Below are 115,343 nucleotides of genomic sequence, written 5' to 3' on the forward strand. Positions count from 1 at the left end.
CGGGTGTCGGCCATCAACTGGAATCGGGTGCCCGATGAGAAGGACGCCGAAGTCTGGGACAGACTGACCGGCAACTTCTGGCTGCCGGAGAAAGTTCCGGTCTCCAATGACATTCCTTCGTGGAACACCCTGACCGCAGAAGAGAAACAGCTGACCATGCGGGTCTTCACCGGTCTCACCCTGCTGGATACCATCCAAGGCACGGTCGGTGCGGTGAGCCTGATCCCGGACGCGCTGACCCCGCACGAAGAGGCAGTGCTGACCAATATCGCGTTCATGGAGTCGGTACATGCCAAAAGCTACAGTTCGATCTTCTCCACACTGTGTTCCACTCGCGAGATCGACGAAGCGTTCCGCTGGTCGGAGGAGAACCGCAACCTCCAACGCAAGGCGGAAATCGTACTGAAGTACTACAACGGCGATCACCCGCTTCAGCGCAAAGTCGCCTCGACACTGCTGGAGAGTTTCCTGTTCTACTCCGGTTTCTACCTGCCGATGCACTGGTCGTCACGGGCCAAGCTCACCAACACCGCCGACATGATCCGGCTGATCATCCGGGACGAAGCCGTCCACGGCTACTACATCGGCTACAAGTACCAGAAGGGCCTGGAGCTGGTCTCCGCCGTCGAGCGCGAGGAGCTCAAGAACTACACTTTCGAGCTGCTTTTCGAGCTCTACGACAACGAAGTCGACTACACCCAGGACCTCTACGATGAGGTCGGCCTCACCGAGGACGTCAAGAAATTCCTACGCTACAACGCCAACAAAGCACTGATGAACCTCGGCTACGAGGGCCTGTTCCCCAAAGACGAAACCGAAGTGAACCCGGCCATCCTCTCGGCCCTGTCCCCGAACGCCGACGAAAACCACGATTTCTTCTCTGGTTCCGGCTCCAGCTACGTCATCGGCAAGGCGGTCAATACCGAAGACGAGGACTGGGAGTTCTGAACGCCGTACGCCGACGCTGCGCGACGAGTACCCTGCAGCGGTGACTGATCACCACCCAGGCGAACTCGACGATACAGCCGACGAAATCGTGGATGTCTCGATCACTGCCGAGGATCCGGAGTGGCTGGCCGAGTTCACCCGCAAGCTCGTCGAGGACGAGCTTGCGGCGTGCGGCAATATCGTCGCCGGGGTCCGAGCCATCTACCGCTGGCAAGGCCGGATCCACGACGACGCCCAGGCGCTCGCCATTCTGCACACCCGCGCCGGCCTGGTGCCGACCATCATCGAACGGGCCGACGCCAAGCACCCCGACGAAACCCCACAGATCCTCGCGGTTCCCGTGATCGACAGTCACTCCGGCTACCGACAATGGGTTCTCGACTCCACTCGGAGCTGAACGCGAGATCCACACCTGGACAAGAGATTCGGGCCGGCCGAATATCCTATACATCCAGATAAGCGCATATTGCGCATGGACTACTGACCAATGGACAGACGTACCGGCGAGGAAATGAGAGCCCCCGACTGGTGGGATTGTATATCGCCGGTCTCCACCGGCTTCGTTCGCCGGGGCGAACTATCCGGTGGCAGTATCCGTTCTAATGAAGTCGATGATCCGCCGCGCCAATTCAGGTCCTTGATCTTCCTGCAGAAAGTGTCCCGCCCGCAACCGAGCGTGTGGCCGGTCGAGCGCACCGGGCACCTGCCGCTGCAGCGCCGCGTCAGCTTTGCCCAGGATGGGATCACGGGTGCCGAATAAGGTGAGAAACGGCTTCTCCCACCGGCCGAGCGCATCCCAGGCCGCCCGGTTGGCCGGCACCGCGGGGTTGTGTTCATCGGTGGGTACCAACTGCGGGAACGCCCGTGCGCCCGCCATGTGGCGACGGGACGGGAAGGGCGCGTTGTAGGCGGCGAGCTCAGTTTTGTCGAGCTTGCGTACGGTGCCGGTATCGACGATGCGTCCGATCGGAAACAGGGGCGACCAGCGAGCGAACGCCTGCCAGATCTTGAACGCGGGGGACGCGGGCTGCCGAGCGGTCGGCAGGAAGCCGTTGCCTACCACGATGCGGGCAAAGCGGTCCTGGTGCTCAGCGGCGACCCGCAACCCGATGAGTGAACCCCAATCCTGACAGAACAGGGTGATGTCACCGAGGTCGAGCACTTCGAGGAAACCTCGCATCCAATCGACGTGCCGCTGATAAGTGTAGTCCGAGATACGCACCGGTTTGTCGGAGCGACCGAAGCCGATCAGATCCGGCGCTATCGTGCGATAACCCGCAGCGACCAGCGGCGGGATCATCGTGCGGTACAGGTAACTCCACGTAGGCTCACCATGCAGCAACAACACTACCGGTGCCTCTCGCGGCCCCTCGTCGACATAGGCCATGCGCAGTTGCCCGAGTTCCACATAATGCGGTTGATAGGGGAAGCCGGGCAGAGTCGCAAAGCGCTCGTCGGGGGTTCGCACTATTTCCATCGACACTCCTGATCTCGACTGGGTGCATCGCTGTTTCGCACTCGCTCATTCTGAGGTACGCCGACAGTTGAAGCCACTTCCCCCGCGGGCTTTTCAGATACCGAGAACCAGCTCAGCCATGGTGAAGTAGATGATCAAACCGGTGGCGTCGACCAGGGTGGTGACCATGGGAGCCGAGACAACCGCAGGATCGATCCGAAGTTTCTTCGCCAACAGTGGCATGGTGCCACCGATAGTGGCGGCCCAGCTACAGATCAGAATCAACGTGATGCCGACAACCAGAGCGATGCGCGGATCAACGAACAGGGCGCCGATCGCCAGCCCCACAGCGGCAAGCAACGACCCGAGCACCAGACCGACCCGGCATTCCCGCCAGATCACCCGGAACAGATCCGATGCCCTGACCTCGCCGACCGCCACCGCGCGCACGCAGGCGGTGGCGGCCTGCGCACCCGCGTTGCCGCCCGCGCCGATCAGCAGCGGAATGAACAGTGCCAGGCCTGCGGCCTGCTCCAGAGTGTCTTCGAAGAAGTCTGTCACTGTGACCGTCAAAGTCGCCGCGAGTAGCAACAACAACAGCCACAGTGCCCGGTAACGGGCCAACTGAAGCACTCGGGCAGCCATGTAGTGGCCCTCCCACGGCGTGGAACCCGCCTGGAGCGCGACATCCTCGCTGTCGGCGGCCTCGATTACCTCGACCGCGTCATCAATGGTAAGCAGTCCGACCAGCCTGCCCTCACTGTCCACCACCGGCAGGTTGATGTCATTGGTCTCGCGCATCAACCGGGCGGCCTGCTCCGCAGAATCGGTGGCGCGCGCGCAGGCGGGCTCGGTGACGATCAACTCCGACACCATGGTTTCCGGCTTACTCAGTACCAGATCTCGCAGTTCGACGATGCCGATCAGACTCCTGCCTCCGTCGACGACCGGCAGCGTATACACCGTCTCGGCATTGCCGCCCTCGGCGCGCACCATCGCCAAGGCCTCGGCAACGGTGAGGTCGCACGGCAGCGCCACCACCTCGGGCGTCATGTACTGGCCTGCGGAATTCTCCGGGTAGCCGAGCAGGCTCGCGGTCATCCGTCGCTCCCTCGGGCCCAACCCGGCCAGCGCCCTTTTGGCGAACTTGGCGGGCGCCTCACGCAGCATGCGGGCCCGGTCGTCGGGCGCCATGCCCACGATCAGGTCGTGGAAGCTCTGATCCCGCAGTCCTTGCAGGATCTGCTGCTGATCCACCGGATCGAGCTCTTCGAAGACGGCCAGCGCCAGGTCTTTGTCGAGCAACCGGAACGCCATCCCCGACCGCACCGCGTCCATCCGGGCAAGCTGGTCGGCAATGACATGCGGCGGATGGTTGCCGAGCCAGTCCAGCGCGGCATCCACCCGATGGCTTTCAATGATGTCCTGCAGGGATTCGGACAGCGTCCGCGGACGTACTTCGATAATGTCGGTCTGCGACATGGGAGGACCTCGGCACATGCATGAGTGGACAACAAGCGTGCAAGTCACACCGCAGGCGCCTACCCTTGCCGTTGCGAACCGGTCAAGCCGTCGCGAACTGATCAGACGTGTACAGGGGTGGCGCCGCGCGGCCTTCGACTGGGAGGTTCGCCGCGCATCGCAGCCCCACCTCCTTCTCATCACCACGAACTGTGGCGACCCACACCTCTCGAGGAAACACCGAGAGAACCCGAAAACGTCCTCGTGCAGAATACACGCCCCGCAGCATCAGCGCTCGATCCTGTCCGCACCGCAATCACGAATCGCGGCGACAGCAAGCTCGGCCTCCCCTGACCATACGGCACCCCGTCGGAAACCAGAGGCACCCACGCGAGTGGAATGGTGGTCGCAGCCTTCCAGGCAGCCGCCATTTCACTCCCTTCGACGCGACTTCTCCCTATGAATTGCGCCGCAACGACGAACAAGACTCCTACGATGAGCACGTCGAGCGCACGCCGCCTGGATGTGCTCCAACGCACCGAGAACGAGTTCGATCCGATCCCTTTCGGCGCGGAAGCCGCGAGAATCTACGGCCGGGACTGCGCAGGCGTTGTCAGTGTCGGACGCGAACCTCGCCGTAGAGTCGCCGATCTGATGATCGCTGCTGTGGCCATCGCCGAAGAACTACCGTTGTTCACCACGAATCCGAACGATTTCCGCGGATTGAACGAACTGCTCGCCGTCGTCGCTGTGGCACGACCCGATGTACCGAGTAGCCGACCACTCCGCTGATTACATCGATTCTGAAAGTTTGCCGGGCAACCAGCGATCACGCACGCGGAGACTTGTTCAAAACTCCCGCACGATCGCTCTTCGGGCCATTTCCATGCGGATATCCCGACTGCGCCACACCAACCACAGCCTAGCCGCCGGAAGCAGCGCCGAAGGTGCGAATCTCGATTACTCGGCCGCGAACCCGCTGAGCCGAGGGTCAGCTCCCGAGAAACCTCATGTATCACGATGACCTGCTACCGTTCTCGCAGAAGCGAATAAGGGATGAGGGGGCTATGGCCGAAGACGCCGAAGAGTTGGCCGCGCGGATCACACGGATCAACGAGGCGACCGAACAGGTACGGGGGCATGCGCGATCCACGGATGGGACCGTCTACATAGAGACCGATACGCGCGGAGCCATCACCGACATCCAGCTCTCGCCCTATGCGTTCGAAAACGGTGCGGACCGGTTGGCCGCGCTCATCGCCGATCGGCATCGGGTCGCATACCGGAATGCCGAAGCCGAAGCAGAACGGATCTTCACGGAATTGGCGCGGGAAAGCTCCTACGGAAACATTCGGCCCCGCAATCCTCAGCCGGAAAATAGCATATCGCAGTTTTCGGAACCGACGACCAGACAGCCCTGGTCGTTCGCCCCGCCGAACCGGCGGCACGAAGAGGCGGGGCATGGTCCTGCCGGTGGCCACGAGTATGTCATCTGAGACAGTCCGATGTTCGAAGTCGATCCGATAAGAATTCGCGAGCTCGCCGACCAGGTGCGCGGACGATCGGAAACCATCGCGAGCAAGGTGCCGGTGGCAGTCCCCGCCCGTGATGAGGCCCGTAAGCAAGCGCCGGAACCGTTCACACTTACCCGAGCCCAGGAGACGCTGGAAACTCTCGACGAGGTGCTGAAGTTCCATGCCACTCGGATATCCGGGCTCGCGGATATGTTGAACCGAGCAGCCACGGAATACGAAGAGTAAGACCGGCAGCGGGCAGATCAATTCCATCGGATCGAACCGAGATGACTGAAGCAAAACCGCTATTGATCTCAATGGTGCTGGACTGGGACCTCGCCCCCGCCAGGGAAACGGCCACAGCACTTTCCCACACCGCCACGGAGCTCGAAGAGGAAATCGACACCGTAGCGCGCGGTCGGCGACTCGCAGCCGTACTTCGACAGCACGGCAGGCGATTCAGCGCGTCAGCGCGCTCAGAGCGACCGCAAGGACGCGCTGACCACTGTCGACATCTATCAGGGGATATCAGGCGCGTACGCCCGCGCCGCCTCACTCAAGGTTGACACAGAGGGCACCCCAGCCGAGCGCCTGCGTGATCTACTCACCATCCAACACCAGCAGTGTTGCGACGCCCCCTTGAATTCAGGATTTGGATCCGTTTGCACATGAATTTCCGCAGCGACACATCGGGGTGCGAGAAAGCCTACCCGCCGAGAGTCCGTTCGCTCTGAGTCGCTGTCGCTACGATCGCAAGTATGTGATCGTGCACGCCTTTGTCCGCCTACGATCCTGCCGTTTCAGCCGGATATCGAAGTTGCTCTTCTTCGTGAACGGCTGGAAGATGTCGAGACCGCGCCCAAGGAGGATACGCCATCCAGTGTCAGTGGTAATTTGACGATCGTGCAGGCCCTTCTCGAAAGCGCAGGTGAACTCGACCCCGACCTCCGCAACGGCGTCCTTGATGTCGGACAGACCCAGGAGCTGCGTCTCCGCTCGCTCGGTTTCCTCGGTTGTGCGTAAGTGCACCGCGATTGTCTCCTCCGCGGGCTTGGTGGCCACGATGTCGACGAGTAATTCATGAAAGTTGCGCAGCTGGTGGGGTGCGCGAATGTAGGGGTCGACGATCTCTATCGACGTGGCTCCGTGGAGATAGGGAATAAGTAACGTCTCGAACGAATAGCCCAGCGCATTGTCGGGGACGTCGAGTGCGCCAGTACGCAGCGTATCCGGTAGCGAGGTCTCGGACACGGGCTGCGCCGAAGTTGACAGTTCGGCTGCATTCCCCTCCGACGCGGCACTTTCACCGGTCGTGCGGTGGTACAGATGTGGGAAATCGAGTTCCTCCTGGGTTCGCACGGCCTTCCAGGTGCCTGCGGCATCCTTGTACCCGAAGCGGACGGCATCCATGGTCCGGTCGATACGCAGGATCTGATCCTTTACGCGCTTGCGTCCTTCGATCGCGAACCGGAGCAACTTCTCTATCTCGGCAGTCGTCGCATCACGATGGGGATAGATCAGCTTCATTAGACCTGAGAACGTCTTGCGGACGCCGTCGCGGTCACGTGTCGAGATGTCCTCGGACAGTACGAAGTCAGGCGTGTACGCGTCGGAGAAGTCTCGGGTCCGTAGGTGGCGCAATGCCTCGGCGAGGTAGTCGACGACGAATCCGTACCCGTCGGTGAACAGTTCTCGCCGGATGATCTCGACCTCCCAGCCGGGGAGGTAGCAATGGAGTCGATCCAGGTATGCAGCGTCGTAATAGGATTCCGGTAGCACCTCGAACAGGTCGGACTGCGCAAGCATCGTCTGCGCAGGCCGAGAGGTGTTGCCGATGAACACCATCGACGCCTCCGCGGGAATGGTTTCGACACCGCGGGAGAACGTCTTGTTCGCCATGTAGTTCTTCATGATGTCGACGAGTGCCTTGTCTACGCGCTTCTGCCCGGCGAACTCATCGAAGGCGACGACGTCCCAGAACCCCACGAGACCGATGCGGCCATTGGCATTGTTGACGAACAGCTTCGGAACAGTGACCTCGCCGCCGGAGATGAGCATTCCGTGCGGGGAGAACTCCGAGTAGACGTGCGATTTGCCGGTGCCCTTGGGGCCGAGCTCGACCAGGTTGTAATTACGCTCGACGAAGGGGATCAGCCGAATCAGCTGCAGCAGCTTGCCGCGCGGCGAGAGCCGCTCCGGATCGAACCCGATGCTCTGCACGAGCAGGTCGATCCATTCCTCGGTGGTGAATCGCGCGCGGGCGGCAAGGTAGCGGACGACGTCGAATTGGCCGAGCTGAATCGGCTTGAGTCCCGCGATGATCCAGCGGTCATCATGCGAATCACCGGGTGAGTACTCGATGTCGACCATGCACCACACGCCACCGGTGAGGAGCTTGGGATGCTGCTTGACGGTCCGGTCGTCGATGGGCACCGCCTTCAAGCCCAGGTTGGAGAACGACGCGGTGTGGATGTCCCTTCGGTCGTCGAGGACGACCGAAACCTTGTCGATCACCCTGTGCCTGCCACGGTCGCGGATCGTCGACTTCACGAGTTCCGCTTCGCCGCGATGCACGTAGTGCTGGGCGAGGATGTTGCGCACGCTCTCGATACCGGCGTCGATCGTCGCCTCGTCGTCGGTGGCACAGTACTGGGCGAGGAGGAACTCGAGCACATAGCCGGGGACGACGGCGTTGCCGCGTACACGGCCTACCAGGTCCTTACGGACGACCAGTCCGGGGAACTCGGCGTTGGCCTTGCCATCCAGGGCAGTGATCCGGGGCTGCGCGGCTGGTGTGTCGTCTACGAGGTCGGTCACAGTTCTTCGTCTCCCTGCTCGATGTCGTGGTCGGTTGCGCGTGCCCACGCGTCCCGGACAGTCGTGAGTGCCGTTGTCGCTGTCACCGTCAGGCGAGTTTGGCCGGCCAGCTGCGATACCCAGTCGTCCTCGTTCGGCGGCCGGTCGAACAGGTGACCACTGGGCGGCCTGTTGGTCGGCCCGTGTCGCTTGAACAGACTGGAGGCCTCCGTGTCGATGGCTTCGATTCCGGCAAGCGCCCACAGGTCCCACAGGTCACGCGACGCGCGCCGATCGTGCCAGGTTGCGGTCTTCGCGGCGGCGAAGGCGGGCAGCGTGAGTACCGACATCCGTGCCGGCGGCGCGCCGCTGTAGCGCTGTTCGAGCACACGAAGCTCCGTCGGCCACACCACTCGATCCCGAGAGGACAGCAACTGGATCTTGACGGACAGCCCACTGCCTGTGCGGAGGTTGGCTGCCTCGGTGTCACGAACAGCAGCCAGACTGGGCTCCCAGGACAGGCGACCATGGCTGCGCGCAACCGCTCGGGGGAGCGCGGCGTCGATTTCGGTGGCCAGCTCGGTACGGTTGCCGAGGGCGACGAGGTCGATGTCCTCGCTGAGGCGCCCATTCGCAAGGTGAGTGCGTGCGAGCGCGGTGCCACCGATGAAGTGGAGTCGATCCGCGAAGCGGCCGGAAAGCGCCGCAAGAAGGTGGGAGATGAGGTAATCACGTTCCACCTGCTCCGGCGGTACTCCGAACCGTGCTGCGACGGTGTCACGTTCGTCGAGATTCACGACTGCGCTCCCGCCCAGATCTCGGCTCGGCGCAACGCGGCGACGAGCCGCTGCGGTTCCGCAAGCTGCTCGAGCCGTTCAGGATCACTGCGACGGTAAAGCGCAGTGATCGCGGCGGGGACGTCCGTCTCCGCATTGCCGAGAAGCGGTCGTCGGGCTAGGTCGAGCACTGTTTGTTCGGGTGTTGTGGCCAAGACAGGGCCGAGCGATGTCTCCACGCGTTCGGCGTCGAGTGCCTCGGTGTCTCGTCGCACGAATCGAATGGTGGCGAGGCGGTCGGACAGTGCGATCGGCCTATGCTGGCTGGGAACGGCGACCACTGCCGTGGCCAGCGCCCGAGGGATCGCACCGAGCAGGCGGGCCGCGCTGACGCCCATCACTACTACACGGTCGGCCCCATAGATCGCCGAAGCAATCCCCGCAGCAGCGGCTTCGAGACCGGGCAGCCACGGACGTCCCACCTGGGCCTGCGGTACGACGATGTAGTAGCCGTGGGCCACTCGGTGCAGGATGCCCCGGTCGGCTAGCCGCGCCAGCTCGGGACGAGGGTGGGCGTACACGTCGGCGGCGTCCTGCGGGCGGACGGTTCGCAGGGTGAACCGCGCCAGCTCGGCTGGCAGTGGTGTCCCGCGCACCTGCTCCACAGCTCCCCTTTGCTACGCGTTTCGTAGGCCCCTACCCTACGAAACGCGTACTGAATTGGCAATCATAGCGGGTCGAAGAACCCGCCGAATCCGCGCTGCAGGGACGCGGTGGTGTGACGGTACTCGGTGCGGGTGCCATTGGCGAGCTCGTCGGCACGGATGTACACCAGCTTTCCGTTGAAACCCTCAGCGGCCTCGTTCAGCACGAGTTCGACGGTGCGGCTCCGATCCCGCAGGTCCTCAGCTGTGCTGTCCACGACCACGGTCCGCTCCCCCGACAACGCTGTCCCGTCCTCGGCATACACGCCGATGATCAGAGACCGCGCTCGGCGCTTGCCCGTGACCACCTCGCGCTGCAGCAAGGTGACGAGCACAGTGCTGGAGGTGATGGTAGGACTGCTGACGTTGACGTCGACGGTGACCTTGCTGGTTTCTTTGCTGCGGGACCGGGCCAGTGTCACCAGCGGCACCACAATCTCCTGCAGAGTGGCACCACCGTGCACGTACTGGTAGCCGGCACCCTGCATCCGCAGCCGGTGCACCGCCCGCGGTACCTGCACCTGCAGGTCTCCGTCCAAGCCGAGTTGCGCGGCCGACCAGGTCGTGAACGCTGGGTGTTCCCGCAGGCCGCGGCCGAGTACGTAGCGGCGGGTCCGGTCGACGATCTGCTCGCCGTGCGCGACTTCACTGAGGAAGTCGCCAGGTTCGAGGTCCGAGTCCTGGTAGAGGAAGCCGTGATCGGCGGTGACGAGGACCCGGCTGGCCCGGGTCTTGCCGCTGCCGAAACGTTTGATCACTCGCGCGATCTCCTCGATGGCCCGGTCGCATGCCTCCGGCGTCTGGTATGGGGCCTTGTGCCCGACAGTGTCGATAGCGTCGTGGTATATGACGACGGCGTCGTGAGCGGACCATAGCGCGGCGCGGTCGGTGGTGCTCATCGACATCACGGCCGCGTAGTCGACGGCCGCGGCGTTCACGCTTGCCCACAGGTCGTTCCGGGCGGGCAGCCCGGAGGTCGGGGCTCCGTCGGCGCGCACCGTGCCGTCGTCACGCAACTCGAGCCGGGTGTGCGGCAGCATCACGGCCATACCGAGTTGGGTGTACGACGGAAGCGGAGCGAGCCGAGGTTCGATGGTGGCGCTGAACCAGTCGTCGCCGTTCATCCGGGCGGCTAGTTCGACGCCGACCTCGTACCGCAGTGCGTCGGAGACGATGACGAGGGTCTTCGCCTTGGCGGGCAGGTCGTAGCGGGCGAATCCGCGGAGTCGTTCGATACCGGGGACGTTCCACTCGTCGAGGATGTCGACCTGCTGTTGCCAGGCTTGCGCGAGGGGTCGCTGATAGTCGTGAACGTACCGGTGTTCGACGCGGTCGGCGAGGCCGCCGGGCAGGTCGGTCTCGGCACGATTGCGGTGGTGGCGGAACCTCCGGTAGGCGCCGTCGATGCTCGACCAGGTCTCGGCGTAGCTGCGGATGCCGTCGGCGGGGTCGGCGATGACGGGCGCGAATGTTTCGATCCGGCTGAGGCAGTCGGACGCCGCGGCAAGCGCCAGGTAGCCGTGCCGATATTCGTCGTACCAGGTGGTGGTGGAGCGAGTTCGGACCAGTTCGGTGATCCGGGCGGGAGACAGTCCTCGGTCGAGTATGGCGGCGGCGAGGGAATGGATAACGGCGACGTCTACGAGCGGAAACACGTCGCGAATGGCGAGGTCCTCGACGGGCGGCGGATCGGCGCGGAGGCGTTCGCCGATGTTGAGATCCGCCTGGGCGCGTTGGGCGAGAGCAGTGAAGACGCGGCGCAGCTGACGGTCGTCGCGGAGGCGTTCGAAGTCGATGCGCGCAGGATTGCGCGCATCGGGCCAGCCACGCCAGGCTTGGTCGAACAGCCAGGTGGCGAGGCCTGCGACGGAGGATTCAGCGGCACTGTAGCCGTAGATCTTCGCGCACCCCGTCCACAGGTAGGCGGTGAGCCCATGTTTCCGCAGTGTCTCGTATCCCTCGGACCGGTCGGCGACGTGCTCGTCGAGCAGATACTCGATAATGCGGTGCAATCGGTGGCCGTCGAGGTCGAGGACAGCGGCACTCATGAAGGCGCGCAACATATCGGATAGTCTGTCCACCGATAGATCCGGTGGCAGGTCCACGATTTGCTCGCGGATGCGGTCGGTTCGGTGTGTGTCTTCGAAGACACTCAGGTGAGCCGCGATGACATCCGCGACACCGCGGTCGGCGAGTCCGAGGTCGTGGACGAGGATCGCAGTGGTGTCGGCGGTGAAGATGCCGTAGCCGACTTCGAGGTCGAGCAGCCAATTCTCGCGCAGTGCCGGTGGCGGGCCGGTGCGGTACACGAGGTGGCGCACAGTTTCGGAGGATTTGGCGTCGAGTGCGGTGTAGACGCAATGTTTGATGCCGAGCTCGTTGCCGTCCACGCGGTGCACGGTCAGGTCAAGACCGTGTTCAGCGATCGCCTCGGTGATCGTATCGAGGTGCGGGGCGTAGTCGCCGTCGACGTCGCGCCAGGTGAGCACCGGAGTGTCAACGAAGCGATCGACGAGCAGCTCGGCGATGCGCCCAACGGGTGCGGCGCTCACAGTCCGGCCACCTTCCGCAGCACGTCCTGCAGCTTCGGGTAGTTCTTCTTGACGCCGTCGTCGAGGTCGAGCTTCACTTCCGCGGTCGACAGCGGGAAAAGCTTGGTGGTGATCCATTCCCGGATCTCGCGGCGTTGTGTCGTGAGTAGGTCCCGTTCCTTGCTGAGCTTCGTCGCCTCCGCCTTGCCTGCGGTGGGCAGGGCGTGCTCGATGGTTTCGAGGCGCGCCTGCTGCTTGTCGGTCATCTGGTTGGCATAGTTCTCACGGATCAGGCCGAGGGTGGCGGGTGTGTAGCGGTGCAGGTAGAAGAGCGCGTTGAAACCCTTCTCGGTCTTGCTGTTCGACGACACCTGCCAGTAGATGGGCCGCTTCGAGTACATCTTGACGTGGTCGTTGTAAAAGTCCTTGAGAAAGTAGTCGCGCAGCGACTTTCGCTTCCCGGAGCCGAGTGCGTACTCGAGCCATGCAACATTCGCTTCGACGTTCTCCTTGCCGAATGCGACAGCCAGGAACTCCCTCATCCTGGCGACGATGTCGTCCTCGAAATAATGCTCTGCGGTGATGGGGACGATCCCGTCGGCGTCGGGCCGGAACTGCGCGTTCGGTACCTTCTCATCGAAGTCGGCTATGGTCGCGGCGGCATCGGCGAGTACCAGCCCGGGCTTGTCGAGGCTGTAACGGCCCATCATGCAGCCGACTGCGTAGGAGATCAGCTCCCGTGCAAGGTCGAGATCGAACAGTGCTCGGTACTCGTCCTCGGTGCGCGTACCACCCTTCGTCGGCACGTACCGGAAGTACGGATTCTGAGTCAGAGAAATGCGACTGAGGGGAACCCCGCACTCAACCTCGTGTTCGAGTTCGTAGAGCTTCGCGAAGTAGCGGTTATTGGCCTCTTCCAACTCTCGGGCACGCTTCGTGCCTGCGAGTGCAGCATTCCAGCGGGAATCGGTGTGGGCTTCAAAAGATCCCGATCCCTGCGCGACCAGCGGGTTGACCTCGAATCCCCATGAGGTTTCGCTGTCGTTCCAGTCGGTCTTGAACATAGCCACGAGCTCATCGACGATAGGACCGACATATGTCGATTCAGCCGACAGCACAGGAAGATTGGAGATGTGTCCGACCTCAAAGTGCATCGCTGGGGAAAGTACCGCCAGCGCCTTTTCGGTCACAGCCGAGCCCATGAATCCGAGCAGAGTCGAAAGCTCGCTCTCGGAGGCGAAGACTGCCTGCCCGACGTGGCTGAAGATGAACTCGCTGGTGTAATAGCGAAAGGACGGCGCACCGATCGATACGTTTGACCAGGATACGCAGGGACGGAAGTAGCTCTCTGGGTTGCGGATAACAGAGCGTGGGCGGAAGTCCCATAACTCCTTACCGTCATCCTCCCAGTTAATGACGTAGTCTTGGTTCCCCCACCATTTTCGGAAAGGTCCGCCCTTATTGTGTGGGAACCACTTTCGGCCCGACTCCTTGGCCTCCAAGCGGCTGGACATGCCGAATCCCGTGCGGTCATGTGACACTTCGAACCATAGCCGAAGGAAATGGTCGTTGTTGGCGGTCGCCAGTCCCTGCCTCGGCGAGGCGAGGTCACCAAGCCGGGTGCCCTTCCCGAACGTCGCCTTCATTGCATCAGACAACCAGTACGCGATCGGTGCCCCAGGGATCAGATGGAAGTCGGACTGTCGGTTTTCAAAACGGTTGTACTCCGAATCGAGGAAGAGCCCTTCGATGATCTCCGGCTTGCGCACTTCGACATGCTCGGTGAACAGACGCCGATAGATTCCCTGGTAGCTGCTCGATGCAGGCGAGTTCGTGACCGCGAACGCGTCCGAGCCGAAGTCGGAGCCGAACAAGCCTCGACCGAGGTGTAGAAACGAGTCGATCGTCTGGGTTCGAAGGAACCAGTCTCGGAAAGCCGAAAAGGTCTTGAGAAACATCCAAGACGGCAGCACGATCATGCCCCAACGCCCAGAGTCGACGCACAGCTCAGAGGTCCGAACCATGAACCCAGTGAGCAGATCATTTTTCGCGACCGGATAGTTCTTCGCCATCCAGTTTTTGAGCAGTCCGCCCATGTTTCCGCTGCCCAGATAAGGCGGGTTGGCCACCACCACGTGATATTGGTTGTCCGCCAGCGCCCGCGCCTGCCTGCCAAGGACGCGAGCCTTTCCCATCAGTATGAACTCGAGTTCGCTGGCGATACCCTGCTCGGCGTCGGGCTCCTCGTAGCCCTGGATCGCGACCGCCAACGAGTCGACTGCTTCTGGATCGACACGGGTTAGCGAACCGAAGGTATCCGCATCCTTGAAAGAGTGCACCAACCGTGCCAGCTGCTCCCGCTTCTCAGGCGCAACGGCACCAGTGATGAGTTTCGTCTCCAACTCATCGAATTCCAACGCCGTGACACGCACTATGTCCGGCTGCACTGGCTGATCGTCGGCGACACGGCGAGTGAAGAATCGCCGATCTTTGTCGCGCGCCTTCATCGCCAGCGCAAAAGACGCGAGCTGCGCAGCGCGTTCGTCGATCTCGAGACCTCGCAGATTGTGGGTGAGGATCAGCTGCGGTATGGAACTCTTGCTGTATCCCTCCTCCTCGTAAATCCGAAAAAGCAGATCGAATGCGTAGGTGAGCATGTGCCCCGATCCACAGGCGGGGTCCAGTACCCGAATCTCCTCTGGCGAGGCCACGGTGACGCCTGTGTCATCCTGCCCTTCAATGGGATCGACGTAGTACCGCATGTGCTCGCACAGCGTGCTCGACGGTCGCGAGCGTAGCCAGAGCCGACCGAGGGTGTTTTCAACCAGATACCGCACAATCCAATGTGGGGTGAACAGCTGCGTGACCGCCGGCAGTTCCGCAGCGTCGATCGCGACATTGGAACCGTTGATCTGATCCTTGAGTTCGGAGTTGTAGAACTGATACAGCCAGCCCACTACCTCCACGTTCTCGCAGGCGGCGACGTCCATCACCTCGACGGCGCGGGCGCGCACGGATGTCGGCGCCAGCATGTCCAGCGGCGTGAGTAGCCGAATCCAGTCCACCGCCGCCGGGAACACCTCCGGCATCGGCTTGTGCCACGATGTGAACATCGCACTCAGCAACAGCGCGTACGCCTCAGCGTCCGGGTCGGTGGACGTTCGCTTCCCGATCAGCAGGTCCACCACCGAGGCCTGGACGTGCGACGGCACCTCGTCCGCGAACTCCCCCCGCCTGTGCGCGGGTGAGGATCTCCGGCAGCGCCGACGCGGACCCCGCTGCTGGGGACACGACCCCGAATGGACCCGAGAAGCCGTTCGCGTCCATATAGCGCGCGGCAGTCAGCCGGTTGAACCAGGTGTAGGCGGCAGTGTCCGACACCCAGGCGAGCCCGTGCTCATCGACGGCATCCCGCAACGCCCGCACGTCGCGCGGGTACTCGGCCGCGGCCTTCGGGTTGTCGAGGAGCTGCTTGGCCCGTCCCCGCATCTGCTCGATCAGCGTGGTTCGCGACGAGGTGGCGAAGGTTTTCAATGCGGCGGTGTTCTTCATCGTTCGCTTTCTCGAGCGGCGTCGGGTGTCTCCGGTGCACGGGTCACAGGACGATCGTCTTTCCGTGTCCGCGAACTCCCCCCGCCTGTGCGCGGGTGAGGATCTCCGGCAGCGCCGACGCGGACCCCGCTGCTGGGGACACGACCCCGAATGGACCCGAGAAGCCGTTCGCGTCCATATAGCGCGCGGCAGTCAGCCGGTTGAACCAGGTGTAGGCGGCAGTGTCCGACACCCAGGCGAGCCCGTGCTCATCGACGGCATCCCGCAACGCCCGCACGTCGCGCGGGTACTCGGCCGCGGCCTTCGGGTTGTCGAGGAGCTGCTTGGCCCGTCCCCGCATCTGCTCGATCAGCGTGGTTCGCGACGAGGTGGCGAAGGTTTTCAATGCGGCGGTGTTCTTCATCGTTCGCTTTCTCGAGCGGCGTCGGGTGTCTCCGGTGCACGGGTCACAGGACGATCGTCTTTCCGTCGTCGAGTGCGGCCAGCAAGCCGGCCCGCAGTCGCTGCACATACAGGTCGACCTGGTCAGGTCTGGTGAGCATTGCTGGAACACCCGCGACCGCGACCGCGCTCAGCCGCACCGTCGACTTCACAGTGCTCTTCGACCTGGTCGGTCCGCCGCCATCGACGTTGGTGGGGATGTGCCCGCCTTCCCGCTCAGCTTCTGTTGGGTCCTCCTGCTCCGCCGCGGGCGAGTTGATCAGCACCTCGATCGCCGACTGGTAGGCGGTATCGAACGACCTTCGTGCCAGTGCCACCTGCCCCCGGGTCGTATGTGACCCGAGGCCGTCCAGAACGGATCGCAGCCCGTTTCGGGCCTGCTCCTGCGCCTTGTCCGTGGAGTCGCGGAACACCTGCTCCCGCAGCAGCGATTCCAGGCGTTCCTCGACGAGGCTCCGCAACGCGTCCCGATCGGAGGTAACCACAGCATCGAGGCGCTGGACCAGACGTAGATGCAGCTGCTTGATCTGCGGGACACCTCGGTAGAACGTGGGATTGTCGAGTGCGGACCGCAGGGCGTCGACATCGCTGCTATCGACGTCGTCGACCTCGGCGCCACGACGTTCCAGGAACATGCGGGCATCGTCGACGATGCCTCTCTGCTGTCCGCGTAGGAAGCCGCGGATCGGGTCCAGCACGTTTTCCTTGAGGTCGAGCAGCTCGTCGGAGTCAACCAGGAAGCCGCCGAGGTACCAGTCCTCATCGTTGCCTATCGCGGACCGGATGACAGCTGAAGCGTCAGCTACGGCTGCGCCGAACGGGTATGGAAGCCTCACCCAGTTGTCGAGTTCGGCCGCGTCCTCACCGAGCGCTGCCCGCACGCGGCTCACCAATTCCTCTGGTGTAGAGGGAATTTCGGAGGTGTCGCGGTATTCGTTCAGGAACGCCTGGAGTTTGCGCACCTTCGCCGGATCCTGTGCACGTACTTCCTCCACCGCAATCAGGCGGTGCTTCTTGGTGCTGCGCAGCTCCTCGGCGATCTCGGTGCGCACCAGAAGCCGGCTGTCGAGTTTCAATCGCACAGAACCGGTCTTCGTCCCGTGCGCGATCGCGGCCAGGACAGTCGTCATCGACCAACCGAACGGCGGGCGGGCGAAGTCGTCCACGAGGGAGCCGACTGTCGATGCGGTCTGGCGCACCTTCGCGTTGCGAACGGACACAACGATCGACCCGGCGAGGGTGTCGAGCGTCGATGTGACGTCGAGATCGAGGGTGGCCTCGTCTCGGAGGATCCGCCCGAGATCGGTCTCCTTGAGCGTGGAAATTCCCCGCGCTTCGTTGATCCGCGTGTACCGGGACTCGATGGCCACCTGCAGCGCTGCCTGCACACGGCCCTTCGCCTGCCCGCCGCCGATATCGAGCATGCTGCCGTTGTGCACCAGATCCGCAGTTGCGACGGCTTTCCGGATCTCACCGAGCACCTCGCGCTGGCGTTCCACATTGGCGCGCTGGTGGGAGTCCAGAATCCGCCTACGAGACTCCGGCAACGTCGATTTCATCTGCAGCTGCACGTAATCACGGGTCCGCACATACAGGTCGATGTCATCGCGGGTGCGCTGGCTCAGGTCGAGCACCACGAACACCGCCCCGGCATGGCCGACCGAATGGTGTTTGACGTCCTCGAGCGCGTGCCCGCTGTAAGGGGTGACGAAGCGCACGCTCAACTCCTCCGAGCGCCCCTGCCGCTCGCCGTCGAGCATCCGTTCCAGGCCCAGATCGACACCCGTGGCCTCATGCCGCACCTTCGCTCCGACACCCGACGCGTTCACGATCTCTTCGTTGAGCAGCTTTCTGATCGCGGATTCGTTGCGCTCGTGGTTCTTGATCGCCTTCTCGACATCCTGTTCCTCGTTGGTGAGGTAGGCGTAGGTCGAGCCGGTGCGCTGGACGTAGGTATTGGACTCGAGCAGCCGCAGGGCCCGCTCGATGTCCTCGTGGAGTGCCGCGACGTTCGTCTCGATCGCCGGTGTGAGCAGCACCGACAAGGACTGCGGGGTGGCCTCGAACTGCTCGATGTACTTGGTCATCAGCAGTGCCTTGAGCACGCGCAGTGCTAGGTCCGTGTCCGGCCCATCCAAGTTCCGGGCCGCGGTGGCGACGTTCTGTTTGACGGATGCGTTCACCGACTTCTCGATGCCGTCGTAGAACATGTCGAACGTGGCCAGTGCACCGACGTCGGCTGCCTTCATCACCGACCCGATATCTCTTGTCACGCCGAGCAGTGATCTCTCACCCACTGATGCGTGTCGGCCGGTGAAGGCATTGAAGTCCGACAATCCCCGCATCGCGTCGTGGAAGAGTTCGAACTGGTAGTCGACAAACGGGTAAGTACCGACGAAGTCCTCGACCGTCGAGTAGTTCTTGTAAGTCCGCTGGTCCTGGAAGGCGAACAGCGAACGGAAACGGTCCTCGTTGGCCGCGTAGACCACACCGAGCCGGGTGGCCCCGTCCCGGGTCTTTTCGAGCAGGCGCTTGGAGACCACCTCACGCACGTTCTTCGAATCCAGTTTCAGCTGAATCGCGAAGCGCGCCTGGATCTTCGAGAAGTCCTGCTGCTGCTCCTTGGTGCGGTCTCCGATGATCGAATCCATGACCTCCTGCGAAGTCACCATCACCCACGCACGGCCTCGGCACTTGACGTAGAGAGACTCGGCGATGGTCTGCAAGCTCAGCATCAGCTTCGTGTTCTGGCCGATGAACTGGCCGATCTCGTCCACGTAGAAGCCCACCCTGGCCGGCGATCCGGGCTGTTTGTCGAGCCACTCCGCGACCTCTTCTGCGAAGGACTCGATCGACACGCTGTAGTTCTCCCGGTAGGCCGTCAGTGGGCGCTCGAGCGACACGCCGGTAGCTTCCGCGTACGCCTTCTCCACTGCGGGCTCGACGATAACCGCGAGCTCGCGTCCCTGCTCCCACGGCTTTCCGTGGATACCCGCGAACGCCTCCTTGAACCGATCGAACACACCCTGCCCGGCGAGATCTCGCTCGAAACGAGCGATGTACGGGGTCTTGCCGAAATAGCCGGCAGCCTCGTAGAAGACCTGCACGAATACCTTCAGCAGCGCGTCGGGTTGGTTCTTCTCGTTCTTGTCGACCTTCTCGTCGATATTGAAGAGCAGCGACCGGGCCGGATCGCTGCGGAGCGTTCCAGCGCTCCCCGCAGGATCGCCTCGTGTGCGGGCACCTTGTCGAGGAAGGCGCCGACCACCTTCGTCCTAGCGATCCCGGCGCCGTCCACATCACCGAGCAGATATGCCAGCATCTTGAGCAGATGCGACTTACCGGAGCCGAAGAAACCGGCGATCCACACGCCGTTGGACTCCGGTTCGCCCGGGTGCGTGTACGCCTCGAGCAGGTCGGTCAGGTGCTTCGCCACTTCATCGGTGACGACGTACTCGCGCACTTCGGTCTCGAGCTGAGCGGAACCCGAGGCCTTGACGACACCATCGAGCGGCCGATCGATGTCGTTCGCGAGGATCTGCTCAATGTGCATCAGGACTGCTCCAATTCCAGTAGATCGAAAGCGCGGTAGTAATCGTCATCAGTGAGCCGATCGAACAGGACCAGCGATGACCCCTGCGTGGGTGACTGCCGGTAGGTGCCCGGGAACACCAGAACCACGGGTAGGTCGGCCAGCAGGGGTTGCAGGGTGTTGAGAACGGTGTGCGCACGTACCAGCGGGTACAGTCGACCGACGTTCGACAGCATGACGACCTGCGGCCGTGGCTGCTGTTCCCCGACGATCCGGGTGACGAAGGGTGACAGGTGCTCCTGCGGTGAGATCACGTTGCCGACACTCTCGCCGAACATCTCCTTCGGCAGTGCGGGTTCCTGTTCGAGGATCTGCGCCCATTGTCCGGTCTCGGACCACAATTCGGTCGCCGCGCGCCACAGATCGATGACACAGACCTCGATGCCGTCCTTGCGCAGCCGCGTAACCAGACGACGGTGTTCACCGACGACGTTCGGCTCGTCGGACGGCCGATACGCCAGTACGAAGTAGGGAACCTCGCCGATCTGCCCCTTCATCCCGAGGAAGCCCGGCGACCGCATTACCCGGTACGCGAGTTCAAATCGAGTCGTGAGCGGCAGCTCATCCGACAGTGGAGTGGTCATCGTGTTCCGTCCCGGCCGGCGAACGCGGCCACCTGTGCATCGTGGATCGGGAAACTCAGCAGGAGTTGGTCACCTACGGCAGCGACTACTGCCGACACTTCCGGCGCGGGATTTTTCGGCAGTACCCGATCTTCGTTGTCGAGCAGTCCGGCCTCTCGCAGCATACGGAACGTGTTCTGACGCAACTTGACTCTTGTGGAGGCGGTCGCGTCCCGAAGCGCGTCCACCCAGGATGACTGCAGGTTCCAGAAGGTGTCGAAATCGGCATAGCTAACGATGCCGCGCCCCGACACCAGTCGGTCGCGGACTACCTCCCGGCCGAAGTCGCGCAGGAAGCGGTAGCGCAGGCATGCCGCCAGCCACATCAGCTGCCGTGAATCGTCGACCGATCCGTGCGCAACCAGTTCCACGCCTGTCGGAGGGAGTTCGCCGAGCCGTTGCACGACTTCACGCGTCAGCCGCACGGTCGATGCCGTAGTACGTTGTTGAACGAGGTTCGATTCGACTGCCTTCGCACGTGCAGTCGCGGCATCGGGCACCCTGACCAACAGCCCTGCAATCGCAACCGCTTCTGTGCGCAGCAACCCGCCCGTCGTGAAAGACAAGCGGTAACTGCCGTCAGTCACGAACAACCTCCAATCCACTCACCACGGCCACGTCGGGGTACGGGCCACTGCATAATCGTAGGCAGGACGGGAATCCAGTTCCGCCGAGCCGTACGACACTAGTCGGTCGGACCGACATGTAGCGATCGAACGTCCAATGCGGAAAAGATCACCTCGTGGCCGCGCGGCTATTGAGTTCCGGAAGATGACCATGGAGGTGTCAGGTGGCTCATATGCGGCAAGCGGTTGAGCACAGCCACCCCGTCCCCCTGCCGATAGTCGAATCACCGACGTTCTCACCTCTGATGCCTGAAATAAGAGGGTGTCTTATGGGCTCTTCGAACTTGGTGGGGGTCTGGTGTGACTGACGACGTGCGTGTCGGTGACAGAGAAGGGGCTCGCGCCCTTGTGGACTGGGTGTTCTCTACGCATCCAGCAACAAAGGCGCGAGCGTGTCCAACAGTAGTTCATTGCTGCTCGGTCTCGGCGGCATCATCGTCGAGACCGTCGTCGTCGATCCTGACCAGGGCCGGGTGGTGCGGGTTCGGACCGCACCGCAGTGGGTCGGGCTGTGCCCGGCCTGCGGTACCCGGTCACCTCGTTCGCGAGGTTGGGTGACGACCCGTCCCCGGGACATCAAGCTCGGGCCGGATCGCCCCGTGATCGAGTGGAACAAGCAGAAATGGTTGTGCACCAACACTTCCTGTGACCGTAAGACGTTCACCGAATCGGTGCCGCAGATCCCGCCGCGCGCCCGGATCACCGCTCGCGCCAAGACCGAGATGGCCCACGCCGTACTCGACGACATGCGGTCGGTATCGGCAGTCGCGGTGGCCTACGGACGCAGCTGGAACACCTGTCACACCGCGCCGGCCCGCCTCGCCGATGTGGTCTTGGCCGGCGAACCGCAACCGGTGACCGTGCTCGGCATCGATGAAACACGACGGGGTAAAGCGAAATACGAAACAGATCCCCACACCGGCACACGCGTGTGGATCGACCGGTTCGACACCGGTCTGGTCGACATCACCGGCCCCGGCGGGCTGCTGGTGCAGGTCAACGGCCGTTGCGCAAAACCGGTCACCGACTGGATCGGCGAACGCAGCGGCGACTGGCGTGAGCAGATCACCCACGTGGCGATCGACATGTCGGTCGTCTACGCCAAGGCCGCCCGCGAAGCGCTACCACACGCACAGCTGATCGTGGACCGGTTTCACCTGGTCAAACGCGCGAATCACATGATCGAGGTGGTACGCCGCCGCGTTACCTGGGCCTGCCGTGGCCGCCGCGGCCGCGCAAAGCCGACCCGGAGTGGATCAACCGCCGCCGACTGCTGCGCGGCGCCGAACGACTCACCAGCGACCAACACACCCGCCTGATCGCGGCCCTCGATACCGCCGACCCGAACGGGGACATCTTCGCCGCGTGGATCGCCAAGGAACTGCTACGAGACGTGCCGGCCTGCACCGACCGTGGCGGTCTCGGCTACGAGATCCGCACTGCGCTGCACCATTTCTACACCTTCTGCGCCGACACCAAAGTTCCCGAGATCCACGACCTCGCCCAGACCATCGAACAATGGCAGGAACCGATGATCGCCGCCATCACCACCGGGCTGTCGAACGCCCGCAGCGAGGGCTACAACCGCATCGTCAAACACATCGGCAGCATCGCGTTCGGACTCGGAAGAGCCGGTAATCCACCCGCGCGAGAGGCGATGGATCTGTATAACGACGAACTCGGCAGAACGATTGCCCAGGAAAATCCGGACGCCACCCCCGAGCAGCTGCGAACCAAAATTGCCGAGGCTATTCAGGATGGGAAGGCGATCATGCTCACCGCTCCGGACGAACACACCACTCCACAGGTTACGTGGAGCAATGCGGTTCAACCCGGTCAAACCAAAATCCAGTCCGGAGGCGGCGTGGCACTACCTGGGAAGAGGTGAAAGAACTATGAAAATCAGGTCCCTCATCGTCGCTACCGCAATGGTGCCAATGCTGAGCAGCTGCTTCGCGAATCAACCGGACACAGAACCCTGTGAAACGAATATTTTCAACTTCAGAAGCAACAAGGAACCGCTCGGCTCTGCCATAGATTTCGATGAGGCATCACGCACGGCAGCGCAGGGTTCGGCCCCGGTCACCCTCGGTGAGGTCACCCGAACAGCCGGCTGGAACGACAACTGGGATCGCATGGTCGATGTATTCTTGCCGACAACTGCCGAGAAGCTGTACAAGCAAACACAAACGAACAAAAATCAGATTTGCTGGAAGAACTGGCCCGAACCACTAGCCATCGATGATGATCATGTGCCAGGGGGCTTATACCTCTTCTTCGCGGACGGCAAACCGGTACAGGTTGTAGAATGGCCTTTCGACCAAAAGTTTCTGAGTATGAAGCATCTCCCTGACCTCACCCCTCAGACAGTACTCATCCCGGACCCGAGTGGTCCGAAACTTATTCCCGCACAATAAATTCCCGTAGCGATACTGAACCGCCCATGTCGCGATCGCTCGACCGAAGCCGATCAGCCGAACACGAACCGAGAAGAACCCGCCCCCGGAATCACCCCTCGAAAGCCGACTCGAGCCACGCCTGACAAAACCATAATCACCAAGTACCGTCCGGACACCACAACCCCGCCCCTTCGGAGCGACCGTTCGCGGCCGAGTGATCGAAGCGCACGCGCCGAAGGCGCAAGTCTCGATCACTCGGCCGCGAAACTCCAAGGACCGCGAACCCGCCGCGCCCGCGCGGCCGAGAACACAGCCGAAATCACAGCATGCAGGACACGCAACCCTCGACTTCGGTTCCCTCCAAAGCCATTTGGCGCAAACGGATGTAGTAGAGGGTCTTGATCCCCTTGCGCCAGGCGTAGATCTGGGCGCGGTTGACGTCACGGGTGGTGGCGGAGTCCTTGAAGAACAGCGTCAGCGACAGCCCCTGGTCCACGTGCTGGGTGGCCGCAGCATAGGTGTCGATGATCTTCTCGTAGCCGATCTCATAGGCGTCCTCGTAATATTCGAGGTTGTCGTTGGTCATATAGGGCGCCGGGTAGTAGACACGCCCGATCTTGCCCTCCTTGCGGATCTCGATCTTCGATGCCACCGGGTGAATAGAGCTGGTGGAGTGGTTGATATAGGAGATAGAGCCGGTCGGCGGCACCGCTTGCAGATTCTGGTTGTAGATGCCGTGCGCCATGACCGAAGCTTTCAGCTCACGCCAGTCGTCCTGAGTCGGGATGTGTATGCCCGCGTCTGCGAACAGCTGCCGGACCCGATCCGTCTTCGGCTCCCACACCTGATCGGTGTACTTGTCGAAGTACTCGCCGCTGGCATACTTCGATTCGGGAAAGCCGCCGAAGTAGCGTCCGCGCTCGATCGCGATCCGGTTCGATGCCTGGATCGCGTGGTAGACAACGGCGTAGAAGTAGATATCGGTGAAGTCGATGCCCTCTTCTGACCCGTAATGGATGCGCTCGCGCGCCAGGTAACCGTGTAGGTTCATTTGTCCGAGGCCGATGGCGTGCGAAGAATTGTTGCCCTGCTCGATCGAAGGAACCGAGTTGATGTGGGTCTGGTCCGACACCGCGGTCAGCGCCCGGATAGCCACCTCGATGGTCTGGGCGAGGTCGGGTGAGTCCATGGTCTTGGCGATGTTCAGCGAGCCGAGGTTGCAGGAGATGTCCTTGCCGACCTTGGCGTAAGACAAATCAGCGTTGAACTCCGATGGCGTAGACACCTGCAGGATCTCTGAGCACAGATTGGAGTGCGTGATCTTACCCTCGATCGGGTTGGTCCGGTTCACCGTGTCTTCGAACATGATGTACGGATAGCCGGACTCGAACTGCAGCTCTGCGATGGTCTGGAAGAATTCCCGCGCCTTGATCTTCGACTTGCGGATACGCTTGTCGTCGACCATCTCATGATATTTCTCGGTGATATCGATATCGGCGAACGGCTTACCGTAGATGCGTTCCACATCGTAGGGCGAGAACAGATACATATCCTCGTTCTTCTTGGCCAGTTCGAAGGTGATGTCCGGGATCACCACGCCCATCGAGAGGGTCTTGATGCGGATCTTCTCGTCTGCGTTCTCCCGCTTGGTGTCCAGGAACCGGTAGATATCCGGGTGGTGCGCGTGCAGGTAGACCGCACCCGCACCCTGGCGCGCGCCGAGCTGGTTGGCGTAGGAGAACGAGTCCTCCAGCAGCTTCATGATCGGGATGACGCCCGAACTCTGGTTCTCGATCTTCTTGATCGGCGCGCCGTGCTCGCGAATGTTGCTGAGCAGCAACGCGACACCACCACCACGCTTGGACAGCTGCAGCGCGGAGTTGATCGAGCGCCCGATGGACTCCATATTGTCCTCGATGCGAAGGAGGAAACAAGACACCGGCTCGCCGCGCTGCTTCTTACCCGAGTTCAGGAAGGTCGGGGTGGCCGGCTGGAACCGGCCGTCGATGATCTCGTCGACCAGTTGGGTCGCCAACACCTCGTTGCCTGCGGCGAGGGTGAGCGCGACCATACATACCCGGTCCTCGAACCGCTCCAGGTAGCGCTTGCCGTCGAAGGTTTTCAGTGTGTACGAGGTGTAGTACTTGAACGCGCCGAGGAAGGTCGGGAACCGGAATTTCTTGGCATAGGCCTGCTTGAACAGCTTCTTGATGAATACGCGGCTGTACTGCTCGAGCACCTCTGGCTCGTAGTAGTTCTCGCTGATCAGGTAGTCCAGCTTCTCGTCCAGGTTGTGGAAGAAGACGGTGTTCTGGTTGACATGTTGTAGGAAGTATTGATGGGTGGCCTCCCTGTCCTTGTCGAACTGGATCTCGCCGTCCGGACCGTACAGGTTCAGCATCGCGTTGAGGGCGTGGTAGTCCAGCGCCTCGCCCGCCTCGGCACTGCGGACCGGAGGTTGCTCTAAGCGAGCTGTTTTTCCGGCCGGTGCTGTCGTTGCTGTTGCCAAAACAATCCCAATCCCTCTCGGACGCGTTCGACGTCCTCAGCAGTTCCCATGAGTTCGAAGCGATACAAGTACGGCACCCCGCACTTACGCGCGATCAGCTCGCCCGCGTAGCAGTAGGTCTCACCGAAATTCGTATTGCCCGCGGCGATGACACCGCGCAGCAAAGCGCGGTTGGCCGGGTCGTTGAGGAACTCGGCGACCTGCCGGGGCAGGAAGTCCTTCTCGGAGCGTGCGCCCCCCAGAACGTGTCGGCCGCCCCCGTAGGTCGGGACGATCAGCACATACGGCCGATCTGCGCGCAAGGAGTCCGCGATACGCAGTGGTATGCGAGTGGCCGGGAGACCCAGCTTCTCGACGAAACGATGGGTATTCCCCGAAGCGCTGGAGAAGTAGACCAGCGACGCAGACTTCGCCATGATCAGCTCCCTCCGCTCAGCAGCGCTCGCGCCGGATCTCTCGGGCTCGTCCCGCGGACGAGCCGGAAGCGGTCACGCCGCCACAGTCGCGAGCGACTTGATGCGGTCGGGCCGGAAGCCGGACCAGTGGTCCGTCCCCGCCACCACGACCGGCGCCTGTAGATACCCGAGGGCCAGGACGTAATCACGCGCCTCGTCGTTCTCGGAGATATCGATGACCCGGTAGTCCACCCCAGCTTTGTCGAGAGCCTTGTAGGTGGCGTTGCATTGGACACACGCGGGCTTGGTGTACACGGTGACAGTCATTGACATCCCTCTCTCCTAGTGCCTGATCCACAGCCTGTGATCCCATGCGATGCATGATCCGAGGCATGCTGCGCAAACTTTCGGATCCGGACTCGAATTCTCCGATTGGCCGACGTGCGCCGAGCGAATCCCTCGCCGTCTTCCAGTATCGAAGACACTACACCTAGTGGCAGACAGATTCATCCAACACGACATGTAGCGAGTCACCACAACGAAATTTCACCGGGAGAAGTACCAGGAAACTCGATTCACCCCAGATAGAACAGTGCTCCATATCACAAACACGTCGTATAGCTAATTTTTAGCAAACCGACTGATGCGCACGAATCCCGCCACCCCGCCGAGGCGGGCAGCGCACGAGACCGGAGAGGAAGCATACATGGAAGCCGGCCCGATGCGAGTGGCCTCGACCAGTTCACACATCGCGATCAACGGCCACACCGGTAACGCTGAACCCTCGCCGACACGCGGCCGACAATGCCTGCCTCGGCACCGGTCACGCACCGATGCCGTTTCAGAGCCACACCAACGAACAGGTCGACGACGATCAGGGCAGGAACACATCGTCCGGCACGTGGTCATCGGCTGAATCACCAGTAGACTCCGGCGCCATGCGGAGTGTGCGCGAACTGATCATCAAGGAACTGGGCGTCCAGCCAACGATCGAACCGAAGATCGAGGTGCGGCGCCGGATCGATTTCCTCGTGGAGTATCTTAACGCCACTCCGGCAAGGGGTTTCGTTCTCGGCATCAGTGGTGGACAGGACAGCGCTCTCGCCGGAAGGCTTTGCCAGCTCGCGGTCGAACAACTGCGCGCAGACGGAAAGGAGGCGACGTTTCTCGCCGTACGGTTGCCCTACGGTGTGCAGGCTGATGAGGCCGACGCGCAGATCGCGCTGAACTTCATCCAGCCGGACCGCCAGATCGCGGTGGATGTGCGACCCAGCACGAACGCGGCGGCTACGGAGACGGCAGCCGCATTGCGAATGGACACGCTGCGCGACTTCGTGCGCGGCAATATCAAGGCACGCGAACGCATGGTCATCCAGTACGCGTTGGCCGGGCAGGAAAACCTGCTGGTGGTCGGTACCGATCACGCGGCGGAGGCGGTCACCGGTTTCTTCACCAAGTACGGTGACGGCGGTGTCGACCTGACCCCACTCACCGGGCTCACCAAGCGCCAAGGCGCGGCGCTACTACAGGAGCTCGGCGCACCGGCAGGCATCTGGTCCAAGATCCCCACCGCGGATCTGGAGGACGACCGGCCCGCCCTGCCCGACGAGGAGGCCCTCGGAATGCGCTATACCGAGATCGACGATTACCTGGAAAACAGGGAGGTCACAGCGGAAGTCGCGGCCAAGATCGAATCCATCTACTCGGGTACCCGGCACAAGCGAACCGTCCCGGTGACGCCGCTGGACACCTGGTGGCGGTCCTGACTTGTTCACTTGTTCAGCCCGTTCGCAGGCGGCTCATCCGCCCGCGAACGGTGGAAGGACATCCACTCTAGCGCTCAGCGCGAACTCTGGGTTACGGGTGAGCTCGTCACCGATCAGATAGGCACATACCGAGAGCATCTTGTCTACATCCGGTCCGTAGGTGGCCGACAACGCGGCACGTAGATCCGCCACCGTGGCGCCTGCTGGGAAGTCGAGGGTCTCTCCTGCCTTGCCTACAGCGTCGGCGATCGCGGCGAAATAGCGGATCTCAACCACCGATAGCTCCCATCGTCCGCTCCGGAGGGACAAAGCCCTCGGCGTCGATGCCATGGCCCGCCCACTTGTTCCACATCGCACCACGCCAGAGGGTGGCGAGCTCCGCGTCGTCTGCGCCGGAACGCAGCGCTTGGCGCAGATCGAACTCCTGATCGCTGAACAAACAGGAACGTAGCATGCCATCGGCGGTGAGCCGGGTGCGGTCGCACGTGTCGCAGAACTTGCGCGTCACCGTCGCGATGATGCCGACAGTGCCCGGCCCCCCGTCCACCAGCCATCTCTCCGCGGGCGCCGCCGGATCGGCCCGTCCCGCCGCAGTGAGCTCGAACCGAGCTCCGAGCACTTCGAGCAGCTCGGCGGCGGTAACCATGCTGTCTCGGGCCCACTCATGGTCAGCATCGAGCGGCATCTCCTCGATGAACCGCAGCTCGCAGCCTTGATCCAGGCACCAACGCAACAACTCCGACGCACCAGAAAGGGTCGGGCGCATCAACACGGCGTTGACTTTGACCGGAGCCAACCCGGCGTCCCGGGCGGCGCGGATACCAGCGAGCACGGACTCGAGGCGGTCGCGCCGAGTCAACCGCGCGAAACCGGCCCGGTCAACCGTGTCCAGCGACACATTCACCCGGTGCAAACCGGCGGCGACGAGTGCATGAACACGGTGCGCCAGTCCGACGCCATTGGTCGTCATGGCTAGCGGGACATGCGGCACCTGAGCATGACAGCCCGCGATAATGTGTTCCAGGTCGTGGCGTAGCAATGGCTCGCCTCCGGTGAAACGGACCTCACTCACCCCCAGTTCGCACACCGCGAGCCGCACCAACCTGACAATCTCGTCCGCCGTGAGCAGTTCCTCCCGAGGAATCTCCGGCAGACCCTCTTCTGGCATGCAATAGGTGCAGCGCAGCGAGCACTTCTCGGTAATGGAGACACGTAGGTCCCGGGCGACGCGCCCGAAACGATCCAGTAGGAACGGAGTGTCGGGGCGGCCGTCCAGCGAAGGACGCCCGGAACGCACAGCGGGAATCCCTATCTCGACCCGAGTCACCTGCCTATTATGACCGTCTTCTCCGAATCCGTGAATCCGCCAGGCCCACCAGGAAGCTCACCACCTTCCTGCCCGGAGAGTGAGCTCACCCGTCATGGCCACGACCAGGGCAACAATTCACCGGAACGAATCCGAAGCAGTAAAGTAGTGGTGGAAACAGAGAGTTCCCTGGAGAGGGCGCTAGGCTGACTCGCATGAAACCTCGGCCCGCGAGCATCTCGGCCAGGACCGTCGACGATTACCGGGACAGCATCGAGCAACTATTACGCCCGCTGGCCGCCCGCACGGTCGAGTCTGTCGCGCTGTCACGGGCACTGGGCAGCCAGCTGACCGAGGACATCCGGTCGCCGATAGACCTGCCGGTGTTCCGGAACTCCGCGATGGACGGGTATGCGGTCCGCTCCGAGGCGGTAGCGGACGCACCGGTCACGCTGCCACTGGTCGGCGTAGTCGCCGCGGGCGCTGCGAGTCCCCCGCCGCTACCTCGGGAGGCGGCGATAAAGGTGATGACCGGTGCCCTGCTCCCGCTCGGCGCGGACTGCGTGGTCCCAGTGGAGGACACCCGCACCGCCGACTCCGAGGTGACCGTCCTACGACGCTGTAGCGCAGGAGAATTCGTTCGTGAACCAGGCACCGATGTACGAGCCGGTGATCTGCTCGTCCATGCGGGAACTGCCTTGGCGCCGCGGCACATCGCGGCCCTCGCCGCAGTCGGCCTGTCGACGGTACCGATGTTTCGCGCGGTCCGCGGTGCGGTCATCACTACCGGTGACGAACTGGTCGCCGCGGGAAACGCCCTGCGTCCCGGACAGATCTACGATTCCAACGGCGTCGCCTTGGCAGCCGCGCTCGCCGCGAACGGGGTCGATGTCGTCTCGGTCACGCACAGTACCGACGATCCGGCACGTTTTCTCACGCTGCTGTCCGCCGCGACCAAGACAGCTGATGTGGTATTCACCTCCGGCGGCGTGTCCAAGGGTGACTTCGAAGTGGTCAAGCATGTACTCGAGCCGCTCGGCGGACAGTTCGGTTCGGTAGCGATGCAGCCAGGCGGCCCGCAGGGGCTTACTGTCGTAGCCGGAGTGCCGGTGCTCAGTTTCCCCGGCAACCCGGTGAGCACAATGGTGTCGTTCGAGATATTCGCCCGCCCGATCCTGCGGCGCCTCGCCGGTCTGCCCGAGGTAGACCACTATCAGCTTCCGCTGCGCACCGCCGTATCGCACTCCCCGGCGGGGAAGCGGCAGTTCCTGCGCGGCAAACTGAGCCACGCCCGGCCAGGGGAAGCGACTACATCGCACTGGCCTCCGGAGGCTGTCGAGGTGGTATCCGGACCTGGCTCGCATCTGGTGGCAGGCATGGCGTGGGCCGATGCGCTGATCGATGTGCCCGCCGAGGTCACCGCACTGCCAGTGGGCACGCCTGTGCGAGTGTGGTCACTATGAGCGAGTTGTCCCATATCGACCACGAAGGTCGCGCCCACATGGTCGATGTGAGCGCGAAAAGCGATACCACCCGGATCGCTGTCGCGGCGGGTGAATTGCACACTACGACCGAGGTAGTCGCATTGGTGCGAGCAGATGATCTGCCGAAGGCGGATGTGCTGTCCACTGCTCGCATCGCAGGCATCGGCGGAGCGAAGAAGACCTCGGAGCTCATCCCGCTGTGTCATCAGCTGGCGCTCTCCTCGGTACGGATCGAATTCGGTTTCACCGACACCGCGATCACGATCGAGGCCACCGTGAAAACCAAGGGACCGACCGGTGTCGAGATGGAGGCACTCACCGCGGTCACCGTCGCCGGTCTCACCCTGCACGACATGGTGAAGGCGGTCGACCCAGCGGCAATGCTCACCGAGGTGCGATTACTCACCAAAGAAGGCGGTAAAAGCGGGCACTGGACACGCAAGACGAACACCGAGCAACAGACACCGATTCGGCACGCTGGCGAAGCCCACTCGTCCAGTGCCGCCGGAGAACCGGCACCAGAGGCCGAACCTGAATTCGACCGGGTCGACCGCTCGGCCGTGGTGCTGGTCGCTTCTACCGGTGCCGCGGCGGGCACCCGCACCGATACCACCGGGACTGTCCTCACTGAATGGCTTGCCGGACTCGGCTTCTCAGTGCGAGGTCCGCTGATCTACGCTGACGCGAAGATCGCGCTCGGCCTGTCCGACGCATTGCGCTTCGAGCCGGCACTAGTGATCAGCACCGGCGGAACCGGCCCCTCTCCCACCGACTCGACCCCCGAAGCGACCCTTGCCGTGCTGGATCGCGAACTACCCGGCGTGGCCGAAGCTATCAGGCAACGTGGCACCGCTACATTCCCGCTCGCCGCACTGAGCCGCGGGGTGGCCGGGCTCGCAGGCCGTTCGGTGATCGTGAACTTGCCCGGTTCGCCCGGCGGTGTCAGAGACGGCATCGCGGTGTTGGAACCGCTGCTCGATCATCTGCTCGCCCAAGCAACCGGAGGTGGCGATCATGGCGACGACTGAAACTATGGTCCGTCTCGCTCGAATCAGCGATCACCCACTCGACCCCGCCGAGGTCGAAACCGCAGTGACAGGGCCGCACTATGGCGCAACTGTGGTGTTCACGGGAAAGGTCCGTGATCATGATGGTGGACAGGCGGTTTCGGCCCTGGAGTACTCCGCGCACCCACAAGCCGAACGTTTCCTGCGCACCATCTGCGCGGAACTGGCCACCAGGCACGGACTGCCGGTTGCCGCAGTGCATCGGGTCGGCGCGCTCACCATCGGCGATCACGCGATCGTCGTCGCGGTGGCGGCAGCCCACCGCGACGAGGCCTTTACGGCCTGCGCGGAACTGGTGGATCGGATCAAACACGATGTTCCGATCTGGAAACGGCAATTGTTCGCCGACGGTCTGTCCGAATGGGTGAATGCCTGCGGATAAGCTGCCCAACGGAGTCCCGATACGCTCAATGGGGTGTATAGCGCCAAACACCGAGCATGCTCGATGAATCGAGCGGATCGGCGGCATCATGCACGATGTCGCGTAACCGGGCCAGAGCAGTCTCGGCATGCAAACCGACCCCGATGAGCACCACACATGTGCCGCGGCGTTCACCTCGCGACCAACTGCCCGGTTCGAAGACGATATGGCGGCCGACCATGTGCACGACGAACTTTCTGCGTTCGTTCGCGACGCCGAAAGCGACGAATCCCTTGACGCGTAACAACCCCGGAGGCGGATCTTCCAGAAAACCGATCAGTTTGCGCGGATCCAGCGCCGACCCACTGCGGAACGAGACACTGGTGTAATCATCATGCAGATGACGATGCCCGGCTTCGTCGCGGTCGTGCTCGGTGAGCAGGTCGTCGAAACTCAATTGCTCGGGTTCCTGGAGTATCCCACGTACCGACTGATCGAACAGCAGCCCAGGATCGATCCGGCCGTGCGTCGTCGCATACACCGGCACCGGGCCGACAAGCGCGCCGATATCCGCCCGCAACTGGGCCAGTTGCCCCTGCAGTACCCGATCGGCTTTGTTCACCACTACCAGATCGGCCAGCCGCAGGTGCGTGATCAGCTCCGGATGGCGCGTGCTACTTGCTGGAAACTGTTCAGCATCGACCACTTCGACCAAACCGCCGTAGCGGATGCGCGGATTGTCGCTGCCGATAACCATCCGGATGAGATTGCGCGGTTCGGCCAGGCCGCTGGCCTCTACGACGATCACATCGATCTTGGCGCGCGGCTGCGCGAGCCGAGTGAACAACTCGTCGAGCTCGGTGACATCGACCGCGCAACATACACAACCGTTGCCGAGCGAAACCATGGCGTCGACCTGGCCGGCAACCAGCATCGAATCGATATTGATCGCCCCGAAGTCATTGACCACCACCCCGATTCGAGTTCCCCGATTGTCCCGTAGCAAGTGGTTGAGCATGGTGGTCTTCCCCGCACCGAGAAATCCCGCGACGAGCAGAACAGGAATCCGGTCGACCATTCCGCTCACCCTACTGCGCCACACGACCTACTGGACATCCGGATACTGCCCCTCGGCGTGACGCCGCTAGCGACAGGCATATTCAGTGCGCAGGCCGTTCTGCCTTTTAGCTACTTCTAGGCTACTTCGAGGGAGCGAGCAGCATGCTTGCCAGGGTGTAGGCGAAGTTGACCAGCTCCGTGGTGAGAGTGGCGCTGTCCATGCCGAGCAATGTCGCCAACGGCTCGAGTAGCTCCGCCAGCGTCCCGGCTTCCATCTGCTCGTTCGGTACGCTCGGCAATTGCCGCATTTCTGGCACAACCTGTGCCTCGGGGTCGGTCGGAGCCGTCCCTTGCGGCACATCTGGAAGCAGCGGAGTCTGCGGTGTTCCCGGATTCGCCTGCGGATCGCTCTGCTCCACCGCCGATCCATCGGATGATGTGCCCGGTTGCGGGCTGGTCTGCACCGGGGATCGATCTGATGCTCTTTCCGGCGGCGAGGTATCCAGCAGATAGCCGACCAACCCGGTCGTCAGCGCGATCGCATGCTGGAGTTGCCCTTCCGGTGTTTCCAACAGCGCCGCGTCCACGGGATTGCCGCCGTTGCCCATCTCGAGAAAAACGACAGGAACCGTGGTCAGCGCGGGTCCGGCGACATCCCTGCGGATCTGCAGCCCGTCCACCACACCGCCGTAGTTCGCCGAGACGAAACCCGCCTTCTGGTATGCGTCGCGCACCGCCTTCGATGCAGCACGGCCTGATCCGGACTGGACTCGGTCGATAGGTGCGTTCGGGATAGGCAGCTCAGGAACGATCAGATGGAAACCGTGATACTGCGCGGGCGCACTGTCAGCATGGATACTCACGGCGACATCGGCGCGCGACCGGTTCGCCGCATGCGCCCGGTCGTCGATACATCCACCCCAGCCGAAGTCGTCCTGACGACTCAGCACGACATATGCGCCGAGACCTTCCAGCGCGGCCTTGACCAACTGGGCGACGCTCCAGGTGATGGTGTGTTCCGGAACGCCGTTCAACGTGGTCATCCCAGTGGTCTGACAATCCTTGGCACCACCTCGGCCATCGCTGACCGGCTTGGCCAGAACTTCGGAATGGTTCGGCCCCTGATGTCCAGGGTCGAGGAATACGGTCTTACCCACAAGCGTGTTCTCTGCGTCGAATACACTCGGTGTAGCCTGCGCGGTGACCGGGATCGCACCGGAAAAAATTCCCGCTACCACGGCAGTAACGGCGACACAGAGCCCAATCCTGACGATGCTCGGCTTCATATGCGGTCGGCCCTCCAAGGCGGAGCGCCCCTCCCTTCCCACTTGTGACACCAAACTCGATAGTCAACTTCGACAACACGCGTCTCAGCACAGCAAGGGGAGCTACTGCAGTGTGCCAGCATCAGCGGCGCAGTTCCGTCAGGCACACTGTGGAAGTTTGCGCAAAGATTGCAGACCGTAATGTACTCGAGTCTTCACCGTGCCGACCGGAACGCCGAAATCATCAGCGACCTCCTGGTAGGCGCGTCCACGTAGGATCACCTCGCGCACAGCCGCCCGCTGCGCGATAGGGAGCGATGCCAGTAGCTGTGCCACCAGTAAATCGTCGACCAGACCGTCGGAGAAATCGGGGTTCGCATGGCGGGAATCGGCGAGTTCGCTGATCTCATCCCAGCCGGAATCCCCCGGTCGCGCAACGCAGGCACGGAGCAGATCGTTGAGAATATTGCGCTCGATCGCCAGTAGCCAGGTCCGAACCGAACCTCTGGTCTCATCGAACTGCGCGCACGAACGCCAAGCGCGCAACAACGTTTCCTGTACCGCCTGTTCCGCCAGCCCGCGGTCACCGAGCATCCGCATGGCTCGCCAATGCAGCAATGTGTGGTCGGCGGCGAGCACGGCGCCGAGCCCGTCATCGGTGCACAATCGCGCACATCGATGACCGCACCGCACCGAACGGCCTGCGCTGTTGATATGTCTGGCACCCTTCATATCAGGGATATCGCGGCGCAGCGATCCGATGACAACACCACGCACGCGTCGATCACTACCGCAACAGACAACAGCAGGCACCACCACGGACCACGCCTGCGCGCAGTCCGAGCGGACGTCGCAGGCGCAATCGAGTTGTCCACCGAGTACCGCCAGGCCAGCACCCGACTGTTTCCTAGTAGAGCCGGACATTCCTAGTGGAGCCGGACACCTGGGCGTTCCTCTGTGCGGACGAACGCTCCCGCGACCCCTCTGGCACTCACTTCACCATGGTGAACTGCATGACGTTGATACGGCCCGCACGGAATTGCTCCGCGGAACCGGTCAGATACTTCAGATACCGGTCGTAGACTTCCTCGGACGCGAAAGCGATCGCCTCTGCACGATGCGACCGCAGTGCCTCGGCCCAGCAATCGAGTGTGCGTACATAATGGGGCCGCAGTTCCTGGATGCGCTCCGTGCCGAGTCCGGCACTTCCGGCCAGCCGAGTGATCTCGGCGGGCTGCGGCAGCTGTCCGCCGGGGAAGATTTCCCGCTTGATGAAGATGTGGAACAGCGCGTCGTCGCGGGTGACAGGAATGTTCATGCGATGCATGTCTTTGAGCGTGTAGCCGATAATAGTGTGCAGAAGCATCCGGCCTTCCGGCGGAAGTATCCGACGACACCGATCGAAGAACGCCGCATAACGCTCCCGCCGGAAATGCTCGAACGCACCGATACTCACGATCCGGTCGGCATCGTCATCGTATTCCTCCCACCCCTGCTGTCTGATCTCGACACCGGTAAGACCTTCCCGGTCGATCAGCTCCTGGACATAATCGTACTGATTACGGCTGAGTGTGAGCCCGATGACCTTGACCCCGTACTCCGTGACGGCACGCAACATCGTCGCGCCCCACCCGCACCCGATATCGAGCAGAGTCATTCCCGGCCACAGATCGAGCTTGCCGAGCGCCAGATCGATCTTGGCGCGCTGTGCTTGTTCGAGCGTCATATCCGCGCTCTCGAAATAGGCGCAACTGTAGGTCATCGACGGGTCGAGAAACAGTGCGTAGAACTCGTTGGACAGATCGTAATGCGCCTGTACTTGCTGATAGAACGGTTGAAGATCAGTCATCACGTTCTCCTGCTCATCGAGGGTTACGAGCTGATACGCGAGAGTGTTCTTCGTTTACCGTATCGCCTTGTGCGATAACGACCTGCTGCTTGCGCTCGTGTCGCGTTCTCGTGGCGACGATCAGGCGAGATGTTTCCGTGCCGAGCCACTGCGAAGGGGCGGCGTGGATATCGAAACGTCCTGCGACGCATCGTGCGTCGTGCTACCCACCGAACCCTATCCGCGAGTGGAGAACTCTGTCGCGAAGTGGGCCGGAACCGCCCCGCCTGCGTCCGGGACTACGGTACCGCGCAGGGAGGTTCCCACAGTTTCCCGCAGGAAGCTCCAAGCGATCAGGCCGATCAGAGCAGCGCCGATCATATAGACCGCAGGGAACAGAGCCCAACCGGTCGCTTCGATCACAGCCTCGTTGATCAGCGGCGCGGTGCCACCGAAGACAGCGGTGGAGAAATTGTAGGCCAGGGCGAAACCCGCGTAGCGAACATGAGTCGGGAAGATAGCGGGAAAAGTGGAGCTGATAGTGGACAACTGCGGCACGTAACACAGCCCGAGCACAATGAAGCCGATAATCGCCCAACCGGTGCCCCGACCCATCAACCAATACATCGGCACCGCGAGCACCGCGAGACCTACCAGCGAGAACAACCACAGCGGACGGCGACCGACACGGTCGGACAACCGACCGAAAAACGGCAACACCAGCATCATCACCAACTGTCCGACCAGCATCATCGCGGTGGTGGTCGACTCACCCATGCCGAGCGTGTTCTGCAGATAGGTAGGTTGATAGGTCAACAAAGTATAGTTCACCACATTGAGCGCGACGACCAACCCCGCGAGAGTGAGCATCTCGCGCCGGTAGGTGGTCAATACCGCGCGCAGGCCACCGGGCGGGTGTTCCCGCTTCGCGACTTCGCTGAAGACGGGACTCTCGTCCAGCTTTCCCCGCAAATACCAGCCGATCGCACCGAGCGGGACGGCTATCAGGAACGGAATGCGCCAGCCCCAGCTCTCCATGCCCTCCGAGCCGAGCACGAGCTGACAGACCAGCACCGTCGCGGAACCGCCGACGAAGCCGGCGAGCGTGCCGAACTCCAGAAAGCTGCCGATGAACCCCCGTTTGCGGTCATCGGCGCACTCAGCCAGATATGTTGCGGCACCGCCATACTCACCACCGGCGGAAAACCCTTGCACCACCCGGAGAGCAATGAGCAGAGTCGGCGCGAGTACACCGACAGTCGCATGGGTCGGCAACAGGCCGATAGCGCCGGTAGCAGCGGCCATGAGCAGGATTGTGACGGCCAATACGGCCTTGCGGCCGATCCGGTCGCCGAGCGGCCCCCACACCATCCCGCCGAGCGGCCGGAGCACGAACGAGACGGCAAACCCGAGCATGGTGCCGAGCGTGCCCAAGGCACCGGGAAAGAAAGCGTGGGTGAGGTAAGTCGCAGTGGCGGCGTAGACACCGTAATCGAACCACTCGGTAGCATTGCCCATGGCCGAGGCCGCCACAGAGCGCCGTAGCGGGACATTCTCTGGTACGCGGTCGGTCACGTACACGTCCTCTCCAGCCCGTCCACGGACCTCGATTCGTTGCACCTCCGGTTCCTGGATCCGGGGGTCGGCACGATGTAAGGAAATACCCAGTCACCCGTACAGCAAACGAGAAATAAATATAAAATTACCGATCTGAGCTGCTGGTAGACAGAAATCCATGATAGCTATCAGCGTAATAGTCAATTCCCGGCAAGCAACACGACCACCCGCATCCCCAGCAGGGCTGGATCAAGACAACCCAACAGGGCTGGATCAGGACAACGGATTGCGCCAGGTCGGAAGGAGGGACCTCAGGTGCGAGACGAAGCGCGGTGTCGCCAAAGGGCGGGAGGCGCGAATGGGCAAACCGAGCCACATCCGGACGAGCAAGGCAGTGGAGCGCAGATGACCGGGTAGCGCTGTTCTGACAAGAGCGAGCGACCATACCGTCTCGGTGCCCGCTGGGGGCAACTCATGACTATCGAAGCGCGCCGCGAGCCAATCGATCATGACCGGCAACGCCAGGAATTGCAGTAACAGGTGGGTACTGAGCCGGTCACGCAAATAGTGCACGTGACCGCCTGCTTCCGCATAGCGTGCAACATGGGCATCGATATCTTCGACCGCGATCACCTCGTCGTATACGCCCTGCAACACCAACATGGGCATAGCGGGAGTGCGGTGGCCGGGATGAATGTCGTCGAGAACGCGCCGCAGCGCGGGGTGAGCGAGCAGGGCGTCGAGACCGGCTCGACTGTGTTTATCGATATCGCGCCGGGCGAAACGGTACAGGAGCGGGAATGTCGCGGTTGTCTCAGTAGCGGCCAGCCAGTCCAGGTATCGGGCGTCCAAGTGCGAACGCAGCAGACGATCCAGTTCTGGATACCCGCGCCGCAACCCTGCGGTAAAAACTGCGGCGAACCCAGCGAACACGGTGCCGTTGAGCCGGACGAACGCTGCGACTGGATTACCGACCGGCGATCCTGCGACCGCGCCGACGATATTCAGTTCGGGCGCGTACTCTGTGGCCATTTCCGCCGCCCAGGCCGTAGCCAATCCACCGCCCGAATAGCCCCATAACCCAATAGGTGTCGTCGCTGTCAGCCCGAGCGGAGCGAAAGCGAGACAGGCCCGGACGGCATCGAGCGCTCGATATCCCGGCTCCCTGGCGACGCCGAAACGTCCTGCGGTTCCACCATGATCCGGAACCGATACCGCCCAGCCCCGAGCCAGCGCATTGACGATCAGCGGTAGCTCGATCTGCGGAATCGACCCCGCTGCCCGCGCGCCACGCCGCAAGGCGTAGGAAGGGAGGCATTTCGAGGCGATCGCATCGATCGCGCAGTGAAAGGAGACCAGCGGGCGCTGCTGAGCTGGATCGGCGTCCCATGGCAGCAGCACAGTAGTCACCGCGACCTCGGGCACACCATCGAGATCGCAGGTTCGATAGAGCAGCTGCCACGCCGAAAAACGTTGGGGAACAAGTCCGAAAAAGCCGATCTGCACCCTGCGGGAGCGCAGAACCGCACCGGCGGGCAAGTGCGCGATCACGGGCGGCGGGAAGTAGAAGGGATCGTCTTCCGGCGGAACCGGCCGCTGGGAGAACGCCAGTGGATCCGTCAATACCGCGCGTTCATCCCACTCGGGCTGCGCACTCATCCGATTCGTTCCTTTCCGATGACGCCGCCCGATTTCCGGCACGACCGCTCTACAAGCAGCGACAGATGCCTACGGTCCAGGTAATCAATATCTCGGCCGGAAAGGAACTGTCCCGAGCACTAATTCGGCGTTCGCGTTTTCTCCCGTCGATGCAGTGACAACACCGCCCGAAGATGACACCACTCGGTCGGCACCGAAGGAAAGCTTGCCGCACAAATGATCCAACCGAAGCGGCAGGCTGTTCCTGACCACATCCGGCTCTACGTGCACAGACAACCACACCTACCTGCCGCGACCCGGATACCCAGCGCGCACAGGACCAATGCCCGCATGCAGGGCTGATGTCACTGCAGGGCTGATGTCACTGCACTACGAGGAGAAGTTTTCTTCTCATGCATTGTCTCTGTAGACAAAATGCACACTGCGCTATGCACGATCTTGCCGTGAGTTCTGTGATTGGAAACAATCGGCTTATGTCTGTCGCGTTGCCCTCCTTGACCGGAGAAGTTCCCTTGGTCAACCGGTTGCTCGTCCGCTGGCCGCAAATCGCCGAGCGCGTGTTCGTCGCGGGACTCGGCACCACTCCACCGGCCGCCGATCTGCCGGAGGGACATTTCACCCCCGAGGTGCTGCCCGCGATCTATGCCTGCGGCCGAGCAGTACTTCAGGCTATCGCAGAACAACGCAGCTTCACCAAAGCTGAAGTCGCGACATTTGTCGCCCCGGTAGCCGAGCGGCATGCTGAGGATCGGTTTCCGCTGCCCGTGCTGATCAAGGCCATCCACGGTTCCGCACAGTCGGTGCTGGAGGAAGCCGCGGCAGTGGCCACCCATGCGGAACTCGACGACCTCGTTCACGTCGGCAGATATCTGCTCGATCTGCTGATGCAGATCAACATCACTGTCGTAGAGACCTACGCAGAGGTCGAGCAGTCCATTTATCATGCCGAACGTGAAGCGCGGCGCACACTGTGCTCGGCGCTGGTGCACGGCTTGCCCGCGTCGGAACTAGCGGCGCGAGCAGACACCACCCTGGCCGAGCGCTATACCGTGCTCGCGATCCACATCCGGCACGATAACCAGCCGAGCACGGTCGCAACGCTCATCAGCAGACGCCGTATCCGCATCCTGCAACGCACGTTGGACACCCTCGCTGGAACAACAGCACTGGCCACCTTCGACGGCTGGACCGGAATCGCGTTGCTACCGAGCACCACCGAGACCGAACTCGACGACACCCGCTACGCACAACTGGCCGCAGAATTGACCGAACGCTTCGGTGTGCCGGTATTCCTCGCCGAATATCCCGCCGTCCGAAGGGACATCATCGCGCAGACTGCAAGAGAAGCCACCGAGCTGGCCGAGCTCGCTCGGCTACTCGGCCGACCCGCGGGTGTCTACCGGCTCGACGACCTATTGTTGGAATATCAGCTCACCCGACCAGGTATCGCTCGCACCCGGCTGGCGGAGCGTATCTCCCCGATTCTGGACAGCCCACATCTGCTCGAGGCACTCGATGCGCACCTGCGTCATGGCTCCGATCGCAAGGCCGCCGCTGCCGAAATCCATGTACACCCGAACACGTTCAGCTACCGTCTGCGCCGGGTCGCCGAACTCACCGGCGTCAATCCCACCGATCCGCGCGACTCGCGACTACTCGCCGCGGCGCTGACCATCCAACGTCTGTACCCTGACCGAGTGATCGGCACCAGCCAGGCCTGATCGACGAACGCACGACTCACCCGGCCCGCTCGCTTCACCCAGCGGGGGAAATACACTGCTGTGCATGTCGGATATGCGGATCAGTCGAGCAGCGACACTGCCGGGACGGCGATGATGCGAACGCTGAGCATGCTGGCCGTCGCCGGAATCGCCCTGGTCGCGGCGGGCTGCGGCGCGCAGGGTAAAACCGGATCGGATGCGATCGGCGGCACCGTCACGGTATTTGCCGCCGCCTCACTGACCGAGACGTTCACCGAACTTCGAACCCAGTTCGAGGCCGCACACCCTGGAACGGAGGTGGTGTACAGCTTCGGTGGCAGTTCCACTCTCGCCGAGCAGATCACCCGAGGCGCACCCGCCGATGTCTTCGCCTCGGCCGCGAGCGGAAATATGCGGCAGGTCATCGACGCAGGCCAGGTCACCGTCGCACCGGCCACCTTCGTGCGCAACCGGCTGGAGATCGCGGTACCCGAAGGAAACCCTGGTCACATCACCGGACTCGCCGATTTCGGCAGGCCCGAGCTCCGGACCGCATTATGCGCAGAACAGGTGCCGTGCGGAACGGCCGCTGCGAAGATCTTTCTGGCGGCGGGCATCGACCCCGCGCCCGACACTCGTGAGGCCGATGTGAAGGCGGTGCTGACCAAGGTAGAACTCGGAGAGGTCGATGCGGCCTTGGTCTATCACACCGACGTGCAGGCAAGTGGCGACCAGGTGGAGGGCATCACCTTCCCAGAAGCTGCCCTCGCGGTCAACGACTACCCTGTGGCGCCGCTGGCGCATGCGCCGAATGCCGCGACGGCAGCCGCGTTCGTCGAGTTCGTGCGTTCCGATCGGGCGCGGGCGGTGTTCACGAAGGCAGGATTCGATACACCGTGAACCGCTCGGCAGCGCGGCGAGCACCTTTGGGACGTCGACCACTCGTTCTGCTGCTACCTGCGGTATGCGCACTGACCTTCTTGACAGTCCCGCTCCTGGGCTTGCTGTTGCGCGCACCGTGGCGAACTCTGCCAGACCAGCTGTTGACTGCCGAAGTCGGTCAGGCATTGCGCCTTTCACTGCTATGCGCGAGTCTGGCAACGGTGCTTTGCCTGATACTGGGCGTTCCGCTGGCCTGGCTGCTCGCGCGCGGCGCAGTGCCGGGACGTGGAGTCATCCGGGCCCTGGTCACTGTGCCGCTGGTGCTACCGCCAGTGGTCGGCGGCGTCGCCCTGCTCTTGGTACTGGGCAGACGAGGGCTGGTCGGCCGGTATCTCTACGAGTGGTTCGGTATCGCATTGCCTTTCAGCACCGCCGGGGTGGTGGTCGCGGAGGCGTTCGTGGCGATGCCGTTTCTGGTGATCTCGGTGGAGGGCGCGCTGCGAGCGACAGATCCACGGTTCGAGGAGGCGGCCGCGACCCTTGGTGCGTCACGCTGGCTGACGTTCCGGCGAGTCACGTTACCGTCCGTCCTGCCCAGCGTTGTCGCGGGTGCTGTGCTGTGTTGGGCGCGCGCGCTCGGTGAGTTCGGTGCCACCATCACATTCGCAGGCAATTTTCCCGGCCGGACCACCACCATGCCCTTGGCGGTCTACCTGGCCCTACAAACGGATCCGGAGGGCGCGATCGTGTTGAGTCTGCTGCTTCTCGGCGTTTCGTTGGCAGTGCTCGTCGCGTTGCGTGAGCGCTGGATGCGCAGTGCGGCATGATGATTCGGGACACAGTATGACACTGGATGCGCACCTACTGGCTCGGCGGGAGCGGTTCCGGCTCGATATCCCGTTGACCGTCGCCTCCGGTGAGGTGACCGCCCTGCTCGGCCCTAATGGGGCAGGCAAGACTACGGCGTTGCGCACCTTGGCCGGCCTGACGCCACTCACCGGCGGCATGATCCGGCTCGGCGACGATATCTGGGACGCACCACCGACTGTGTTCGTGCCCGCCGACCGACGACGGGTCGGCGTAGTATTTCAGGACTATCTGCTCTTCGCCCACTTGAGCGCACTGGACAATGTCGCGTTCGGTCTGCGTGCCCGCGGACAACGCCGGGCGGCCGCCCGGGCAGGCGCCGCGCACTGGCTGAACCGAGTGGGCCTCGCGGAACACACTGGCGCCAAACCACACGCACTGTCCGGCGGCCAGAGGCAACGGGTCGCACTCGCCAGAGCGCTCGCCACCGACCCAGCGCTGCTGCTACTCGACGAACCCCTGGCCGCACTGGATGCGAGCACGCGTGCACGAGTCCGGACTGATCTCGCCTGTCACCTCAGCGACTACACTGGGCGCACCGTGCTCGTCACCCATGATCCGCTCGACGCGATGGTGCTCGCCGACCGTTTGGTGATCATCGAGCACGGCGCTGTAGTTCAGCAAGGCCCGCCCGCAGAGGTTGCCCGACATCCGCGCTCCGGCTACGTCGCCGACCTGGTCGGCCTCAACTTCTATCGCGGCACCGCCCGCGGCACTCGTGTCGACCTCGCCGACGGGGGTGTGTTCACCGTGGCCGAACCCGGCCACGGTCCAGTGCACATCACCTTCGCGCCGAATGCGGTCGGCCTGTACCCCACGCTACCGTCGGGCAGTCCACGCAATGCCTGGCCGGTTACCGTCATAGGAATCGAACAACACGCCCACACCATCCGGGTCCGCCTCGACGGCGTTCCACCTGTGCTCGCCGACATCACCCCAGCCACTGTCGCTGAACTACGCCTACAGCCGGGCATCCAGCTGTGGGCCGCGGTCAAAGCCACCGAAACCGGCATCTACCCCGCGTGAAGCACAGCGCGCAGAGACGACTTCCGGACTTGACGACACCAGCACAGCCGTGTGGAAACCTGTACTGATCGAACTGACCAAGCCATCGCACGCGCGACCTGTTTTGCCGCAGCGTGCCCGACCGGACGGTCATCCAGTTATCCGACATGACGCTGTGCCCAACGACCCGATTTCTGCACGGCCAGCCCGACGAACCTGAGCGCCGCTACCCGAAGGCTGGAAAACCCGACATCAAGACCGATTGTAAATAATCGGACAATGCCACCAATTCTGCTCGAATAATCGAGCCCTGGACCAGGTACACACTGCGCGAGTAGGCACTGGTATACGGATAACGGCATTCTTGCCGAGAAATATGAAGGCGCTTATCGAGTTATACAGCAGACGTCCCGGTTGCACGTCAAAGATATGCGCCACATACGGGCCAGGCGCCCGGCCCCTGAGTTGCGAGCACTCTCTCCGCCACGCGGATCTGCTCTGCGCGGCTGGCGGCGGCAGGGCTGCCCACACCGCCGTTGGCCTCCCAGGTGCTCCGCGTGAACTGCAGTCCACCCGCAAAGCCGTTACCGGTGTCGGTATTCCAGTTACCACTGCTTTCGCATGCCGCGACCGCGTCCCAGTCGTGCCCCGCGGCAGTAGCGGTAGCGGTGGACAGACCGAACGGAACGGCGACAAAGGCGCCGATAGCCGCGGTGAAGCTGAGGATACGAGTGCTGAACTTACGGTTTTTCAACATAGGAATTCCCGCCCGCGCCCACCGGACCGGCGAAGTCCGCCGCACCCCTGCCCCCAGGAAGGTCGGGGATACTCGAATCGCGGGACAGGGTTTCCGGCGTTCAACGATTCGAGCTCGGCCTCGGTCTACATCCGAGCCGAATCTTACGGTAGTGGAAAAGCAAGCGCAGATCACGTTCAAATAACATCCAGTTAGCTGAACTGATAGTAGAGAGTTTTCCCGCCCTCTTCCCATTCCCACTGGTCGCACACCATAAATCAGATTATGCAAATAATAGTTACTGCTCCGTTATGTGTCCCAAATCACTATAGGGCCATGTGGCGATCACTGTGGCCACACTGATGTCCCGCTGTAGCGGCTACGAGGATTCTGCGTGAATATTCCCGTAAACAAGGACTTCGCCCTGAGTTCGACGCGATCTATCGCACGAAACCGAACCAAGGATGATTCATCGAGACCTTCTCGCGCCATGTAGCGATCACTGCTGACGAGCGAACAGCACACCCGCGCAGGCCTGAACTGCCGATGGTGAAACGAGGTTCCCTACCTGCCGTGTGCCCGTAGCTGGTAGAGCCCCTCGGTCTCGGCTACCACCACGCCATCGGCGTCGGTGACCACCGCGCGCAAGGCGAAGTCGGCCTTACCGTTCGCGGTGGCCTCCGCGGTGATGCGGGTGATCTCCTCCTCCGACAATGACGCTTCTGCCCGCACCTCGGTCTTGGCCGGCTTGCGGAAAGCGATACGCAAGTCCTTCACCAGCGGATAGAACACCGAAAGATCGAAGCTGGAGATCGCCATCGCACCGCCGAGGACTTCGGCAACGGTGAACAACACGCCCGCGTACATCACGCCGAAATGGTTGCCATTGCCCTCGACGGGCACCGAGGCGGCCGCGAACCCCGGCCGCACCTGTTCTGCTCGGACGCCCATCTTGTGCGCGATAGGAACCGTGGTTTCCAGTGCCTCGTTGAAAATTTCCTTGAACGAGGGAGTCTCGACGTCGTTCATGCTGTGCTCCTTTCCGGCATGAGCGATGGCTCCGTCTGGACACACTGCGCTGCCCCTCCGGCGCGGCTGCTCATACACGCGACAGTTCCTTCTCGCCAGAGGCGACCGGCACCTCGTCGTCTTCGCCACGGCTACCACGTGGACCGCACCGAATTGTAAGCTCTTGGCCGCCTTCTGGACAGCGTATTGGCACAATGCCAACATCTGTCGGATGGGGAAACCCAGCCACGCGACTTGCTGCACAATTGCCACATATCCAGAGCGAGGACATGATCAGCGGAGATACCCACTCGTTGCGTCCCTGCACGGTGGCCGCACCGAAATGACCGGGTACTGCGCGCACCGGCCGAGCATCCCGACGCCGAATCGATCGCGGCGTGCCCACCCCCCGACCTACTACCCGGTTGGTTAAGGGGTCGAGAACGCACTTGTCGGTGTCGTCACATACCTTGGGCACATCGTGATCGACCGGGAGGGAGAACGATGGCCTCGAATCCGAGTGCCACGCCGGAGGGACCGGCTTGGGAAAACACTTCTGTAGTGCGGGTTCTGCCTGCTATCGCACCGCGCAAACTGAACAAGGTACCGTTCGTGGAGCTGGCCGAAGGACGCCTGCAGGGCGTGGTGTCGAGTGGCTCCGATATTTCACGCGTGTACGTGGCATCGGTGACCGCAGGGACGCATGGGCTGAGCTGTAGCACCAACAACAACCGGCCGTGCGGTGGGTTGAACCAAGGGTGGACCTGCAAGCATCTGGACGCGCTCATCGATGCGGCTGTGCTCCAATACGGACAGGACCGGGTGGCGCGGTTCCTACGGGTCGAGGTCCCCGAGGGGGCCAGGCTCGCGAACTGCCTCGAGGGAACTCGTGACACGGCTCCGGCCGCCGCAGTGTTCAGCCGGTTCCTGCGGCATCTGACCTACCTGGAGCTGCCGGGTAGCGCGGCGCCGATTCCGGAACTGCACTGGTTTCCGGCGGGGGCGGGTCGCTGATGCAGGCTGTACAACTGGCCGCGCTGGCGGATGCGCCCGCTGGCGTCACGGCGGCCCTGGATACGGTGAGCGGCTTCGATACCGCGCTGGTCAACGGCTTGGCCCGGGTTTCCGAACCGCAGAACACAGCGCTGGCGGCGCTCGCCGAAGTTATGGCGGGTTCGCCGCTGGCCGAGGCGGTAGCGATGGCGGTATCGAAGGTCAGCACGGGAGCGATCGGCGCTGATGAGTTGTCAGCGTTGGCCGCCGCTCGCGCCGCCCTGCTGGGCGCGGCGCACGACGCACTGATCGACCAGGCCGATACGGCAATGAGCCGCAACCGACCCGAATGGACGGCCACACCGAATGTCGCCGCCCCGCACCCACTCGCGGCCGGTTCCCGCGCTTGGCTGGGCGAACTGGCCATCGCCGGATGGCGCAGCGTGGACCACGACCTGGTGGTGGCAGCGGATCGAACCGTGGCAGCGCTGCTCGCCGAACCCGCGCTGCGACGGTTGGCGACACTGCTGGACGGATTCGCAGCCGAACTGGGCGCTTGCGCGCCGATCGTCACGATGGACCGAGTGCCGGCGCGACGCTGGGCCGACCTGTGGACGCGCGCCCTGCTGCTGTCCTGGCGCGATGCGGAATCCGCTGCAAACGAGCCGGTTTCGGGTCGCCTGCTGCCGCTGGGCGTGGATGTGCACGAGCACGGGACCGTCGTACAGGCACAGGTGCACGCTGTGCTGGAAACGACAGGGGCACCGCCCCGCCAGGTACGGGTATCGGTGGCAGCGGCCAAGGTGGACACCATTGTGGGACCGGCGGTGTGGCAGCTGCTCGGTACGCATCGGCAGTTGCTCACCGCGCTGGCCGAGCAGCGTGCGCTGGAGCTCACCGAGATGCCGCTGACGGCGACCGGTGACCTGCTATGGGATGACGACCGGGCAAGGGCCGGGGAGGCCGCCGATCCATTCGTCACCGCGACTGTGCAGCTGCCGATGGCGCAGGCCCCCACCGTCGCACCGCTGGATCGCGATCCGGTGCACATCGCCGAACCGGTATCGCTCGATGGATACCGATGCCGCGATGGCGTGCTGGAGCTGGGCGAGCAACGGATTCGAGTGGAACTGGACGCGCTGCCGTCCGCCGGACCGCTCACTCCGGCCAAGGTGAACGGCTCCGACACCATGATCGGATTGCTGCGCTGGGAAGCCTGCGGCTGGTCGGTGCGACCGCTGGCCGTGCGGCGCAAGGTCAAGAGCGCGCTCACTGCCTTCCACAACGGTGATTGGGCGCTCGGACCCACCGATCCGAAAGTCGCCAAGGCGCAAGCCAAATCGGGCGATGTCGTGGCAGTGCTTCGTGAGCGTGCGGGACGGTTACTGCGTAAATGACGAATCATGAGACGCGACGCCAGATCTTGTACTGGCGTCTACTCGCCGGTGTCTTCACTAGGGATCAGCAGCCGACACTAGAACAGGCGAGCGCAGGCATCGTCAACGATCTGGGCTTGCCGCTGGCCGTGCTCGATCCGGGCCTCTCCATCGACAATGTGGTGCAGCGCTATCCGGAGATGAAGGCGGAGTTCGAAAGCCTCGACTTCTCCGGGACCGAGAACTCCGCAGCCGAGAACGACACCGTGGCACAGGCCCCCCAGCCTATCCATGCGGCCGATGTCCGCACCGCCGCACTGGTTTCCAAGCTGCTGCTGAATATCTTCGCCACCAGCTCCGGCCAAGTCAGCGCCACCCAGCTCGCGGGCTGGCAGTCCGATGCGAATTGGCTGCGCCGCTGTCTGGGCGAAGAGCAGGCCGTCGGCGTGCAGGGCGTACTCACCGGACTGGAAGGCGACCTGGTATCCCGCATGCGGCTACGCGAAGTGCTGGCCGATCCGCACCTGGCCGCCCAGCTCACCCCGAGCATGTCACTCATCGAACAACTGTTGCGCGACAAGCACAATCTGTCCGGCGTAGCCCTGGCCAACGCCAAACGCCTTATCCGCCGCTACATCGACGAGGTCGCCGAAGTCCTGCGCACCCAGGTACAGCAGACCAACGTCGGCACCGTCGACCGCTCGGTACCGCCCAAGCGTATCCTGCGCAACCTGGACATAGACCGGACCATCTGGAAGAACCTGCCCAACTGGAATCCCCAGGACGAGCGTCTCTATGTCGACCGGCTCTATTACCATCAGAATGCCAAACGCACCATACCCGCCCGCTTGATCGTGGTAGTGGACCAGTCCGGTTCCATGGTCGACTCCATGGTGAACTGCACTATTCTTGCGTCGATCTTCGCGGGCCTGCCCAAGGTTGATGTCCATCTCATCGCCTACGACACTCGCGCCTTGGACCTCACCCCGTGGGTACATGACCCGTTCGAGGTGCTACTGCGTACCAATCTCGGCGGCGGCAACGACGGACCGATCGCTATGGCCATGGCCCAGCCCAAGATCGCCGACCCGAAGAACACCGTATTGGTATGGATTTCGGACTTCTACGAGTTCGACCGCTCGCAGCCGCTGTTCGAGTCCATGGAGGCGGTGCACCGCTCCGGGGTGAAGCTCATCCCGGTCGGCTCAGTGAACAGCTCTGGCCATCAGAGCGTCAACCCGTGGTTCCGCGAGCGGTTCAAAAATCTTGGTACCCCGGTGATTTCCGGACGCATCCAGAAGCTCGTGCACGAACTCAAGAACTTTCTCGACTAGGAGACCAATCATCATGACCGCCGTTTTGCGTGCCCCCGCCGAAGTCAAGTACGCCGACGAACTGGATTGGCTGGAGTCCATCGACGACGGCCCCAAACCGTTCGCGTGGCGGCTGAGCCCGAAGATGGTGCGGCTGTTCATTCTCGGCTCCGAACGCGCCGATGGACTGGACCGTGAGGTGGAGCAGAAGTGGTTCGGTGACCGCAGCTTCGTCGAACGCAGCATTGTCACCCTGGCCTCGGACCGAGGTCTGCTGCTCATCGGTGATCCTGGTACCGGCAAGAGCTGGCTGGCCGAGCTGCTGTCCGCGGCTATCAGCCGCAATTCCACACTGGTGGTGCAGGGCACCGCGGGCACCACCGAGGATCACATCAAGTACTCGTGGAACATCTCCATGGTCATCGCCAAGGGTCAGTCGCGGGAGTCGATGATCCCGTCCCCGATCATGACCGCCATGGAGCAGGGCGTGATCGGCCGCTTCGAGGAGCTCACCCGCTCCACCAGCGACGTACAGGATGCGCTGATCTCTATCTTGTCGGAGAAGTATGTCTCGATTCCAGAACTCGACGACGACAACGTGGTGTTCGCGCAGCCGGGCTTCTCCATTATCGCCACCGCCAACAGCCGCGACCGAGGCGTCAACGATCTGTCCTCAGCGCTCAAGCGGCGCTTCAACTTCGTGCGTATTCCGGTCGTGTCCAGCAAAAAGAGCGAAGCGGAGATCGTGCGCTTTCGCACTGCGGAACTGCTGCGCCGCCATTCCATCGAACTGGAACTGCCGCCCACGCTGCTGGACATCCTGCTGGAGAGTTTCGCCGATCTGCGCGCCGCCGCGGCCGCCGCCACCAGTGACGACGACAAACTGGAGTCAGCGTTGTCCACCGCCGAGCAGATCGGCGTGCTAGAGGACGCCATCCTGCACAGCCAGTTCTTCGGTGAGAAGGTATTGCGTGCCGAAACTTTGGCAGGTTCGCTGATCGGGTCCCTGACCCGGCGCACGCCCGAAGACCTGGCTATTCTCAACAAGTACCTGCACGGTGTGGTCGAGCCGCACAGCAAAGGCAAGGGAAACGCCGCCTGGGGCGAATTCCTGGAGGGCGGCCGGGCCGCAATCGCGAGGCTGTCGTGACCGTCTCCGATACCAGAAACACACCGAATACCTTTGCCGCGCTGCGGGATCAGCTGGCAGACGCTGCCGTCGCATTCGCAGGTACGCCAGGGGCGGCGGGCGACATCCTGGCGGGCATGGTCGACGATGTCGACCGGGCGATGTCGGAGCGGCTGGAGATCTTCCCGGTGTGTCACCACTCACCTGCCTCCGGTCTGGCCATGGTGCGGCGGCTGCGCGAAAAACAGCCGAGCGTTATCTACCTGGAATTGTGCGAAGACATGCGGCCGCTGCTGGACGAACTGCGCAACTGTCGGTTGCCGGTGGCATTGCAGGCCTTCGCCACCGATATCAAAGGTTTCCCGGCGGAATGGGCACCGTTGTCGGTAGTCGCGCCGATTACCGAATCCTCGGCCGAGTACCAGGCCATCGCCTACGCGCTCGACACACCGGGCGTCGAACTGGTGCTGGTGGATCGTTCCACAGATCACGTCTTCCAATGGGCTCCCACAGCGGAGGAATCGCAGTCGGTGGAAACCCCGGCCGACGACGAGCAGCCCGAGGACAGCGGTCTGCACGGCGCCGCAGTCGGCATCGAAATCGGTGATCTGCGACCGCGTTTCGCTGAGCTGGAAGAACACCTGCTGCACCACGGCAAGGTTCGGCACTGGTCGGAATGGTGGGACCAGTATGTCGAGCAGCCCCTCGCGGATACCGACTACGACACCTACCGCCAGGTCATGGTGATGATCGGCAGTCTATTCCGTCGGCTGCGGCGTGGCAGCACCGCAGAAGACAAGGACCGCGAACGGTATATGTGGACCCGTATGCGGGAACACTTGGCCGCAGGCGACATCGATCCGACACGAGCGCTGTACGTGTGCGGCGCAGCCCATGCGGCCAGCCCGGTCGAACAGTTCGGGCTGGACTCGGACGCGCTGTTCGAGATCTCGCCGCGCTCGGCCACCACATGGCATTACGGTCTGATTCCGTCCAGTCACTCTGCTATCGAGGCACAGTTCGGGCTGGCCGGCGGTGCGGTATCGATCGCGGCGGCTACCTGGGCGAAGGGATTGCGGCGCGGCACATTGCAATCGTTCCAGCTGGAAGGCCAACAGGGGACGAACAAGAGCGCCAAGAAGAAGAGTGCCAGGAAGCTGCCGCCGCTCACTGCCGAGCCAGAAATCGCAGTAGTGAACCATCTTTCGAGCTTCTTGTCCCGACCACCGATATTGGATCCACTCGATGAGGCCGAGCTCCTGGAATGGTCGGTAGATATCGTCCGACTCGCCCGACGCAACGGCTACCTGGCCAGCACCGCCGACGCGATCGCCATCTTCGAGACCTCGATCCTGCTGGCGGGCTTGCGTAACCGCACCCGTCCGACGCCATACGACTTCCAGGACGCGGCCGTCACTTGCATCGAGAAGGATCGGGTACCGGGACGGCGCGATATGCGGCGGCTGTGTGAAATCCTGCTCGGCGGCGACCGCATCGGTCGAGTCGGATATGCGGCGCTGCCGCCGCTGGCCCGCGATGTGCTCGACCGGCTGGAACCGCTGGGACTGGATCTGTCCAAGCGGACGCTACAACGCGCGCTACTGGACCTGAAGGCGAATCCGGATCTGCGGCTGTGCTCGGATCTGCTGTGGCTGCTACGCAGGCTGCTGCCGCAGGAGGCGCTGCGGCCCATCATGGGCTCGCGCGGACTCGGTGAGACCTCGATTCAGGAGAGCTGGGATATCGGGCTGGGCAAATATCAGCGGGCGCTGGTAGAGCTGGGCTACGAAGGCGTATCGGTGGAGCAGGTGCTGGAGCAGCGCCTGCGGCGTGCGGTCGCCGTACCAGAAGCGACAGCGGCCGTGGCGCTTGGCGCGGTCGAGGACGCGCTGGTGTATCTGGGATCGGTCCGACTCGCCGACGAGCTGGGAAATCGTGCAGTCCAACTCCTCTCCACAGAGCGGACATTGGACGATGCTCCCGTCGTACTGCGACGCATCCGTTTGCTGCTCAACTACTTCCGCTCCATGGAAGACGGTTTGCCCTCGTGGTGCCAACGATTCGTGACAGCTGGGTACGCGCATTACTGCACCCTGTTGCCCACCGCCTTCGCCGCCGAGGAAACCGGACCGGCACAGGTAGCGGCCGTGCTGGGCTTCCTCTTCGGAATGGAGAACCTGGCACTGTCACTGGGCTGCGATCACACCCAGTTGGAATTGGCGGTGCTACAATCGCGTCCGGAGGCGCCAACGAAAGTAGCCCTGTTGTGGGCGGCGCGGTTTCAGCTCGGCATGCTGACCATGGCCGAGCTGCGCGAGCGATGCGACGGAATGCTGGCCAATCCGTTGGTATTACCGACGGTTCCGCAGTACGTGAGCGGTTTTGTACAGGCCATCGACCCAGCTCCCGCATTGAAACCTTTTGTGGTCGAGCTGTTGTCGAAAGCATTCGGCACCCTGCCGGACGCAGTGCTGCTGCCGTGGCTACCGAAGCTCATCACTACCCTGAAAGATCAGGCGGGCGAACTGATCCCCGGACTGATCCTGGAAGTGGGCCGCACGTTCCCCGGCGCACTGCCCGCCGTGGATGCCTTCGTACCACCTTGGTCGGCCGAACACGCCACGGCCGCAGCGCCGACGGTAGCGACGCTGCGTGGGGCTGCCACCGAACTTCTGACCGCCCACCCCACCGCCTGCGACTCGCTCGCTGGACTGCTCGGCATCCAGAGTGGATGGAAGGAGGCCGGACCTGCTGGAAACCACGATGTCATCGGTTTACTCGACCGGTTCCCCGTTACCGCCACCGCACTGGCGACGCAGCTCGCAGCCCATTTCAGCGAGAACGAGGAATAAACGTGGGGTCAGTTGGTTATCGAGCCTTTCGGTGTGATGTCCATGAGTGTGCGTCCGGTTGCGGCGAAGCATCCGTCGATGAGGCTGTGACGGTATCGGATTTGTCGTAGACCGTGGCAGAGTGTGTGCAGCAGATGAGTCGATACTGTGAATGCGTTGTCGGCCTGGCTATTTCGCTTCAGTAGTGACCAGACGCCCTCGACCGAGTTCGGCTCGGGTACATACGGTGGTATCTGGTAGCAGTCGGTCAAGTCGTGGGTGTCGATGAATGTGCGTAGGTGGTCGTCGCGGTGCATGTTCAGGTTGTCCCGGACCAGCAGCAGTGAAGGCCCGGTTCATCAGGTCTTCAGGAGTGCTCACCGCAAGTTCGGGTGACCACGCCGTTTTGCTTCTGGGCAAGCCGAACAGCCCCCGCTCGTCCATGATCGAGGTAACCAGCTTGTGGTTGACGATCATCTCGCACTCGGCCGGCAACGCGGCCTTGATCCGGCGTTTGCCGTAAAGTCCGCCGGACTGGGCATGAATCCGAGATATCTCATCGGCAACCGATGTTCTTGCGAATCATTCTTGTGGACAACGGCTGCCGCCGCTGCCGTAGAAGCGCCGGTGGATGACCGCGCGGTGTCCACTGCGATCATGTTTGTGCTGACCAGCGGCTCCGAGTCGATACGGAACGTGGGGTGAGCTGAGGAGGGCGGCTCTTCCGGCAGCAAGATGTGAAACATCAACTCACACATCCACCACGCCACCGAAAGAACCACCGTGTCTCACCGTAATACCCTGCTGACTGTCGAGGCCCTCATGCGGATCGAGCACCTGCGACGGACACGGAAATGGTCGGCACAAAGGATCGCCCCCGAGCCGGCAGTCGAGGACAGACCGGTATCGGTGCGGATCGAGGAACCGCGGCGAGTATGTGCATGCAGATCAGAATGCATTGAAGGTTCGTGTCAAGGTTTTCGGCGCGGGTGCGTTGGGAGCGTCCGGTTTGATCGAAATCTTGACTGCGAAGTTCGCTCCGTAAGTGGCGCTGTAGGTTCCGGCACCCTTGAAGTTCAACACCTGCCTGGCATCGTTCAGCGAGAATCCATCTCGTAGCGGCGGAGGCACCCTGCGATCAAAGGTCGTGTGCTTATCGTTCGTCAACCTGATCGTCTTATAGATCTGGAATGGAGGGAAGTATCGTACGGGACCCACCGCATTACGACCTTGTAGGTTGCTGATGGAGCCGCCGATATCGGTGTTCAGTTCGACGTTTCCCGTGGCTACCGACTGCTGCAGCATGACGGAGACCGTGGCTGTGGAGTGGGGAGGAACCGTGACGGTCTGTCCGGGAGCGGTGTAGGTCGACGACTTGGATGTCGAGGTGCTATTCGTCTGGCTGAAGCTCCAGGTCGTATTCAGTTCGGCACCCACCTGCAGTGCTGTCCCGAGATTCAGCGTGGCCAATACCTTGGTCCAGACTTCGAACCCGCGCGTAACCGATGTCGTTGTCGTGTTGGCCACGGTCTTGGAGAAGCTCTGGCTGGTCATGGTTTGTGGCTGGTCACTGGTGTTCCGCAAGGTCGACGTGCCTGCGAACCACTGTTTACCCAGAGTGATTCTGGGTTTTCCCGCAAGCGCCACGGAGGAATGAGTGAACGTCACTTTACTGGTATCCGCAGTCTCGTAGTCCAAGATCTGCGCCCTGAACACGTCTTGGAGTCTGGGGAGCTGTGGGCTGCCCGCATGCGCAGGAATTGCCGGCAGGAGGGCGGTAGATATCGCAGATACCATTCCGACAGCAATACTGATGCCACGCTTCATTGTCCGATCCTTCTGTCTTTGTTCAATTCTTGAGTACTTCAGGCGCACGGTAGGTGCTCGCGGCGTACACGAGGTCCGCAACGACCGTGTCGACTTCCTTCCGGTATCCCGGCTGAAAGTCGTAACGGGAAGAGATTCGCGCGGTAGTACATAGCGTCCGCAATACCGCTTTCCTTCAACACCTTTCCGGCGGAGATCAGTAGACACGACCCCTTAAGTTATTGTCAGCTAAATTTATTTTTGTTCATTTTTTTCACAGCGGTCTCCGGTCGTGACATGATCACGAGTGGGCAGCAATTCGGACGCTCCACACAGTTGATTTCATGACTGCAGATCGAATTTCCTTGTACTGCATTTGTTTTTGGGTTCTGCCGCGTCTTTTGTGCGAGTCAGCGCACCGAGGCGAGCTGCCCAACGCGTACAAGAGTTCCTGGTGAGTTCGCACCTCTGGTACTGAGCCTTTATCCCCGTGCGGTATAGACCTCGCAGTCCTGTAGAACAGGAATGCCTTTGGCGAACACTCCAGTCCTGTGCGGGCAGCACTGCGGTTTGTGCAGCACCTTCCAACTCTTCAGCTGTGCGTTCGCGCGTTCGCCCCGACCTCGCCGCCGCGCATACGCACGGTCGGCAGCCTTCCGCGATTCGGGCTCGGCACATCCCTTGTACTCGATGGGCAGACCATCGATACCGTGGCACCCCTTGTTCGCCAGCACAATCAGCCCGCAACGACGAACCGGGACCCGTACCGCGGTGGCACGTCACGTCAGGGGCGACCGACCCGAGTCCGCCACCGAATTCATCGATGCGCTGCCGCCTCGTCCACCGCGACGGGTGGGCCTGTCCCGCCTTCTTTTGCCGTGGCGGCAACAGCTCCAACCATGCTCACTGAGTGGCGGTTCAAGTACGCTACGCTGGTCCCGAAAACTCCAGTAGATCACCGATTTTCATGATCTTCTAAACCACCTACCCGAGACCTCCCCGTACGCCGACGCGAGCGACAGCATTCAAAACAGTTGAGGGTGGTACCGCGCAGCGGCGCCACCCTCAAAGGGCTTCGACACGGACCCTAACCGGTATAGGGATTGTAAATACAACAGTCGGGTGGCCCAGGGTATCTCAACCCGGGCCACCCGACCGTTAACGGCAATACCGCGCAGTTTGGGTGAGTGCCTGGGATGTCAACCGTTAACGAGGATCTCGACTTGGATTAGGGCGTAGACCTCCTGGATGACGAGTTCGGGTTGGCGGGCGCGTAGCGCCCGGCCGCCGAGGATGCTGTATTTCAGTTCGAAGTAACTGGTTTCGATCTCCCACCGCTGGTGATAGAGCTCGGCCAGTTCGGCGGCGCGGTAGCGGCGGGGGTCGGTCAGTGTCGTGATCAGCTGGTAGCGCTCGACGCGCTGGATGACCCGGCCGTCACGGGTGCTTGTGATGAGGATTCGACATCGACGACCCGTACTCGTGTCTGGCCGATGCAGGTCAGCCATGACCCGACCTCGAGGCGGGCGAGGATCGGCATCTTCCGTCTGATCTGGCCACGGATCAGTAGCTGTGCGCCAGTCGCGGCAGCGGCAGAGATGTCCTTCGCCGCGTCGAAGTTCCGGTCGGCCAACAGCAGTGTCCCCGGACCGAGACAACCGAACAGGTCTAAAACTGACGAAGGTCGTTGACACTGTGGGCTCCTGAAAGGAGTTCCGTGCCCGAACGTGTATGGAGTGAGAAGGATCTGGTCCGGCGTGCGAACGGGCGCCTAGCGGTGCTTCGGCATGCCGAGGAGGTCAGCGGTAACGTGGCCGCGACCTGCCGCTACTACTGCATCAGCCGCAACATCTTCTACCGATGGAAGCGCCGCTACGAGGACGAAGGGCTCGACGGGCTCGAGGATCGCTCCAGCGCTCCGCTGCACTGCCCGACCGTCACAGAACCCGAGGTGGTCACCAAGATCATCCACTTGCGCCAGCACTACCACTTCGGTCCGATGAAGATCACGATGTATCTGCAACGCTACCACGATGTGTCGATCAGCCAGTCCACGGTATGGCGAATCCTGAAGCGGCTGAACATGAACCGGCTGCCGGCCTCACAGCGCTACAAACGCCACAAGCAGCGCTGGAAGCGCTACGAGAAGCAGCGCCCCGGCCACCATGTGCGGATCGATGTGAAGTTCATCGAACCGATCACCACCGCGGCCGGGCGGCGCAAGAGCTTCTACCAGTACATCGCCATCGACGACCGCCCCCGGCCGCGGGCGCGGCGTATCTATCCCCGCTCGGACCAGAAGACCGCGATCCAGTTCCTGGACTACGTCCTCTCCCGGCTGCCGTTCCAGGTCGAGAAGATCCAGACCGACAATGGTGCGGAGTTCCAGTCGGTCTTCCACTGGACTTTGTGTCCGAATGTCCGCGACAGGCATCACCTCACTTCCACTCGTCATCGGATTCCGTCTCGGGCCCGTCCATACACCTGAGGCGGGTCACGCTGTCGGACCGACTCGGGGGTGGGACGCCGCCCGTGAAGCCGGTCCGCGACAGCTTCTCGATGGTCTCGGTCTTCACGGGACCGGGCACGCATATCGCCACAGGGGGCATCATGGCCCTCTCGTGATGCCGCCGGGGTCAAGCGTCGATCGTCCGATGCTCGTCGTGGTAGTGGGTGATCTCGATCTTGCGGGGTTTGGCCTTCTCCGCGACTGGGATCACCAGGCGCAGGACTCCGTCGCGGTAATCGGCGCGGATGGCATCGGTATCGAGGTTCTCCCCGAGGAACAGCTGCCGACTGAACACACCTCGGGTGCGTTCCGCGGCGATCATCGACCGGTCGGGATTCAATTGCGGGCGCGAGGCGCGCACGGTCACCACGTTGCGTTCGATATCCAAGTCCAGGGATTCCGGGTCGATGCCGGGCAGGTCGAGTTCGGCGAAGAACTCGTCACCTTCGCGCCAGGCGTCCATCGGCATCACCGCCGGACGTGCCGACGTGCCGAACATCTGCTGGGTCAGGCGATCCAGATCCCGAAACGGATCGGTGCGCATCAACATGGTCGCCACTTCCACTCACTCCATTCTCAATCAAAGACGCTCAGATAATCTCTGTCATCTGACTTAGATTATTTTTAGCACTCTACTGAGAAGAGTGCAAGTGTCACTCTGAGGTAACCTGAAGGCATCGAAAAAGAGGAGTTGGATGCTGGATCGACACGACCACCTGCCCCGTACCGGTGGCGATCACCGACCCGGCCCAGGGCAGGCGGTGTACGGGATCTCGGTGGCCGCCGAGCTGGCCGGAATGGGGGCGCATTCACTGCGTCTGTACGAGCAATACGGTCTGGTCACCCCGGCCCGCAGCGCAGGAGGCACCCGCCGCTACAGCGACGACGACCTCGCCCGGCTGGCGCGCATCGCCGCGCTGGCCGGCCAAGGGATCAACCTCACCGCGATCGCGCGGATTCTCGACCTCGAGGACGCCATCACCGCACTACGTCACATCAACGCCACGCTCACCGCCGAACGCGACCGACTCCGCAACGCTCGAGCGGATCCACCCGGTTCCGCACCACATCACCCGTGATCTGACCACCCTGCGCCAGATCGAACACATCCAACAACACCCGGTCGTACCCGCCCGCGCCGAGACCATCGCCACCGACCTGCGTACCGAGAACACAGCTAGACCAAGGTTTCGGCTACGTCGAACTCCCGTACGACACCGTAGACAGTCCAGTGATCGATCGGAATCGCTGCACGAACCAGACCAACCAGATCGAACACCTCACCCGAACCGGGCCATCCCCGCACGCGTGGGGATCAAGCGCCCACGGCCGCACACAGCAGACCTCGTACAGGGCTCATCCCCTCGTACGCGGGGACCACCACGCATAACACGGGCCGCGGGTGATGTAGATAGGCTCATCTCCGCGGGCGCGGGAATCACCCCGACTTCAAGGCGGGTCGGCTGACCACATCGGGCTCATCTCTGCGTGCGCGGGAATCGCTCTTCCTGACCAGCAGAGATTCTGTCAGGTCTGTTGATTCTCATTCGGTTTCCACCGAATCTCAATCCTCGGAAACGGAGGAGGTGTCGGTACGTAGCTAGCTGTAGACAGTTTCGCGGCTGATGCCAAACGCACTGACCCGTGCGGCTTTCGGCTCCCCGTCGACGGCGCGAGTGCGTAGCTGGCGGGTTTTCAATGGTGAGGTTCGCCCAGGTCCACACCGTTCCTCGCGGCATGCTGGTAAAAAGCACTCACCACCGAAAGCTTCCTGTTCACTGTCGATTCCGTGTAGTAGTGCTCCACCGACGGCAGCATAGCCACCGCCCCATTTCGAGCCAACGGCGGACGGCGTAGCCAGAACACGAACTCCGCGACGTCCTCCGAATGGACCGCCCGCCAGTCCAGCTCACACCGACCAAGAAAGACGAAACAGTCCTTCAGATCATGCGCATATGCCTTGACCATGTTCGTCGACCGCTCGATATCGGTCAGATACGCCAGATACCGCTCGACCGACACCACCGGCCCATCATCACCCGACAGTTGGTCCGCGACAGCGGGCCAACCACCTGAGTTCTCAGACGCTCTTTGAGGCAGGGATAAATCGCTACTGCAGCAGTGGACGTGGCGGGTACGGTGTGGCTGTGGCCGGTGATCGCGTGCAGCAGCGGCTTACGGAGACAGACGCGCGGACACGAAGGAGCGAATGGTGCCAGGCGCTGTACTACGAGGGGTGACTTTGGACTGTGCCGACCCGCAGGTGCTGGCGGGCTTCTACGGTGCACTGACCGGTATGCGCGAGCTTTTCAATACGGACGATTTCGTCGCTCTGACGGACGGCTCCGGCTGTGATCTGGGATTCCAAAGGGTTGACCGATACCGGGCTCCGCAGTGGCCGGGTCAGGACGTGCCACAACAGTTCCACCTGGATTTTCGCGCTGACGACCTCGTTGCGATGGAAGATCTGGCGCTGGAACTCGGCGCGGTCAAACCGGCCCATCAGCCCGGCGACGGACGCTGGCGGGTACTCCTGGATCCGGCTGGCCACCCCTTCTGCCTGACGTCTTCCTGACATCCCCGGTGTCTGACAGGTATCCCCGCCAGACACCGTAGCGCTCAGGCGTAGGGGCGGTTCATCAGCTGCTGGCCACCTTGGAGTGGACATGGTGTCTGCTGTGCTGGTCGCAGCCACTCATCTATAGCTCTTCTGGCCTATGTGGCCGCTCCTCACCGACGGATTGGACATCCCTGAATACTGTTCGTGCAGTTCGACACCACGATCAGGCGGGTCATCTATCCACCGAGACCTTCATACCACCAGCCACCGAGCATGACCCCCGCAGACCCTTCAGACCTAAGCCGCAGTAAGAAATTCGAGACTAACGCACTGCGGTCAGATACCTCGGTTGCCGCCACAGCTCGATGAGCTCCGCCGGGAGCTCTGGTACCGGCCGACCGTAGGATGTGGCCAATTCGGTCGTTATGAGGGCTTCCACCGACCAGCCGTTACTGGTCAACCATCGCGCCGGATCCGCCCGTTCATCATCGTAGAACAGCTCGCTCGTGTCCAAATCGTTGAACGGGCTCATATCGATGTACTTCGACGTGACAGCCATCATGCGATAGAAATCGGCTTTCGTCACGGAATTCTCCACGCTGAGCCGGCTGGCGGGCGCGGAGAGCTGGTGGATCCGCTCGAACAAAGCGTCCTGTGCGGCGCCGGGAAGATAGGGTAGCAGCCCTTCCGCAGACCACACGGTGGGTTCACCGGGATCGAAGCCTACCGCGCGGAGGGCAGTGGGCCAATCGTCGCGCAAGTCCACCTCGACTACTCGCCGATCTGCCTTCGGCTGCGCATGATGTTCGGCGAGCACCCGCTGTTTGAACTCCAGCACCTTCGGCTGGTCGATCTCGAATACAGTTGTCCCCGCAGGCCAGTCGAGGCGATACGCTCGCGCGTCCAACCCCGCAGCCACGATCACCGCCTGCCGGATACCGCTCGCCGTGGCCGACAAGAAGAACTCGTCGAAGAACTTCGTCCGATAGCCCATGAAACCGGGAAGAAGCAGCTTCCCAGGCAACGATGCGGGGTCGGCAACTATTTCGATATAGCGCCGATCACCCGCAGCCTCGATGAACAGTGCCGCGTAATCATCCTGGATCAGCGGATCGGGAGAAGTCGTCTCCAATGCCCGGAACACCGCGACCACCAACGCAGTGCGCCCGACACTGCTGACAATGTCCCATTCGTCTCCATCAGTTCGCATAACCGGATACCTACCGATCTTGTCGACAGACCTGGGCGTAACAGCCGACCGGAAATGACGGCGAGCGGGGCCGCGCACTCGAAGAAATCGCTCCGAGTCACTCACCCGCATCAAGCTGGAATCGCCCAACTATTCGCGATTCTACGACGACTCACCCCTCCCCCTGGAGTAACGGCATTCGTACAGCAACTCGGAGTCAGTAGCTAAGTAGCATGGTCATGCTCGATGTCGATCTGCTTCGATAGCCCGATGGTCGGCTACTGAGCGCCAGTCGATGGGTAATGGCCGCAGGAATACAGAAGGCCAGGCCCGAGGATTCTTCGGGCCTGGCCTTCTATTCGAGTGGAGCTAAGGGGACTCGAACCCCTGACCCCCACACTGCCAGTGTGGTGCGCTACCAGCTGCGCCATAGCCCCTGATGGCTCACGCTCCGGGTGTCCCCGTCGTGCTTGAATGAAGTTACACCAATGGTGTGTCGGCAACCAAATCGCCTCGATCGAAGTCGCCATCATCTCGCCGTACCAGATTCGGCGTATCGCTGCGGATTCCTGTTCTCAGCACGCACAGTGCGCCGCGCCCGCCGCTATGTGGTCGGCGTGGTGGCGCGGCTTATGGCCTGCGGCACGTTCCGCCCACCGGTCAATCGGTGAGCGAGGTCACCCAGCTCTCGTCCTTGGTGTCGATCCTGGTCGCGCCGTCGAAGACCGTGGGAGTGGCTGCCGGTTTACCGAGGGCATTACCGAGAGCGGCGGTCTGCGCTGTCGCGTTGGCGCGAGCGGCATCGACCTCGGCACCGGTCGCGATGCACTGCAGCGCCGATTTCGGTGCTCCGGCAGCGCGGGCGAGTTCGGCAAGCTTCTCATTGCTCAGATCGGCGCCGCCTTCGCTGGGGCGCTTCGTGGTGAACAGGTCGGTGTGGAATCGGGAGAAGACCGGACCGGATCCCGCTTCGGCGACACAGCGGCTCGCGGCCACGGCGCGGGTGGAGTAATCCTTGCTCCGCGAGCGGTCGTCCAGGAAGTTCACCAAGCGATAGCGCACAGCGAACGCGCCCTCGTCGATCTGCTGGGCGATCTCCTGCCCATAGATGCGCTCCAGGTGGCCGCAAGCGGGGCACAGCGGATCTTCGAAGATCGTGATGGTCTTCTTCGCCTCCGGGCGACCGAGCAGAATCGAACCGTCCTGCTCGAGTACTGTTCGCACCTCGGTATTGCGCACCGGGCCGTAGCCGTCGTTGCGGACTGCCACTTCGTCCTGCCCCCACTGGAATGCGGCGATGACAATCAATACGATCAATGTAACAGCGACCGCGCCCAATGCGTAGGTCGTCGTATTGGACATCGGCCGCGGTGTGTAGTTCGAACGCGATTCGCTCACAGGGATACTGTGCCGCAACCGACCGTCTATCCAGCATTCGGGCTGGATGTTCCTGGTTCCGGCGGCCGGATGCGGCATGCGGGCACCGTCGGCACCCAACTGGCAGATATCTACTTGCGTTATGAAGCCTCCCGCACCGCCTCCTGATCATCCGCTACCGCTGCGCGCTCCCCGCGGCCACTCCCGGATCCGGTGATGACAGGCGCGGCGGGCACTGCGTGTTCGGTCCGGACCGATCGTGATGCAGCGTCATCCATACCGCGCTTACAGTCGGCCCCTGGCTCCGGTCGGACAGCGTCCCTGCGACGCAGTGGCTCGGGAACCACGGCCCAGGCAATCGCAGCGAGGGCGAGCAGCGCACCGGTTACGCCGAGCGCGAACCCGTAGGAAAGTCGCTGCGCAAGGGCACCGATGACGATCGGACCGATAACAGTGCCGAAGTCGGCGGCCATCTGGAAGCCTGCCAGAACAGGGCCGCCGCGCGCCGCAGGACCAATGATATCGGCGACAGCGGCCTGCAGAGTAGGAGTGAACATGCCGGAACCGAGCCCGGCGAGGAAGGATGTGGCCAGCAGCCACGGAAAAGTCATCGCCAGACCGAGTCCCGCGGTGCCCGCTGCGCACACCAGCAAGCCGACGATCACGAACGGTTTTCGTCCCCACCGATCGGACGCGCGCCCCGCGGCGAACAAGACTGAGACATTGCCCGCCGCGAAAGCCGTCAGCGCGACACCCGCCATTCCCGGTGCTCGGTGCAGCACTTCTACGACCAGTAGCGGCACCAACGCCATCCGCACACCGAACACAGCCGCGCCGTTGGCGAAATTCGACAGCAGCACCGCCCGGTATTCCGGTCGCGCCCATCCTTCGCGAAAAGACATCAGGCGCACGCCGCCGACCGGCTCCGGAGTGGCCAATGTCGAATTCCGCAAGCTCAGGTATACCGCAACAGTCACGCCGAGCAGCGCGAACGCGTAGATCACGAACGGCCAACGCAACCCGAGCCCGGACAACGCACTACCAACCAGCGGCCCGCTCACCGAGCCGACCAGGAAGCTGGTCGACCACAGCCCGGACACTCGGCCACGGTGGTCGGACGGCGACAACCGAATGACCAGCGCCAGCGACGAGACGGTGAACATGGTCGACCCGATGCCGCCGAGCGAACGCAGCACCATGAGTTGCCAGTAACTTTGAGCTGCGGCACTGGCTCCGGTGGACAACGCGACGATCAACAGCCCACCGAGATAAACCGAACGCTCCCCCAGCCGTTGCACCAGCCGTCCACTCGCCGGAGCGAACAGCAAGCGCATCAAGGCGAACGCGGAGACGATCGCCGAGGCGGCTGCCACACCGACGCCGAACCCGCGCGCGAACTGAGGCAACACCGGGGCTACCAGACCGAATCCGATGGCGATGACGAACGCGCCCCCGAGCAGCACCCAGATTTCGACCGGCAGCGGCTCGGAACTCTTGGCCGTCGATCTATCGGACACCGGACAGCGCCTGCCCCACCAATTCCTCCGCGGCTGTCCGCACCCCGGCCAAGTGTTCGGGGCCATGGAACGATTCCGCGTAGATCTTGTACTTGTTCTCGGTACCGGAGGGACGAGCGGCGAACCACGCGTTCTCGGTGGTCACCTTGAGGCCGCCCAACGGCGCGCCGTTGCCCCGTGCTCGAGTGAGCACTTCGGTGACCGGCTCGCCGGCGATCTCCCTAGTAGTGATCATGTCCGGAGTCAACTGCGCGAGCAACCGTTTCTGTTCCGCGGTGGCCGGGGCGTCGATCCGCGCATATGCGGGACTGCCGTAGCGGCGTTCGAGTTCGATGTAGCGCGCAGACGGGCTCTGGCCGGTGACCGCGGCGATCTCACCCGCGAGCAACGCGAGCAGAATGCCGTCCTTGTCGGTGGTCCACACACTGCCGTCCATCCGCAGAAACGACGCGCCCGCGCTCTCCTCTCCACCGAAAGCCAAACTGCCGCTGAATAATCCTGGCACGAAGAACTTGAATCCGACCGGCACCTCGTGTATATCTCGGCCGAGCACCGAGACCACACGATCGATCATCGATGAGGTCACCGCAGTCTTACCGATCTTGGTCAGCGCGTCCCAACCCATCCGGTTGGCCACCAAGTACTCGATGGCCACCGCCAGGAAATGGTTCGGGTTCATCAACCCGCCATCGGGTGTGACAATGCCGTGACGGTCGGCGTCGGCATCATTCCCGGTGGAGATATCGTAATCGTCCTTGATCCCGACCAGCGAGGCCATCGCATATCGCGAAGACGGGTCCATCCGGATCTTGCCGTCGCTGTCGAGTGTCATGAACCGCCAGGTGGGATCTACACATGGGTTGACGACTTCGAGTTCGAGGTCGTAGCGCTGGCCGATCTCCTCCCAGTAGTCCACACTGGCGCCGCCCATCGGGTCGGTGCCGAGCCGGATGCCCGCGCCGCGGATCGCATCCAGGTTCAGCACGTTGGGCAGGTCGGCGACGTAATGATCGAGGTAGTCGTAGCGCTGCACGCCAGTTTTCCGCGCACGCTGCAGGATGGTGCGTCTGACTTCGGTGAGCCCATCGCGCAGTAGCGCGTTGGCACGTGCGGCGATAGCGTCGGTGGCCGTGTTGTCGGCCGGGCCACCGTGCGGTGGGTTGTACTTGAAACCGCCATCACGCGGCGGGTTGTGCGAAGGAGTGACCACAATACCGTCGGCCTGGTGGATAGTGCCGTTGCGATTGTGGCGCAGCACAGCGTGACTCAGGGCGGGTGTCGGCGTGTATCGGTCGCGCGCGTCGATCATCGCGGTCACGCCATTGGCTGCGAGTACTTCGAGCGCGGTGGTCCACGCAGGCTCGGACAGGGCATGGGTGTCTCTGGCCAGATAGACCGGCCCCGTGATGCCGCGGGTAGCGCGGTACTCGACGATCGATTGGGTGATCGCGAGGATATGCGCCTCGTTGAAGGAATTGTCCAAGCTGCAACCACGATGTCCCGAGGTCCCGAAGACCACACGCTGTGCCGGGTCCCGCATATCCGGCACGCGGCTGTAGTAGGCCGTCACCAGATGTGCGATATCTTCCAGATCAGTAGGACGTGCGGGACGCCCAGCTCTATCGCGGGCCATGCTCGGGTCTCCCTTCCCTATCGGCTGCGCCCGGCTCGTCATCAGAATCATGTCCACGACCATTCGGTCGCTACCGGCCCCGCAGCCACGTCGCTCGTCTTTGCGGCCGAACGGATGTTCTCACGGCCGAACCCGAGCGATATGGTCGGCGCGACGCGGAAACCTGTCCCTGCGGCGACATACCACGGAGCACCGGTCTCCGCGCTGCTCGGATCGCCGAACCGCGCCGAACCGACGATTCCAACGGCCGAACCGACCGGCGCCGTCATCGCTTACCTTCCTGCCACAGCACATTCTGGTGCGCCACCGGCGCGCGCCGCCAGTCGCCGTCCGCCTCGGACAGCACGGTGAGCCGCGTCGCGGGCCACCGCTGTCCCCACGTGGGAGAACTCCTTCGCGAACCACTCATTGCCTGACCCCCTTCGGTCGTGCCGTTCCCGTCGATCGCTGAGCCGAACTACGTACCACCACGCCATATCGAGCCGATCACCGACGTCCTGCCGCTACCCCCTAGCGGATAGGACGTTCTGCACGACCATGCTCGATCCGAGGAGTCTACGAACCTCGACGGCCGGGCTGAACGGGTGGTGTGGTTATGGTGCGCCCCGAAACAGAAAAATGGGCTCAGCAGCCTCTTGGCTACCCATGCCGTGGCAGCCGGAATCCTCGGGATTCCGGTTCCCTATCAATGATGAAGCAGCCCATGACATTGCCTGTGCGCCGGACGGAAAACCTCTATACGAACGCTTCGATCGTTTCCGGACAGAAGTACGCTGTCGCCGCGAACCGCACGTTATCCACTCGACTGAAGAAGGTATCACAATAACGGAGATAGTCTCTCCACTTAGTCCGAAAGGTTGGTAGAATCAGGGACGTGAATCACGCCACGCTCGCCTCTTCGCCCCGGCGCCTGCGGGCCGATGCCGCGCGCAATCAGCAGCGAATCATCGCTGCGGCGCGCGAACTGTTCGCTGACCACGGACTCGAGATCACTCTTGATGACGTAGCCGAGCGAGCTGGCGTCGGCGTCGGCACGGTCTACCGCCGCTTCGCCAACAAGAGGGAACTGATCGTCGAGGTCTTCGAACAGAACCTGAGCGATTTCGCCGACGCGGCCGACGCCGCCTGCCGCAACCCCGACCCCTGGTTCGGACTCGTCGAATTCTTCGAATACGCATGCAGGCATATAGCCACCAACCGTGGATTCAGCGAGGTAGTCCTCGAGCTGGAGGACGACGAGGCCAACCGCTTCGCCATCGTGCGCGACCGAATCAAGCCCGCCGCGACCGCCCTCTGCGCCCGCGCGCGCGACGCGAAAGTTCTCGCCGAGGGCATCGAGCCCTCGGACTTCTTCGCACTCATCCATATGGTCGATGGCGTCGCCGAATTCGCCAAGCCGGTCAATCCCGAGGTATGGCAGCGATACATGGCCATCGCACTCAATGGCGTGCGCGCGGATGGCACACCCCGCCGAGATCTCGCAGTCCCGCCGCTGCGCGACGAAGAAGTCGAGCAAGCCAAACAACATCTCAACTGCTCGAGCCGCAAGAAATAGCAGAAACGCGCTATGAGTAGCGCAGGCCACGAACACTCCGTAAAGTTGGTCACATGACCAACTCGTGGGTGAACTGGGCAGGTGATCAGCACTGCACCCCTTCGACCCTGGCTACACCGCATTCTGCCGACGAAGTAGCCGATCTGCTCAGTACCGCTGAGGCCAACGGGCATACCGTGCGAGTAGCGGGCGCAGGACATTCGTTCACTGATACCGTCCTCACCGACGGTACTCTGCTGAGCCTGGAAAAGCTGAACCGCGTTCTCGATATCGACCGGGAAACCGGCTTGGTCCGGGTCGAGGCGGGCATCACGCTGAATGCCACGAGCAACACCCTGCACAAACACGGTCTTGCCTTTCCCAACCTCGGGGACATCGATGTGCAGACCGTGGCAGGCGCTACCGCCACCGGCACCCATGGCACCGGATCGACTCTGCAAAACCTCTCCGCCGCGCTGCATTCGGTAGAGTTGATGCTCGCCGACGGCAGCCGGGTCGAGCTGAACGAGCAGAGCGATCCCGACGGCTGGCGCGCGGCCCGGGTCAGCATGGGCGCCCTCGGCATCGTCACTGCCGTGACACTGCGGATGGTTCCCTCCTTCGTCCTGGAGGGCATCGAGCGCCCGATTCCGGTGGACGATGTGCTTGCCGATCTTGATTCCTTCCTCGACGGCAACGAGCATTTCGAGTTCTACATGTTCGCGCATAGCCCACTCGCCATGACCAAACGTAATAATCGTGTGGCTCTGCCCGAGCAGCCGCGCAGCAGAGCGGTAGACTGGTTCGCCGATATCCTGCTGTCCAACTATGCGTTCGACATGTTGTGCAGACTAGGCCGGCGACAGCCGCGCCTGATTCCCGTGATCCAACGCAGCGCAGCCCACGCAGGCAGCTATCGCCGCCAGGTGGATAGGTCCTATCGGGTATTCGCCTCGCCACGGCTGATCCGATTCACCGAGATGGAATATGCCATCCCCCGTGCGCACTCCGCCGACGCGATCCGCGAGATCAAAGAACTGGCCACGAAATTCGACACGCCGATGCCTATCGAGGCTCGGTGGGTTGCACCAGACAACGCGTTCCTCTCCCCGGCGAGCGGGCGCGATACCTGCTATATCGCGGTACATCAGTACCGCGATATGGAGTTCGAGCCGTATTTCCGCGCCTGCGAGGCGGTCTTCAACCGCTACCAGGGACGTCCGCACTGGGGAAAACGCCATTTCCAGACTGCTGAGTCCCTGCGCGAACGCTATCCCGAATGGGACCGGTTCGCTGAGGCGCGCCGCCGCTTCGATCCCAAAGGACGTTTCGCCAACGCCTATCTCGATCGGGTACTTGGGCCGATCGGCTGAACTGGAGCCGCTGGAGTTGTCCGACCACGATAGGCGGAGCGGGCTCAGCCTGCGAGAATCTCCGCGACCAGGCGAGGCACGGCAGTCCCGATGGGATCGCGGATGATCTCGGTGGCCATAGCGTCGTAAGGCGTTGGTTCGGCGTTGACGATGACCAGGTCGGCGCCGTTGCGGACAGCGATCGAACACATCGACGCGGCGGGTTCGACCTGCAGCGAGGTTCCGATGGCCAGGAAGATATCGCTGGTTCCCGCGGCGATCGTCGCCTCAGCAACAATCCTGCGGTCCAATTCCTGGCCGAACATGATGGTAGCGGCCTTGAGAATACCTCCACAGTCCGGACACGGCGGGTCGGGTTCGCCCTCGGCCACGCGCGCCAAAGTGGCGGTCATGGTGCTCCGGTACTCACATCCGATACAGACCACATCGAACATATTGCCGTGGATCTCGATCACTCGCTCCGGCGAGAACCCCGCCCGTTGGTGCAGACGATCGATGTTCTGCGTAATGATGGTGACCGCCCGGCCTGCCCGCGCCAAATCCGCGAGAGCGATGTGCGCGGGGTTGGGTACAGCCTGCCATGCCGGGTTGTCCCGCCGAGCCAACCAGGCTCGCTCCCGTAGAGCTGTATCGGCCACATAGCTCTGATAGGTCGAAAGCAGTTCGGCGATCGGGTCCGTCGTCCACACCCCACGCGGGCCACGGAAATCCGGGATGCCCGAATCGGTCGAGATACCTGCGCCCGTGAGCACCCCGATCCGGCCGATACGACTGCGCCACTCGATGGTCACATCTGTCAAGCGTAGAGGCCACGGCGACCTCTGCAACCATGGCTGACCCGAACGGGAGCGTTCTCCGCTTCGCTCGAACTCGGTCGACCGGGACCTATCCCGATGACCACGTTCGTCGCCTATCGCATCACGACTGCGCGGTAACGATCCACTGTGCGCTGGTATACGTATCTCGTACGCTACGAAAATGTTTCGCCTCTGAAACATGCCGGACGGCGGATCCGGTAACTGGCGCACACCTGCTCCATCGCTCCTCGAAAGGGTTCCCATGCCTCACAAACCCAGCGTGCTGTTCGTCGGCGTGCACAACGCGGGTCGTTCGCAAATGGCCGCCGGGCTCCTCACCGCACTCGCGGGGGACCGATTCGATGTACGATCCGCGGGCAGTGCGCCCACAGAAACACTCGAACCAACTGTGCTCGACGCCATGGCGGAGGTCGGCGTCGACCTCTCCGGCCTGCTCCCCAAACCACTCACTATGGACACAGTCGGTATCTCCGACGTCGTAGTCACCATGGGATGCAGTGACGTCTGCCCGTTCTTTCCTGGCATCAGCTACCGCGATTGGATGCTGCCCGACCTTACCGACCAGCCCATCGACGTGGTGCGCGCCATCCGTGACCGGATCCGCATCCTGGTGGAGAACCTGATCGCCGAACTGGTCCCGACGCCTACCCGCTGAGCCCCGCCGGACCTGATCACGAACGTGTCCGCATGGTTCGGGACCATGACCGCACCGCTGCTCGAGTTTCCGATACGACCCTCGGCTCGCCGCCACGCCGAACAAACTCGACGCCACGCCGAGCGACAATTTATTGGTAGATTTCCGGCGAATCGGACGATACGAGGTAGGCTCCCGCTGTCGTCTTCGATCCTGACGGAAGGCACACCATGGCGCAAACCTCTCTCATGGTTCCCCTCGGCACGGCGCTGCCCGACTTCGCTCTTCCCGACCTCGACCAGCAGATCTACACCCGTGCCGATTTCGAGGGCGCACCGCTGCTGGTTGTCTTCGCTTGCAACCACTGTCCTTATGTCAAGCACATCGAGGCAGCTCTAGGCGAACTGGTCGACTCACTGGGGCCATCCACCGTGGCGATCTGCACCAACGACGCGACCGCCTATCCGGAGGATGCGCCGCTACGGTTACGCGACCAGGCGATCCGAGCCGGCTGGACATTCCCCTACCTCATCGATGAGACCCAGAGCGTGGGACGAGCGTTCCGTGCCGCGTGCACCCCGGATTTCTTCCTCTATGACGCGAATCTCGAACTCGCCTACCGCGGCGCTTTCGACGAATCGACACCGGGAAATGGCAAAGCATTGACAGGAAACGACTTACGCGCCGCCATCGAGGCCGTGCTGGCGGGCAACCCTGTTCCCGAACCCCACCGGCCGAGCATGGGCTGCTCGATCAAATGGAGGGACAATTGAGTGCCCTGTTCCGCGTGCACGCGCGCTACACCGGGATGGGTCACCTCGGCCGCACCACAGCCCGCATACTACGAACGCGAGCCACCCGATCAATCGGCCGAACTCGAATTCCGCTAAGCTAGCCGGAGATTCGGAAGGGGTGGGAAGTTTGGCCACGATCGTCCTCGTGCACGGTATCGCACAAGAACAGGGCTCGGCCGATACCTTGGAGGGGCGCTGGCTGCCCGCCCTCGCAGGTGGCGTACGCAACCACGGCGCCAAGGAGCTCGCGGATCGGCTGTGGCGCAATAACGCCCCCGGCAGCCTGTCAGCGCGTATGGCATTCTATGGCAATCAGTTCCTGGCCGAGGGGGCTCAAGGCGTAGGAACCGAACTCGACGACGCACAGCTCGATCTCATGGAGTCGCTCGCCGAGGAATGGCTGGCGACAGCTGTCACACACGCAAGTGACAAGCGCGACCGCGCAACCGCCTTCCGTCTCGGCACTCCCCCACCGCCGGACGCGGTTGCGCAGGGCATGCGGGCGACGCTGCGGCCCGCCATCAACGCGCTGATGCGATTGCGCTGGTTCGCACCATTCGGTTTCGGGCTGGCGCAGAAGTTCGTGATGCGCTCCCTGTCCCAGGTCGTCCGCTACTTCACCGACGAGACGATCCGGGAGTACGCTCAACGACAAGTGCTCGACCAGATCGGTCCGGACACCCGGCTCGTCATCGCGCACTCTCTCGGCAGCGTGGTCGCCTATGAGGCCCTGCACAGTACCGAACACCCGGTCTCCTTGCTGACCATGGGCTCACCACTGGGGCTGCGCACCGTGATCTACGACAGGCTGCGTCCACAGCCACCCACCGTGCCGAGGTCTGTGACGAATTGGCACAACCTGGTCGATGAGAACGACCTCGCGGCGGCCCACCTCGAACTCGCTCGGTTCTTTCCACCTTTCCCCGGTGCAACGGTCACCCCGATCACCGAGCAATACGTCGACAACGGATCTTCACCACACGACTCCACCAATTATCTGACCAAAGCCAGCACCGGCGGTATCGTGGCAAAGGCTCTCGGACACTGAGTGATTCGAGGATACTGAGTGATTCGAGATTTCGGTTAGTCCAGGTCACCCCATCCAGGCCACGGGCGCATTCCCATATCTCCACGCAGATACGCCAAGCGGCGAACCGCTTGTCGCTGGTAGATCGGATGCTCCGCCGCAGCTGCCATCGTGTGCAACGCCATGCGAAACTCTTGGATGTCGCGCAGTAGGTAGAAACCATCCCAGCGCGTCACGTCATGCCCATACCCCCTACAGAAGTCAGCGTACTGTGCGGCATTGATCGAAGCCAATGTCCAACATTCGATCGCAGCGTGCACCAGGTCCCATTCCGGTGGGCCGATCACCATCCGCCCCAATCCGGCCAGGATCACCTCACCGTCATCGGTGACCACCACGTCGTCGTCCCAATCGGCGGCGTGGATCACCGACCAAGACCTGCCCTGCGGCAAGGCCTTCCATCGACCTCGAAGTTCTTCCACATGTGCACGCATCCACCGCCGATCGTCCTCGGACATCGTCCGCGCGGCGGCGATATCTTCCTCCGCCCCCGCCAACGGGGCCAGCCGACGCAGCTCGAACTGCGGCAACGGCAGCTGGTGCAACCGCCCCAACACCCCCGCGATCTGCGCGAGTGTCCCGGAGTGATGTGGAGGCAGATCCCGCCAAAAAGTCACCGCCCGACCGTCGACCATCACCGGCTGCGGAATATCCGGCACTAGACGCGCCGCAGATACCCCGCACGCATCTAGCCAGCGAGCCACGGCCACCTCCCGGCCGGCCACCAGCTTCTTTCCCCGGCCGCCGATCCGTGCGACTACTCCGTCGTGCAGCTTGTATACCGTCTGGGGCCCCACGACCTCGGCGCCTCCGGCATCGATCCCGACGCTCATACAGGCGGCCCACAAAATCGACCGCATACCGTTTTCCGGGACGCCCGACGTCATGTCGACCCCCAGCGTCCCCACCGACCCCTGCTCCCTATCTGGGAGCAGTAGTACTGCATCTCGGCTTCGAACGTCATAGCAGCCATCCAGATATTAGGGGGCAAACACTAATTTTCCCTGCTCAACAGAAGTTACCACCCAATGCTACTCACGATTAGCAATCGATCAGAATCCTACCGATTTGACTTAAATGTCCGAATTGTCGGAATGGTGGATACGTAGCAGAGCACCGAAACTACTCCATCGACGACCAGAAGCGTCCACACTGATTCGATCACCATCCGACACACCGAGATCTATTGTGCTAAGAAATTTTCGACCGTCAGCACAACACCTCTGTCGCCGTCATCGGCGGACAGACAAGGGAAATAGCCTGCGCACCAATTGTCCACAAACTTCGACCAGCCCCGACCCAGGTACTCGACCCCAGCGTTCCAGTGCGCCTCGCGACTTACTGTCGAGTGAAAATCCATTGCGGTACATCGCATATCGAATATCAGCACCTACGGCCGTCCGCGCATGAGCGCGATCACGAACAAGAAGTTGCTCTCAGTGAGTGGCTGCCATTTGTCGTAACTTGCCCACGGTAGTCAAATGGTGGCCTAACAGTGTTCTGGTGCCACCAAATCACTCCGCGCACTCAATCGTAACCACCGTCGTCATATCCAATCGGCAAAGTTCTGACGAGAGACATAAGAAAAGGCTCCGCAGGTCTTTGACCTGCGGAGCCGTTGGCTGTGGAGCTGCCGGGAATCGAACCCGGGTCCTCCGCCGTGTTTCCAGGGCTTCTCCGTGTGCAGTCCGCTGTGTCTCTACTCGGATCTCCGGATCCCGCGAACAAGCCCGGATGACGATCCCAGTCGCTGTTCGATGTCCTGTCCCACTCCGCGACCGAGCCGAACAGTAAGCCCTCTAGCTGATGCCGGCACCGGAGCCGAGGGCATACTCCGGGCCGACAGAGTCGCTCTGCTGATCAGGCAGCTAGAGCGTACTCGCGCTGATGAGAATCGGCGCTTAATTGGTCGCAACGACGCTTACGGTGGTCTCTTGCCTGCACCGACACGCTTCCCCTGAATCTACGTACGCAGTCGAAACCGTTCAGCCCCGTACGCCCCGGCGCCTTGCCGGGCTGCTAATGATAACACCGGCCAGCACGGGAATCATCCCGATATTCCGGGCGGTGATCACCGCATGCCTTTGACCCGCCGTCCCAGCTCCCGGGTGACCTCGCGCTCGGCGGTACGGCGGGCCAGGTCTTGACGCTTGTCGTAGTCCTGCTTGCCCTTGGCGAGAGCGAGTTCGACTTTCACTTTGCCGTCGGAGAAGTACATCGATAACGGCACCAACGTCTGGTTGCCCTCCCGTGACTTGCCGACCAACCGCTCGATCTCGCGCTTGTGCAGCAGCAACTTGCGCACCCGGCGCGGCGAGTGGTTGGTCCAGGTCCCGTGGCTGAACTCGGGGATGTGCAGCCCGCGCAGCCACACCTCACCGTTGTCGACCGTCGCGAACGAGTCCACGAGTGAGGCCTTGCCTTCCCGCAGGCTCTTCACCTCGGTGCCGACCAACGCGATCCCGGCCTCGTAGGTATCCAGGATCGCGTAGTTGTGCCGCGCCCTGCGGTTGGTCGCGATGACCTTGCGCCCCTTCTCTTTCATATCTCCTCTATCATCCCATATACCCAGCTGGGAAGCTCTTTCCTCGCTGACATTCTCACCCTGGTCTCGTATCGATCCCGTCCTGGTCGACCCGACTCGTCGCATGGAGGCTGTACAGCCTTCCTCCGTGTTACGTGAAGCCGGTGTCCTGTCCGCTCGGGACTGTCCGCTTCATGACGGCGACTGGCCTGCCGTTCGGATACGAGCTGGTAAATCGTCCGTCCTTGGCCAGCAGGAACGCAAGCGCATTACCCCTTGTATGGCCGTGTGTTCTCGGACGCTGCGGATTCGTCGGCGTGAGCGGCTTGTCCAGCAGGCTACCCTTCAGCGACCTCCATAGATGATTCCACCACCTGTGATGGCGAACCATCGCGGGAGATGAACATGGCAAGGCGCATGATGACCGTTCCAGCGAGGACGACAGCGATCAGTGCCGCGAGACGGGTCCAGTCGCTGGGGGCTTCGTTCACAGCGAACACGAGCAGAGCGATGCCCGTCGTGCTCAGCACAGCACTGACAATATCGAGTTGAGCTTGGGGGAATTCTGATTCGCGCGGGCAGACGACAGCTCCGGTGAGGACGGCGCGGCCTAGTGAATATGCCGAACCCATCACGAATTCGAGACAGAGCCAGGGCGATAACAGTCCCATCGAGCGCAGTCGACAGTGTCACGGAAGGCGGCAACTTCATAGGGCGCGAGAGCGACCACAGCCGGATCCAGTTCGCCGCCTAACGGACTGAAAATATTGCAGGACAACAGTTCTCGCTAACTTTCAGCAGTGATAAAATACGTTCGGCCTAGCGTGTCCTCCAATACCTGCGGTATCTAGACAGTTCCGGATTCCATGTCGAGTTCGTCTACAGCAAACTACGGCGCCGGATATCCGCGCACACGCCGTCCGTACTCCCATATCTACTGCCGGACAACCACTATCACCTCTCGAGATTGGCCGGTCTTAGATCCGGGCTGGGTCGAGAACCGGCCAGGGGATTCATTGCGAAACCGCCACCACGGGTGGCTTACTGGATAAAACAGTGGCTTAAATTCCTCGAAAAATTCTGCAGTACAAAAACTTTCCCTTTTCGGAGGATCTCGATGGCGCCTGCCCTCACCTCGCTCAACCCCAGCTCCGGCCCCGAATCCGGCGGCAACACAGTCCAAATCTTCGGCAGCGGGTTCGCCGGCGCCGGGCCGTTGACCGTGCGGTTCTGAGCGACGGCAACCACGTTCACCATCGTCTCCGACACCCAGATCGACGCCATCGCCCCACCAGGCACCGGCACCGTCGAGGTGACCGTCGCCGCCTTACTGAACGGCACCAGCAACCCACTGCCCTACACCTACAACGGCGCAGGTCTGCTGTTCTTCACTGACCTCATCAGCGATGTGTATTCAGTGCCGCAGACCGGGGGCACACCGACCTCGCTGGCGACCGGACTGAATACTCCCCTCGGCCTCGTCCGGGTCAGTAGCCTCCTCTACATCTGTGAGCTCTTGGCCAGTCAGGTGTCGACGGTGCCGACCACCGGTGGCCCGCCGACCCCCCTGGTGACCGGACTGTCGTCCCCCCGGGGCATCACCGTTTCCGGCAACACCCTGTTCATCACCGACTCCGGCACTGGTCAGGTGGTGTCGGCGCCGATCACCGGCACCGCGACCCCCACCGTGGTCGCCACCAGCCCCACCGGCGCCTCCGGGATCACCGACGGGGTGCCGTCCCAACCGGGGTTCGCGCCGATCGCTGCGGCTCTCCTGGCCGCACCCGTGCTCACCGCGCTCGACCCGATTTCCGGTCCCGAATCCGGCGGCAACACGGTGCAGATCTTCGGCAGCGGATTCACCGGCCCGTTGACCGTGCGGTTCGGGGCGACGGCGACCTCGTTCACCATTATTTCCGATACCCAGATCAACGCCATCGCCCCGCCCGGCACCAGCACGGTCGGTGTCACTGTCACCTCCGTAGACGGCACCAGCAATCCGCTGCCCTATACCTACGGCGGCCTGCTGTTCTTTACCGATGGCATCTCGATCACCGGCCGTGTGTATTCGGTGCCGCAGGCCGGGGGCACACCGACCCTGTTGGCGTCCGGCCTGGACGCTCCCCAAGGTCTCGTCCGGGTCGGCAACCTCCTCTATATCTGCGAGGGCGGGGCCGGGCCGATCGGGTGGTGACGGTGCCGGTCACCGGTGGCACACCGACTGCCCTGGTGACCGGACTGTCGGATCCGCTGGATATCACCGCCTCTGGAAGCACCCTGTTCATCACCAACGTGGGCACCGCTCAGGTGGTGTCGGCACCGATCACCGGTACCGCGACCCCTACCGTGGTCGCCACCAGCCCCACCACCGTGGCCGGGATCACGACGTGAGCCACGACCCCCACCGCTGGACTGTGTGGCACGGTCGACCTCCCTTCGAACCGACGCCGCACAGCCTCACGGGGCCATGAGGACCGGTTGTCGGCCGCCCAGGATAGGTCAAGGACATTCGAAGCGACAGGCCATAGCGGCGAACTCCGCGCCGTACTGGTCGATGACGCACAAGGTGAAATGCCCGCCCCTGTCGACCTGAGCATCGACAACCGACAGAGCCTGACCTACGTGGAAGGCCACGTGTTTACGAACTGTGGGCATTGGGCGCCGGTCGAAACGCAGAAAGCCTTCGAGAACATCACTCGAACTTCTCCAACGAGCTTCGATCCAGCGATAGCTAGTTGCTCATCGAGTAGTCCGGCAGCTCGACGAGCACGGTGGCGGGGCGGGCGACTGCGAGCCGTCTAGCCACCTTGGCGAAGCACAATGTAGAGCACGAGCACCGCACAGAAGGCAACCAACAGCGCTATCGTCGATACCCGCGGTACCCCGCGACGCTTCAGCGGTGGACGGCGCCGCAGCCGCGAGCTCTCCACCGCCGGATCCGCCTTACTTCGAACGTATGGCGGTTCGTCCAGGGCTTCGCCGCCCGCAGCGTCCTCCGAAAGCTCGGCGTCCTCATCGCTGGGACCCTCATTCGGTGCCATAGCCAGCACGGTAGCTGTCGCGGCGGCAACACGCCGGGATTCGGTGCGTACCGCACCGGACGGGACTCAAGCGAGGCGACGCCGGAATGTCTCCACGGATGCGCCAGTCGACAGATCCACGGTATGGACACCTACGTCGACCTGGCCGGAAGTGAGTTCGAACACCATGAACCCGAGTTCATGATAGTTCTCATACAGTGCGGCGTTGCCCCTTCTAGTGCCCGACCCGCTGCTCGATCCACTCGATCCGCTGCCCGATCCACTCGATCCGCTGCCCGATCCACTCGATCCGCTGCCCGATCCACTCGATCCACTGCCCAATGCACTCGATCCACTGCTTTGGGGATCGGACCCGACCGTCTTGGCGGCGGCGCCGCAGACGATCTGCCTGGTGCCTATCGAAGCCGCGCTCGGCTCCAGCACCTGCAACGTATGGTCGTGGCCGGACAGGATGAACTGGCACCTACCGACTACATGCTCTTCCATGAAGCGCTTGACATGTACTCCATTGGCCCACTCGAGTGGCAAACCGTCATAAGAGCCTGCGTTGCCGTGCGGACCGTTGCTCAGGTACGGGTGATGGGTGCAGGCGATTTTCCAGGTCGCGGACGACTCGGCGAGAGCGCGATCCAGCCAGTCGCGCTGCTCGTTCATGAATTGACCATCGACCGCCCAATAAGGCAAGAAGACCGGAGGTAGGTAGGCGGCCAACGGATTGAGGTCGAGCACGAAGAACTCGACCACCGGATTGTGCTCCGGAATTCGCACCGAGTAATAGCGGCTCGGCATCCACCAGCGCTGCGAGTTGGCGTGATACTCCACTTCGGTGTTACCCCGCTGCAGACACCCGCCATCGCCGGGGAAAACCGAACTGTTGTCGTGGTTGCCGAGCACCATCAGCCACGGGAAATCCAGCCCCGCGTTAGGGTGCTCGAATTTCTCGGCGAACTGCGGGTCCGCAGCATTCTCTGGGCCGTGATCGTAGAGATTGTCGCCGAGGCCCAGTGCCAGCGAGAGCGGTTCGCGGCCGTGCAGCGCGCGTATTGCGTCGGCGACCGCCCATTGGGTCCTGGTGCCGGTGCCCGCATCACCGGTCACCAGAACGCGCAGTCGGCGGTCATCCGGGAAGGGGAACTTGGTGACCCCTTCTGCCACCGGTACCGCTCGAGCGGGTGTGCGGCCGAGCAGAGTCGCACCTGCCGCGAGGGTAGCCGCACCAGCCAGGAACTCCCGGCGTCCAACTGTGTAGTTGTCACTCACTATGTTCTCCGCAGTCGTACACGGCCCGCCGGGCGACCCTGATCATCTGTCGTGTGACACGGTAGATGATCACGCTTCGGTAAGTACTCCGATTACGTATTCCCCATACTTCGCGAGCTTGTTCTCACCGACGCCACTGACCTCGCCGAGCTGAGCGAGGCTAGTGGGTTTGCGGGCCGCGATCTCGCGGAGGGTGGCGTCGTGGAAGACGATATAGGCGGGAACGCCCTGCTCCTTGGCGGTGGCCGCACGCCATGCGCGCAGCTTCTCGAACAGCGGCAGGTCGGCGGAGGCCAGATCGACGGCCGCGGGCTTGACCGTCTTCGCCGCGCGGGTCGGCCTGGCCGCCCGCTCCGGCTCCCGGCGCAACATCACCTGCCGCCCGCCGAACAACACTTCGCTGCTGGCCTCGGTGAGTGTCAGCACACCGTAATCGCCACGCACGGTCAGTAAACCGTGGGCCAGCAATTGTCGCACCACACCGCGCCATTCCGTATCGCGTAGATCGGCGCCGACACCGAACACCTTGAGCTCGTGGTGATCGTACTGCAGGACCTTCTGGTTCTTCTTACCGAGCAAGATGTCCACGATATGGCCTGCGCCGAAGCTCTGGCCGCGTTCGCGATCCAGCCGAAGTACCGCCGACAGCACTTTCTGCGCGGCCACCGTGCCATCCCAGGACTGTGGCGGCGACAGACAAGTGTCGCAGTTTCCGCAGGACTGCCCTGTCTCGCCGAAGTAGGCGAGTAGCTGGGTACGACGGCAGCTCACCGTCTCGCACAGCGCGAGCATCGCGTCCAGATGCAGTTGGAGCTGGCGGCGGTGGGCGAAGTCGCCATCGGAGGCATCGATCATCTTGCGCTGCTGGACTACGTCACTGAGACCGTAGACCATCCACGCGGTAGAGGGCAGGCTGTCCCGGCCGGCCCGGCCGGTCTCCTGGTAGTACCCCTCCACCGACTTGGGCAAGTCGAGATGGGCGACGAAGCGCACGTCCGGCTTGTCGATACCCATGCCGAATGCGATGGTCGCCACGACGATCAGTCCGTCTTCCCGAAGAAACCGTGCTTGGTTGGTCGCGCGAGTGCGATTGTCCAAGCCCGCGTGATAAGGCACGGCAGTGATGCCGTTCTCAGTGAGAAAAGCGGCGGTCTTCTCCACCGAGTTACGCGAGAGGCAATAGACGATGCCCGCGTCTCCCGGATGCTCGGTGCGGATGAATTCCAGCAGCTGGCGATCAGGACGGTTCTTCGGCTCGATCCGGTACTGGATATTGGGCCGATCGAAGCTGGATACGAAACGGCGGGCCGCATTGAGGTCGAGGCGCTGGATGATCTCGTCGCGCGTCTTGGCGGTGGCTGTCGCGGTCAGCGCGATGCGCGGCACATCCGGCCACCGCTCATGCAGTACTGAAAGGCCCAGGTAGTCGGGCCGGAAGTCGTGTCCCCACTGGGAGACACAGTGCGCCTCGTCGATGGCGAACAGCGCGACTTTGCCCCGATCCAGCAGCCGCGCGGTCGACTCCAGACTCAACCGCTCCGGCGCCAGGTACAACAGATCGAGCTCACCTGCGACGAACTGTGCCTCCACTGTGCGCCGCTCGTCGGGGTACTGCGTGGAGTTGAGGAAGCCCGCGCGCACGCCGAGAGCGCTGAGCGCGTCCACTTGGTCCTGCATCAACGCGATCAGTGGCGAGACCACCACGCCGACACCGGGACGCACCAAAGCAGGCACCTGGTAGCACAGCGACTTCCCACCACCGGTCGGCATAAGTACCAGCGCGTCGCCACCTGCGATCACATGCTCCACGATCGCGCGCTGTTCACCGCGGAAGCTGTCGTAACCGAAGACACGGTGTAACACATCATGCGCCGCAAAGGATCCAGCGTCCGCACCGGACGCGTCGCCGATCGCTACACCGGCGAAATCATCGGTGGAAGTCATCCGGCCCATCCTAACCTCGTCGATATCGGCGAGGTCAGGCCGAGCAGGCTGGACTCTCGGCCCTGATCGGTGAGTATCCGACGCTGGGCTCGACCATCGCGGCAATGACCTGATGACCGTACCGACCGATCGAAGCTACCGCGCATCAGCCGACCAGGGCAGAGATACCGTGGGGAGTGCGGGACAGCTGGTCGCGGCGCGACGAACACGGACCACCCAGGCCATCGGGCAATATCCGCCCGACGGGAGTGACAATCCAGGCCTCGGCGCAACACCGCATTGGGCGCTGGTCAGCCCTGTCGGTCGAAAAGGCGCAACGGGGACGACAGCCGAGGGTACGTGCTGGTTCAAGGGGCGCTGACATTACTGTTTGTAGGAACTGCCGGTATCTCTACTACACCGACCTGGCACCGACCGATGCCACTCTCGAAACCACTGTCGATCTGTCAACTGAAAGCCGCCTGTATGAGACATACCGCTCCTTCCGCATCCCCGGTTGTCTTCACCAGCGACAATGCCGCAGGCGTAGCACCAGAAGTCCTCGATGCGGTCATCGCCGCCGCTGATGGGCAAGCTATGCCTTACGGCGGAGATCAGTTAACGGCGCATGCCCGTAACCAGTTCGCTGAGATCTTCGGCCGTGACGTCGACGTGCTGCCCGTCTCGACCGGTTCCGCGGCCAACGCACTCAGCCTGGCCGCCCTCACTCCGCCGTGGGGTAGTGTGCTCTGCCACCGAGACAGCCACATCAATACCGATGAGTGCGGTGCACCTGAATTCTTCACTAACGGAGCAAAACTCATTCCCATAGCGGGCGATGACGCCCGCATCGACCCTGACCAGATGCACACAGCTGCCACGAGCAAGGCCGGTGATGTGCACAGTGTGCAACCCAGTGTGCTCAGCATCTCCCAGACCACCGAGAGCGGGGCCGTATACACGCCAGATGAGATCCGGACGCTGGCCGGAATCGCCAAGAGCGCAGGCCTGCGCGTTCATATGGACGGCGCCCGCTTCGCCAACGCAGTCGCCGCATTGGAGTGTACGCCCGCTGAGTTGACCTGGCAGGCCGGCATCGACGTGCTTTCCTTCGGCGCTACAAAGAACGGCACAATGACTGCCGACGCCATTGTCGTCTTCGAACGCGGTCTCACTGCGGAACTCTCTTTTCGAGCCAAACGCGCCGGGCAGCTCTCCGCCAAGATGCGCTTCCAGTCGGCCCAGCTCGGCGCCTATCTCACCGACAACCTCTGGCTACACAACGCTGCGCATGCCAATGCGATGGCCCGACGCCTGAGCGACGGGCTCGGAGAACTTACTGCTATCGAATTGCCACGCACTGTCGAGTCGAATATTGTGTTCTGCCGCCTCCCTCAGAAGGTAATAGACCGACTGCTGATCGAAGGCTTCACCTTCTACCACGACCGCTGGCAGCCCGGCATCTGCCGATTCGTCACGTCTTTCGCCACCACCAAGCGCGATGTCGACGCATTCGTAGCGGCCGTCTGTCGTCTGACCAATGGCAGTTCGTGATCAGGGTATCCGGTCTGTTGTCCGTCGGTAGTGGCTGATTCGGGCCTGGTGCCGCTGGCGTCGTCGCCGAGACCGACCTGGTCTTCGGACACGACATGCTGAACGAGGCGTTCTGGCTACAGTCGCGCGGCGTTCTCGACACCACCACACCGACCTTGATCGCCCACGACGCAGGCCCGACGGCGGTACCGGTCGAATCGTCCCGTAACGCCGCCGAGGCACTGACCCGCCGGAAGCGGCTCGTCGAACTCGAGGGACCGCAGAATCGAGAATGGCGCGCACCCACTATCCACCTCGCGGCCGAATAGCTGCTGGACAGCCAATACTCTACTGGTACAACCATCTACTGGTACAACAAACTTCCGTCGCCGTTCGCGGGCCATTCCGCGTAACGGCGCATGCCATAGAGCAGCGGGGCCCGGTCCGACAACCGGGTGATCCCACGGACTTCCCCGAACACCACTAGGTGATCTCCCGACGCGTAATAGCGCCCGACCACACAATCGGCAACCGTATGCGCGTCATCGATCAGATGCGGTCCACCGTGCTCAGGATCGTGCCGCCAAGACACATTCTCGAACCGGTTGGGCGCCCCTGAACTGAACAACTCAGCGGTGCGGCGACCGTCTTTGTGTAATAAATTGACCGAGAACACTCCACTATCGAGTATCGCCTTCAGCGTCGGACTACCTTGACGCAAACAGACCAGCAAAGTAGGCGGGTCCAACGCGACGCTGCACAGCGAAGAGCAGGTCATACCTCGTGGCCGCCCGCCGTCATCACGGCTGGTCAGCACCGTTACGCCGGTAGGGAACCCGGCCATCAGGGTACGGAAGCACGCGGATGTGATCTCGATGCCTGCAGCCATGTCGTACCACCTGACCTTCTAGAAGTTCCAGTACAAGTAGAAGTTCCAGTACAAGGTATTTCGGCTATTCCCGTCGTCAGTAGAACTGTGCGAAGTAGTCATGGTGGCTGGGCAGCGAACGGCACAGTTCCGACGCTTGGGCAGTCAGCAGCTCGAATTCCCGTTGGGCGGGCTTCGGATCCAGTAGCGACAGTGCAGATGACGCCTGCAGCGGGATACCGCCGAGCCCGAGGACCATGCAGACATATGAGTAGGATTCGAAACCGTGGTAGTGCGGATAGATGGATTCCGCATCGGGGAGTTTCGCCTGCCAGTGTTCGATCCGCTCGATAAGCGAGTCCGGTACCTTGCGGGTCTTGGCGTCACGCCAATACTCGTTGTCCGCGCGAGCGGCGCCGTAGTAATGCAGGACGAGGAACTCACGCACACCGTCCATGCACCGATTGACCAGAGTGTTGTAAGAGTGCCGCAGCCTGTCATCCCAGTTCTGGTCGGGAAAGTGCTTCACCAGCTGTTCGATGCCGTGCTGGATGAAGAAGATTCCACTCGATTCGAGTGGTTCGACGAAGCCACTGGACAGCCCGATCGCCACGCAGTTGTGGACCCACGAACGCCTGCTTCGCCCGATGCGCATCCGAATATGATTGGCCTCCACATCATGCGCAGCCGGGCCGACGAACTCACGCAGTACGCTTTCCGCGTCTTCCGCACTGCAGTAATCCCCGGCATAGACATAGCCGGTGCCGATCCTCCCGTACAGCGGGATCGTCCATATCCAGCCCGCACTCTGCGCTGTCGCGGTCGTGTACGGCCGCAGCCCCACACGCTTCATATCCACCGGCACTCGCAGAGCGACCGCCCGGTCGTTGGGCAAGGTGTCCTGGTAGGACTCGAACGGCTCCCCGAGCGCACCACCCAGCAGCAGGCTTCTGAACCCGGTGCAGTCCACGAACAGATCTCCCGCCAGATCACCGTGCGCGTGGGTACGCACATGGCTGATCCAGCCACGATCGTCCTGCTCGACATGTACGACATCGTCGACCACATGCCGGACTCCCCGCCGGGTGGCGTAGTCACGCAGGAAGTCCGCCAGAAGAGTCGCGTCGAAGTGGTAGGCGTACGGGAACTGTGCCTCCTGTTCCGACAGCGTCGACCGGCCCTGTTCTCCGTCCACGACGTCCCGCGCGAACAGCGAGCCATTGATATATCTCGGAGATTTCTCGTTATCGCACAGCGCGTCGACGAGAAAACAGTCCCGGTCGAATCGGTCCGAACGCGGGTTGTGCAACCACCAATCGGTCAGGCTGAATCCATCGATGATCCGTTGCCGTTCGAACGGATGATAGAAGTGATGACCGGGCTCGCGCCAGTCCTCGAAACGGATACCGAGTTTATAGGTGGCGTGGCACTTCGGCATCCACTCGTGTTCCTCGAGGCCGAGGTATTCGAAGAAATGGCGTACCGTGCTGAAGGTCGCTTCACCGACACCGATTGCCCCCACCCGCTCCGATTCGACCACAGTCACAGTGATCCTGTCGCCGAATGCGGCGCTCAGATACGACGCCGTCATCCACCCCGCGGTTCCGCCGCCTACTATCACTACTCTTTTCAACATAGGGATACTCCTTCTCGGTGTACACAGATCCGTGCACGGATGTCCGGTCACGTTCGGGCCGGAACCCGACACCGATCACCCGGCTCATCGCCTTCTGCGGGATTTCCACACGATCGAAGATCTCTGATGCTCTCGGTTTCCCCTTGTCGCGCAGGGCACTATCGATCCCGAACCGCTGAACCAGGTGCTGCGGACCTTGCGACAGCACCGTCGCGGCCCAACACCTGCAGCGAACCTTCGCCAGTGCGGCACTATCGAATTCGATCCCGGTGGCCTGAGTCGGCCGCAGCAACCGCCACAAGAGATTCGCCGAGGCCACAGCATCCTGCACTGCCAAGTTGATACCGAATCTCGCCACCAGCGACATGGCATGGACCGCGTCTCCGATGAACAAGACCTCCGGAGCGTACCAGCGCCGAAACTGGTCTATGCGGCACTCCAGCAGACTGAGATCGGCGATCCCACCGATCCCGCAGACTTGGTTGGAGAGAAACGGGACCAAACGCACGAGATCTGTACGGAACTCGTCCGCTCCCTGCGCGCGCAACACCTCAAAGCTGCCCAGCTGGTCTTGTAGGACATCTGCCAGTGCGTACCGCGATCGGTGGCGCCGAAGACTTTCCATTCCGGATGCGCGCGCAGATGCCCTCCGCGAGATCGGTCTCCCGGCGAGATATCCGGAACAAAGACGACATCGAGAGCGCAGGCGAAGTCCTTCGGTGTGAACCCGAGATCGCGCCGCAAGACCGAATAGTGGTCGCCCACAACCACTGTCGAAACAGCTCGGAACAGGAATTCCCGGTCCGGCTCCGAACTAGAGCATCTGTGACGAGCCCAGGGCGCGCGTCACGCCCACCACTTCCGCCTCCATGATGAGGTGGAAGCCGGAGTAGCGGTAGCCTTCTCGTGCTGGATCGCTAGGCGACATACCGTGCAAGTCGGACGTCACCGATGCGGCCGAATGGGTGGAATCGGTCAGCCGCGCAAGAGCTGGAGGACCTGGTCATGGAGCAAACCATTGCTGGCGATGGCGTCGCCTCCGTGCGGACCCGGCCTGCCCGCCAATGAGGAGAAGCGCCCTCCCGCTTCGCGTACGAGGATGTCCAAAGCGGCCAAGTCCCACAGCGATACTTCTGGTTCGGTGGCGATATCGACAGCGCCTTCGGCGAGCAAACAGTAGCTGAGGAAATCGCCGTAGCCGCGCACCCGCCACACCTCGTCGGTCAGCGCGAGGAAACCCTCCCGCAAGCCGCGCTCGCGCCAACCGGACAGACTCGAGAACGCCAGGCTGGCCGAGCCCAGCTCACCAACAGCGGAAACCGCGATCCGCGTGGCCGCCTGCGCGTCGAAGCTCGACCACGCGCCCGCCCCAAGCGCAGACCACCAACGCCGGACCAGCGCGGGCGCGCTCACCACACCGACGACCGGCTGCCCGTCCTCCAGCAGCGCGATCAGCGTCGCCCAGATCGGTACCCCGCGTACGAAGTTCTTGGTGCCGTCGATCGGGTCGACCACCCACTGCCGTCCGCTGAAGTCGGCGGTGCCACCGAATTCCTCGCCGAGCACCGAGTCGTGCGGCCTTGCCTCGGCGAGCACCTGTCGAATCGCCTGCTCCACGGCCAGATCGGCGTCTGATACCGGCGTCAGGTCTGGCTTCGATTCGACCCTGAGGTCCAGCGCACCGAAGCGAGCCAGGGTGATGACGTCGGCCGCGTCGGCCATGCGCAAGGCGAGTTCTAGATCGGAGGAGTACACAGCCCCGCACCCTATCCCCCAACGCACCATGCTGACGGAAGTCAGACCGCTCAGACCTCGGAAAGCACCGCTCGGCCACGCAGAGCCCGTGTTGGATCACCCCGCGCGCACTCGCGTACTGCGCTTGTCGAAGGCCAGCTAGGCTTGACGATCGTGCATCCCGATGTTTCCGCTGATCTCGCCGAACTCGACGCTACCTTGAAAACAGTCGAATCGGTCCTCGACATCGACGAGCTACGCCGTCGTATCGACGAGCTCGAGCACCAGGCCGCCGACCCCGATCTGTGGAACGACCAGGACCGCGCTCAGCGAGTCACCAGTGAACTCTCTCATGCCCAGGGTGAGCTGCGCCGAGTCGAGGAGCTGCGGCAACGACTCGACGACCTGCCGGTACTCTACGAACTGGCAGAGGACGAAGAGGGAGAAGCCAAGGCCGACGCGCTCGCCGAGGCCGACGCCGAGCGCGACGCGCTGCATGGCGATGTGGAAGCGATGGAAGTCCGCACGCTGCTGTCAGGTGAGTACGACAAGCGCGACGCGCTGGTGAACATCCGCTCCGGCGCAGGCGGTGTAGATGCCGCCGATTGGGCCGAGATGCTGATGCGCATGTACATCCGCTGGGCCGACCGGCACAAGTATCCAGTGGAGGTCTACGACACCTCCTACGCCGAAGAGGCGGGAATCAAGAGTGCCACCTTCGCGGTGAAGGCACCCTACGCCTATGGCACGCTGTCGGTGGAGATGGGCACGCACCGCTTGGTGCGGATCAGCCCGTTCGACAACCAAGGTCGCCGCCAGACCTCCTTCGCCGAGGTCGAAGTGCTCCCTGTGGTGGAGACCACCGACCATATCGAGGTCCCCGAGACCGAGATCCGGGTCGACGTGTACCGATCCTCCGGTCCGGGCGGCCAGAGCGTCAACACCACCGACTCCGCGGTTCGGATCACTCACCTGCCGACCGGCATCGTGGTGACCTGCCAGAATGAGAAATCTCAGCTACAGAACAAGATCTCGGCCATGCGCGTACTGCAGGCCAAGCTCTTGGAGCGCAAGCGACAGCAGGAGCGGGCCGAGATGGACGCGCTGAAGACCAACGAGGGCGCTTCCTGGGGCAATCAGATGCGCTCCTACGTACTGCACCCGTATCAGATGGTCAAGGACCTGCGGACGAACCACGAGGTCAACAATCCCTCAGTAGTACTCGACGGTGAGATCGACGGGTTCATCGAATCCGGTATCCGCTGGCGAATGCGAGAGCAGGCGAGCTAGGTGGGAGGCGCGGAAGTCCAGGCGATCGCCTCCGCTGATTCGATCACGTGGCTGCGTGGTTCCGGCCTGGAGATCGTGCTGCTCGTCCTCGGCGCGGTATTGTTCAGTCGGTTCGCCACCTTCATCAGGGACCGGATCACCCACAAGATCGACGCCGGATTCCATAGCAGCGACGCGCTGGTGCGTACCGAGGCGGCCAAACATCGCCATGCGCTGGCCCAGGTGATCACCTGGGTAGTGCTGACCATCGCCTACGTGCTGATCGCCATAGAAGTGCTGCGGCGGCTCGGCTTCGCCGTCACCGGGTTGATCGCACCTGCCGCAGTGCTGGGCGCCGCCCTCGGCTTCGGCGCGCAGCGCATCGTGCAGGACATCCTCGCCGGATTCTTCCTGATCACCGAGCGACAGTACGGTTTCGGTGATGTAGTCCAGATATCGGTAGCCGGGGCCGCAGGGCAGGCCGAGGGCACAGTCGAAGATGTCACGCTGCGGATCACCACCTTGCGCAACGCGGACGGTGAGGTGATCACCGTGCCCAATGGGCAGATCGTCAAGGTCATGAACTTGTCGAAGGATTGGGCGCGTGCCGCGATCGATGTCCCGGTAGCCGCTGACGCCGATATCACCAGGGTCAACGAAATACTGCACGAGGTCGGTCGACAGGCGTACCGGGATGCCAGTCTCGAGCCATTACTACTCGACGAGCCCACTGTGATGGGTGTAGAAGACCTCACCGTCGATCAGATGAATATTCGAATGGTCGCTCGCACGTTGCCGGGTAAACAGTTCGACGTCGGACGCGAACTACGAGTGCGGGTAGCCGCGGCATTGCGTCGGGAGGGGATCAGTGCGGCCACGTAGATCCACCGCGATCCTGATGTCAACCTGGATCGCCACATTCGTGTTGTACGTACTCGTCAAACCGGATGCCACGCCACATGGACCTGCCACTCTGGTCGACAGATTCCCTGAGGCAGCGGTTACCGGTCCACATGGCCCATGAACCGGTAGGAAAACCGCGCTGCCCGGCCACCCTCGGTTGACAACCCTGGGCTTATGTGATCGCTGACTACACTGGCTTCCCGTGATCACCATGCGGAACGTGACCAAGTCGTACAAGACCTCGACGCGACCCGCGTTGGACAACGTCACGGTCGACGTCGACAAAGGTGAGTTCGTCTTCATCATCGGACCGTCCGGCTCGGGAAAGTCGACCTTCATGCGTTTGCTGCTGCGGGAGGAGTCGCCCACCGCAGGTGAAATCACCCTTGCCGACTTCCGGGTCGACCAGTTATCCGGTCGCAAAGTGCCCAAGCTGCGCCAGCGCATCGGATGCGTCTTCCAGGATTTCCGGCTGCTGCAGCAGAAAACGGTCTACCAGAATGTCGCGTTCGCCCTGGAAGTGATCGGCAAGCGCCGCCAGTTCATCGACCGCACCGTCCCTGAGGTACTCGATATGGTCGGCTTGAGCGGAAAGGCCGATCGGCTACCGACCGAACTGTCCGGCGGTGAGCAACAGCGCGTGGCGATCGCCCGGGCTTCGGTGAACCGGCCGTTGGTGCTCTTGGCCGACGAACCGACCGGCAACCTCGACCCCGACACCAGTGCCGACATCATGCTGCTGCTGGAAAGGATCAATCGGATCGGTACGACGGTGGTGATGGCCACCCACGACAGCTATATTGTCGACACAATGCGCAGGCGGGTAGTGGAGCTCGATCACGGGCACTTGGTCCGTGACGAAGCGACCGGAGTCTACGGAGTAGGCCGGTAATGCGCGCGAGTTTCCTCCTCGGCGAGGTGCTCGAGGGATTGCGCCGCAATGTCACGATGACCGTCGCGATGATCCTGACCACCGCAGTCTCCCTCACAATGCTCGGCGGCGGTCTGCTCGCAGTACGGATCGCGGACAAGACCGAGCAGTACTTCCTCGACCGGCTCGAAGTTCGGCTGTACCTGACCGAGGAGGTCTCGGCCAACGACCCGGACTGTTCACAAGAACCGTGTCGATCGATCATGGCCGATTTGAAGGCGACCGCGGGCGTGGAGTCGGTCCAATTCATCAATCGAGAGGCGGCAATCCGGGAAGCCAAGGAAAAGACCTTCAAGGACCAGCCCGAGTTGGCGAAGTACGTGAGTGAGACACCACTGCCTGCCTCACTGCGTGTGAAGATGGAGAACGCGCAGCTGTATCCGACGATCTATGCGAACTTCCACAACCGTCCTGGTGTAGGGATGGTGCGCAATGACAAGGACATCGTAGACCGGCTGGTCAGCTTGTTCGACGGACTGCGCAATGCGGCGTTCGGTCTGGCCGTGCTGCAGGCACTGGCCGCGTTGCTCTTGATCGCGAACATGGTGCAGATCGCGGCGTTCACCCGGCGTACAGAAGTGGGCATCATGCGATTGGTCGGCGCTACCCGCTGGTACACCCAGTTGCCGTTTCTGCTGGAGGCGATGGTCGCGGCGCTGGCCGGTTCCGGGCTCGCGGCGCTCGGCCTGCTCGCCGCCCGGCCGCTGGTCATCGATCGCGCTCTCGGAGACCTGTTCGCCAGCAAAGTCTTCCCACGTATCACCGCCGATGACATTATGATGACCGCGCTGGTCATCGCCCCGGTCGGCGTCGCATTCGCCGCCCTGACCGCTTACGGAACTCTGCGGTACTACGTCCGCGAGTGATACGGGCTCGCGTCCGGCGGCACGCGAGCGCGGGGAGGAGTCGTACGCCCCGAAGGCAGGCGCCTACGACGTTCGGCGAAAACCTACACTGTGTCCGCGATCGATGCCGAGTGCGCCTGCCATATCAGCGTCGGTCATCCACGTCCACCTCTTCACACAACGGAAACGCGGATTCAGCGAATCGGGCTCGAATGCCGCCGTGAGCTCGATCAGAGACTCGCCGCACGACCGGCCGTGATCAGAATACTCCGCGATTTCCGCACCTCGACGCTCTTCTTACTCAATAGTAAGATATATCCAGATAGACCGCACCAATACGTCCGAGAAAACAGGTGATAATGAGTACTCGAGACAGCGCAACGAGGCGACGTCCAGATACGTCCGCAGTCGGGCTGAACCAGCCCAAGCGGGACTGGATGGGCGCGGCGATGCGGGTCATGACCACTTTTACCGGATCCGATCTCGCCGGGAAGTACAACCTGCGCAAGCCGATCGAGCGCGTCACCTACGAGGGCACCAAAACCGGCTTCCGCACGCTCGGCGCCGCGACCCGCACCTTCGCCAAGGTCACAGGCACTGACACCCCGAAACGACCGGCGACCGCCGATGCGCAGAGCAAGGGCTTTTTCGACCTGACACCGACCGACGAACAGCAGATGATCGTCGAGACGGTGCAGGAGTTCGCCGCCGAGATCCTGCGGCCGGCCGCTCCCGAAGCGGACAACACTGCCAAGGCACCACTCGACCTGCTCGAACGAGCCGCCGAACTCGGCATCACTGTGATCAACGTTCCCGAGGAGCTCGATGGTGCGGCCTCAGTACGTGGCGCGATCACCAACTCCCTGGTCGCCGAAGCACTGGCGCATGGTGACATGGGCTTGGCCCTACCCATCCTGGCACCGAGCGGTGTCGCCGTCGCGCTGACGCAATGGGGCAACGACACGCAGCAAAAGTCCTATCTACCGGCTTTCGCCGGTGAGAACGTGCCGCAAGCCTCGGTCGTGATCAGCGAGCCGCACGCGCTGTTCGACCCCTTCGCACTGCAGACGAAGGCGAAGCGCTCGCCGAGTGGTTACCGTATTTCCGGGTTGAAGAGCCTGGTTCCCGCCGCAGCCGACGCCGAACTGTTCTTGGTCGCCGCCGAATTGGACGGCCGTCCCGCGCTGTTCATCATCGAATCGGACGCGCCGGGCCTCGTCGTTGAGGCCGACCCGAGCATGGGGTTGCGCGCCGCGGGCTTGGGCCGACTGATCTTGGATGATGTCATAGTCGGCGCCGACGCCATCCTCGGCGATGGTGACGCGAGCACCCGCGCCGAAGAGTACGCCGACGCCGTGCGCTTGGCCCGCCTCGGGTGGGCATCACTCGCCGCGGGCACCGGCCGAGCAGTGCTGGACTATGTGATTCCGTACGTGAATGAGCGAGAAGCATTCGGCGAGCCGATCTCACACCGCCAAGCAGTGGCATTCATGGTCGCCAATATCGCGATCGAACTCGACGGTCTACGACTGGTGACCTTGCGCGGCGCCTCACGAGCGGAGCAGGACCTGCCGTTCGGCAGGGAGGCGGCGCTCGCCAGAAAACTCGCTACCGACAAGGGCATGCAGATCGGCCTCGACGGCGTCCAGCTGCTCGGTGGCCATGGCTTCGTCAAGGAACACCCGGTCGAGCGCTGGTACCGCGACTTGCGAGCCATCGGCGTCGCCGAAGGCGTCGTACTCATCTGACCGGTCGCAGTCGCTTTCCAGGAGAACCACCATGATCAATCTCGAACTCCCCAAGAAGCTGCGAGCCAGCTCGAATCAGGCCTATCAGGTCGCCAAAGAGATACTTCGTCCGATCTCGCGCAAGTACGACATCGCCGAACATACCTACCCCGTCGAGCTGGACACCATGGCCGCCATGATCGAAGGCCTGGCCGACTCCGGCACCCAGAAGATCGGCGGTGCCTCCAGTGGCCGAGCCGACGACAGCGAAACCGACCGGCATGCCACCGAGCTGCTCGGAAACACCAATGGCGGCAACATGTCCGCGATGTTGAATGCGCTGGAGACCTCCTGGGGTGACGTCGGCCTGATGTTGTCGATCCCCTACCAGGGCCTGGGCAATGCCGCCATCGCCGCCGTGGCCACCGACGAACAGCTCGAGCGCTTCGGCAAGGTCTGGGCCTCGATGGCGATCACCGAGCCGTCCTTCGGTTCCGACTCCGCCGCAGTGTCCACCACCGCCGTGCTCGACGGCGACGAGTGGGTGCTCAATGGCGAGAAGATCTTCGTGACCGCGGGCCAGCGCTCGACCCACATCGTGGTATGGGCGACACTGGACAAAAGCCTCGGTCGAGCGGCGATCAAGTCGTTCGTCGTGCCGCGTGACGCCCCTGGCCTGTCAGTGGCCAGGCTGGAGCACAAACTCGGCATCAAGGCTTCTGACACCGCTGTACTCCTGCTGCAGGACTGCCGGATTCCGAAGGACAACATCCTCGGCAACCCGGAAGTCAATGTGGAGAAGGGTTTCGCGGGGGTCATGCAGACCTTCGACAACACCCGTCCACTCGTCGCCGGGATGGCGATCGGTGTCGCCCGGGCCGCACTGGAGGAACTGCGGGCGATTCTGACCGCCGCGGGGGTCGAGATCTCCTACGACACTCCAGCGAACAACCAACATGCCGCAGCCGCCGAATTCCTGCGGATGGAAGCCGATTACGAGTCTGCCTATCTACTCGCCCTGCGGGCGGCCTGGATGGCCGACAATAAGAAGCCCAACTCGCTCGAAGCATCCATGTCCAAAGCGAAAGCAGGCCGCACCGGCACCGACGTTACCCTCAAAGCGGTCGAGTTGGCCGGTGCTATCGGCTACTCGCAGCACACACTGCTGGAGAAATGGGGCCGCGACGCCAAGATCCTGGACATCTTCGAAGGCACTCAGCAGATCCAACAGCTCATCGTGGCGCGCCGCATCCTCGGAAAGACCAGTACTGAGCTGAAATAGGTTGGTGGGCTACCGGAGCCGGTGCCTGCCTCGGCACCAGCAGGCTCCGGTAGCCGGGCCAAGTCTTTTCATTCGTTCGCTCGGAAGCGGAAACGCTTCTCACAACACGGGGATGTACGAGTCCGCGCGATACGGCGAGCTACACTTGCTCGGTTTTCCTGTGATCTGACACACTTCACATTGCTACGGTGACTACTGAAACGCCGTCCTGGTTCGCTCGGAGGGAGCACCAGCGTGCGGGTTTGTGGAGGTGTTCGACATGAAGATGGCTCACGCACTGGAAGCTGTGCAAGCGCTACGCGTGCTGTCCGATCATCGCATCATCAATTTCCGGAATCCGCTGGAGACCCTGCGGACAATCAAAGAGTCGAAGATCCTCGGCCTGCAGGCATCGGTAATTCGGCACTCCGCGCGAGTGGCGCCGGATGCGCCTGCTCTCGCAGATGAGGCGGGTACGCTGACCTATCGCGAACTGGACGAGCAGTCGACCGCGATCGCGCGGGGACTGCGTGCGTCCGGTATTACCGAGGGTACGGTGATCGCCGTCTTGGCACGCGACCACCGTGGCCTGATCCTGACCATGGCCGCCGCGGGCAAGCTAGGGACACGGCTGGTGTTGATGAACACCGGGCTCGCCAAGCCACAGTTCGCCGAGGTGTGTCAGCGCGAACAAGTCAAGGTCGTGTTGCATGACAGTGAGTTCCTCGGTCTGCTCGACGCCTTACCGCCCGAGCTGCCGCACTACCTCACCTGGGTAGACGAGGGCACCGAGCTGCCCGAAGACGAAAAGACGTTCGACGACCTGATCGCGGCCAACTCCACCGACCCGTTGCCCATGCCGAGCAGCCCCGGTGGCTTCATCATTCTGACCAGCGGCACCACCGGCTTGCCTAAAGGTGCTCCACGCAGCAAGGTCTCCCCGTTCGCCACAGCGCAATTGGTCGATCGAATTCCGTTTCCACGAGGCGGCGCTCAAGTGATCGTGTCACCGATCTTTCACAGCACGGGGTTCGCGGCCTGGGCGGTCGGCTCGGTCATGGCCAACAAAGTGGTGGTGCGCCGTCGCTTCGACGCCGAGGCGACGCTGCGAATGATCGCCGACCACAAGGCGGAGATGTTGGTGGCAGTGCCCACCATGCTGCACCGTATGGTCGAATTGGACCCGGCGATCCGGGCGAAGTACGACACGTCCTCGTTGAAGGCGATCCTACTCGCCGGCTCGGCACTGTCGCCCGAACTCACGATCAAATCCACCGAGGTGTTCGGGCCCGTACTCCACAACCTCTACGGCTCGACCGAATGCGCCGTGGCGAGCGTAGCCAACCCGCAAGACCTCGCCCTCGCACCAGGCACTGCCGGACGCGCGCCGATCACCTGCGAGATCCGGCTCTATGATGACAACAATCAGCAAGTCACCGCGCGCAATACCACCGCACGCATCTTCGTCCGCAGCGGCGCGCCTTTCGAGGGCTACACCGACGGCAGGAACAAACAAATCATCGACGGCTACATGTCCAGCGGCGATGTCGGCCACTTCGACGAGCACGGCTTGCTCATGGTAGACGGTCGCGATGACGATATGATCATCTCCGGCGGCGAGAACGTCTTCCCACAAGAGGTGGAGAACCTGCTGTTGGAGCGGCCCGATATCTTCGATGCCGCCGTCGTCGGTGTCGACGACATGGAGTTCGGAAAACGCCTGCGCGCCTTCGTTGTTCCGGAGCAGGGCTACACACCGGACGAAGAAGAGATCAAGAAGTATGTCAAGGCCAATCTCGCACGCTACAAGGTACCGCGCGAGGTGATCTTCCTCGACGACCTGCCTCGCAACGCAACCGGCAAACTGCTGCGCCGGGTACTGGTGAACTATAAGAGCCAGTCCTGACCAGAGCCGGATGCCCGGCTAGTCTCCATGAGCGGAAATCCATGAGATAAGTACCACATTCGGTGCTGTTCGCTTGTTACTGTTGGCGCCAGCACTAGCTCCTGTAACTGCGGTCCATACCACTAGGGGGGCTACCCAGTGGTGCCGCCGGAAGGTTGTTCTCGATGGCTCTCCCCTCTCTCGCATTGGGCGAAACCGCTCGCAAAGCGGGTGATTTCGCTCTCTGCCTGAATGTGATGCGCAAGCGACGGTTGTTCAACCCGCTGCGCCCCGACCACACGGCGCGGTCGATGTTCAACGTACTGAAGTTCGGTCCGTTCGCCGGTGTCGTCATGCATGCCGCACAGACCAAAGCGAACGCCACGGCGATTGTCGACGAACGCGGTGCGTTGACCTTCCGCCAGCTCGATGGGCAGTCCAACGCCCTGGCACGTGGGCTGAAAAGCGCGGGCATCGAACCCGGTGACGTGGTGGCGATCTTGGCCCGCGACCACCGCGGCATGGTGCTGAGCCTACTGGCCACGGGCAAGCTCGGCGTACGCGCGGTGCTGATGAACACCGGCTTCGCCGCACCGCAGCTCGCCGATGTGGCCGAGCGGGAACACGTCAAAGCCGTGTTGCACGACAGCGAGTTCAGCGGTCTGATGAGCGCGATACCCGCCGGAATCCCGCGCATCTTCACCTGGGTCGATGCCAAGGACTCCGTCGATGCGTCGATCCCGACAATCGACACACTGCGCGAGAGCCACACCACCGCGTCACTGTCCGCGCCTACCAAGCCCGGCGGCGTGATCATCCTGACCAGCGGTACCACCGGCATTCCGAAAGGCGCACCACGCGATCGGGTAAACCCTTTCGCTTCAGCACAATTCATCGATAGAATACCGTTACCCCGCAACGGCACCATGCTCATGGCAGCGCCGATCTTCCATGCCACCGGCCTGTCCCAATTCACCCTCGGCCTCGCGCTGGGCAACCGGGTGATCTTCCAGCAGCGCCGGTTCGATCCCGAACAGACCTTGGCCAATATCGCCGAGTACCGAGCCGATTCGATGGTCGTGGTGCCGACCATGCTGCAGCGCGTCCTCGACCTCGACGACGACATACTGGCCAAGTACGACGTCAGTAGCATCAAGGTGATCTTCGCGGCGGGGTCGGCCATCCCGCCAGATGTGGTGACCCGCACACTGGACTACTTCGGCGACAGTCTGTACAACCTTTACGGCTCTACCGAGTGCGCGGTGATGACGGTCGCCACTCCCGCAGATCTGCGCACATCACCGACCACCGCGGGCCGGGCGCCGGTCGGTATCCGCATCGCGCTGCTCGACGAGAATCGCAAGCCCATCACCCAGCCGAATGTCACCGGGACCATCTTCGTGGACAACGGTTTCGCCTTCACCGGCTATACCGACGGCCGTGCCAAGGAGACCGTGAACGGCATGATATCCAGCGGTGATGTCGGCCATTTCGATGCCGATGGCCTGCTCTACATCGACGGCCGAGACGACGACATGATCATCTCCGGCGGCGAGAATGTCTTCCCGCTCGAAGTGGAGAACCTTCTGTCTGGCCGCGAGGACATCTTCGAAGCCGCCGTTATCGGCGTCGAAGACCATGAGTTCGGCAAACGATTGCGCGCCTTCGTCGTCCCCAGTCAGGAATGCACGAAGGACCCTCAGGAGATCAAAGACTATGTCAAGGCCAATCTCGCACGCTACAAAGTACCGCGCGAAGTGATCTTCCTCGAAGAGCTTCCACGCAATGCGACCGGAAAACTGCTACGCAAGGCCCTGTTCGACATAGAAGTCGATGTGAGCTGAGCTGCACGTCCACTGCTGAGCGGGCAACGCGCTCAACGCGGCGATCCTTCGCCAGGGCCGGCCGAATCGTTTCCACCCGGCAACACTGCAGCTCACCGCGGCCGGCGAACGATAGGTGAATTCAGCTGTTACTCGTCAGTTATCATCAGCGGATGCTCCTAGAGTTCGACCGGTCTGCCGCGCAGCGCCGCGGTGCCGCCGCGCGGGTGCGCGGCGGTTCGGCCGGTACGATCTCAGCGACCGTTTCCGTTGCGGCGCACGGCTGGACAACCGACGGAAGGCTACCGGACACCACCACATTGGCGCTGCTCATGACAGCCGCCGCCGCGACCGGTGTCATGGTGACGGGCCTGCACACTCCCATCAGACTGATCACAGCGCTCCTGGTCGGACAGTTGCTCGGCCACCTCGCCATGGGACTCAGCTCAGGACACCTGCGGCACGGTGATGTCCAACTGTCCCCGGCCATGCTCATCGCGCACCTGTTCGCCACCGCCGTGGCCGCTATAGTGATCCGTGGCGCGGAGAACGCCTATCGGATCGGGACCGCAGTACTGGCTCGTGTGCTTCCGACGCGCCACACTCCGCCTGTCGTCGCGCACCATGCACCTCTACGTACGACCCACCGCGACCGCGTCATCCTCCGCGTACTTGCCACCGAGTCGCTCCGCACGCGCGCACCGCCACTGCCGGTTGCCCGCTGATCTCTTCCACTCCCCCTAACGGAGAACACCATAGCGCGCGTAGCGTTCGCCTCCGCCAGTCGTGGAGCGCAGCGGCGCCGCATACTCCCACGATGTAGGGATAACTCCGACCTACTGAAAGCGCACTTCCACCGCGCATACCAGTGTGGCGAGATCACGGCTGCCCGAAATGAGCCTGCCCGCTTTTCCTCTGCGGGCTCATCCGGCAGACAAGGTATCCGCGATGCGCGGACCGGTCACCCTACAGACCGCGCGTTGCCCTGCGACCACGGCGCCCAGCGCCGTCCAGCTATCCGGACGACGACTTGTACCCCTCCGGGTTCCCGACGTCAGAAACGAAATGATCATGAGTACCTCAGAGACAACCGTCTCCGCCGCCGAGGCAGCGGCGACGGAGACATCCACCACCACGCGCCGGTCCGCGCCACGTAATGACCTATCCGCGCTGGCCATGCGGCTGCATTTCTACGCAGGCGTGTTCATCGGACCTTTCCTGCTCATCGCGGCCGTTACCGGCGCACTCTATGCGATCTCACCGACTATCGAGTCGATCATGTCGCGCGAACTACTGACGGTCACCCCGGAAGGAACGCCGAAATCGCTGGCGGAGCAAGTCGGCGCCGCCACAACCACCCAGCCGAATCTGCAGGTGGTTGCGGTCGACCCGGCGGCGGGTCCGACGGACACCACCCGCGTATTGTTCAGCGATCCCAGGTTGGCCGAGTTCGAGCAGCGTGCGGTGTTCGTCAACCCATACACCGCACAACCGGTAGGCGATTCCGTCGTGTACGGCAGTTCGAGAGCACTGCCGCTGCGCACCTGGATCGACCAGTTGCACCGCGATTTACACCTGGGCGAGCCCGGCCGGATCTACAGCGAGCTCGCCGCGTCGTGGCTGTGGATCATTGCCCTGGCCGGTTCGGTCGTCTGGGTACGCCGAGTGCGTAGCCGCCGCACTCGCAACGGCTGGGCTTGGCTGTTCGCGGCCGACCGATCGCTCAGCAAACGTGGGCGCACAGCCAATTGGCACGGCGCGGTCGGCTTGTGGGTGCTCCCCTTGGCGCTGCTGCTATCGGTGACCGGCATGACCTGGTCGGCCTACGCCGGTGAGAATATCGCCGAGCTGCGCAAACAGCTCAGCTGGACCACCCCCGCAGTCAGCACCGCGCTACCCGGAGCTGTTGCGCCCGAGCATGACCCCAGTTCCGTACGACATGGTGACGGCACCACGGTACATACGCCCACCGCTATGCCCGACCGGATCGCACAGCTGGATCGGGTGTATGCGACTGCGCGTGCCGAGGGCATCACCCGGGCCGCCGCGATCACCATCCCGACCACGCCGGAGAAAGCTTTCTTGGTGAAAGAACGTCGGATACCCGGTACTTATACCGTCGACGCAATCGCTGTCGATGGCGCGACCGGCACAGTCACCGATCGCCTGCCCTATGCCGAGTGGCCGCTGATGGCCAAATTCACCAACTGGGGTATCCAGTTCCACATGGGACTGCTGTTCGGGGTGCTCAATCAGGTGTTGCTGCTCACGGCGATGATCGGACTGATAACTGTCATCGTGCGCGGCTATCTTCTGTGGTGGCGTAGACGACCGGCTCGCGCCACGAGCCGGTTCATTCTAGGACGGGCTCCGCAACGCGGCGCATGGCGAGAGACCACGCCGCAGCTGGTCGTACCACTATTGCTCGCAGCGTTGGTGATCGGCTGGTTCGCCCCGCTGGTCGGCGTGAGCCTACTCGCTTTCCTCGCGGTCGATGCCCTGATCGGCCTCATCGGGCGGGCACGATCCGCCGCTTGACACCGCGTCGCCTGGCGCGCAAGTTCCATGGCGCGCCAGGCGATAGGCAAATGAATGACCGATGAATACCCGCTCCGGGGCAGGGTCAGCCGCAGCAGGCGGTACCGGAAGCAACCGCGTCCCGTTTCGCTTCGCTGCCGCAACACGCACCCTCGACAGTGGCCTCCTCGGCCGTACCACAGCATGGCTGGGCAGCGCCTGCCCCTGCGGGCGCTGGTACCGCATCGAAGGCTTCACTACCGAAGGCTTCACTGTCAGCGAGGACGGTGTACACCTCCCAACGCTCCTGATCCGGCGCGGTAACCCAGACCTTGTCCTGCGTGGCGAAACAACAGGTGGTCGCAATCTGCTCCTCGGTGAACAGCCCTGCCTCCGACAAACGCGTAATCTCCGCGTGAACTCGATCCGAGGTCTCGACCTCGATACCGAGATGGTTGATGCTGCCACCCTGGCCGGGATTCTCGATCAGCACCAGCTTCAGTGGCGGCTCGGTGATCGCGAAATTCGCATAGCCCGGCTTGCGCTTGGCAGGTTCGGCGCGTAACAGCGTTGAGTAGAACCGCACGGCCTGCTCGAGGTCATCGACATTGAGGGCGAGCTGAATCCGGGACATGGTAACAACCTCCACTTGTGTGACTTATATCGAAGAGCTGACACCGTCGAGTGTGGCCACTTTTTCGACATATGTCAACATTCCCGGTATTGTTGTTCACATGCCCAAGGCGTTGCCCGTGATCGATATGTCCGCCCCCGTCTGCTGCCCACCGGTCGCGGCTGGGCCGGTGAACCAGAACGCTGCGCTGGAAGTGGCGCTGCGATTGAAGGCGATCGCCGATCCAGCGCGAGTTCAGCTGTTGTCCCTGCTACTGACCAGCCCGGACGAACAGGAGAACAGCGGAGATCTCGCCACAGCGGTCGGATTGTCGGAATCGACAGTCAGCCATCACCTCAGCCAATTACGTAAGGCAGGCTTGGTCGAGTCCGAGCGCCGAGGCATGAACACCTTCCATCGAGCCCGTCGTGACGCATTGGCCGCGTTGTGCACGGTGCTGGACCCGAACTGCTGCCGTTGAGCTCATGAGGAGCCGGATCGATGCTCATCCCGGTGGCTGAGCAACGGCTGGTCAGCGGCAACGGACAGCGGCAAGGAGCTCGGGGCCTCGGCCGCTGAGACGACGTTCGGCGGCCCTGGCGCCGAACACCGCAGCCGAACCGCCGACAGCGATACCGACAACGACAGCTGCCCAGGCGAGAGCAGTGAGGTGAAGATAGTGGGCGAGGCCGAGGACCATGAGCACGGGCAGCAAAGCGACCAGTTGGCCCATACTGACCACCACCTGCGCCAACCCCTTGGCACACCCTGGATTGCCTGACACGGCAAAGGGGTTCCCGGTTCGAGGCGGCACAGCGTAAGGGGCGGCGACGGAGAGGAACAATCCGGCGCCCGCCACAACACCGAGCACCGCGGGCAGCAGGGACAGCACCAGGGGATAGAGCTCCCAGCGGCCGAGAGCGCCGGGAAGCACGAGTGTGGCCAGGGCTGTCGGTATCCCGATCACCAGCAGCACCGCTACCAGCCGTCCACGGATGTCGGCGCGAACCGCGTCCGGGGTGATGAGTGTCTGCCAGACCGCGGTGCCATCGAATCCGTACAAGTTCATCGCGGCCAGCCCGGAAAACCAGGCAGCTGTGATACCGGCGAACGCCACACCACCCGTACCGCTGCCCTGGACAGTGAGGAACACCGGCAGCAAGAAGCCAGTGATGAGCAGAGGCAGCAGCGTCGCCCGGCGGCGGCTGTCGCGCCACCACGTACGCAGCTCCTTCAGCACCACTGCGGCGACAGGTCCTTTTGGACGCGCCCAGCGCAACAGCACACCCGAGCCCGACGTGACCACGGTGTGCGCCGGGGCGGTCAGCCTGCGGCCGAGCAGCACCGACCACACCTGCCACAGGGCCCCTGACAACAACGCCAACCCAGCCAGCGGCAGCACGGCGCGCAACTGATCCCCACGCTGCGCGGCCTCGACTGCCGCAGGCGCCCACCCCGATGGCAGCGAGCGCAACGCCGTAGTCACCTGGGATGGCGCCGCACGCACGGATTCCAACTGGAAAACCAGCAGACTCATCGGGTAGTACGACAGTCCGACCAAACCAGCCAGCACTATCCCGAGATCCTTACCTCGCCTGGAGCGCAGCGCAGCCCCGGCCCAGGCCAGCACCACTCGGGACAGCAGCACCACGAAAATCAGCTGCAGCACCACACCGGTAGCCGCCACCAACGTTGCCGTCCAACTCATCTGGACCGCCAGCACGATCAGCCCGCCGAAGGCCACCAGATTCACCATCGGCACAGGCCCTGCGAGTGCCGCCGCCAACAGACCCGTCGCCAATTGCCGATTCGTCAATGGCAACAACCGCAGGTGCTCTGGCTGGACCGTCTCATCTCCGCCGCCCATCAGCACCGGACCACACAGCCAGCCGAGAGTCCATATCCCGAACAGGGTGGCAGCCACCGTAACGGCACCGGATACATCGCCATCGGGCACCGAGAATCCGATGACTGTCGCGGTAGTCACGGCGGCGATCATCCCGACCAGCAACCCCAGGACAACAATCGCGCCCTGCCACCCACTCGTGAGCGCACGCCGGGTCGACAACAAACGCATCCGGATCAGGACGCCAACCACGACAAGCCCTCCGCACCACCGACCCGGCCACCGACCAATCGGACGAAAGCTTCCTCCAGCGAGACATCACCGCGCACATCGTCGAGCGCGCCCGCGGCAACCACCTGCCCGCTGGTGAGCACGGCGACCCGATCGCACATGCCCTCCACCAATGCCATCACATGACTGGAAAGCACCACCGCACCACCCGCGGTGACGAACCGTTGCAGGATGGCGCGAATCGTGCCTGCCGACACCGGATCGACCGCCTCGAACGGCTCATCGAGCAATAACAGTTTCGGTGCGTGCAGCAGGGCGGTGGCCAGACCGATCTTCTTACGCATACCGGCGGAGTAATCGACCACCAACGTTCGCTCCGCACTGGAAAATTCGAGCACTGCAAGCAGTTCTTCTGCGCGATCGGCGACAGTGGCTGATGGAAGACCACGCAAAAGTCCGGTATAGCTGAGCAATTCCCGGCCGGTCAGCCGCTCGGGCAGAGCGAGCCCGTCGGGTAATACCCCGACCTCGGTCTTGGCGCGCACCGGGTCGGCCCATACATCGACGCCGAAAATCCACGCCGTACCGGCATCGGGCCGCAACAGACCGCAAGCCATGGATAGCGTGGTGGTCTTACCTGCCCCATTCGGTCCGACCAGCCCGAAGAATGAGCCGGAGGGCACGGTGAGATCGACATTGTCGACCACCGCGTCCCCACCGAATCGTTTGGACAGCCCCGTCAGCCGAAGCGCAGGCTTGCTGTCGATATCCATGAATCCCCCTGTCGAGTCCGCCCTTGTCCAGAATCCGAAGCGATGTCCTCGACAGTACCGACCGGAACTGAGCGACGTTTGCTTCCAGCAGGCCCAGCCTGATGACCAACCGCAGCGGAGCCGCACAATCACTCAGTCGATCCGATGCGCTCCAACTGCTGGAACAACGAGGAAAGTACGTGGATCGGAGAGACCAGCGTCAGTGAAACGCCTGCGGACCGACTCTGTCACCAGCTCGGCGCATCCCCGATCCACCAAAGCGATGACACTTCCTCCGAAGCCACCGCCGATCATGCGCGCACCGTATGCACCTGCGACCAGCGCGGCATCCACCGCGGCATTCAATCCGGGGGTGGATACCTCGAAATCATCCCGCAGCGAAGCATGCCCCGCGGTCAGGACGGGACCGATGATCCTCGGGTCGCTGCCCGCACGCATTGTCTCGGCGATCGCAAGCACTCTTGCGTTCTCGGCCACCACATGCCGGGCTCGCCGTCGCAGTACCTCATTGGTGATCCGGTCGGCGTCTGCCGTGGTCTCGACATCACGCAAGGAGGTGACACCAAGTGCCGCGGCGGCCGCCACGCACTGGTCACGCCGCTCTGCGTAACGGCCGTCGACCAGCTCATGGGGCTGGCCGGTATCGATGACCACGAGATCGAGCCCGAAACGGCTCAGGTCGAACGGGATCTGCTCGTAGGCATCAGCGCGCAGTGTGGTGGCATCAGCGGCGAAACCACGCATGTCGAGTAACAACGCGTGCCCGGCCACACACATCATCGCGGCTGATTGGTCGAGCAGACCGGTCGGCACACCGACATAGGCGTTTTCCGCCTCGCGCGCTATATCGATCAACGCACGATCGGACAGTTCGGGAGCGAATAAATCGCGCAGCGCAATGGCCACCGCACAAGACAGCGCCGCCGAGGACGACAGCCCGGCACCGATCGGCACCTCGCCGTCCAAGTCGAGGTCGACGCCGGGAATCCGCACTCCACGCCGGACGAATTCGGCGAGCACGCCAAGCGGATAACGGGACCACTCCGGCACCCGTGCCCGCTGCGCGACGAAGCCGGACACCTCGACCAGGACAGGCTCGCCGGGCCGCTGCCGTGAGATTGCCCGCACCCGACCATCGTTGCGTGCCACCGCAGTACACCGCATGACCAGCGGCACCGCGATCGGCAGAACATAGCCTTCGGTGTAATCGGTGTGCTCGCCGATGATGTTGACCCGCCCTGGCGCTACCCACGTCCCCACACGCATACCTCGCTGGTTCTTCTCGCTCAGCACAGACCGTTCCGAACAGATTACGAGTTACGCCGAAGGAGAGTTGTTTTCGACGCGCTCGCAAGCACGACCAAGGTGCGACGCGTTGGTTTCGCTCTTGTTACGCCAAGTGCCCGACAGGCAGTCACGTTCCATGCCATGATCAAAACAGTTGTCCAGTTTCTGGCAGCCGAACGCATGGCGGTCGGTTGGGACATCTGCTCGTACAACAACACTCGGTTCTCATGCGCTGACGGTATTCGAGCCGGACTCGAAGAACAGGCGGATGACGAATTCGCCGTGGCAGATACACAGATCTCCCGCACGGCCCGAATTCACCGGGGCAGAGCGACCAAGGGGGCTGATGACACCCAGTACAGGGTTACCGAACAGTCAGCGGCGCCAAATCGGATTGCGCTGGTACGCAGTATCTCTGGGAGGAAGCGCGGTCGCGATCGTCATACACCTGTCGATCGGCTCGCTGCTGGTGTCGTTCACGACGATGGTGATCGTCTTCGGCGTGACGATAGCGACGATCGCCATCGGACTGCGCACTCATCGGCCCGCCCGTCCACTGCCGTGGTGTCTGCTGTCGGCTTCCACGGTGCTGTTCGCAACAGGCATCATGCTCCGAGACAGCCCAGGTCATATGATCCATCCATTCGACGACGCGTTCACCCTGCTCGGCTATTCCGGTGTGGGCCTCATCGCGCTGATCTGGCTGCGCCCGCGCGAGCTACGTGACAACTATGATCTGGTGCTCGACTTCTCCCTGATCGGGCTCGGCGCACTCTTGGCCGCTTGGACCTTTCTCATCTCGCCGATTCTGCAGTCACCACCCGCCGGAGTGAACGTCGTGCTGGCGGCAGTCTATCCAGTACTCGACGCGCTGCTACTCACCTTGGTCGCGCATTCGATGACCACTGCGACCCGCTCGGAGATCGCGCTGTGGTTGGTGCACGCCGGACTGGTCGCGGTACTACTGGGCAATCTGGGCTACAGCCTGGCGGCGGGTACTACCGCACTCGGCGGCAAGGTGCTACTGGCTTCGCTGCTTTTCGCCTTCGCGACCGTTGGAGTCGCGGCACTGCACCCGACCATGGCCGCGCTCGGCGCACCGCGGCGCATCCATCCGCATCACTCCAGGCAGCGCGCCAGTCTCATCGCGATCGCGCTGATCGTGGCTTCCCTGGTTCCGGTGGTCGGGTCCAGGCTGGACCTGTTCGACCGGGTAGTGGTCTCCTCCCTGTTCGCGATGCTGCTGATCGGCATGCTGGTGCGTAGCGAACACGCTATCGTGCGCAGCATCCGCAGCGAGCGACGCGCGAAATACCAAGCCGAGCACGACATGCTCACCGGGTTGCTGAACCGCGCCGCCCTGCTCCGCGCACTGCGACAACGTCGAGAACAGTGGTCCGGACAACCGATCTGTCTGTTGTTCATCGACCTGGACGGCTTCAAACGGGTCAACGACAGCTACGGACACGCGGTCGGCGACGAGTTGATCGCGACTGCGGCGGGCCGGATTCGACATGTGGTGCATGGGGAAGACGTAGTGTCCCGCTACGGCGGCGACGAATTCGTGGTGCTTTCCCCGCTCGGCCTGCCCGAGGCAGCGGTACTGGCCGAACGGCTGATCGGCGCATTCGTCCGGCCGTTCGGACTGAACGCAGGCGAGATACCGATCACAGCGAGTATCGGCATCGCGGGCGTCGGTCCGAGCCGCTCGGATACCGACGTACACGATCTCCTCCGACATGCGGACGCGGCCATGTACTACGCGAAGCAATACGCACTGGGCTATGCGTCCTATGAGGATGCGCGACGCGCGTCCACCGACACCGAGCACCAGGCCCGGCACCCGGCAACTCGACCCACCGGTACCGCAGTGTGAGTGTCAGTCGCTCAACTCCTCCAGCAGACGCTTGGCCTCCGCCAACTCGGCCTGTAACTGATGAACCTTCGCCTCCTGCACGCCACGCAGCGTCTCCAGGATTCCGGCGACCACATCGGCGACCTCGGGGTGCAGGATCTTGGACGCTTGGGCCACCGCCGAACTGGACACCGGAAGTCCGCGCACCGTGCGCTTCTTGCCACTCACCACGTCGACCGACCATTCACCGTCCGCTGTGCCGGTAAGGGTCACCGTGACCTCGGGCGATTTGGTGGACTTGCGCGCGCCTGGGGCCTTGACGGACTTCGCGGGCGGGACAGGCTTGGTCGCGGCATCGGGTCTGCTCGCTCCTGATGTGCTGCCGTGCGGTTTGGGGGCCGATGCCGGAGCGCTCGTCTGCGAACTCGGCGGCTGGGACACAGTGGATTCCTTCCTCGCTGCTTGTTTCGGCTCAGCCTGCTTCGGCTGAGCGGCACCGACCGGCCCGCGCGGTGGCTTGGTCAATGTCACCTCAGTGGGGGAAAAGGACAATACATCCTTCGACCCGGTCGGCCTGACCTGTAGGAAGTCTCCGTCTGCTGGGTCGCCGAGCGCGATCACCTTGCCCGAGCGCCCCTCCGGAACCCCCACTGCGGCCGCGGTGAACCACACCATAGGCGGACGACCACCAGCGATGTCCGTGGCGATCTGCTCGATCTCGCTGTTCGACAAAGGTTGCGGGGTAGTTCGTGGCGACGGCATGGGTGACTCCGAGCGATATTCGTAGTTGGCTGCGTGCACAGATGATGCCCCATGGCACCGACAGTCTCGCGAGGCACCGTCGATACGCATCAGTGGACCGACGACTCCACACCGCCGAATCGGCGTCCACTGTAGGGCACATCCGACAGCTCCTTCATCGAACAGACCGGTCAGCCTGCTGCTGGCGGTGATTGCAGCGCGGGAAACCAGATATCGCTCAGCACCGTGGCGACCTGCTCCGCCGAGACATCGATGGCGCCCCGCAACGCCCACCTGGTGAAGAGCCTTTCCAGTTGTGCCACTAGCAATTCCACACGTAACCGCGCCTCGCTCTGCCGATCGGCGGGCCATCCGGCAAGATAAACAGTCATCGCGTTGGGCAGGGCGAGAATGCCATTGCGGGCGATCTCACGGAACTCGGGTTCCAGTGCCGTGGCCTCATACCAGACGAGCAACACATCCTTGTACTGGTGGAACCACTCGATAGCGCGGGTTACCCAGCCGATGAACTCAGCGCGCGAACCGGTTTCCAGCACCTGGTCGAGGTCTTGGTAGAAACGCAGCGCGCTGGGTCCGATGCCCTGTTCGGCGATCGCCCGCAAGATCCCCGCCTTGCCCGCGAAATGCAAGTAGAAAGTCGCACGGCTGCAACCGACCGCGGCGGCGACGTCGTCCACCCGAACAGCCGCGTAGCCATGGGCACCGAACAACTCTTCGGCCGCTTCCAGCAGCCGAGCCCTGGTCTGTCGCTTCTGTTCGTCCCGCAGGCTGATACTCGCGTTCGTTCGCATGAGAACAAGTTCCTCGTGTTCGCGAAGATGTGCGCCCGCGCACGCCTCCCAGCGAGCGAGGCCGCTATCGGCGGCAGAGCGGGCGTTGCTCACTGGACATAACGTCACTCACTAGACAGTGAGTCTAGCCAGATGTTATTTTGTCGTCTATACCTCTCCAGCGCGACAGCGCCGGGAAGTCCGTCCTGCACCTGCGCCCGGCGTAGGCGCTCCCAGCATGAGGACAGCGAATGCTGGCAACCGCATTCCCCCAGATCCGTTTCACCGGCGCAGACCCCTCCGGGGTCACCGTCGCCGAACGTCCACGAGGTCATGACATCCTCTTCGGCCGCTACGCGGCGACCGACGACAGTAGCGGTTGCCCCACCGGCTATTGCGACTCACCACTGCCCGCCATCCGGATCGAGTTCGATCCCTATACACGGGATATGCGGCACGAATTGACGCGAAGCACGAAACGGGCTGCCGTCATGGGAAATTCGCCGCAGGTTCCGGCCCGGATACCACGCTACCAGTGAGACGACGATGACGGCGACAGACACCGCTACTGCCAGCGCGGGTTTCTGCGCCGAGCGATTCACTCAGGTACGAACGGAATTGGACAATCGGCTCGCCTCTGGCGACGAACTCGGCGCGTCGATTTGCGTCACACTCGATGGCAGTCCGGTCGTCGATCTCTGGGGCGGCTATCGCGACCCGGAACGCGCCGTGCCATGGACCGAGCACACCCTGGTCAACGTTTTCTCGGTCACCAAGACCATGACCGCGCTCAGCGCACTGCTCTTGGTCGAACGCGGTGTGCTGGATGTGTCAGCCAAGGTGGCCGAGTACTGGCCGGAGTTCGCGGCGAACGGCAAAGGCGATATCGAGCTACGACATCTGCTCGCACATACCTCCGGCGTCTCCGGCTGGCAGCCACCGATCGCGCTGACCGACATCTACGACACGGAGGCTGCCGCTGCCCGCCTGGCTGATCAGCCACCATGGTGGGAGCCGGGTACCGCATCCGGGTATCACGCGCTCGACTACGGTCATCTGATCGGCACGGTGATCCGGCGCGTCACCGGTCGTTCGCTGGGCAAGTTCTTCGCCGAGGAACTGGCCGGCCCCTTGGGGGCCGACTTTCACATCGGCACCGCACCCGAACATCACGGGCGAATCGCCACCCTTGTCTCCCCTCCAGTGCCGGAATTCGACATATCCGTTCTCGACCAGGACAGCGTCCCGATCAAGACACTGACCAGTCCACTGCTCGATATCGCCGAAACAGCGAGTGTCGGTTGGCGACAGGCCGAGATCGGCGCGGTGAACGGGCACGGCAACGCGTGCTCGGTGGCGCGCGTGCAATCTCTGGTGTCTTGCGGTGGCGAGCTGGACGGCCACAGGCTGTTGTCGGACGAGACAATCGACCTGATCTTCCAGCAGCAGTCCGATGGTGTGGATCTCGCGCTGTTGGTGCCACTGAGGTTCGGCATCGGCTACGGTCTTCCACAACCACAGATCGCTCCGGCGGTGCCCAGTGGTCGAGTGTGCTGGTGGGCCGGGTACGGCGGTGCGATGGTGGTCAACGACCTGGATCACCGGCTCACTTTCGCCTACACCATGAACCGCATGGCTCCGGGGCTGATCGGTTCGACCCGAGCCAACGCCTATCTACGCGCGACATTCGCGGCGGTCAGCGGCTGATCCGATCGTCTCCTCGCCATCCGTACCCCGCCGAGCCGTCCATCGCAGCCATGAGGAAAATGCTCGAGATGACCGCACCATTAGACCCACAAACCTTCTTGACGCAGGCGATGGACCAACTCACCGGCCCCGGCGGTCGCTTCGAGATGGTGGTTGAAGACGTACTGGGCACACCGATGCCAGTACTGCGGCATAGGCAGTTTTCACTCGGCGATGTGCTCGCCGACTCGGTCGAACACGGCACACGGGATTACCTGATCACCCCGGAGCGCAGGATCTCCTTCACTGAACACGCCGCTGCTGTCGCGGCGCTGGCCACAGCGCTGCGGGAGCGATACGGCATCGGCAAGGGCGACCGGGTCGCCATCCTCGCGGCGAACACGCCCGAGTGGGTGCTCACCTTCTGGGCGGCGCAAGCACTCGGCGCGATCGCGGTGGGCTACAACGCATGGTGGGCGACCCGCGAGATCGCCTATGCGGTAGAGCACACCAGCCCCACGGTGCTCGTCGCCGACACGAAACGCACCGCACTGGCGGCAGAGCTGGACATGCGGATCCCGGTGCTCACCATGGAGTACGACATCCCCGCACTCCTGGCCGACTTCCGGACCACCACCTTGCCACGTACCGAGATGGACGAGGACGACCCCGCGGTGATCCTCTACACCAGCGGCACCAGCGGACGCCCCAAGGGTGTGGTGCACTCGCACCGGAATCTGGTGGCGGTCATCGGATACCACATGCTCAACGACGCGCTGGCCACCATGGCGACCGGAGCCACCGAACCGCCGAGTAACCGACGCTACCTGCTCACCTCGCCATTGTTCCACATCGCCAGCCTGCACAACCTGGTGGTACCCCGGCTGGTCACCGGAGACGCGGCGGTTATCCATCAAGGCGCGTTCGATCCCGACCGAGTACTGCGGCTGATCGAGCGGGAACGAATCACCAACTGGGGCGCCGTACCGACTATGGCCACCAGAATGCTCGACCTGGACCTGTCCGGCTACGACCTGACCTCGCTGACCGCATTCTCCCTGAACTCTGCGCCGTCCTCGGCCACGCTGCAACAGAAACTGCGTGAACAGCTGCCCGCTGCGCGTACCGCCCTGGTGACCAGCTATGGGCTCACCGAGTGCAGCACCGCGGCGACCCTGGCCGGTCCAGCGGAACTCGCCACATTCCCGGATACTGTAGGACGCCCGATCGTCGGTGTCGCGATGCAGATTCGCGACAGCACGGGCAATACCGTACCGGACGGCGTGGAAGGGGAGATCTACCTGCGCAGCCCGTATGTGATGCTCGGCTATTGGCAGGACCCCGCGGCGACCGCTGCGGCGATCACCCCGGACCGCTGGCTGCGCACAGGCGATATCGGCGTTGTGGAAGACGGCAGGCTGCGCATGTCTGCCCGACGTTCGGATCTCATCCTGCGTGGTGGAGAGAACGTCTATCCTCTCGAGATCGAACAGTGTCTCGAGGAACATCCTGGAGTACGCGAATGCGCGGTTGTCGGCGTGCCCGACCCTGATCTGGGGCAACAGGTCGCCGCCGTGGTCGTGGTCGAAAGCGACATAGCGACAACTGAAGAAGAACTGCGTGGGTTTACCGCGGAACGACTGGCCTACTACAAGGTGCCCGCGCTGTGGCGCCTCACCACCACCGCACTGCCTCGCAATGCGACAGGCAAGGTGGTGCGTGCCGACCTCACAGCATAGCCCCGATACCGGATCGGCTTTATCAGACCAGAGTTGCGACATTCCCGCAAAACACCCTCGGGTACAGGCTAAGTGCTCTTCCAACCCGGTCCGACCACGTAAAATCGCTACACAGCAGTGATTCGTTCGCCAGGCCGCTCGCAAGGAGTCAGCGTGGACGTTTTCGAGTACCAGGGCGCAGCTGTGGCCTACGAGCGCACGGGCGACGGACCGGCGGTAGTGTGTCTGCACAATGCCGGTGCGCAGCACCGCATCTGGGATGACCAGGTCACGACACTGTGCCAGGAGCATGAGGTCTTCACACTCGATCTCCCTGGGTACGGTCGAGCCGACCAGCCGGCCACCGGCTATCGGCTCGTGGATTACGCGGATATGCTCGCGGCGTTCTTGGCCGCCTACCGGCTCACCGATGCGGCGCTGATCGGTAACTGCCTCGGCAGTGCCACCGCACTGCGCTACACGATGAGTCATCCCGACACGGTGCGCGCCCTCGTCCTGATCAACCCGCTGACCTGGGACACTGTCAGCTCAGGGCGGTCGGCGGGACTGGCCTGGGCGGGGGCGCGCTTACCACTGGCCCCGCTGGCACGCCGGATCAGCCTACCCGGCTGGATCATCTCGCTGATCGTCGCCCAACAGCTGGGCGCGCGTGGTCACGGACGTCGGCTACAACGCTCACCACGCCTGCGGGCGCACTGGTCCGATCGAGGCAGGCTGACCGCACTGTACGGTCTGGTCCAGGATTTCCCGGCTTACCGCATCATGGACGAGTTCACTCCACCCAGTGATTTCCCGCCTATCTGCACCATTTGGGGCAGGCAGAACCGCGTCCTTTCGGCCGAGGCAGGCAAACGGCTCAACCGTGGACTGCGTCCGCATACCGCGGTGGAACTCGCCGATTGCGGTCACCTTCCCATGGTGGAAGACCCGGAACGGGTTACCTCGATCATCACTGGCTTCCTTGCGACAGCCGGTGCCGTGCGCCTGCGCGAGCCCGACGACGGCAGCTGAGCGCTCAGGAAGCGACAGCGGCTCGGGTCCTACAAGTGTGTTCGATCTCGAACTTCGCGGGCATCCGGTCGGCACCGATATCGGGCGAAGGGTTTTCGACATGTTGTTTCGCCGACTCGCCCGGCCGCTGCTGGCGCTGGGCCGAGCCCCGCGAATAACAGCTGCAGTGCTCGCGGCGACTGTGATTCCCGCGGCTGCCACCGAGGGCAACCATCGCTGGCCTGGCCTGGCCTCCAGGGCCACGCACAACACGGTCGCCGTGATATCAGCGGCGCTGTCGTTCGACGTGACCGCCAACCGCGCGACGCCGCTGACCCGGTGCTTGCGCGGCAGTCTCGGCAAGGCACTGTCTCGAACCGCGGCACAGTCGTGTTCGAAACCGTTCAGAACGCATTCGCACTGCTCCCAGCCGAAATCGTCACAGCTTCTCCGTTGAAGTGCCTGCCGTGTTCGCCGACCAGCAACAGCATGGTCGCGGCCATCTCGACGGGCTGGATCAGATCCCCGTTCGGCGGACCGGATGAGATGAGCGACATCCAATCCTCCTTGGTGGGATTCTCCTTGTCCCTCATCATGAGACGCCACATAGTGGGGTTCTGGATCATATCGGTGTCCACGCCCGCGGGCAGCAGGGCATTCACCGTGATGTCGTACTCAGCCACCTCCAGCGACAGAGATTTCACCAAACCGAGCACGCCCCACTTACTCGCGGCATAATGCCCGGCATTGCGCGCCCCCATCCTGGCCATGTACGACGAGATAGCGATTATCCGACCCCAGCGGCGCTCGATCATATGCGGAACGACTGCGCGAAAACTGTGGAACACGCCGGTCAGATTGGTGTCGATCATGTCCCGCCACAACTGCTCATCCATCTCGGCGACAGACGACTGCGAGGCAATACCCGCATTGGCGATCAGAATATCGATGCGCCCGAATTCGTCGATCGCCCGCTCGGCGACCATCCGCATCTGACCCAGACTACGCACATCGGCCGGTACCGCAACGCATCGCCGACCGGTCCGCTCGACCAGTTCAGCTGTTTCACGGAGGTCATCCGGAGTGCTCAGCGCATAGGGAAGGCCAGGCATTGGCTGCACGATATCGCACACCACGATGTCCACCCCTGCTCTGGCAAGCGCCAGCGCGTACGCACGACCCTGCCCACGGGCACCACCTGTGATCACCGCTGTCTTGTCGTCGAGATCTCCCATCTCAGGCCTCTCCCAGTCGGTACCTACTTCGGCAGCCAGTGAGTGTGCCATGAGCTGGCAGTGACTTCGCAGATCAACGCGCGGATCCACCGCATGTCGTTGTCATATCGCCCGGTCCGCACCGCACCAGAATTTCTCCCGGTAAAGAACAAGTCCCGCACATAAGGTGGTACGCCCCCGCGCGGCTCTCGCCGCGTCGTTACGGCGAGATCCATACCGGCAGTGTGATAATCGTACGCGTCCGTACTGCGGGGCCGCCCCCGACCGCGGCAACGGGCAACCATGGGATGCGTCTATCCGATTCCGCAATGACGCGGGCACGATGTACGCTGCGCGCCAGAAGAATTCCGTTCGCGCGCCCGCACATCGCTGCACTGGAGCCGACACATCCGCCGCGGTTCCTCGGGGGCCCGATGACCGATTGTGAGTATTTCGCCGTGGATCTCGACCAACAGCTCGGCACCGCACCGACCGAGCACGATGCCGCCGTGGCAGGCATGTTCGCCAATCCACAGCTACGCAGGCTGATACACACGGCCATCGGCCTTTCCGACGACTCCATCAACTTGCTGACCACCATGTCCGCGCGCTTACGCGCCGCTGCGGGCATGATGGTGCGCGATCCGCTCGAAGACTACTGATCCACCCGATCGGATGAACTCGGATTCGTTGCTGAATCGGCAACATTATTTGCCGATTCATCGAACCGGGCGGATTGTGGGGGCATGGGTACCACACACCACCACACCGAGGTGACCGCGCGCACCACGGTCGAATACTGGGAAGCCTTCTATCAAGAACACGAACAGGTCTGGTCAGGACAGGTCAACGCGCTTCTGGCCCGTGAAATAGACTTGCTTCCAACAGGTTCCGCATTGGATCTCGGCTGCGCAGAGGGTGCCGACGCGATCTGGTTGGCCGAGCGCGGCTGGCGAGTCACCGCAGTCGATGTGTCGGAGACCGCACTCACCCGTGCGCGAGCCCACGCACGGCGACGGGGAGCGGCTGAGCGCATCGATTGGCAGCGGCACGATCTCGCCGAAAGCTTCCCCACCGGGCACTTCGATCTGGTATCAGCGCATTATCTGCACTCACCGGCCGCACAAAACGGTGAGCGGATGGCTATTCTGCGCCGCGCGGCGGAAGCAGTGGCGCCAGGTGGGCTGCTACTGATTGTCGGACATGCGGCATGGCCGTCTTGGGTCGTGGAGCCACCCATGAATGTAGAGTTCCCGACCACCACCGAGGTGCGTGCGGGACTGGATCTGGCGTCGGCCGAATGGCAAGTAGAGCTCGAAGAGGTCGTCGAGCGCGTCCACCCGGACCCCGAGGGACAACCGGGCACGCGGCTGGACAACATCCTGCGCATCCGCCGCAGCTGACCAGAGCCGACCGGCTGTCCGGCGCTGTTCGGCAGTCGCGCTCAGTCCAGACAGAAAACGCGGCGGGCATTGCCTGCGAGGAACAGTTCGCGGGCCTCGGCGGTCATATCTAGGTCGTCCAGAGCCGCGAGCGCATGCTGCGGGAAGA

General features: G+C 62.8%; 109 protein-coding genes, 1 tRNA gene, 1 other RNA gene and 3 pseudogenes (1 of these 114 running past the window's edge). 55 read left to right on the forward strand and 59 right to left on the reverse strand.

Annotated features, from left to right (window positions below; translation table 11 throughout):
• Both nrdF and cutA read left to right on the forward strand, forming a co-directional pair.
• Positions 1-948: class 1b ribonucleoside-diphosphate reductase subunit beta (gene nrdF / locus ACX4ZE_RS08390; RefSeq protein WP_480272763.1), on the forward strand; the 948-nt coding region annotated here is incomplete at its 5' end.
• Between the two features lie 40 nt (positions 949-988).
• Positions 989-1,345, forward strand: coding sequence for a divalent-cation tolerance protein CutA (cutA, locus tag ACX4ZE_RS08395; protein ID WP_480272764.1), 357 nt, complete (start codon positions 989-991; stop codon positions 1,343-1,345).
• 180 nt (positions 1,346-1,525) lie between these two features.
• Here the strand turns inward: cutA and ACX4ZE_RS08400 are convergent, their stop codons facing one another.
• Positions 1,526-2,425 (reverse strand): haloalkane dehalogenase, encoded by a 900-nt coding sequence (locus tag ACX4ZE_RS08400; protein WP_480272765.1) that lies wholly within the window; start codon positions 2,423-2,425, stop codon positions 1,526-1,528.
• Positions 2,426-2,518: 93 nt separating this feature from the next.
• Positions 2,519-3,886, reverse strand: coding sequence for a magnesium transporter (mgtE, locus tag ACX4ZE_RS08405; protein WP_480272766.1), 1,368 nt, complete (start codon positions 3,884-3,886; stop codon positions 2,519-2,521).
• 474 nt (positions 3,887-4,360) lie between these two features.
• On the opposite strand from mgtE, the gene ACX4ZE_RS08410 reads away from it, so the two are divergent.
• From ACX4ZE_RS08410 to ACX4ZE_RS08420, 3 genes are all read left to right on the forward strand, one after another.
• Positions 4,361-4,657, forward strand: a complete 297-nt coding sequence (locus tag ACX4ZE_RS08410) for a PIN domain-containing protein (RefSeq protein ID WP_480272767.1) — start codon at positions 4,361-4,363, stop codon at positions 4,655-4,657.
• Positions 4,658-4,932: 275 nt separating this feature from the next.
• Entirely contained in the window at positions 4,933-5,361 is a 429-nt protein-coding gene (locus tag ACX4ZE_RS08415) for a YbaB/EbfC family nucleoid-associated protein (RefSeq protein WP_480272768.1), read from the forward strand.
• Positions 5,362-5,370: 9 nt separating this feature from the next.
• Positions 5,371-5,625: a hypothetical protein gene (locus ACX4ZE_RS08420; protein ID WP_480272769.1), complete on the forward strand. Its 255-nt coding sequence runs from the start codon at positions 5,371-5,373 to the stop codon at positions 5,623-5,625.
• A gap of 498 nt (positions 5,626-6,123) precedes the next feature.
• Here the strand turns inward: ACX4ZE_RS08420 and brxL are convergent, their stop codons facing one another.
• The 11 genes from brxL to ACX4ZE_RS08475 form a co-directional block, all read right to left on the reverse strand.
• A complete protein-coding gene (brxL, locus tag ACX4ZE_RS08425) occupies positions 6,124-8,196 on the reverse strand; it encodes a BREX system Lon protease-like protein BrxL (RefSeq protein ID WP_480272770.1) in 2,073 nt (690 codons plus the stop codon).
• Positions 8,193-8,972 (reverse strand): nucleotidyl transferase AbiEii/AbiGii toxin family protein, encoded by a 780-nt coding sequence (locus tag ACX4ZE_RS08430; protein ID WP_480272771.1) that lies wholly within the window; start codon positions 8,970-8,972, stop codon positions 8,193-8,195. Before ACX4ZE_RS08430 ends, brxL begins: the two co-directional genes overlap by 4 nt.
• Positions 8,969-9,616, reverse strand: coding sequence for a type IV toxin-antitoxin system AbiEi family antitoxin domain-containing protein (locus ACX4ZE_RS08435; protein WP_480272772.1), 648 nt, complete (start codon positions 9,614-9,616; stop codon positions 8,969-8,971). Before ACX4ZE_RS08435 ends, ACX4ZE_RS08430 begins: the two co-directional genes overlap by 4 nt.
• Before the next feature lie 62 nt (positions 9,617-9,678).
• Positions 9,679-12,207 carry a BREX-1 system phosphatase PglZ type A gene (gene pglZ / locus ACX4ZE_RS08440; RefSeq protein WP_480272773.1) on the reverse strand — a complete coding sequence of 843 codons (2,529 nt, stop codon included), beginning with the start codon at positions 12,205-12,207 and terminating at the stop codon, positions 9,679-9,681.
• Positions 12,204-15,398 carry a BREX-1 system adenine-specific DNA-methyltransferase PglX gene (gene pglX, locus ACX4ZE_RS08445; protein WP_480272774.1) on the reverse strand — a complete coding sequence of 1,065 codons (3,195 nt, stop codon included), beginning with the start codon at positions 15,396-15,398 and terminating at the stop codon, positions 12,204-12,206. The genes pglZ and pglX overlap by 4 nt, the downstream gene beginning before the upstream one ends.
• Positions 15,325-15,738: a hypothetical protein gene (locus ACX4ZE_RS08450; protein ID WP_480272775.1), complete on the reverse strand. Its 414-nt coding sequence runs from the start codon at positions 15,736-15,738 to the stop codon at positions 15,325-15,327. Before ACX4ZE_RS08450 ends, pglX begins: the two co-directional genes overlap by 74 nt.
• A gap of 43 nt (positions 15,739-15,781) precedes the next feature.
• Positions 15,782-16,141: a hypothetical protein gene (locus ACX4ZE_RS08455; RefSeq protein ID WP_480272776.1), complete on the reverse strand. Its 360-nt coding sequence runs from the start codon at positions 16,139-16,141 to the stop codon at positions 15,782-15,784.
• 43 nt (positions 16,142-16,184) lie between these two features.
• The gene (gene brxC, locus ACX4ZE_RS08460; protein WP_480272897.1) at positions 16,185-19,358 is read right to left on the reverse strand and encodes a BREX system P-loop protein BrxC; all 3,174 of its coding nucleotides are present in this window, start codon (positions 19,356-19,358) and stop codon (positions 16,185-16,187) included.
• Positions 19,295-19,732 carry a DUF6079 family protein gene (locus ACX4ZE_RS08465; RefSeq protein ID WP_480272777.1) on the reverse strand — a complete coding sequence of 146 codons (438 nt, stop codon included), beginning with the start codon at positions 19,730-19,732 and terminating at the stop codon, positions 19,295-19,297. Before ACX4ZE_RS08465 ends, brxC begins: the two co-directional genes overlap by 64 nt.
• Entirely contained in the window at positions 19,732-20,355 is a 624-nt protein-coding gene (locus tag ACX4ZE_RS08470; RefSeq protein WP_480272778.1) for a DUF1788 domain-containing protein, read from the reverse strand. Before ACX4ZE_RS08470 ends, ACX4ZE_RS08465 begins: the two co-directional genes overlap by 1 nt.
• Complete coding sequence (locus ACX4ZE_RS08475; RefSeq protein ID WP_480272779.1) at positions 20,352-20,981, reverse strand: DUF1819 family protein; 630 nt, start codon at positions 20,979-20,981, stop codon at positions 20,352-20,354. Before ACX4ZE_RS08475 ends, ACX4ZE_RS08470 begins: the two co-directional genes overlap by 4 nt.
• A gap of 387 nt (positions 20,982-21,368) precedes the next feature.
• Between ACX4ZE_RS08475 and ACX4ZE_RS08480 the strand changes: the two are divergent.
• The 3 genes and pseudogenes from ACX4ZE_RS08480 to ACX4ZE_RS08490 all read left to right on the forward strand — a co-directional run.
• Positions 21,369-22,687, forward strand: a pseudogene (locus ACX4ZE_RS08480) (ISL3 family transposase); the annotation flags it as partial.
• Positions 22,678-22,908 (forward strand): hypothetical protein, encoded by a 231-nt coding sequence (locus ACX4ZE_RS08485; RefSeq protein ID WP_480272898.1) that lies wholly within the window; start codon positions 22,678-22,680, stop codon positions 22,906-22,908. The pseudogene ACX4ZE_RS08480 and the gene ACX4ZE_RS08485, both read left to right, overlap by 10 nt.
• Positions 22,909-22,915: 7 nt before the next feature.
• Complete coding sequence (locus ACX4ZE_RS08490; RefSeq protein WP_480272905.1) at positions 22,916-23,437, forward strand: hypothetical protein; 522 nt, start codon at positions 22,916-22,918, stop codon at positions 23,435-23,437.
• A gap of 301 nt (positions 23,438-23,738) precedes the next feature.
• On the opposite strand, the gene nrdE is transcribed toward ACX4ZE_RS08490, so the two are convergent.
• The 3 genes from nrdE to nrdH form a co-directional block, all read right to left on the reverse strand.
• On the reverse strand, positions 23,739-25,820 hold the full coding sequence (nrdE, locus tag ACX4ZE_RS08495; RefSeq protein ID WP_480272899.1) for a class 1b ribonucleoside-diphosphate reductase subunit alpha: 2,082 nt from the start codon (positions 25,818-25,820) through the stop codon (positions 23,739-23,741).
• 62 nt (positions 25,821-25,882) lie between these two features.
• Positions 25,883-26,344 (reverse strand): class Ib ribonucleoside-diphosphate reductase assembly flavoprotein NrdI, encoded by a 462-nt coding sequence (gene nrdI, locus ACX4ZE_RS08500; RefSeq protein ID WP_480272780.1) that lies wholly within the window; start codon positions 26,342-26,344, stop codon positions 25,883-25,885.
• 72 nt (positions 26,345-26,416) lie between these two features.
• Positions 26,417-26,650, reverse strand: coding sequence for a glutaredoxin-like protein NrdH (gene nrdH, locus ACX4ZE_RS08505; RefSeq protein WP_480272900.1), 234 nt, complete (start codon positions 26,648-26,650; stop codon positions 26,417-26,419).
• A 611-nt stretch (positions 26,651-27,261) separates the two neighbouring features.
• Here nrdH and nadE point away from each other — a divergent pair.
• Positions 27,262-28,089: an ammonia-dependent NAD(+) synthetase gene (gene nadE / locus ACX4ZE_RS08510; RefSeq protein ID WP_480272781.1), complete on the forward strand. Its 828-nt coding sequence runs from the start codon at positions 27,262-27,264 to the stop codon at positions 28,087-28,089.
• 33 nt (positions 28,090-28,122) lie between these two features.
• Here nadE and ACX4ZE_RS08515 read toward each other — a convergent pair whose 3' ends face one another.
• Both ACX4ZE_RS08515 and moaA read right to left on the reverse strand, forming a co-directional pair.
• Positions 28,123-28,365, reverse strand: coding sequence for a MoaD/ThiS family protein (locus ACX4ZE_RS08515; RefSeq protein ID WP_480272782.1), 243 nt, complete (start codon positions 28,363-28,365; stop codon positions 28,123-28,125).
• Complete coding sequence (gene moaA, locus ACX4ZE_RS08520; RefSeq protein WP_480272783.1) at positions 28,358-29,416, reverse strand: GTP 3',8-cyclase MoaA; 1,059 nt, start codon at positions 29,414-29,416, stop codon at positions 28,358-28,360. Before moaA ends, ACX4ZE_RS08515 begins: the two co-directional genes overlap by 8 nt.
• 194 nt (positions 29,417-29,610) lie before the next feature.
• Here moaA and ACX4ZE_RS08525 point away from each other — a divergent pair, with 194 nt between their 5' ends.
• Genes ACX4ZE_RS08525 through ACX4ZE_RS08535 form a run of 3 tightly spaced genes read left to right on the forward strand, consistent with a single transcriptional unit; the run spans position 29,611 to position 32,328 of the window.
• Positions 29,611-30,858, forward strand: a complete 1,248-nt coding sequence (locus ACX4ZE_RS08525) for a molybdopterin molybdotransferase MoeA (RefSeq protein ID WP_480272784.1) — start codon at positions 29,611-29,613, stop codon at positions 30,856-30,858.
• A complete protein-coding gene (moaCB, locus tag ACX4ZE_RS08530) occupies positions 30,855-31,907 on the forward strand; it encodes a bifunctional molybdenum cofactor biosynthesis protein MoaC/MoaB (RefSeq protein WP_480272785.1) in 1,053 nt (350 codons plus the stop codon). Before ACX4ZE_RS08525 ends, moaCB begins: the two co-directional genes overlap by 4 nt.
• Complete coding sequence (locus tag ACX4ZE_RS08535) at positions 31,894-32,328, forward strand: molybdenum cofactor biosynthesis protein MoaE (protein ID WP_480272786.1); 435 nt, start codon at positions 31,894-31,896, stop codon at positions 32,326-32,328. The genes moaCB and ACX4ZE_RS08535 overlap by 14 nt, the downstream gene beginning before the upstream one ends.
• Before the next feature lie 25 nt (positions 32,329-32,353).
• On the opposite strand, the gene ACX4ZE_RS08540 is transcribed toward ACX4ZE_RS08535, so the two are convergent.
• From ACX4ZE_RS08540 to ACX4ZE_RS08565, 6 genes are all read right to left on the reverse strand, one after another.
• Positions 32,354-33,385 (reverse strand): CobW family GTP-binding protein, encoded by a 1,032-nt coding sequence (locus tag ACX4ZE_RS08540; protein ID WP_480272787.1) that lies wholly within the window; start codon positions 33,383-33,385, stop codon positions 32,354-32,356.
• 121 nt (positions 33,386-33,506) lie between these two features.
• Positions 33,507-34,652 carry an N-acetylmuramoyl-L-alanine amidase gene (locus ACX4ZE_RS08545; RefSeq protein ID WP_480272788.1) on the reverse strand — a complete coding sequence of 382 codons (1,146 nt, stop codon included), beginning with the start codon at positions 34,650-34,652 and terminating at the stop codon, positions 33,507-33,509.
• Positions 34,653-34,790: 138 nt separating this feature from the next.
• A complete protein-coding gene (locus ACX4ZE_RS08550) occupies positions 34,791-35,408 on the reverse strand; it encodes a sigma-70 family RNA polymerase sigma factor (RefSeq protein ID WP_480272789.1) in 618 nt (205 codons plus the stop codon).
• A gap of 214 nt (positions 35,409-35,622) precedes the next feature.
• On the reverse strand, positions 35,623-36,480 hold the full coding sequence (locus ACX4ZE_RS08555; protein ID WP_480272790.1) for a cyclopropane mycolic acid synthase family methyltransferase: 858 nt from the start codon (positions 36,478-36,480) through the stop codon (positions 35,623-35,625).
• A gap of 216 nt (positions 36,481-36,696) precedes the next feature.
• Positions 36,697-37,977, reverse strand: coding sequence for an MFS transporter (locus ACX4ZE_RS08560; protein ID WP_480272901.1), 1,281 nt, complete (start codon positions 37,975-37,977; stop codon positions 36,697-36,699).
• A 312-nt stretch (positions 37,978-38,289) separates the two neighbouring features.
• Entirely contained in the window at positions 38,290-39,675 is a 1,386-nt protein-coding gene (locus tag ACX4ZE_RS08565; protein WP_480272791.1) for a lipase family protein, read from the reverse strand.
• 443 nt (positions 39,676-40,118) lie between these two features.
• On the opposite strand from ACX4ZE_RS08565, the gene ACX4ZE_RS08570 reads away from it, so the two are divergent.
• From ACX4ZE_RS08570 to ACX4ZE_RS08585, 4 genes are all read left to right on the forward strand, one after another.
• Positions 40,119-41,396 (forward strand): PucR family transcriptional regulator, encoded by a 1,278-nt coding sequence (locus tag ACX4ZE_RS08570; protein ID WP_480272792.1) that lies wholly within the window; start codon positions 40,119-40,121, stop codon positions 41,394-41,396.
• Between the two features lie 111 nt (positions 41,397-41,507).
• Positions 41,508-42,275, forward strand: coding sequence for a molybdate ABC transporter substrate-binding protein (gene modA, locus ACX4ZE_RS08575; RefSeq protein ID WP_480272793.1), 768 nt, complete (start codon positions 41,508-41,510; stop codon positions 42,273-42,275).
• Positions 42,272-43,084, forward strand: coding sequence for a molybdate ABC transporter permease subunit (modB, locus tag ACX4ZE_RS08580; protein WP_480272794.1), 813 nt, complete (start codon positions 42,272-42,274; stop codon positions 43,082-43,084). The genes modA and modB overlap by 4 nt, the downstream gene beginning before the upstream one ends.
• Before the next feature lie 16 nt (positions 43,085-43,100).
• Entirely contained in the window at positions 43,101-44,150 is a 1,050-nt protein-coding gene (locus ACX4ZE_RS08585; protein ID WP_480272795.1) for an ABC transporter ATP-binding protein, read from the forward strand.
• A gap of 400 nt (positions 44,151-44,550) precedes the next feature.
• Here the strand turns inward: ACX4ZE_RS08585 and ACX4ZE_RS08590 are convergent, their stop codons facing one another.
• Positions 44,551-44,886, reverse strand: a complete 336-nt coding sequence (locus tag ACX4ZE_RS08590) for a transglycosylase family protein (RefSeq protein WP_480272796.1) — start codon at positions 44,884-44,886, stop codon at positions 44,551-44,553.
• A gap of 543 nt (positions 44,887-45,429) precedes the next feature.
• The gene (locus tag ACX4ZE_RS08595) at positions 45,430-45,894 is read right to left on the reverse strand and encodes a YiiD C-terminal domain-containing protein (RefSeq protein WP_480272797.1); all 465 of its coding nucleotides are present in this window, start codon (positions 45,892-45,894) and stop codon (positions 45,430-45,432) included.
• 483 nt (positions 45,895-46,377) lie between these two features.
• On the opposite strand from ACX4ZE_RS08595, the gene ACX4ZE_RS08600 reads away from it, so the two are divergent.
• Genes ACX4ZE_RS08600 through ACX4ZE_RS08620 form a run of 5 tightly spaced genes read left to right on the forward strand, consistent with a single transcriptional unit; the run spans position 46,378 to position 53,536 of the window.
• Positions 46,378-46,887: a hypothetical protein gene (locus ACX4ZE_RS08600; protein ID WP_480272798.1), complete on the forward strand. Its 510-nt coding sequence runs from the start codon at positions 46,378-46,380 to the stop codon at positions 46,885-46,887.
• Positions 46,887-48,263, forward strand: a complete 1,377-nt coding sequence (locus tag ACX4ZE_RS08605) for a hypothetical protein (protein WP_480272799.1) — start codon at positions 46,887-46,889, stop codon at positions 48,261-48,263. The genes ACX4ZE_RS08600 and ACX4ZE_RS08605 overlap by 1 nt, the downstream gene beginning before the upstream one ends.
• Complete coding sequence (locus tag ACX4ZE_RS08610; protein ID WP_480272800.1) at positions 48,260-49,576, forward strand: VWA domain-containing protein; 1,317 nt, start codon at positions 48,260-48,262, stop codon at positions 49,574-49,576. The genes ACX4ZE_RS08605 and ACX4ZE_RS08610 overlap by 4 nt, the downstream gene beginning before the upstream one ends.
• 13 nt (positions 49,577-49,589) lie before the next feature.
• Entirely contained in the window at positions 49,590-50,705 is a 1,116-nt protein-coding gene (locus tag ACX4ZE_RS08615) for an ATP-binding protein (RefSeq protein WP_480272801.1), read from the forward strand.
• Positions 50,702-53,536, forward strand: a complete 2,835-nt coding sequence (locus ACX4ZE_RS08620; protein ID WP_480272802.1) for a DUF5682 family protein — start codon at positions 50,702-50,704, stop codon at positions 53,534-53,536. The genes ACX4ZE_RS08615 and ACX4ZE_RS08620 overlap by 4 nt, the downstream gene beginning before the upstream one ends.
• An 8-nt stretch (positions 53,537-53,544) precedes the next feature.
• Here ACX4ZE_RS08620 and ACX4ZE_RS08625 read toward each other — a convergent pair whose 3' ends face one another.
• The 4 genes and pseudogenes from ACX4ZE_RS08625 to ACX4ZE_RS08640 all read right to left on the reverse strand — a co-directional run bounded on the left by ACX4ZE_RS08625 (position 53,545) and on the right by ACX4ZE_RS08640 (position 56,829).
• Positions 53,545-53,859 carry a transposase gene (locus ACX4ZE_RS08625; RefSeq protein WP_480272902.1) on the reverse strand — a complete coding sequence of 105 codons (315 nt, stop codon included), beginning with the start codon at positions 53,857-53,859 and terminating at the stop codon, positions 53,545-53,547.
• A 73-nt stretch (positions 53,860-53,932) separates the two neighbouring features.
• Positions 53,933-54,070, reverse strand: a pseudogene (locus ACX4ZE_RS08630) (helix-turn-helix domain-containing protein); the annotation flags it as partial.
• 393 nt (positions 54,071-54,463) lie between these two features.
• A complete protein-coding gene (locus ACX4ZE_RS08635) occupies positions 54,464-55,231 on the reverse strand; it encodes an ETX/MTX2 family pore-forming toxin (RefSeq protein WP_480272803.1) in 768 nt (255 codons plus the stop codon).
• Positions 55,232-56,520: 1,289 nt separating this feature from the next.
• Positions 56,521-56,829 carry a transposase gene (locus ACX4ZE_RS08640; RefSeq protein ID WP_480272804.1) on the reverse strand — a complete coding sequence of 103 codons (309 nt, stop codon included), beginning with the start codon at positions 56,827-56,829 and terminating at the stop codon, positions 56,521-56,523.
• Between the two features lie 209 nt (positions 56,830-57,038).
• Here ACX4ZE_RS08640 and ACX4ZE_RS08645 point away from each other — a divergent pair, with 209 nt between their 5' ends.
• Positions 57,039-57,809 carry a helix-turn-helix domain-containing protein gene (locus tag ACX4ZE_RS08645; RefSeq protein WP_480272805.1) on the forward strand — a complete coding sequence of 257 codons (771 nt, stop codon included), beginning with the start codon at positions 57,039-57,041 and terminating at the stop codon, positions 57,807-57,809.
• Between the two features lie 148 nt (positions 57,810-57,957).
• Here the strand turns inward: ACX4ZE_RS08645 and ACX4ZE_RS08650 are convergent, their stop codons facing one another.
• Positions 57,958-58,395, reverse strand: coding sequence for an Hsp20/alpha crystallin family protein (locus ACX4ZE_RS08650; RefSeq protein ID WP_480272806.1), 438 nt, complete (start codon positions 58,393-58,395; stop codon positions 57,958-57,960).
• Positions 58,396-58,525: 130 nt separating this feature from the next.
• On the opposite strand from ACX4ZE_RS08650, the gene ACX4ZE_RS08655 reads away from it, so the two are divergent.
• The gene (locus ACX4ZE_RS08655) at positions 58,526-58,909 is read left to right on the forward strand and encodes a MerR family transcriptional regulator (RefSeq protein WP_480272807.1); all 384 of its coding nucleotides are present in this window, start codon (positions 58,526-58,528) and stop codon (positions 58,907-58,909) included.
• A 616-nt stretch (positions 58,910-59,525) separates the two neighbouring features.
• Here ACX4ZE_RS08655 and ACX4ZE_RS08660 read toward each other — a convergent pair.
• A complete protein-coding gene (locus ACX4ZE_RS08660; protein WP_480272808.1) occupies positions 59,526-59,855 on the reverse strand; it encodes a site-specific integrase in 330 nt (109 codons plus the stop codon).
• 184 nt (positions 59,856-60,039) lie between these two features.
• Between ACX4ZE_RS08660 and ACX4ZE_RS08665 the strand changes: the two genes are divergently transcribed.
• The gene (locus ACX4ZE_RS08665; RefSeq protein ID WP_480272809.1) at positions 60,040-60,405 is read left to right on the forward strand and encodes a VOC family protein; all 366 of its coding nucleotides are present in this window, start codon (positions 60,040-60,042) and stop codon (positions 60,403-60,405) included.
• 307 nt (positions 60,406-60,712) lie between these two features.
• Here the strand turns inward: ACX4ZE_RS08665 and ACX4ZE_RS08670 are convergent, their stop codons facing one another.
• The 3 genes from ACX4ZE_RS08670 to ACX4ZE_RS08680 all read right to left on the reverse strand — a co-directional run bounded on the left by ACX4ZE_RS08670 (position 60,713) and on the right by ACX4ZE_RS08680 (position 62,977).
• Positions 60,713-61,600, reverse strand: coding sequence for a class I SAM-dependent methyltransferase (locus ACX4ZE_RS08670; RefSeq protein WP_480272810.1), 888 nt, complete (start codon positions 61,598-61,600; stop codon positions 60,713-60,715).
• 343 nt (positions 61,601-61,943) lie between these two features.
• A tRNA-Ala gene (locus ACX4ZE_RS08675) sits at positions 61,944-62,016 on the reverse strand.
• Positions 62,017-62,239: 223 nt separating this feature from the next.
• Positions 62,240-62,977, reverse strand: coding sequence for a DsbA family protein (locus ACX4ZE_RS08680; protein WP_480272811.1), 738 nt, complete (start codon positions 62,975-62,977; stop codon positions 62,240-62,242).
• A gap of 9 nt (positions 62,978-62,986) precedes the next feature.
• Here ACX4ZE_RS08680 and ACX4ZE_RS08685 point away from each other — a divergent pair, with 9 nt between their 5' ends.
• Positions 62,987-63,124 (forward strand): hypothetical protein, encoded by a 138-nt coding sequence (locus tag ACX4ZE_RS08685; protein ID WP_480272812.1) that lies wholly within the window; start codon positions 62,987-62,989, stop codon positions 63,122-63,124.
• Here the strand turns inward: ACX4ZE_RS08685 and ACX4ZE_RS08690 are convergent.
• Genes ACX4ZE_RS08690 through ACX4ZE_RS08705 form a run of 4 tightly spaced genes read right to left on the reverse strand, consistent with a single transcriptional unit; the run spans position 63,097 to position 66,515 of the window.
• Positions 63,097-64,473 carry an MFS transporter gene (locus ACX4ZE_RS08690; protein WP_480272813.1) on the reverse strand — a complete coding sequence of 459 codons (1,377 nt, stop codon included), beginning with the start codon at positions 64,471-64,473 and terminating at the stop codon, positions 63,097-63,099. The two genes, ACX4ZE_RS08685 and ACX4ZE_RS08690, sit on opposite strands and share 28 nt — an antisense overlap.
• Positions 64,463-66,106, reverse strand: a complete 1,644-nt coding sequence (gene pgm, locus ACX4ZE_RS08695; protein ID WP_480272814.1) for a phosphoglucomutase (alpha-D-glucose-1,6-bisphosphate-dependent) — start codon at positions 66,104-66,106, stop codon at positions 64,463-64,465. Before pgm ends, ACX4ZE_RS08690 begins: the two co-directional genes overlap by 11 nt.
• 47 nt (positions 66,107-66,153) lie before the next feature.
• A complete protein-coding gene (locus ACX4ZE_RS08700) occupies positions 66,154-66,375 on the reverse strand; it encodes a hypothetical protein (protein WP_480272815.1) in 222 nt (73 codons plus the stop codon).
• Positions 66,372-66,515 carry a hypothetical protein gene (locus ACX4ZE_RS08705; protein WP_480272816.1) on the reverse strand — a complete coding sequence of 48 codons (144 nt, stop codon included), beginning with the start codon at positions 66,513-66,515 and terminating at the stop codon, positions 66,372-66,374. The genes ACX4ZE_RS08700 and ACX4ZE_RS08705 overlap by 4 nt, the downstream gene beginning before the upstream one ends.
• Positions 66,516-66,980: 465 nt before the next feature.
• On the opposite strand from ACX4ZE_RS08705, the gene ACX4ZE_RS08710 reads away from it, so the two are divergent.
• On the forward strand, positions 66,981-67,661 hold the full coding sequence (locus tag ACX4ZE_RS08710; RefSeq protein ID WP_480272817.1) for a TetR/AcrR family transcriptional regulator: 681 nt from the start codon (positions 66,981-66,983) through the stop codon (positions 67,659-67,661).
• A gap of 53 nt (positions 67,662-67,714) precedes the next feature.
• Positions 67,715-69,013: a D-arabinono-1,4-lactone oxidase gene (locus ACX4ZE_RS08715; RefSeq protein WP_480272818.1), complete on the forward strand. Its 1,299-nt coding sequence runs from the start codon at positions 67,715-67,717 to the stop codon at positions 69,011-69,013.
• A 44-nt stretch (positions 69,014-69,057) separates the two neighbouring features.
• On the opposite strand, the gene ACX4ZE_RS08720 is transcribed toward ACX4ZE_RS08715, so the two are convergent.
• Positions 69,058-69,804, reverse strand: coding sequence for an SIR2 family NAD-dependent protein deacylase (locus tag ACX4ZE_RS08720; protein ID WP_480272819.1), 747 nt, complete (start codon positions 69,802-69,804; stop codon positions 69,058-69,060).
• Between the two features lie 268 nt (positions 69,805-70,072).
• On the opposite strand from ACX4ZE_RS08720, the gene ACX4ZE_RS08725 reads away from it, so the two are divergent.
• From ACX4ZE_RS08725 to ACX4ZE_RS08735, 3 genes are all read left to right on the forward strand, one after another.
• A complete protein-coding gene (locus tag ACX4ZE_RS08725; protein ID WP_480272820.1) occupies positions 70,073-70,486 on the forward strand; it encodes an arsenate reductase ArsC in 414 nt (137 codons plus the stop codon).
• Between the two features lie 209 nt (positions 70,487-70,695).
• Positions 70,696-71,238 (forward strand): thioredoxin family protein, encoded by a 543-nt coding sequence (locus ACX4ZE_RS08730; RefSeq protein ID WP_480272821.1) that lies wholly within the window; start codon positions 70,696-70,698, stop codon positions 71,236-71,238.
• 139 nt (positions 71,239-71,377) lie between these two features.
• Entirely contained in the window at positions 71,378-72,307 is a 930-nt protein-coding gene (locus tag ACX4ZE_RS08735) for a hypothetical protein (RefSeq protein ID WP_480272822.1), read from the forward strand.
• A 35-nt stretch (positions 72,308-72,342) separates the two neighbouring features.
• Here ACX4ZE_RS08735 and ACX4ZE_RS08740 read toward each other — a convergent pair whose 3' ends face one another.
• From ACX4ZE_RS08740 to ACX4ZE_RS08755, 4 genes are all read right to left on the reverse strand, one after another.
• Positions 72,343-73,254: a phosphotransferase gene (locus ACX4ZE_RS08740; RefSeq protein WP_480272823.1), complete on the reverse strand. Its 912-nt coding sequence runs from the start codon at positions 73,252-73,254 to the stop codon at positions 72,343-72,345.
• Positions 73,255-73,968: 714 nt separating this feature from the next.
• Positions 73,969-74,339: a transfer-messenger RNA gene (gene ssrA, locus ACX4ZE_RS08745) on the reverse strand.
• A 78-nt stretch (positions 74,340-74,417) separates the two neighbouring features.
• Positions 74,418-74,891 (reverse strand): SsrA-binding protein SmpB, encoded by a 474-nt coding sequence (gene smpB, locus ACX4ZE_RS08750; RefSeq protein WP_480272824.1) that lies wholly within the window; start codon positions 74,889-74,891, stop codon positions 74,418-74,420.
• 317 nt (positions 74,892-75,208) lie between these two features.
• Positions 75,209-75,541 carry a hypothetical protein gene (locus tag ACX4ZE_RS08755; protein WP_480272825.1) on the reverse strand — a complete coding sequence of 111 codons (333 nt, stop codon included), beginning with the start codon at positions 75,539-75,541 and terminating at the stop codon, positions 75,209-75,211.
• Between the two features lie 446 nt (positions 75,542-75,987).
• Between ACX4ZE_RS08755 and ACX4ZE_RS08760 the strand changes: the two genes are divergently transcribed.
• The 3 genes from ACX4ZE_RS08760 (at position 75,988) to ACX4ZE_RS08770 (ending at position 77,261) form a co-directional block, all read left to right on the forward strand.
• On the forward strand, positions 75,988-76,104 hold the full coding sequence (locus ACX4ZE_RS08760; protein WP_480272826.1) for an IPT/TIG domain-containing protein: 117 nt from the start codon (positions 75,988-75,990) through the stop codon (positions 76,102-76,104).
• A gap of 78 nt (positions 76,105-76,182) precedes the next feature.
• On the forward strand, positions 76,183-77,064 hold the full coding sequence (locus ACX4ZE_RS08765) for an IPT/TIG domain-containing protein (RefSeq protein ID WP_480272827.1): 882 nt from the start codon (positions 76,183-76,185) through the stop codon (positions 77,062-77,064).
• Positions 77,061-77,261, forward strand: a complete 201-nt coding sequence (locus ACX4ZE_RS08770) for a hypothetical protein (RefSeq protein WP_480272828.1) — start codon at positions 77,061-77,063, stop codon at positions 77,259-77,261. Before ACX4ZE_RS08765 ends, ACX4ZE_RS08770 begins: the two co-directional genes overlap by 4 nt.
• A 407-nt stretch (positions 77,262-77,668) precedes the next feature.
• Here the strand turns inward: ACX4ZE_RS08770 and ACX4ZE_RS08775 are convergent, their stop codons facing one another.
• From ACX4ZE_RS08775 to recQ, 3 genes are all read right to left on the reverse strand, one after another.
• Positions 77,669-77,911, reverse strand: coding sequence for a WLR motif membrane protein (locus ACX4ZE_RS08775; protein WP_480272829.1), 243 nt, complete (start codon positions 77,909-77,911; stop codon positions 77,669-77,671).
• Between the two features lie 66 nt (positions 77,912-77,977).
• On the reverse strand, positions 77,978-79,171 hold the full coding sequence (locus ACX4ZE_RS08780) for a metallophosphoesterase (protein ID WP_480272830.1): 1,194 nt from the start codon (positions 79,169-79,171) through the stop codon (positions 77,978-77,980).
• 69 nt (positions 79,172-79,240) lie between these two features.
• Positions 79,241-81,115: a DNA helicase RecQ gene (gene recQ / locus ACX4ZE_RS08785; RefSeq protein ID WP_480272831.1), complete on the reverse strand. Its 1,875-nt coding sequence runs from the start codon at positions 81,113-81,115 to the stop codon at positions 79,241-79,243.
• Positions 81,116-81,227: 112 nt separating this feature from the next.
• On the opposite strand from recQ, the gene ACX4ZE_RS08790 reads away from it, so the two are divergent.
• The 3 genes from ACX4ZE_RS08790 (at position 81,228) to ACX4ZE_RS08800 (ending at position 82,956) form a co-directional block, all read left to right on the forward strand.
• Positions 81,228-81,476: a hypothetical protein gene (locus ACX4ZE_RS08790; RefSeq protein ID WP_480272832.1), complete on the forward strand. Its 249-nt coding sequence runs from the start codon at positions 81,228-81,230 to the stop codon at positions 81,474-81,476.
• Positions 81,477-81,580: 104 nt separating this feature from the next.
• Complete coding sequence (locus ACX4ZE_RS08795) at positions 81,581-82,648, forward strand: threonine aldolase family protein (protein WP_480272833.1); 1,068 nt, start codon at positions 81,581-81,583, stop codon at positions 82,646-82,648.
• Positions 82,649-82,743: 95 nt separating this feature from the next.
• Positions 82,744-82,956, forward strand: a complete 213-nt coding sequence (locus tag ACX4ZE_RS08800) for a hypothetical protein (RefSeq protein ID WP_480272834.1) — start codon at positions 82,744-82,746, stop codon at positions 82,954-82,956.
• A gap of 35 nt (positions 82,957-82,991) precedes the next feature.
• Here ACX4ZE_RS08800 and ACX4ZE_RS08805 read toward each other — a convergent pair whose 3' ends face one another.
• The 4 genes and pseudogenes from ACX4ZE_RS08805 to hisN all read right to left on the reverse strand — a co-directional run bounded on the left by ACX4ZE_RS08805 (position 82,992) and on the right by hisN (position 86,916).
• Positions 82,992-83,516, reverse strand: a complete 525-nt coding sequence (locus ACX4ZE_RS08805) for a flavin reductase family protein (protein WP_480272835.1) — start codon at positions 83,514-83,516, stop codon at positions 82,992-82,994.
• A 76-nt stretch (positions 83,517-83,592) separates the two neighbouring features.
• Complete coding sequence (locus ACX4ZE_RS08810) at positions 83,593-85,131, reverse strand: tryptophan halogenase family protein (protein WP_480272836.1); 1,539 nt, start codon at positions 85,129-85,131, stop codon at positions 83,593-83,595.
• 295 nt (positions 85,132-85,426) lie between these two features.
• Positions 85,427-85,756 (reverse strand): annotated as a pseudogene (locus ACX4ZE_RS08815) (FAD-dependent monooxygenase); the annotation flags it as partial.
• 350 nt (positions 85,757-86,106) lie between these two features.
• Positions 86,107-86,916, reverse strand: coding sequence for a histidinol-phosphatase (gene hisN / locus ACX4ZE_RS08820; RefSeq protein WP_480272837.1), 810 nt, complete (start codon positions 86,914-86,916; stop codon positions 86,107-86,109).
• A gap of 123 nt (positions 86,917-87,039) precedes the next feature.
• Here hisN and prfB point away from each other — a divergent pair, with 123 nt between their 5' ends.
• From prfB to ACX4ZE_RS08875, 11 genes are all read left to right on the forward strand, one after another.
• Complete coding sequence (prfB, locus tag ACX4ZE_RS08825) at positions 87,040-88,155, forward strand: peptide chain release factor 2 (RefSeq protein WP_480272838.1); 1,116 nt, start codon at positions 87,040-87,042, stop codon at positions 88,153-88,155.
• Positions 88,156-89,016, forward strand: a complete 861-nt coding sequence (locus ACX4ZE_RS08830) for a mechanosensitive ion channel family protein (protein ID WP_480272839.1) — start codon at positions 88,156-88,158, stop codon at positions 89,014-89,016.
• Positions 89,017-89,032: 16 nt separating this feature from the next.
• A complete protein-coding gene (locus tag ACX4ZE_RS08835; protein WP_480272840.1) occupies positions 89,033-89,158 on the forward strand; it encodes a hypothetical protein in 126 nt (41 codons plus the stop codon).
• Positions 89,159-89,239: 81 nt separating this feature from the next.
• Positions 89,240-89,929, forward strand: a complete 690-nt coding sequence (ftsE, locus tag ACX4ZE_RS08840; RefSeq protein WP_480272841.1) for a cell division ATP-binding protein FtsE — start codon at positions 89,240-89,242, stop codon at positions 89,927-89,929.
• A complete protein-coding gene (gene ftsX / locus ACX4ZE_RS08845) occupies positions 89,929-90,834 on the forward strand; it encodes a permease-like cell division protein FtsX (protein WP_480272842.1) in 906 nt (301 codons plus the stop codon). Before ftsE ends, ftsX begins: the two co-directional genes overlap by 1 nt.
• Before the next feature lie 332 nt (positions 90,835-91,166).
• Complete coding sequence (locus ACX4ZE_RS08850) at positions 91,167-92,561, forward strand: acyl-CoA dehydrogenase family protein (protein ID WP_480272843.1); 1,395 nt, start codon at positions 91,167-91,169, stop codon at positions 92,559-92,561.
• A gap of 31 nt (positions 92,562-92,592) precedes the next feature.
• Positions 92,593-93,822 carry an acyl-CoA dehydrogenase family protein gene (locus ACX4ZE_RS08855; protein ID WP_480272844.1) on the forward strand — a complete coding sequence of 410 codons (1,230 nt, stop codon included), beginning with the start codon at positions 92,593-92,595 and terminating at the stop codon, positions 93,820-93,822.
• A 259-nt stretch (positions 93,823-94,081) separates the two neighbouring features.
• On the forward strand, positions 94,082-95,707 hold the full coding sequence (locus ACX4ZE_RS08860; RefSeq protein WP_480272845.1) for an acyl-CoA synthetase: 1,626 nt from the start codon (positions 94,082-94,084) through the stop codon (positions 95,705-95,707).
• A 164-nt stretch (positions 95,708-95,871) separates the two neighbouring features.
• A complete protein-coding gene (locus ACX4ZE_RS08865; protein WP_480272846.1) occupies positions 95,872-97,530 on the forward strand; it encodes an acyl-CoA synthetase in 1,659 nt (552 codons plus the stop codon).
• 152 nt (positions 97,531-97,682) lie between these two features.
• Positions 97,683-98,234 (forward strand): hypothetical protein, encoded by a 552-nt coding sequence (locus ACX4ZE_RS08870; protein WP_480272847.1) that lies wholly within the window; start codon positions 97,683-97,685, stop codon positions 98,232-98,234.
• 346 nt (positions 98,235-98,580) lie between these two features.
• Positions 98,581-100,047, forward strand: coding sequence for a PepSY-associated TM helix domain-containing protein (locus ACX4ZE_RS08875; protein ID WP_480272848.1), 1,467 nt, complete (start codon positions 98,581-98,583; stop codon positions 100,045-100,047).
• An 85-nt stretch (positions 100,048-100,132) separates the two neighbouring features.
• On the opposite strand, the gene ACX4ZE_RS08880 is transcribed toward ACX4ZE_RS08875, so the two are convergent.
• Complete coding sequence (locus ACX4ZE_RS08880) at positions 100,133-100,660, reverse strand: ArsI/CadI family heavy metal resistance metalloenzyme (protein WP_480272849.1); 528 nt, start codon at positions 100,658-100,660, stop codon at positions 100,133-100,135.
• Positions 100,661-100,760: 100 nt separating this feature from the next.
• Between ACX4ZE_RS08880 and ACX4ZE_RS08885 the strand changes: the two genes are divergently transcribed.
• Positions 100,761-101,120 (forward strand): Rv2640c family ArsR-like transcriptional regulator, encoded by a 360-nt coding sequence (locus tag ACX4ZE_RS08885; RefSeq protein WP_480272850.1) that lies wholly within the window; start codon positions 100,761-100,763, stop codon positions 101,118-101,120.
• A gap of 51 nt (positions 101,121-101,171) precedes the next feature.
• Here ACX4ZE_RS08885 and ACX4ZE_RS08890 read toward each other — a convergent pair whose 3' ends face one another.
• The 3 genes from ACX4ZE_RS08890 to galK all read right to left on the reverse strand — a co-directional run bounded on the left by ACX4ZE_RS08890 (position 101,172) and on the right by galK (position 104,782).
• On the reverse strand, positions 101,172-102,737 hold the full coding sequence (locus tag ACX4ZE_RS08890) for a hypothetical protein (RefSeq protein WP_480272851.1): 1,566 nt from the start codon (positions 102,735-102,737) through the stop codon (positions 101,172-101,174).
• Complete coding sequence (locus ACX4ZE_RS08895; protein WP_480272852.1) at positions 102,722-103,489, reverse strand: ABC transporter ATP-binding protein; 768 nt, start codon at positions 103,487-103,489, stop codon at positions 102,722-102,724. The genes ACX4ZE_RS08890 and ACX4ZE_RS08895 overlap by 16 nt, the downstream gene beginning before the upstream one ends.
• 132 nt (positions 103,490-103,621) lie before the next feature.
• The gene (gene galK, locus ACX4ZE_RS08900) at positions 103,622-104,782 is read right to left on the reverse strand and encodes a galactokinase (protein ID WP_480272853.1); all 1,161 of its coding nucleotides are present in this window, start codon (positions 104,780-104,782) and stop codon (positions 103,622-103,624) included.
• A 340-nt stretch (positions 104,783-105,122) separates the two neighbouring features.
• Here galK and ACX4ZE_RS08905 point away from each other — a divergent pair, with 340 nt between their 5' ends.
• The gene (locus ACX4ZE_RS08905; protein ID WP_480272854.1) at positions 105,123-106,652 is read left to right on the forward strand and encodes a diguanylate cyclase domain-containing protein; all 1,530 of its coding nucleotides are present in this window, start codon (positions 105,123-105,125) and stop codon (positions 106,650-106,652) included.
• Positions 106,653-106,655: 3 nt separating this feature from the next.
• Here the strand turns inward: ACX4ZE_RS08905 and ACX4ZE_RS08910 are convergent, their stop codons facing one another.
• On the reverse strand, positions 106,656-107,393 hold the full coding sequence (locus ACX4ZE_RS08910; protein WP_480272855.1) for a DUF6319 family protein: 738 nt from the start codon (positions 107,391-107,393) through the stop codon (positions 106,656-106,658).
• 170 nt (positions 107,394-107,563) lie between these two features.
• Positions 107,564-108,184, reverse strand: coding sequence for a TetR/AcrR family transcriptional regulator (locus ACX4ZE_RS08915; RefSeq protein WP_480272856.1), 621 nt, complete (start codon positions 108,182-108,184; stop codon positions 107,564-107,566).
• 230 nt (positions 108,185-108,414) lie between these two features.
• Between ACX4ZE_RS08915 and ACX4ZE_RS08920 the strand changes: the two genes are divergently transcribed.
• From ACX4ZE_RS08920 to ACX4ZE_RS08935, 4 genes are all read left to right on the forward strand, one after another.
• Entirely contained in the window at positions 108,415-108,702 is a 288-nt protein-coding gene (locus ACX4ZE_RS08920; protein ID WP_480272857.1) for a hypothetical protein, read from the forward strand.
• Positions 108,703-108,709: 7 nt separating this feature from the next.
• The gene (locus tag ACX4ZE_RS08925; protein WP_480272858.1) at positions 108,710-109,870 is read left to right on the forward strand and encodes a serine hydrolase domain-containing protein; all 1,161 of its coding nucleotides are present in this window, start codon (positions 108,710-108,712) and stop codon (positions 109,868-109,870) included.
• Positions 109,871-109,938: 68 nt separating this feature from the next.
• The gene (gene casG, locus ACX4ZE_RS08930; protein ID WP_480272859.1) at positions 109,939-111,588 is read left to right on the forward strand and encodes a steroid-24-oyl-CoA synthetase; all 1,650 of its coding nucleotides are present in this window, start codon (positions 109,939-109,941) and stop codon (positions 111,586-111,588) included.
• 153 nt (positions 111,589-111,741) lie between these two features.
• On the forward strand, positions 111,742-112,599 hold the full coding sequence (locus tag ACX4ZE_RS08935; RefSeq protein WP_480272860.1) for an alpha/beta fold hydrolase: 858 nt from the start codon (positions 111,742-111,744) through the stop codon (positions 112,597-112,599).
• A 383-nt stretch (positions 112,600-112,982) separates the two neighbouring features.
• On the opposite strand, the gene ACX4ZE_RS08940 is transcribed toward ACX4ZE_RS08935, so the two are convergent.
• Positions 112,983-113,864 (reverse strand): mycofactocin-coupled SDR family oxidoreductase, encoded by an 882-nt coding sequence (locus ACX4ZE_RS08940; protein ID WP_480272861.1) that lies wholly within the window; start codon positions 113,862-113,864, stop codon positions 112,983-112,985.
• Between the two features lie 362 nt (positions 113,865-114,226).
• Here ACX4ZE_RS08940 and ACX4ZE_RS08945 point away from each other — a divergent pair, with 362 nt between their 5' ends.
• Both ACX4ZE_RS08945 and ACX4ZE_RS08950 read left to right on the forward strand, forming a co-directional pair.
• A complete protein-coding gene (locus tag ACX4ZE_RS08945) occupies positions 114,227-114,454 on the forward strand; it encodes a hypothetical protein (protein WP_480272862.1) in 228 nt (75 codons plus the stop codon).
• Between the two features lie 84 nt (positions 114,455-114,538).
• Entirely contained in the window at positions 114,539-115,195 is a 657-nt protein-coding gene (locus ACX4ZE_RS08950) for a class I SAM-dependent methyltransferase (protein ID WP_480272863.1), read from the forward strand.
• Positions 115,196-115,236: 41 nt separating this feature from the next.
• On the opposite strand, the gene ACX4ZE_RS08955 is transcribed toward ACX4ZE_RS08950, so the two are convergent.
• Positions 115,237-115,343, reverse strand: partial view of an amidohydrolase family protein gene (locus tag ACX4ZE_RS08955; RefSeq protein ID WP_480272864.1) — the 3' portion only. Its footprint extends 706 nt past the window's final position; 107 of the gene's 813 nt are visible here — the last part of the coding sequence; its start codon lies beyond the right edge, outside the window — the gene reads right to left on this strand; it ends in the stop codon at positions 115,237-115,239.

Source organism: Nocardia sp. TBRC8007 (assembly GCF_056629435.1).

Excerpts from the sequence above, each read along its gene's own strand:
- ACX4ZE_RS08725 (WP_480272820.1), top strand. The coding sequence starts at position 70,073 with ATGCCTCACAAACCCAGCGTGCTGTTCGTCGGCGTGCACAACGCGGGT.
- ACX4ZE_RS08525 (WP_480272784.1), top strand. The coding sequence starts at position 29,611 with ATGAAACCTCGGCCCGCGAGCATCTCGGCCAGGACCGTCGACGATTAC.
- ACX4ZE_RS08585 (WP_480272795.1), top strand. The coding sequence starts at position 43,101 with ATGACACTGGATGCGCACCTACTGGCTCGGCGGGAGCGGTTCCGGCTC.
- ACX4ZE_RS08945 (WP_480272862.1), top strand. The coding sequence starts at position 114,227 with ATGACCGATTGTGAGTATTTCGCCGTGGATCTCGACCAACAGCTCGGC.
- ACX4ZE_RS08590 (WP_480272796.1), bottom strand. The coding sequence starts at position 44,886 with ATGTTGAAAAACCGTAAGTTCAGCACTCGTATCCTCAGCTTCACCGCG.
- ACX4ZE_RS08870 (WP_480272847.1), top strand. The coding sequence starts at position 97,683 with ATGCTCCTAGAGTTCGACCGGTCTGCCGCGCAGCGCCGCGGTGCCGCC.
- ACX4ZE_RS08540 (WP_480272787.1), bottom strand. The coding sequence starts at position 33,385 with ATGGTCGACCGGATTCCTGTTCTGCTCGTCGCGGGATTTCTCGGTGCG.
- ACX4ZE_RS08400 (WP_480272765.1), bottom strand. The coding sequence starts at position 2,425 with ATGGAAATAGTGCGAACCCCCGACGAGCGCTTTGCGACTCTGCCCGGC.
- casG (WP_480272859.1), top strand. The coding sequence starts at position 109,939 with ATGACCGCACCATTAGACCCACAAACCTTCTTGACGCAGGCGATGGAC.
- ACX4ZE_RS08865 (WP_480272846.1), top strand. The coding sequence starts at position 95,872 with ATGGCTCTCCCCTCTCTCGCATTGGGCGAAACCGCTCGCAAAGCGGGT.
- nrdH (WP_480272900.1), bottom strand. The coding sequence starts at position 26,650 with ATGACTGTCACCGTGTACACCAAGCCCGCGTGTGTCCAATGCAACGCC.
- ACX4ZE_RS08615 (WP_480272801.1), top strand. The coding sequence starts at position 49,590 with ATGACCGCCGTTTTGCGTGCCCCCGCCGAAGTCAAGTACGCCGACGAA.
- ACX4ZE_RS08715 (WP_480272818.1), top strand. The coding sequence starts at position 67,715 with ATGACCAACTCGTGGGTGAACTGGGCAGGTGATCAGCACTGCACCCCT.
- mgtE (WP_480272766.1), bottom strand. The coding sequence starts at position 3,886 with ATGTCGCAGACCGACATTATCGAAGTACGTCCGCGGACGCTGTCCGAA.
- ACX4ZE_RS08940 (WP_480272861.1), bottom strand. The coding sequence starts at position 113,864 with ATGGCACACTCACTGGCTGCCGAAGTAGGTACCGACTGGGAGAGGCCT.
- ACX4ZE_RS08545 (WP_480272788.1), bottom strand. The coding sequence starts at position 34,652 with ATGAAGCCGAGCATCGTCAGGATTGGGCTCTGTGTCGCCGTTACTGCC.
- ACX4ZE_RS08465 (WP_480272777.1), bottom strand. The coding sequence starts at position 19,732 with ATGCACATTGAGCAGATCCTCGCGAACGACATCGATCGGCCGCTCGAT.
- ACX4ZE_RS08755 (WP_480272825.1), bottom strand. The coding sequence starts at position 75,541 with ATGGGACTGTTATCGCCCTGGCTCTGTCTCGAATTCGTGATGGGTTCG.
- ACX4ZE_RS08775 (WP_480272829.1), bottom strand. The coding sequence starts at position 77,911 with ATGGCACCGAATGAGGGTCCCAGCGATGAGGACGCCGAGCTTTCGGAG.
- ACX4ZE_RS08655 (WP_480272807.1), top strand. The coding sequence starts at position 58,526 with ATGCTGGATCGACACGACCACCTGCCCCGTACCGGTGGCGATCACCGA.
- ACX4ZE_RS08640 (WP_480272804.1), bottom strand. The coding sequence starts at position 56,829 with ATGGCTGACCTGCATCGGCCAGACACGAGTACGGGTCGTCGATGTCGA.
- moaCB (WP_480272785.1), top strand. The coding sequence starts at position 30,855 with ATGAGCGAGTTGTCCCATATCGACCACGAAGGTCGCGCCCACATGGTC.
- ACX4ZE_RS08670 (WP_480272810.1), bottom strand. The coding sequence starts at position 61,600 with ATGCGAACTGATGGAGACGAATGGGACATTGTCAGCAGTGTCGGGCGC.
- ACX4ZE_RS08535 (WP_480272786.1), top strand. The coding sequence starts at position 31,894 with ATGGCGACGACTGAAACTATGGTCCGTCTCGCTCGAATCAGCGATCAC.
- ACX4ZE_RS08910 (WP_480272855.1), bottom strand. The coding sequence starts at position 107,393 with ATGCCGTCGCCACGAACTACCCCGCAACCTTTGTCGAACAGCGAGATC.
- ACX4ZE_RS08805 (WP_480272835.1), bottom strand. The coding sequence starts at position 83,516 with ATGGCTGCAGGCATCGAGATCACATCCGCGTGCTTCCGTACCCTGATG.
- ACX4ZE_RS08920 (WP_480272857.1), top strand. The coding sequence starts at position 108,415 with ATGCTGGCAACCGCATTCCCCCAGATCCGTTTCACCGGCGCAGACCCC.
- nrdE (WP_480272899.1), bottom strand. The coding sequence starts at position 25,820 with ATGCTGAACCTGTACGGTCCGGACGGCGAGATCCAGTTCGACAAGGAC.
- ACX4ZE_RS08595 (WP_480272797.1), bottom strand. The coding sequence starts at position 45,894 with ATGAACGACGTCGAGACTCCCTCGTTCAAGGAAATTTTCAACGAGGCA.
- ACX4ZE_RS08905 (WP_480272854.1), top strand. The coding sequence starts at position 105,123 with ATGACACCCAGTACAGGGTTACCGAACAGTCAGCGGCGCCAAATCGGA.
- ACX4ZE_RS08795 (WP_480272833.1), top strand. The coding sequence starts at position 81,581 with ATGAGACATACCGCTCCTTCCGCATCCCCGGTTGTCTTCACCAGCGAC.
- ACX4ZE_RS08800 (WP_480272834.1), top strand. The coding sequence starts at position 82,744 with ATGCTGAACGAGGCGTTCTGGCTACAGTCGCGCGGCGTTCTCGACACC.
- ACX4ZE_RS08705 (WP_480272816.1), bottom strand. The coding sequence starts at position 66,515 with ATGAGTGGTTCGCGAAGGAGTTCTCCCACGTGGGGACAGCGGTGGCCC.
- ACX4ZE_RS08855 (WP_480272844.1), top strand. The coding sequence starts at position 92,593 with ATGATCAATCTCGAACTCCCCAAGAAGCTGCGAGCCAGCTCGAATCAG.
- ACX4ZE_RS08560 (WP_480272901.1), bottom strand. The coding sequence starts at position 37,977 with ATGGGCAATGCTACCGAGTGGTTCGATTACGGTGTCTACGCCGCCACT.
- ftsX (WP_480272842.1), top strand. The coding sequence starts at position 89,929 with ATGCGCGCGAGTTTCCTCCTCGGCGAGGTGCTCGAGGGATTGCGCCGC.
- ACX4ZE_RS08950 (WP_480272863.1), top strand. The coding sequence starts at position 114,539 with ATGGGTACCACACACCACCACACCGAGGTGACCGCGCGCACCACGGTC.
- ACX4ZE_RS08860 (WP_480272845.1), top strand. The coding sequence starts at position 94,082 with ATGAAGATGGCTCACGCACTGGAAGCTGTGCAAGCGCTACGCGTGCTG.
- ACX4ZE_RS08885 (WP_480272850.1), top strand. The coding sequence starts at position 100,761 with ATGCCCAAGGCGTTGCCCGTGATCGATATGTCCGCCCCCGTCTGCTGC.
- ACX4ZE_RS08470 (WP_480272778.1), bottom strand. The coding sequence starts at position 20,355 with ATGACCACTCCACTGTCGGATGAGCTGCCGCTCACGACTCGATTTGAA.
- ACX4ZE_RS08835 (WP_480272840.1), top strand. The coding sequence starts at position 89,033 with ATGTCAACCTGGATCGCCACATTCGTGTTGTACGTACTCGTCAAACCG.
- ACX4ZE_RS08915 (WP_480272856.1), bottom strand. The coding sequence starts at position 108,184 with ATGCGAACGAACGCGAGTATCAGCCTGCGGGACGAACAGAAGCGACAG.
- nadE (WP_480272781.1), top strand. The coding sequence starts at position 27,262 with ATGCGGAGTGTGCGCGAACTGATCATCAAGGAACTGGGCGTCCAGCCA.
- modA (WP_480272793.1), top strand. The coding sequence starts at position 41,508 with ATGATGCGAACGCTGAGCATGCTGGCCGTCGCCGGAATCGCCCTGGTC.
- ACX4ZE_RS08665 (WP_480272809.1), top strand. The coding sequence starts at position 60,040 with ATGGTGCCAGGCGCTGTACTACGAGGGGTGACTTTGGACTGTGCCGAC.
- ACX4ZE_RS08565 (WP_480272791.1), bottom strand. The coding sequence starts at position 39,675 with ATGAGTGCGCAGCCCGAGTGGGATGAACGCGCGGTATTGACGGATCCA.
- ACX4ZE_RS08610 (WP_480272800.1), top strand. The coding sequence starts at position 48,260 with ATGACGAATCATGAGACGCGACGCCAGATCTTGTACTGGCGTCTACTC.
- ACX4ZE_RS08450 (WP_480272775.1), bottom strand. The coding sequence starts at position 15,738 with ATGAAGAACACCGCCGCATTGAAAACCTTCGCCACCTCGTCGCGAACC.
- ACX4ZE_RS08490 (WP_480272905.1), top strand. The coding sequence starts at position 22,916 with ATGAAAATCAGGTCCCTCATCGTCGCTACCGCAATGGTGCCAATGCTG.
- pgm (WP_480272814.1), bottom strand. The coding sequence starts at position 66,106 with ATGGCCCGCGATAGAGCTGGGCGTCCCGCACGTCCTACTGATCTGGAA.
- ACX4ZE_RS08485 (WP_480272898.1), top strand. The coding sequence starts at position 22,678 with ATGGATCTGTATAACGACGAACTCGGCAGAACGATTGCCCAGGAAAAT.
- hisN (WP_480272837.1), bottom strand. The coding sequence starts at position 86,916 with ATGGTGCGTTGGGGGATAGGGTGCGGGGCTGTGTACTCCTCCGATCTA.
- ACX4ZE_RS08605 (WP_480272799.1), top strand. The coding sequence starts at position 46,887 with ATGCAGGCTGTACAACTGGCCGCGCTGGCGGATGCGCCCGCTGGCGTC.
- nrdI (WP_480272780.1), bottom strand. The coding sequence starts at position 26,344 with ATGGCGAAGTCTGCGTCGCTGGTCTACTTCTCCAGCGCTTCGGGGAAT.
- ACX4ZE_RS08810 (WP_480272836.1), bottom strand. The coding sequence starts at position 85,131 with ATGTTGAAAAGAGTAGTGATAGTAGGCGGCGGAACCGCGGGGTGGATG.
- ACX4ZE_RS08730 (WP_480272821.1), top strand. The coding sequence starts at position 70,696 with ATGGCGCAAACCTCTCTCATGGTTCCCCTCGGCACGGCGCTGCCCGAC.
- ACX4ZE_RS08600 (WP_480272798.1), top strand. The coding sequence starts at position 46,378 with ATGGCCTCGAATCCGAGTGCCACGCCGGAGGGACCGGCTTGGGAAAAC.
- ACX4ZE_RS08760 (WP_480272826.1), top strand. The coding sequence starts at position 75,988 with ATGGCGCCTGCCCTCACCTCGCTCAACCCCAGCTCCGGCCCCGAATCC.
- ACX4ZE_RS08700 (WP_480272815.1), bottom strand. The coding sequence starts at position 66,375 with ATGACGGCGCCGGTCGGTTCGGCCGTTGGAATCGTCGGTTCGGCGCGG.
- ACX4ZE_RS08455 (WP_480272776.1), bottom strand. The coding sequence starts at position 16,141 with ATGAAGAACACCGCCGCATTGAAAACCTTCGCCACCTCGTCGCGAACC.
- ACX4ZE_RS08875 (WP_480272848.1), top strand. The coding sequence starts at position 98,581 with ATGAGTACCTCAGAGACAACCGTCTCCGCCGCCGAGGCAGCGGCGACG.
- ACX4ZE_RS08410 (WP_480272767.1), top strand. The coding sequence starts at position 4,361 with ATGAGCACGTCGAGCGCACGCCGCCTGGATGTGCTCCAACGCACCGAG.
- ACX4ZE_RS08555 (WP_480272790.1), bottom strand. The coding sequence starts at position 36,480 with ATGACTGATCTTCAACCGTTCTATCAGCAAGTACAGGCGCATTACGAT.
- ACX4ZE_RS08790 (WP_480272832.1), top strand. The coding sequence starts at position 81,228 with ATGACCGTACCGACCGATCGAAGCTACCGCGCATCAGCCGACCAGGGC.
- smpB (WP_480272824.1), bottom strand. The coding sequence starts at position 74,891 with ATGAAAGAGAAGGGGCGCAAGGTCATCGCGACCAACCGCAGGGCGCGG.
- ACX4ZE_RS08895 (WP_480272852.1), bottom strand. The coding sequence starts at position 103,489 with ATGGATATCGACAGCAAGCCTGCGCTTCGGCTGACGGGGCTGTCCAAA.
- ACX4ZE_RS08880 (WP_480272849.1), bottom strand. The coding sequence starts at position 100,660 with ATGTCCCGGATTCAGCTCGCCCTCAATGTCGATGACCTCGAGCAGGCC.
- recQ (WP_480272831.1), bottom strand. The coding sequence starts at position 81,115 with ATGACTTCCACCGATGATTTCGCCGGTGTAGCGATCGGCGACGCGTCC.
- ACX4ZE_RS08415 (WP_480272768.1), top strand. The coding sequence starts at position 4,933 with ATGGCCGAAGACGCCGAAGAGTTGGCCGCGCGGATCACACGGATCAAC.
- ACX4ZE_RS08420 (WP_480272769.1), top strand. The coding sequence starts at position 5,371 with ATGTTCGAAGTCGATCCGATAAGAATTCGCGAGCTCGCCGACCAGGTG.
- ACX4ZE_RS08925 (WP_480272858.1), top strand. The coding sequence starts at position 108,710 with ATGACGGCGACAGACACCGCTACTGCCAGCGCGGGTTTCTGCGCCGAG.